Origin of the sequence: Marinomonas sp. THO17 (genome assembly GCF_040436405.1) — a bacterium.
Lineage (GTDB): Bacteria > Pseudomonadota > Gammaproteobacteria > Pseudomonadales > Marinomonadaceae > Marinomonas.
On the sequence record NZ_AP031575.1, the window covers coordinates 3,349,963 to 3,465,305 of the forward strand.

A 115,343-nucleotide genomic window follows, 5' to 3' on the forward strand; every position below is an offset into this window, starting at 1 on the left:
ACTTGTCGAGCACGTCATGGCTGTGGTCATCATGCCATTGCACAAGTTTCGCCAGCAAATCGTATGCGTATGCAAGCCATTGATCCTCTTTCGGTCGAGGTTGGGCAGCAAGTGGTGATAGGTATACCTGAAGACACCTTGTTGCAAGCTTCCTTATGGATGTACTTGATGCCTTTGTTGGGTTTAGTAACTGGCGCTGTAATACCTTCTTTGTGGGCTGGCTCAAATCATTTTGCCGTTATGTTAAGTATTGTGGGATTTGCGATGGGCCTAGTGTTTGCCAGACACAAGGCGAATCAGTCCTCTAGTAATCAAGATTTTTACCCGAAAATTATACGAATTGAGTCCGTTACTGATGAATCCAGCCCTCTGCTGTTTTCACCTTAACGGCTAACCTTCTTCACCTGGCACTGTAATGAACTTGGTACGTCTTAAGGAGACCAATTAATGAACAGATTGCTTAAACACGCTAATTATCTGGTTGTCAGTATTGTTATGATGACTTCCATGTTAGCCAACGCGGCTTCATTGCCTGACTTTACGGAGTTAGTGGATAAAGCTTCCCCAGCGGTCGTGAACATCAGTACGGAACAAACGGTGACCACGCAAACGGGCAATGAAGGCAGACGTCAATTTAGCCCTAATAATGACGAATTGAATGAGTTTTTTAAGCACTTCTTTGGCCAACAACCCTTTGGTCAGCAAAATCCACCGCAGCAAGGACAACGAAGCTCTTTAGGCTCAGGTTTTATTGTTTCTCATGATGGTTATGTACTGACCAATAATCATGTGATAGATGGTGCCGATGTGATTCATGTACGCTTGAGTGACCGTCGTGAATACCAAGCCAAGCTTGTTGGAACGGATCCTCGCACAGATTTGGCATTGCTGAAGATTGAAGCCGATGATTTACCGATTGTTGATATGGGCGATTCAGATGACCTGAAACCGGGTCAATGGGTGCTCGCCATCGGTTCTCCGTTTGGTTTTGACTATACGGTAACGGCAGGCGTAGTGAGTGCAACTGGTCGTAACTTGCCATCGGACAATTATGTTCCCTTTATTCAAACCGATGTGGCGATCAACCCAGGGAATTCAGGTGGACCCTTGTTTAACCTTGATGGCGAAGTAGTGGGCATTAACTCGCAAATCTATACTCGCTCTGGTGGTTTCATGGGAGTGTCATTCGCGATTCCGTCCAATTTGGCTATGTCTGTGGTTGAGCAGTTGAAGAAAGACGGTAAAGTGTCTCGTGCTTGGCTGGGAGTATTGATTCAGGATGTAAGCAATGATTTGGCGGAATCTTTCGGCTTGGATCGTCCAAGTGGCGCCTTAATTAGTCGCGTATTGCCTGATTCTCCTGCTGAGAAATCAGGCCTGCGTTCTGGCGACATTATCATGAGTTTTAATGGTAAAAGTATTGAACATTCAGGTGAGTTGCCTTACGTGGTTGGTCGTATGAAAGCAGGGGAAGTGGTCGATGCAGAAGTGTATCGTGATGGCAAAGAACAAGATATTAAGATCACCCTAGACAATCGCCCTGATGACTCTAAGACCTTGGCGCAAGCCCAACAGGACCAAAATCGTCTAGGCATGATTGTAGGGGAAGTGCCTGCTGAAATGGCAAAACGTTACAACATTGATAATGGTGTCGTCATTGAACAAGTATTGGGTGGTACCGCAGCCCGTAATGGCTTGCAGCAAGGGGATGTGATTACCATGTTAAATGGCAAACGTATTAACAGCGTGGCCGACTTTACTGATATTACTAAAGACATTCCGTCTGGTCGCTCGGTACCTATGCGGGTTATTCGTCAAGGGTATCCTATGTTTATTCCCTTTAAGATAATGGACTAACTTTTCTTTGGGAAATTAAACCTAAGCTAACAAAAAAACGGCGGTCAAAAATACCGCCGTTTTTTATTGCCAAGTATCCGGCTTACAAATGTTTAGAGAAGATTTTTGAGTTTCTCTGATAGTTGTAAAGTGCCTGTTTTTGCATGGGTAAACTGGCAAGGTTGGTTTCATTGAAGCCACGTTCAATAAACCAATGGGCGGTGCGAGTGGTGAGCAAAAACAGAGTGTTCAATTTAAGTTTCTTAGCCGCTTTTTCTATGCCTTTTAGTAAGTGTTCACCTCGGTTTGAACCACGATAGTTGGGTGATACGGCTAAACAAGCCAACTCGCCTGCTTGCTCTTGTTCAAAGGGGTAGAGGGCTGCACAAGCAACAATGGCGCCATCACGTTCAATGACAATAAAACGGTCGATTTCGTTTTCCAAAAGTTCCCGTGAGCGACGTACTAAAGCTCCTTTTTCTTCTAAGGGGGCCAATAATGCCATCATGCCACCCACATCGTCGATGTGAGCTGGGCGCAGTTGCTCATAACTGTCTTCGTCAATCATGGTGCCTGAACCTTCACGAGTGAAAAGCTCGCGCAGTAAGCCGCCATTTTCATTATAAGAAATGATGTGAGCACGTGGCACACCATGACGAACCGACTGAACACAGGCTTCTAAAGCATGTTGGGTAATGTTATGCAGAGACTGATCTTGTAAAATGGCTTCTGCGTCCTTAGCTAACAGTTCGGAATACAGCTCACCTGCTTCATTAAAAACACCTTCTTCGTCGGTATAAATAATTAACTTATCGGCTTTGAGTTGAATGGCGGCTTGGGTAGCAACATCTTCGCTTTTAAGGTTGAAGACTTCACCAGTAGGCGAAAAGCCCAGATGGGGTAACAACACCATGTTGTCGTCTTCAAGCAAGCGAAAAATAGCATCACTGTCAATACGACGTACTTCACCTGAGTGCCCATAATCAATGCCATCGACCACACCAAGTGGACGGGCAATCACATAGTTACCACTACAGACTTTCAAACGTGCGCCATCCATAGGCGTATTGGCAAGCCCCATAGAAAGTTGTGCTTCTAATTGAACCCTTACTGCCGAGGAGGCTTGAATGACATCCGTCAATTGATTATGTGGTGTGACGCGATAGTCATTTTCTAGTGGTGGCGCAGCGTGACGACTGGTCAAAATTCGATTAATTTGTGGACGTGCCCCTTGTACCAATACGAGGCGAATACCTAATGAATCCAGCAGGGCTAGATCATGAATGATGCTGGAAAAATGGTCGCATTCCACCGCTTCACCGGGAATAAGAATGACAAAGGTTTTGCCTCGGTGGGCATTGATATAAGGGGAAGAATGGCGAAACCAATCTACGTAATTCAGTTCTTCAGGCACACTGCTTCTCATGTATTATTGCTCAGTTGATTGTAGGCAAAAGCGTTCAATTAGGCCGCGAATTACCTTCTGCATAGGTTGAATTTGATCTAGCGCCATAAACTCATTGGGTTGATGAGCTTGGTCGATTGAACCTGGTCCCAAAACTAAGGTTTCCATTCCCATTTGATTTAGAAAAGGTCCTTCAGTCGCAAAGGCAACGGTTTGTGCCGGACGTTTTGTTAAGTTTTCACACGCTTTTATGATAGCGGATTCAATGGGCGTGTAAAATGATGGTACATCAGGGAACAAGCTATTGAGTTGAATTTTTGTACCGGTTTTCTCTTCGATGTTGGGTAGGCGTTGAGCGATTTCCGACATCAAAGATTGATTGCTCATACCGGGTAAGGCACGCAAATCAAATTCTAATTCGCAGCGACCGCATATACGGTTTGGATTATCACCACCATGAATGCACCCAAAGTTCATGGTTGGGTAGTCAATCACGAAGCTGGCATCACGATAATCACGTTTTAATTGCTGGCGAAAGTCCATGAGTTCTGACATCACCGCATGCATAGCGTCCAAAGCGTTGTTTCCCAATGCCGGATTGGAAGAATGTCCTGCTTGTCCAGTGACTTGGATGCGTTCCATCATAATGCCTTTGTGAGCATACACTGGCGTCAAGGCAGTGGGTTCACCAATCAAGGCGTAGCGAGCCTTTAGTTTATTTTGTTGTACCAGGGCCCGTGCGCCGGACATAGAACTTTCTTCGTCGGCAGTGGCGAGAATAATGAGAGGCTCTTTCAAGTCATTAAGTGCCATGTGACCTATGGTGTCTAAGACAATGGCAAAAAAGCCTTTCATATCGCAAGAGCCCAAGCCGTAAAGCTTTTGGTCGCGTTCTTGTAACTTGAACGGATCAGACTGCCAACGACCTTCATCGTAAGGGACGGTATCGGTATGACCAGAAAGCACCAAGCCGCCTTCACCTTGCCCTAAGGTGGCGATGAGATTGTATTTATTTGGTTGATCTGGCAATGACATGACTTCACATTGAAAGCCTTGTGAACTGAGCCAGCTTTCTAATAGTTGGATCACATCTTTGTTTGACTGATCCCAATGCGCTTGACTGCAACTGATAGAGGGAGAAGCGATCAGCTGTGTCATCATACTAATGAGGGAAGGTAACGCGGGCATAGGGCCATCCTGTAATCCAAATTATCCGCCAATATTACATTGCTAAGGCTTCTGATACACTTGCTTAGTGATGTTTTTCTTTGCTGATGTCTGGCAAAGGCTGTAGAGGTTTGTAATTATGGCAACTGAACTAGAACTTAAGTTAATGCTTCAGCCTGAGTATCTCAAGTCTGCAAGTGATTTTCTTGATGAAATATGTGCTCAAGCTGATGATGAGAGCAATTCCCGCCAACCCACATTAAATTTGATGAATGCTTATTACGACACGCCCGAGGCCACCTTGATGCAAGCTGGTATGGCACTGCGTATTCGTGCGATCAATGATAAATACATTCAAACAGTGAAAACTCGCGGTAGCAGTCGCATTGGTATGCATGCAAGAGGTGAGTGGGAGTGGCAACTTGAGCAAGACCGCCTAGATTTAACCTTATTAAATCAGTTGCCTTTGCCAGATGCTTTGCAAGACATGGCTTGGAGTCGTCAACTAGAAGAAGCTTATCGTACCGATTTCCAGCGCCAAGTGTGGAATATTCAGCTGTATGACACATGCATGGAAGTGGTTTGTGATCATGGCAAAGTGACATCGCCTCATGGCGAAGACAATATTTGTGAGTTAGAACTTGAATTGAAGTCTGGCTCCGAATTGGGATTGTATGAATTTGCTTTACAATTAGCAGAGCGGGTTCCTGTGCAGATTAGTGTCGTTTCAAAAGCACAAAAAGGTGTACGTTTGAAACAAGGGCATATTGAATTTCCGCAACGTCCCATTGGCACCTTTGATACATCAGTGTTAGGGGCTTATTGGTATGAAGTTTGGTTGGTGTATTGGGAGGCAATGTTCTTTATGAAGGACGAAGTCTTGTTGCAACCATTTCGTCATACCCTACATCAAATGCGTCCATTTTTGCCGTCTCATTTAGATCAAGCGTTAGTGGCATTAGATCAAACGTTAGACGAGCTTTATAAAGCTGAGGAAGATCAGGTGTTAGGTCTGTTAGCAGGATTAAAGTCGGTAGGCAGTTTGATGTTAAAAATTGGTCAATGGCTTAATCAGCAGAGTCATTAGAGTTGTTTTGATAAAATAACAATATACAAAGGAAAACCACTTGTTGACACCCAATCAAAATCCGAGTTACGCCTTATTTCGCCAACAGTTAGATAACCCCTCATTGGCCTTGGAACAGCTGCAAGAAGCGAGACTGCGACATGGCTTAATCAATTTGACATCCGAACACATTGAGCAATTGGAGCCATTGTGGCTATTGAGTGATTATCTACACAAAAATCTGTTGCGTTACCCTCATTGGTTGGATGAATTACTGTCTCTTACTGGGTTACAAAAACCTTCTTTAGAAGCATTGTTTGCTGGTGAAGCAAGTTTTCATCTGGCCGCTCAAGAGGTAATGGATGAACAAGTTATACCAAGTGAGGAAGCCCAGTTATTAAAGCGTTTGCGCCTCTATCGACAATGGTGGATGGTGCGTTTGATTGCTTTGGACATACAACAGAAAATCTCCTTAGTGGAACTGACAGCGCATTTGAGCGCCTTGGCGGATGTAAGTGTCAATGCCAGTTTGTTATGGAGTCAGCAGAATTATGCAGGTTTGTATGGGCAGGCGCTGGATTCGCGCGGTCAAGTACAAAGCCTGATAGTGATTGGCATGGGCAAGTTAGGGGGCAATGAACTGAATTTGTCTTCTGATATTGATTTGATCTTTGCCTTTCGTGAGCATGGTGACACACAAGGTGGTAAAAAGACCTTGTCTCATCAAGAATATTTCACCAAGCTTGGGCAAAAGTTGATTCAACATTTAGATCAAGTGACTGCGGATGGTTTTGTGTTCCGAGTGGACATGCGTTTGCGACCTTTTGGGCAATCTGGGGCCTTGGTGCTGAATCTCGACTCTTTGGAAAATTACTATCAAGACCAAGGGCGTGACTGGGAAAGATACGCCATGATTAAAGCGCGCGTCATGGCTGGTAGCGATCTTGATATCGCTGAGTTCGAAGCCTTACGTAAACCATTTGTGTACCGTAAGTATTTGGATTTTGGCGCCCTCGGTGCTTTGCGAGATTTAAAACGTATGATCGCAAAAGAAGTAAGGCGCAAAGGGATAGAACACAACATTAAATTAGGGCAGGGGGGGATTCGAGAAGTTGAATTCATCGCTCAAGCCTTACAGATTTTGCATGGTGGTCGAGATCAGGGACTGCAAACTCAAGCCTTGTTAACTGTGCTGCCTTATTTGGCCCAACAAGACTATTTAAGCCAGCAGGAAGTGGATGCACTCATTCAGGCTTATGTGTTACTGCGTCGTACTGAACATGCATTACAAGCGATAAAAGATGAACAAACCCAGTTGTTGCCGGAGGACGAGCTTTCGCGTTTTCGTGTCGCTATTATGGTGGGATATGACAGTTGGAAGGCGCTGAATGATGCTTTATGGCAGGCGCGTCATCAAGTGCACGATTACTTTATCAAGTTGATTGAAGACGAAGATGAAACAGACGCGGATAAAGCCGAACAGGAGACATGGCGTATTCTAATGAAGTCGCCAGAGGACACGGACGCTATCGTCGATGCGATCGGAATAATACCTTGGCAGTCTTTGGATATGGCTGCGCAAAGTATTTCACAATTGTTGTCATCTCGCACAGTGGCTTTTATGCAACCAATTGGTCAGGAGCGATTGGCGGTTTTCTTGGCCGCCTTTCTTCGTCAACTCGGTCATGAAGATCATCCAGATTTAGTGTTGGAGCGCGTGTTTCCGATTCTTGAAGCTGTGTTACGTCGAACTGCTTATCTGGTTTTACTTTGTGAGAATCACAAGGCGCTAACCCATTTGATTCGACTTTGCCGGGAAAGTGTGTGGTTTACCGATGCTATTTCGGCAACACCGGCTTTGTTAGATGAATTGCTGGATACCAATACCTTGTTTTCACCTCCAGACAAGGCCATGTTGGAAGATGAGTTAAAGCAAATTTTATTGCGTCTGCCAGAGGAAGATGAAGAAGCGCAAATGGATGCCATGCGTCGTTTTCGTCGCTCTATAATACTGCGTATCGCGGCCTGTGATATCACAGGTATCTTGCCAGTCATGAAAGTAAGTGATCACTTAACTTGGCTGGCAGAGGTATTGCTAGAACAGGTATTGCAGCAGTCTTGGTATCATCTCACCAAAAAACACGGTTTTCCGGTCAGTTATGCTAATGCTTTTCATGAACCTCAGTTAGCCATTATTGGTTATGGTAAATCGGGTGGTTGGGAGCTGGGCTACGATTCGGATCTTGATTTGGTATTTATTCATGATGCTCAAGCTAATGGACAAACTGATGGTGAGCGTAGTATCGATAATCTTACTTTTTATACACGACTGGGTCAGAGACTGATTCACATGATTACCAGCTTTACCTCGGCAGGGCGTTTATATGAAGTGGATATGCGCTTGCGACCGTCAGGGAATTCGGGATTGTTGGTTAGTAGTTTGGAGGCCTTTCGTGAGTATCAACAAAATGAGGCTTGGGTTTGGGAGCACCAAGCACTTACCCGGGCACGAGGCTTAGCAGGCGATTCTGCAGTATTAAACCGTTTTGAAGAATGTCGTAAAAGTATCATAGCGCAAGTTCGTGATAGACAGGAGCTTAAGGCCGAAGTCATTAAAATGCGTGAAAAAATGCGTGCCCATTTGGATACAGGTAGTAAAGAAAAAGGCTTTGACTTAAAACAGGGGGCTGGTGGCATCATAGATATTGAGTTTATGGTGCAATATTATGTGTTGGCTTGGTCATGTCAGTATCCAGAACTGATGACTTACTCAGACAATGTGCGTCAATTAGAGGCCATTGCTCAAGTGGGTCTAATGACATCTGAGCAGGTTCAGGGTATGGCAGATACCTATACCTTGTATCGTTCAAAAACCCATCGTCAAGCTCTGCAAAAGCAAGGGCGTGTGGTGCAAAAAGATGAGGCATTGCAGCAAAATCAAAGTTTAATCAATGAGCTGTGGGACAATTTTGTGCATAAAAAGCAGGCCTAAAATGATTAAAAATCCAGTGTGGTGGAAAAATTGTTCGTAAATTGAACTCTATTCCTCTATACTTAAGTTTATTGACTGTTTTTTGAGCAATTTGCGTTAAGCAAAGGAGGCATAATGGCAGAAGTAAATGGTGTCAGTGGTCCTGCAATGGATTACGCCCGAGAAGTGTATCAGGCGAGTTTATCCAAAGCAGCTCAACAACAAGAAGCTCAGCAAAAACTTGAGTTACTTGAAAGGGCAACTGAGCCGACCACACCAGTAGCGAGTAGTGGCTCGCATACGACAACGGACAACTTAGGTCAGAACATCAATATTAACGTCTGATGTTTTGAATGAAAGAATAAATACCCCAGTAAGCTTGGCTTGCTGGGGTATTTTTTATGGCGCTTTTTATGTTGAAAGACCAGATTTGCTCATTAAACCTTAGCTAAATACGCTGTCTTCACTTGGCAATGGCGTGCTATCAATGGTGGCTTCAAAGGATTTCAAACGCTTGTAAATTGAAAGTAATTCAACAATCGTCGTCCAAGAGTTAACTAAAAATTGGAAGGAATTTTCTACTTGATTAAAAGCGTTATTGATCTGTTGGAAAATGCCAAAGGTAATGGCGCCAGCGACAATCGATGGCCCTAATGCAATTGCAGGAACCAGTACACCTGCTTGTAGATAGCCGTAGCGAACGACATTGAAGTACAAATAGTTGAAGTAAAGCGTGAAGTAATTTTTACGCACATTACCAAATAATTCATTGAGCGTTAGTGGTTGGGCCCTGTCTTCATAGTCTTCGCCATACACAAGTTCTTTACGATACGCGGCTTCCACTTTTTGGTTCTTAAATTCTAATCCTGGTAATTTGATACCAGCGAGGGCCAATAATGCTGTACCGATAATGGACCAAAAGAGAGCGACAAAAACCAAGGCTTGCGGAACTTCTCCAATAAAGGGTAATTCTGTTATGTAACTGGAAAGCCCCCATAACACGGGTAAAAAGGCCAGAAGTGTCATGATTGAGCTGATGAAACTGACGCCTAAGCCTTCCATGATGCTAGCAAAACGCATGGTGTCTTCTTGAATACGCTGTGATGCCCCTTCAATGTGTCTTACCTGTTGCCATTTAGAAGAGTAATAGTCTGTCATAGCAGTACGCCAGCGGAACACATAGTGACTAACGAAAAAGTGTTTTAGTACGACCACACTAATACTGACGGCTGCAATGCCTAGGAAGAAGTAAAGTTGATCAAAATATTCATTTAGCGTAATGGAGTTAGGTGCTGACAGGGCTTTTTGAATCAGGTTATAAAAACTGCCATACCATTGGTTCAGGATGACGTTTAGCTGCACACTAAACCAGGTTGTGAAGATGATCAAACCAGAGCCTGCAACTGACCATTTGGCCCATTTTTGTCCGCCAAGTAACATCCATGCACCAATAAAAAGACCATAACAAATGACCAAATACTGGTAGAGCCAGAAGGTTTCAGCACCTTTTGAAGCGTCTTGGAAAGCCGCTTGTGCCGTTGCATCAGCTCCTTCTGCTAAAGCTTCTGGAAAGGTTAGGCCAAACAAAGATCCAAGGCTAAGTTGAGCCCCAAGATTTTGCATAACCAGATACCAGCCAAGGACACCAATAAGCGCCCAGACGACAAAACTTAAAAAAAACAGCTTGGGTTTTGGAAAAAAAGAATGGAACACGTTTTGGTTTCCCTATGTATTAGGTTAATCATATTGGATGAATGGTAATTACTTTCCCTTTGCTGTCCTAGCGCATCTTATATCCTATGACTATGCAGCTTAAACTAGTCGATGGGTTAGCACAATTAATTGACATTTAAGGATTCTGCAAAAAAGACGACAATGGTTCTCATTGAGCCGCAAGGCGGATTTGACCTTAATATAAATAAAAAGTTGCATAAAAAAATCGAGCACATGGCTCGATTTTTTTATTCGCATTGGATTAACCGGTTATGCGGCTTTGGATTGTTCAACCACTTTAGCAACCGCCCGTTCTAGACGAGCTAAGCCTTCCGCGATATCGGCTTCAGGAATGATTAAAGAAGGCGCAAGGCGAACCACATCAGGTCCTGCTACTAAGACAAATAAGCCTTCTTCTGCGGCCGCCGCAAGGAATTTACTGGCATTGCCAGAGAATTCATCCACTACTTGGGCACCAATTAACAGGCCCATACCACGCACTTCTTTGAAAACATGGTACTTTTTGTTAATAGCGTGCAAACCGGCAACGAATAACTCATGGCGTTTTTTCACGCCATTTAATACTTCAGGTGTGTCAATCATATCGACCACAGCTTCAGCAATGGCGCAGGCCATTGGGTTGCCACCATATGTACTGCCATGGGTACCAAAAGCAAAGCTTTTTGCAACTTTTTCTGTGGCTAACATAGCACCAACAGGGAAGCCGTTCCCCAAGGATTTCGCCGATGTCATGATGTCTGGGGTCACGCCAGTTTGTTCATAGGCGAATAAGGTACCCGTTCGACCAACGCCTGATTGCACTTCATCAAACACCAACAGGGCATTGTGTTGGTCACAAAGTACACGTACTTGTTTGGCAAATTCAAGATCGGCAGGAATGATGCCGCCTTCCCCTTGAATGGGCTCCATTACCACGGCACAGGTTTTGTCGCTGATAATGGTTTTAAGTTGCTCTATATCGTTAAAATCACAATGCTTAATACCAGCTGGTGTCGGTTCAAAACCTTCTTTGTATTTCGCTTGTCCGCCCACCGAAACAGTGAATAAAGTACGGCCATGGAAGGATTTATAAAAGGCGATGATTTCGTGTTTTTCAGGACCGAAATGATCGTATGCGTAACGACGTGCCAATTTAAAGGCGGCTTCGTTGGCTTCTGCACCACTGTTGGCGAAGAAAACGCGATCAGCAAAGGTTTTAGAGGTTAGTTTTTTTGCCAGTCGCAAGGCTGGCTCATTGGTCATGACGTTAGAAAGGTGCCAAATTTGTCCAGCTTGTTCACGCATGACTTTGACCAGAGTTGGATTGGAATGTCCCAGTGCAGTCACGGCAATACCGCCTGCAAAATCAATGTATTCTTTGCCTTCATTGTCCCATACGCGAGAGCCTTCACCACGCACAGGAATGATTGTTGACGGTGCGTAAGTGGGAACCATTACTTCATCAAAGGTTGCTCTCGTTATTTCTTGTGTCACTTTTACATCCTCATTAAAAAAGGTGGCCGAACCGTCGGCCACCTGATGATTTTATATCAAATTTCTCAGCTCACGAATAGCAACAGTCACCATAGCTAATGATAATTCACTTTCCAGCTTAATTTCGCTGAAAGTGGCACGGTAATGATGAATGCTGTCTAAATTCGTTTCTTGCCAGTTGGCCAGCCTTTGGTCCAATGCTTTGATGTCGGCATTCGATTGGATCACCTCTTGTGTTAAGGTGCGCAAACTGTTGTCGACTTCATCACCTAGACCCGCTTTAGCACGGCGTTGCCACATGTCTTCGGCTGGCAATTGAGCAGCTCGCTGACGCAACCAGTGCAGTTCCAGCTCCATTTCCAAAGCAAAGTAAGTTTGTGCAACATCTAATACTTCGCTTTCGGTGTTGCTGGCTACGCGGATAATGTCCAAACCATAGAATAGATATTGTAGGGCAGATAATTTGTCCGCTAAGTCCTGCGGTATGCCTTGCTCCATCAATTCCTGATTGGCTTGTGCTAAATGCTCTTGGCTAGACTCCGTCAAGATGGCTTGAATGTTGGCCGCAATGACGTTCACACCGGGTTGGTAGGTTTCAATTAATCTCTGAATTGACAGGCTTTCGCGAGTATTGCGCAATAACCATAAAGTTGAACGTTCCAGTAAGCCCTGAATGCGAATTAATAAAGCATTTAACACAGGGTTCGGTACTTCAAAGTCTAAGCGATTAATAGCATCCCATAGGGACGGAATATCAAAGATGGTTTCTGCTGCCATATAGGCGCGTACCACATTTAAAGCCGAGGCACTGGTTTCTTCCTGCATATAAGTGGAGAAAGAAGCCCCCATGCGATTGCCAAGATTGTTGGTTACATGACCTGCGATGATTTCTTGTGCCAATGGGTGTGACGCCATTTGATCACCGAAACGCTTGGTTAGCTCCCGTGGGAAGTACTGGTTGATTTGGGTGATCAAATCAGCGTCTTCACCAATGCCATCTTCAACTAACTGCTCAGATAGCTTGATCTTGGAATAAGCCAACAACACGGAAATCTCTGGGCGCGTTAAGCCTAGACCTTTGTTGAGACGTTTACGAATCTGACCATCAGTTGGTAAAAATTCGATTTCACGATTCAAGCGGCCTTCACGAACCAGTGATTGAATCAAACGCCAGTGATCAGCAAGCTTTTCTGGTGCGCGTGAGTTGATCAAAGACAGTACATGACTTTGGCCACGGTTATGACGTAACACCAGATCCGCCACTTCATCGGTCATTTCTGCCAACAAGGTGTTACGTTGTTTCTCAGTCATGTCGCCATTTTCAACCACACGGTTAAGTAAAATTTTAATGTTAACTTCGTGGTCAGAACTGTCTACACCCGCTGAGTTGTCGATAGCATCAGTGCTGATTAAACCGCCTTTTTGGGCAAATTCGATACGACCCAATTGAGTCAAGCCTAGGTTGCCGCCTTCGCCAACGATCTTGCAGCGTAATTCTTTACCATTTACGCGCAAACCATTATTAGCACTGTCGCCAGCATCGGCATGGGATTCCGCTTCGGCTTTTACATAAGTACCGATACCACCATTCCATAAAAGATCCACAGGCGCTTTAAGAATGTTATTGATTAGATCAATTGGTGCCATGGATTTAACATTGCCTTCAATGCCAAGAGCCTTACGTATGTCGGCATTAATGGGGATAGATTTGGCTGCACGACTGAAGATACCACCGCCTTTTGAAATCAGCTCTTTGTTATAGTCTTCCCAAGAAGAGCGAGGCAAGTTAAATAAACGCTGACGTTCAGCAAATGAGCTCGCTGCATCGGGGGTTGGGTCGATGAAAATGTGCATGTGGTTAAACGCCGCCACCAAACAAGTGTGCTCAGATAGCAACATTCCATTACCAAATACGTCTCCCGCCATGTCGCCTACACCCACAGCGGTAAAGTCCGTTGTTTGGCAATCAATGCCGATTTCTTTAAATTGACGTTTAACCGATTCCCAAGCACCGCGCGCAGTGATACCCATTTTCTTATGGTCATAACCGTTTGAGCCACCTGAGGCAAAAGCGTCACCCAACCAGAAGCCATATTGTGCCGAGATACTATTGGCTAGGTCGGAGAAGGTGGCTGTACCTTTATCGGCGGCAACCACTAGGTACGGATCGTCTTCGTCGTAACGCTCTACTGACATGGGGGGCACGACTTGGTTTTGTACCAAGTTGTCGGTGATGTCGAGTAAACCGCTAATGAAGGTGGTATAGCAATGTACGACTTCTGCTTGAACTTCTTCACGAGAGGCGTTTTTCTTCAATTGTTTGGCGACAAAACCACCTTTCGCTCCGGCAGGAACAATAACGGCGTTTTTCACCATTTGAGCTTTTACTAACCCTAATACTTCGGTACGGAAATCTTCCATTCGGTCAGACCAGCGCAAACCACCCCGAGCGACTTTGCCACCACGCATGTGAACGCCTTCTACCCAAGGGGCATAGACGAAAATTTCAAATTTAGGACGAGGCAGTGGTACAGCAGGGATTTGTGATGGATCCAATTTGAACGACACATAGTCTTTAACTTTACCATCGGCATCAACTTGGTAGAAGTTGGTACGCAACATAGCCTGAATAACCGATAGGTAATGTTTTAAAATACGATCTTCGTCTAGGTTGGCAACTTGATCCAATTCTTGATCAATCTTTTCCAGTAGTTTCGCAACTTTATCATCACGTTTTGCGGTTTGCGTAGGGGCAAACCTTTGTTCGAACAGTTGTACCAAATGGCGAGCAATATCTGCGTTTTTCTCCAAGGTTTGCTGCATGTATTGCAAAGAGAAAGGCAATTGAAGTTGCATTAAATATTTGGTTAATGCGCGTAACATGGTGACCTGACGCCAAGTTAAGGAAGCACTTAATACCAAGGCGTTGAAACGGTCATTTTCGACTCGACGAACAATCACTTGATTGAACGCATCCTGAAAGGCTTCACGTTGGGAATTTTTATCTAGATTGACATCGGCATCTACACTGATGGCAAATTCCACTACCCATGTATTCGCCGTGCCATCGCCATTCTGATCAAGCTCGTAGGGTCGTGCTTCTAATACACGTAAGCCCATGCATTCCAAGATAGGTAATACATCCGATAGAATTAAGGTGGTACCGGCGCCATAAACTTTAAAGAAATAGTTGTTTTTGGCTTGCCCAACTTGGCGGTAAATGTGTGTTGAAATATCCCCTTCTTCAGCCAATTGATTCAGGCGTTCAATGTCCATTACCGCGGCATTTGGAGAAAAATCCTCACGGTAAGCGGCTGGTAAATAAGGTACGTATTCTGTGTAGAGTTGATTGCCTGCCTCTTCACCATGACTTTTATGTAATGCGTTAAGTATCTTATCTTCCCACGAGCTCATGGCATCTTGCATTTTGCGCTGAATGTCTTCGGCATCTATGGTTGGGCTTTGTTTTGGATCGGCAATTTGTATGGTGAAGTTTACCCGAGCTAACACGAGCTGTGAAAACTGAACGTTGAACTCGGAACTGGTGCCATTGCAGGCTGTCATCAAGATGTCTTGCATTTTTATACGCAATTCGGTGTTGTATCTGTCTCTTGGCACATACACCAAAGCGTTTAAGAAGCGCCCATAAATATCTTTACGCAAGAAGACGCGTAACTGTCGGCGTTCTTGAATGGCCAGAATGCTTTCAATGGTGCCAAACAGTTCTTCCACAGGAGCTTGAAGCATTTCATCACGAGGATAGCTGTTAAGAATGTGTTTGAGGTTTTTTCCCTTGTGGCTGTTCGGATCCACATTGGCTTTCTCAACAATGACGTCAAGCTTCTTACGCAATAAAGGAATATCTTGAAGGCGAGCAATGTAAGCGGCAGAAGAGTACAAACCAAAGAAGCGCCATTCACCGATCACATTGCCTTTCTTGTCAAAGCGTTTAATGCCCAGATAATCCAAATGTACTGGACGGTGCACTGTGGAAATGGCAGTGGATTTGGTAAGGATTAAGATGTTGCTGTTATCCACTGCTAGGTCCGCTAGGTTGTCTTGTAAGACAATGTCACGTTTGACTTTTTTATCATTTAAATCACGGAAGGTGCCAAGTCCAGACCCTTCAACCAATTTTAAATGTGTTGCTTTATTTTCCACCACTAGGTCATAGGCTCTGAATCCTATGAAGGTAAAATGGTCGTTCGCCACCCAACGCAAGAAGTCTAGAATTTCTTGGTGTTCAGTGTTGTTTTTTAGGTGCGCCAGCTGTTCTGATTCACGAATCACCTCGCTCATATGCGCTTTCATTTGTGGCCAGTCGGTGACAGTTTTGCGAACGTCTTCTAGGCTTTTTAGGATTTCGTCTTTTATCTGATCCAGCAAAGCCGGATCTGACAAACGATCAATTTCAAAGCGAATCAGGGCTTCAAACTGCTTAGAAGTTGGGTCGATCTTCTGTAGTTCACCTTTTTTGTTGCGTTCCACTGGCATAGCAGGGTGAGCGGTCAAATGAATCGTATGGCCAAGGCGCACCAGTGCCATGTTGAAAGACGATACTAGGAAAGGCATGTCTTCAGTAAGGATTTCAATGACTGTGTGAGTCGATTGCCAGCTGTGCTCTTCGTAGTTTGGATTATAAACACGCACCTTTGGCTTTTGCGGCGCTTTTTGTTTCAAGAAATCCCATAAGCAAACAATGGTACCGTATAGATTCTCGATACTTTCGTTAGTCAAGTCTTCTGTTAAAGAGTCCTTGAAATAAAGGCGGGCCAGTTGAATCAAATCATTCGCGTCCGTGCTGGTGAAGTGGTCGTTAATCTCTAACTCAACGCGTTCAATTAATTCGCTTTTTTTGTAATCAGTCATGTGAACTCAATCCTTACATGAGTGTTTGTTTTTCTGTCTTTATAAAATTAGTTGCTAATATCACTTTATGAAAGTTTTCCTTTAGGACTTTTTTGAGATTATTATGAAAATTTCACCTCTTTAGTAGTTGTTTAGTTTTCTAATTGCGACATTTATTTTTTATGTTAGGTTTTCTTACCCTGAAAACTTAGTCATAATATGAAAAAAACCTTTGTTATCCATTTTAAACGAAATAAACATCTTTTTAGTCTATAGTTCACAGGATAATATTTTGTACAAGAGCGAATTCGCATCAAGAGAAATCATGCAGGCGAGCAAAAGACCACAAAAATACGGTTTTTTGCTCTTACCTAATTATTCTATGCTGGGTTTTTCGTCTGCCATTGAAACCTTGCATATGGCTAACTGGGTGACCGGAAAAGCGCTTTATTCTTTCTGTACAATCAGTCATGAAAATCGTGAAGTACCTTCAAATACAGGAGTTACGAGTCTAGCAGACTATTTAACCAGTGATGCGCCGAGTGGTTTGGACGCGATATTCGTTTGTGGTGCTTCGCCTGTGACAAAAAACGAAAATAAAACTTTAGAAAATTGGATTAGAAAACAAGCGGGAAAGCAAATTTCTTTGGGTGGAATTTGTACTGGAAGCTATCTTTTGGCGAAAGCAGGCCTATTAGATGGTTATCGAGCGACCATTCATTGGTGGAGTATCGCGAACTTACGAGACGAATTTCCACAAACCATAGTGTCGGATCATTTGTTTGAGGTTGATAAAGACAGATACACCTGTAGTGGTGGTACGGCCGCAATGGATATGATGCTCTTCTTAATTGGAAAACAACATGGCATGTTGTTAGCGAGCAACATTTCTGAGCAGTTTGTTTGTGAACGTATTCGTGCTCACGACGATCCGCAGCGGATTCCCTTGCAGGCAAGGATAGGTAGTGGACAACCTAAGCTGGTAGAGGCGGTTCAGCTTATGGAAGCGAACATAGAAGAGCCTTTATCCTCGGAAGACATTGCTTATCATTTAGGGATTTCTCGTCGTCATTTGGAACGTTTATTTAAAACCCATTTGGAAGTGGTACCTTCACGATATTATCTTGAATTGCGTTTGCAGCAGGCCAAACAAAGACTGTTAAATAGTGATAAGTCCATTACGGACATAGGGCGAGATTGTGGTTTTGGTTCGGCGCCACACTTTAGCACCACATACAAAGGCTTTTTTGGTGTTACGCCAAGGGAAGAGCGCAATAAACAAAGCAGTTCCACTAGCAAGGAGTTGACTGTTCCTCGTAAGAAGCACCAGTTATGGAAGAGAAACAAGGTATCATAAATATCATGACAGGCATTGAGTTAAATCGCTTCTGAGAGCGATTGTTTTTAAAATGAGTTGGCATAAAAAAGCCTGCTGAATAAGCAGGCTAATAAAGAATTTTGTGCTAAATCGCGACCTAGATAGCTTCGGCTCCTGTTTCACCAGTACGAATACGAATAATCTGTTCAACAGCCGTCACAAAGATTTTACCGTCGCCGATTTTTCCAGTGTTGGCACTGTGTTGAATCACTTCTATCGCGCGTTCAACTTGCTCGGATTCAACGGCTAATTCCAATTTGACCTTAGGTAAAAAATCAACCACGTATTCAGCGCCGCGATACAATTCGGTATGGCCGCGCTGACGACCAAAACCTTTTACTTCGGTAACGGTAATACCATTGATGCCGATTTCAGATAACGCTTCACGAACTTCGTCGAGTTTGAAAGGTTTAACAATTGCGGTGATTAGTTTCATTATTTTCTCTCCATTCTGATAAAGCACTTATTAGCATAAAAATAACACTCAATTGCCAAACTCGCCATATTTGCGTCAATGGCGGTGGTTATTTCAGTGGTTAGATTACAATCCGTTTAGAGCATCTAAATCATCGTATTTTGTCTCATGATATTCTTGACCAAATTTATGAACTGCATCAATGAGATACTTAGGATGATCTGGGTTAACAAATTGATGAATACCATGTCCTAAATTAAACACATGACCACTACCGTGTCCAAAACTCGATAATACTTCTGCGACTTCTCGTTCGATCACTTCTTTGTCTGCGTATAAAACACAGGGATCAATGTTACCTTGTAGAGCAACTTGTTTACCTACTCGTGCTCTGGCTTCACCAATGTCTGTGGTCCAATCTAGGCCCAAAGCATCTGGCCCTGTTGCAGCAATGTTTTCTAGCCATTGACCACCGTTTTTAGTAAATAAAATAATCGGAATTTTCTGGCCATTATGTTCACGAATTAAACCATTCATGATTTGTTTCATGTACAGCAAGGAGAACTGTTGATACATGGGGCCACTTAAGATACCGCCCCAAGTATCAAATATTTGAATGGCTTGTGCTCCTGCTTCAATTTGACCATTTAAGTAGTGGGTCACAGATTGAGCGAGTTTGTCTAACAAGCTGTGTAAGGTGTTTGGGGATTGGTACATCATGGCTTTGATGTGACGAAAATCTTTACTGGAACCGCCTTCAACCATGTAGGTGGCTAAGGTCCAAGGACTGCCAGAAAAACCAATGAGTGGTACGTCGCCATTCAGGGCATGGCGAATGGTGGTCACCGCTTTCATGACATAATCTAAATCACTTGCCGTGGTGACGGGCAGAGCGTCTATGTCCGCTTGATTGCGCATGATGTGCTTGAATCTTGGCCCTTCTCCGGCTTCAAAGTACAAGCCCATTCCCATGGCATCAGGTATGGTTAAAATATCAGAAAATAAAATGGCGGCATCTAAGTCATATCGCTGCAAGGGTTGCAGGGTGACTTCACATGCAAAAGCATCATTTTTACAAAGGCTCAAAAAATCCCCAGCGTTGGCACGGCTTGCGCGATATTCAGGCAAGTAACGGCCAGCTTGTCTCATCATCCAAACCGGTGTGGTGTCCACTGGTTGTTTGAGTAGGGCTCGCAAGAAGCGGTCGTTTTTGAGTTCAGGAAACATTAAAGCTCTCCAGGGTAAGTACAAACTGATTACAGTTTACCTAACTTAATCAGGAATTCAGAGTGAATAAGTAATATTTATGAGGAGTTTTGCAAAAAAATAAAAATAACATTGATTTATAACAGTTTTCATAAAGCTTGATCCTAGTCTCCAAGGTAGCGCTTTAGGCTAAATTCTTGAACCCGTTCCTTGGCATATTTAATGTCTCCGTTGGCTTTTAATTCTGTTAATACATCGGCAAAAGAGGCGCGGGTTTGTGTAACGTTCATGCCGGGTTTAAGGGTGTTTGAATAAAGCGCTTTGAGTAAAATATAATCCAGCGGACTCAAATAGGTATCCACACTGACGTCATTGAAGACGGATGGGTAAACGTCATTCGAGTCATTAGGTAGGCCAAGTAATTGAGTAATCTCCTCGACTACACAGTCTAAAAAACGTGCTTTGCTGCGGGCATAATCGACCGGAATAATAATGACGCCGCGGGTGATTTCATAATGTCCATTACGGCGGAAATTACCCAAACAAATGGCTTCGTTTAGTGCGGCGCGAATATTATCTGGGTTGCCTATGTATTGGCGAACTTTGTCTTCCAGCTTGGCGTATTCTGTAAAAATCACGAATATATTTGCGTCTGATACTTGATCGGTAAAATGAATGGGTAGCTTGGTGATGTGCGATAGGTGTTGGCTGTGCACACTGAGTAATTCTTTTTGTAGCTTGGCATTGCCAAAATCACTGGCGAAATAAAGTTGAATAGGGTTTTTCCAGCGAATGATTTTGGGGTGATTGGTTTCCTTGTATTCTCTTTGTAGGGCGATTTTAATAAAGCTTTCTTCAATATAGTCATCATCTTGCCAACGTTCCTTGGCATATCCTGTTGACCCAAAAATACAAGCAAAACTGATAAGGCTACAAAGGATCGTTCGCATGCGGTTGAGTAAGCTGATTGGCATAATGTCGTAAAGCATCAAAAGAATCCGGCGTAAAATCTAATTCGTTAGGGTTTTGCAAAATCTCTTCCATGCTCATTTCGTGAACGGAAGCCACTTCTTTAGGTTGCAGCATAAGGTCCCCATGAATTTCGGGAAGATAATGACAAGTATAAATCTTTCCCCAGATTTTGAAGCCTTTTCCTTGTGTAAAGAATATTCCCTGACTTTCAAGTGGGGCATCAAATCCTAATTCTTCGTGTAATTCTCGATGCGCAGACGCCAAATAAGACTCGCCTTTGGCCACCACTCCACCAGTGGTAATGCCATAAAAACCGGGACAGAAGGCTTTATCATCAGTACGTTTTTGTACTAGTAGGTTACCGCTTGGCATGAAGACTAAGATGTAAGTTACCCTGTGAAAATCCTCACCAAAGTTCATCAAGCGACGAGGAACATCACCAACAATTTGATTGTGTTGGTCGACTAAAATAATGACTTCGTCATTCTCTGGCATACATTACTCAATTACAGGCGTGGAATCAAAGTGAAAGGGTATCGGCATTTGGTTGCAAAGAAAAGCTTTAGATACTTTATCAAGGACAGATAATGCCTCTGTTTGATGCTTTTTAATGAGGGGGTGAAAAAGTGTTGTAAATGCGACCTTAATTTACGATTTCCTTTTATAGAATGCATTCTGTAGGTGAGGGTGCTCTTTTTTCATGAGCTGAATGGTTATCATACGATAAATAGCATACAGCGCAGGTAAAAATATTCGATGGCTATGCAGCACACTACAAATGGTATTTCTATGTTCAAGGATCAAGATTTTTTGGCCCATACCCTAGCGAACCCAGAAAATTTAAAAGGCGATGAAAAGGAAATGTTTGCTTTTCAGAGTGGTTATGCTTCTTACCAAGGGTCTGGCATTTTGTGTCTGGAACCTAATCAGCCTGTTGCTAATATCAGCTTAGTTTTGTCGGCAGGCATACATGGCAATGAAACTGGCCCAATTGAATTACTTAATGAATTGGTGATGGACATATTGTCTGGAAAAGTGAGTTTGGGCATTCGTTTGCTATGCATTATAGGCAACCCTAAAGCCGCCCTCATTGCAGAACGCTTTTGTGAGGTCAACCTTAACCGTTTGTTTGGTGGTGCTTGGCAGCAACAGCAGGGTTATGAAGCACAACGAGCTGAACACTTGGAGGCATGTGTTAACGCTTTTTTCGAAGATGAAAAAGGACGCGATGCAAAGCGCTTACATTATGATCTACATACTGCCATTCGTGATTCGGTCCATGAAAAGTTTGCTGTTCATCCATACGTTCCGAATGGTCGCTATCAACAGCAACAGTTAGCTTTCCTTGCCGCCTGCGACGTTGAGGCGGTGTTGTTTTCCCATCAAGCAACCACAACTTTTTCCTATTACACTTTTGCTCATCATGCTGCGCAAGCCTTTACGCTTGAATTGGGTAAAGTGCGAGCGTTTGGTGATAATGATCCAGCCAATTTAGCAAGGTTAAGGAGCTGTTTATTGCAATTAATGGTAAGTGGCGAATTGCGTCAAGAGGATGTGGACAAACTTAAGCTGTTTCAAGTAGTAACGGCGTTAATCAAAGACGCGCAAGACTATCGTTTGAATATTACTGATGATGTGGCGAACTTTACCGCTTTTAGGCAAGGGTTTTGTCTGGCGGAGTCGAGTTTGGGGCATTACCACATTGAACAGCAAGACGATGCCATTGTGTTTCCTAATACTAAATTACCCATTGGACAGAGAGCGGGCTTGGTGGTGCGATCTCAGCTTAAGGAATATTTCTCCATAGAATAAGCGGTTAAGTGTCTTGAAAGATAATATTGAATATCGTATTGTTACGTTATAACGTTTTTGAGGTGTTTAACGAATGAATAAGCTTTTATTGACTTTAGGTGTTTCTGCTTTATCTCCTTTGGCTTTAGCAAAACCTGTGGTGGTTACCAGTATTAAACCTGTTTCTATGGTGGTTGCTGCCATTGCGGGTGATCGTGCTGAGATTGAACAAATTGTATCTAATTCTGCTTCGCCACATGATTTTGCTTTACGCCCTTCGGATTTACGTAAAATCAATAATGCTGATACTGTGGTGTGGGTTGGTGAGTCATTAGAGCGCTTCTTGGAAAAACCATTGGAAAATGCCGGCAAAGAAGACACGGCAATCGAATGGTTGGCTCTGGAAGGTATGAATCTGCATAATTTTGCTGAAGGTCATGAGCATCATCATGACCATGACGAAGATCATCATGATCATGAAGAACATGATCACCATGACGAACATGATCATGACAAGCATCACGATGATCACGACGAACACGATCATGACAAGCATCATGATGACCACGAAGGGCATGATCACGACGAGCATGACCATGAAGGGCACGATCACGATGAGCATCATGAGGGACATGAAGGACACGACCACACAGGTGTTGATCCTCATGTCTGGTTATCACCTGAAAATGCAAAAGTACTGGCTGCCGCCGTGGCGCAACGTTTGTCCGATATTGACAGCCAAAACGCCAGTTATTATAAGGCCAACTTAGCGAAATTTGAGCAAGGCGTTGCAGCAGTAGATGCGCAGGTAAAAGCGTCTTTGGCGAAAGTGCATGATGTTCCTTACATTGTTTTCCATGATGGTTATAGCTATTTTGAGCAACAATATGGTTTGAATCATGTTGGTGAAATTACCGTCAGTCCTGAGCGTAAACCAGGTGCGAAAAAAGTCGCTGAGTTGCGTCATATGATTGAAGAGAACAAAGTGCAGTGTGTGTTCAGTGAACCTCAGTTTAGCCCAGCTATTGTAAAAGCTTTGTTGGACGGCTCTAAAGTTAATACTGCTCCACTGGATCCTTTGGGTGGCAAAGTTACCCTGAATAGTGATGCTTACTACAATTTCTTAGAAGGCATGGCAGATACTTTCTCAAGCTGTTTACGCTAGATTCGCAGGTATGGCGAGTGAGTCTTACTTAAGAATAAGATTAAAAATCAGATAGAAAGAGTAAAGAGCGCCCTTTGTGGCGCTCTTTTTGTTTTGGTTGTCAGAGATGACTCTGTATAATAAGGCCACTTTTTAGCGGTCTGATCAGCAGAGAGGAAATATGACAGTCCCATCTTCTACGAGCATAGATACGGATGCCTTAATTGCGAGTGCTCAGCGAACCTTGTCAACTCAAGCTCAAGCGCTTTCCAATCTTGCTTCGCAAGTCACCGATGAATTTGCCAAAGCCGTGCGTATGATTCTTACCAGTAAGGGAAGAACCATCATTTGTGGTATGGGAAAGTCAGGTTTAATCGGTAAAAAAATTGCCGCGACCCTGGCCTCTACAGGCACTCCCAGCTTTTTTCTGCATCCGGGTGAAGCTTTCCACGGCGATTTGGGTATGATTCAGGCGGAAGATATCCTGATTCTCATTAGCTATTCTGGCGAAACGGAAGAGTTGATGCGTTTGTTACCGTCTCTTAAGAGTTTTGGTAATCCAAGCATCGCTTTAGTGGGTAACATGGAATCCACACTAGCCAAACATTGTGATTGTGTGTTGGATATTTCTGTTGATAGAGAAACTTGCCCGAACAATCTTGCTCCTACCACCTCTACCACCATGACCACGGCTATGGGAGATGCTTTGGCAGTGGCGCTGATGGAATGTCGCTCTTTTCAACCGCAAGACTTTGCTCGTTTTCACCCAGGGGGAAGTTTAGGGCGCAAACTTCTTACCCGTGTCAAAGACATAATGCACAGGGAAAACTTGCCTATTTGCTTGCCAAATACATCTATGAAAGATGCCATTAATATCATGACTCAGGGGCGCAAAGGGGTGATCTTGGTTCAACAAGAGGGTGAACTATTAGGTATTTTTACTGACGGGGATTTGCGTCGTGCTATGTTGCAGGATACACAGGACATAATGCACAAACAGATCGGCAGCCTGATGACTGCTAACCCGAAAACCATCAATGAAAATATCATGATAGTGGAAGCGGAAGAGCGTATGTTGAAGGATAAAATTACCCTTTTGGTGGTCGTTAATGACGAACAAAAAGTGTCTGGAATATTAGAAATTTACGATCGCTGATCGCAATTTACCATCAACGATCGCATAACACAGAATGTAATAGGATTGCTTATGTCACAAACTTCTAAAATTATTAAAATCGGCGATACCATCCAAGTTGCCAATCATCTGCCATTTGTCTTATTTAGTGGCATGAACGTATTAGAGTCTCGCGATCTGGCGATGAAGGTTGCTGAAGAGCATGTTAAAGTGACTCAAGCGTTAGATATTCCCTATGTCTTCAAAGGCTCGTTTGATAAAGCCAATCGTTCTTCCATCCATTCTTTTCGTGGCCCCGGCATGGAAGAAGGCTTAAAAATTCTTCAAGAAATCAAAGACACTTTTAATGTTCCTGTGATCACAGATGTGCATGAAGCTTATCAGTGTGCACCAGTGGCGGAAGTGGCGGATGTGATTCAATTGCCTGCGTTTTTGTCTCGTCAGACAGACTTAGTGGTCGCGATGGCGCAAACCAATGCGGTTATTAATATCAAAAAAGCTCAGTTCTTAGCGCCTCATGAAATGAAGCACATTTTGAAAAAATGTGAAGAGGCGGGCAATGACAAGCTGATGTTGTGTGAGCGTGGCACCATGATGGGATACAACAATCTTGTGGTGGATATGTTGGGCTTTGGTGAAATGAAAAAATTCGATTATCCTGTGATGTTTGATGTGACGCACTCATTACAACGCCCGGGTGGACGAGAAGACTCAGCTGATGGTCGTCGAGCACAGGTGACGGAATTGGCTCGCGCAGGTATGTCACTAGGCTTATCCAGTCTTTTCTTGGAAACACACCCAACACCAGATAGTGCCAAATGTGACGGACCATGTGCTTTACCATTGGCTAAACTGGCGCCATTCCTTAAGCAAATGAAGCAGTTAGACGAGTTAGTGAAAACTTTCGAAACCTTGGATACGAGTGCGTAAATCATGATGGATCAAGCCTTGCTTGGACAATATCCAGTACTGACCCCTGAGTCGCCATTATTGGCAAAATTGCAGGCACTGAAACTGGTGGTATTTGATGTGGACGGCGTATTAACAGACGGTGGTCTTTTATACAGTGAGTCGGGTGAAAGCATTAAACGTTTCAATGTCAAAGATGGCGTTGCCATGAAGTTATTGCCTAAGTGGGGCGTGAAGGTTGCTGTTATTACTGCAAAAGATTCACCGGCTTTGCGTAAACGTATGCAGGACTTGAACATTGAGCACTTTTACCCTGGTTGTCATAATAAAGCGGCAGCCTTTGCTGAGCTGATTCAGCAGCTTGACATAGCAGCGGCGCAAGTTGCTTATGTGGGAGACGATGTGATTGACCTACAAGTCATGCCTCAAGTTGGCATGGCCTTGTGTCCTGCGGATGCCCATACCTTGTTGTTGCGCCATTGTCCTTTGGTGCTGAAAAAATCGGCAGGGCAAGGTGTGGCAAGGGAAGTAGCGGATTTGATTTTAGCGTCACGTATGTCATTAGAGGCCGCCTATGAGTTGGCTCAACAACCGGAGTTTGAACGTCATGATTGAGGCTTCTACTTTGCCTGATTTTCACATAGTGATTCCTGCACGCTTTGCGTCTCAGCGTTTTCCACAAAAGTTGATGGCAGATCTCGGTGGCAAACCCGTTTTGCAATGGGTCCATGAGCTATCTCTCAAAGCGGGAGCCAAAAGTGTTACCATTGCCACAGATCACCAAACCATTTTTGATGCGGCAGAAGCCTTTGGCGCACGGGTAGTGATGACCCGTGATGATCATGAAAACGGTACGGAGCGTTTGGCGGAAGTGGCTTCCCACATGGCGTGGATGGGTGACGAAATCGTTGTCAATGTTCAAGGAGATGAACCTTTCCTCCCTGTGACCTTAATACATGCCACAGTGAATGCATTAGTGCGAGATAATGAATCTGCAATGGCGACGGTGGCGTGTGCTATTGATGACATGAAAGATTATTTAAGTCCTAATGTTGTAAAAGTGGTATGCGATGCCAAACAGCGTGCTTTGTACTTTAGCCGTGCGCCTATTCCTTATGACAGAGATGGCTTGGCGAAGGTTACGCAGAGTAACCAAGTATCAGGGAGTCTACCTCTGGATCTACCAGTGATGCGTCATATTGGTTTATACGTCTATCGTGCTAGTTTGCTAAATAAATATGTAGAACTGCCTGTGTCGCCGTTAGAGCGTTGGGAAAAGTTAGAGCAGCTTCGCTTTTTGCATTTGGGGATAAAGGTTCAGGTCGCCATTGCAGACAGTTTGCCGTCTCACGGTGTGGACACCCCCGAAGATTTAGAGAAATTGCGTCATCATCTGACGACAGAGAATGACTAATATCAATCTCTCATTCAATTGTTCACTTTGCTGTTAGCTTTTATTTTTACAAAGACAATGGCAACTAGAGAGTTTAGTTATCTTTTTCCAGCTGGTTATATCTTTCTTAATAAAACGCTTAAATAATGCACATTTTATTGGCTTTGTGTAAGTTATGGGTTTACTTTTACTTCAAATGTAATATTTTCTTACTAATGTGTATTTAGTTTGCATTACTTGAAGGATCTCATCATGAAAAAGTTACTTGTTCTCTCCACCAGTTTATTGAGCACAGCAGCCATGGCGGCCATGCCTGTTAACCAACCTATTGGTTCCAGCTTTGTTCTCAGTAGTTCTCCCAATAAGCGTGCACTTGCCACGGCATTAGGTAACCCTGCTGCGCCTTTTTTAATGGTGAATGAGCAAGATGACGACAACTTTCGTTTTGGTATTCTTGGCCCACTGAGCATAGGTGTGGAAATGGGCGATGTCAGCGATCTGGGTGATCGTATGGAAGAGATCGAGGATATTTTGGATGCGAATTATGCAAACGCAATTGCAGCTCAGAATGGACTTAATGAAGCAAACGCTATTTTAAATGAAATTGGTGATTCAGCTTATATCAAAACGTCTGTCGGTATGCAGGTTCCGTTAATGCCAGTTATCTACAAAACAGATAACAATGGTGCCTTCATGTTAGATGCTAGTATTTCAAGCGTGGCTAGCGGTAATTTAATAACAAATGACATAAATATTGTAAATACAGACGAGCTAGAGTCAGATACATCATTTCAAGCCAGAACCGCTGTTGATTTGGCTATTGGATTAGGCTACAGCCAATCCATGTGGGAAAACTCACACGGCATGTTGGTTGGGGGCGTGAAGGCCACTATGCATAATATTTCTATGGGGCATGCTCTGGTTGCCTTGGATGATGATACTACTGAAGCTGATGATGCTATTTCTGACGCCATAGATGATGATTCGGTTGAATCTAGTGGTGTAGGAGTCGACTTGGGTGCAGTTTGGGTATCGCATAATTATCAGTTAGGTGTCACTGTTGCCAATATCAATGAACCAGAATTTGATGGTGTTACGTTAGATACAACATGTGGTAGCCGTAGTTGTATTGCTGCTGGAAATCTTATTAATAATGGTAAAGTGACGTCTGGTCAAAAATACGTCATGGAAATGCAAACCACGGTGGATTTAGCCTTATCGACGTCTGGCAAGCAGTTCACCCTAGGCATGTCTTACGATACGAATGCAGTAAAAGACGCTGTGGGAGATGAATATCAGTGGGCAGCGGCTTCCCTTTCTTACTATGGTGATTCTCACTTCTTGCCGGGTTTGCGTGTTGGCTACCGTCAAAATATGGCAGGTACAGAGTTAAGTTATGTCAGTGCTGGATTGACCATTCTAAAGCGCTTAAACCTAGATTTAGCAATTGCAACAGACACAGTTAAGGATGAAGACGGTGATGAGTTGCCACGTAGTGGTTTTATTTCAATAGGTTACGACACCGCATTTTAATGAGTAAAGTATCAGGAAAAAAGCCGATAACCTATTAAGGTTTTCGGCTTTTTTTGAGCGCGAGAATAGGTAGGTTTCTCTAACTGGACGATACATTGATGCGCTATTTATTGTTATTAATGGGATTAATAAGCACTGGAGCAATGGCTTATTACCCAACGGGAACTAATACAGTGCTCGGAAGTTATGCTAACCGTCAGTCATTAATAACCTCCTCATTTAATCCAGCAGCGCCTTATTTGATGACCAATATCTCAAGCTTCCGAACGGGTTTTTTAGGGCCATTGAATATAGGTTTTGAGATTGGAGATGTAGAAGATCTTGAAGATCAAGTTGACGATTTAGAAGATATTCTTGATGCTAACTACACTGATACTGCCACTGCTCAGGCTGCTATTAACCAAGCCAATGGTATTTTAAGTAATATAGGTCAGACAGCTTATGTGAAATTCTCAGGTTCGGTACATGCTCCCTTCACTCCAATTATTTATAAAACGAATAAGCGTGGTGCTTTTGTTCTGGATGCTGATGCCTCATTTGTGAATCGTGTTGGGGTGTTAGCGGATGATATTGAACAGGATAGCTCAGGTGCCAATGTTGAACTTGTTTCTGATACCTCTGTTCATGTTAAGAAGGTGACCGATTACCGCTTTGGTGTGGGTTATAGCCAATCTCTGGGGCGGCCTGTGAGTGGTGCTTGGATATTGGGTGGGAAGCTGAATTTTCACAGTATGGGATTAGGGCAAGAGGTTGCGGTATTGACCAGTGAGGATGACGATGTCTCAGATGCATTTGATGACTTTTTTATGAGTCGTAAGAATGCCCAATCAAATATCAGTTTGGATTTGGGGGCGATTTGGACGGCGAAAAATTACCAATTTGGTGCCACAGTGACCAGCATCAACGAACCTGAATTTGATTTTGATGAGATTGGAAATTGTGCTGGATTGTCAGACGCAGCCTTGTCGAAATGTAACGCCATAAGACGATTAGCAGAGAATGGTCAGCTGAGTTTGAATGATACTTATAAAATGAAAGCGCAATTGACGGTAGATGCGGCGCTTATGTCTACCAATCAAAATTGGTCCATTGCGGTTTCACACGACGTCAACTCTGTAGCAGATCCTGTTGGAGATAAGCATCAATGGAGCATGATATCTTTGTCCTATTTTAGCGATAATCTTATCTTTCCCGGCATTCGTTTAGGGTATCGAAAAAATGAAGTTGGCAGTAAACTGAGTTATATGACCATGGGCACAACACTGTTTCGTCGTTTAGATTTGGACTTAGCCTATAGTACGCAGAGAAACAGCGGCGAAGACCTACCACGCAGCGTGTATTTTTCTATCGCTTACAATTTAGCTTTCTAGGCTAATTAATACATTAGATTTGAATGCTTTGACTGGGGCTTAGTATTCCTTCCAATGGAACATCCCAATCTTCTAAAGGCAGCTTTTCTACTTGTTGACAGTCGTGTGCGAGACCAATGAGTAAGGGTTTTTGTTGTGATTTTTTATGTGCAAAACTGCGATCATAAAACCCTCCTCCCATGCCTAAACGACCCCCTTGGGCGTCAAAGCCAACTAATGGCATGAATATCAGATCGAGTTCATCTGGTTTAACATATTCAGATGTTTTGGGTTCTGCTATGCCAAAGCGATTGTTCTGCCACAAACTGTTAGCTTTATATAGGGCAAACTCTAAGTGCTTGTCCTGAACCACAGGTAAATAGGTTGTGATCTTGTGTTGCCAGCAATACTCACATATGAGGTGTGGCGAAATTTCTCCATCATTAGCAAGATATAAGGCAACACGCTTTGCTGTTTGCAGCCAAGGGGACTGTAGGGTTTGTTCAAGCAGGGCTTGAGCGGCTTGATTTTGCTGCTGTGGAGACAATTGGCGTCTTGCTTGACGTAAGGATTGGCGCAGTGATTGACGATTGAGTCTTGTATTGGTCATGAAAGGGTTTCCCAAGTTGCCGTTTCGACTATTGGCCTTGAACCCAGTGGTTCAAGGTGGAAAAAGCTGTGATTCTTTAGGCTTTCCGACGCACGGACATGCACACCAAATCAGCAGGCCTTTTCCAGGGTATTACTCATAGGCTCAAGGGCGTTAAGCCGCTACGCACAACCCAGGAAACGAGTGAAGTATAGTGCAAGTGCTAATAAAAATCACGGGGTTGAGCCATTCGCCTTACTGAGCAGTATGAAGAGTTTTCGTTTTCTATGCTTTAGGTCCTGTTCAAACGAACAGGAGTGATCGCTTACTCGTTCGCCACTTTGTCGTCGTGTGCTAGTGCGGCATCAAGCTGAGACGTTAATTCTCGAAGCTGTTGTTCATTAGAGCGAGCGTATTTACGGCCTGAAAGCATATCATGAGTAATATTCAATGCGGCTAGCACGGCAATTTTTTCTAGGCCAACGATTTTGCCGCTGGCTTTGATTTCACGCATTTGATTGTCTAAATACTCTGCGGCTTCTTTTAATTCCGCCTCATGTCCTTTCGGACAATGTATCTTGTATGTTTGTCCCAGTATGGCGACTGAAACAGTTGGCTTATCCATATTGACTCCAGTTGATAGCGAGGCCCACAAAAAATGGTCAGTTTTTCCATCATTGAGTAGCGAATGGCATTTTATGCTGCGACTAAATTCGTTACAATTCCGAATTAATTTTATCCACACTGTTTATAGCAAATTGACGCCAATATGGAAATAAACCCGATACTTTCACAAATAAAAGACCTATCCGAACGTGCCCTTACCCTCCGGGGGTATCTTTGACTACGATGCAAAGAAAGAACGCTTAGAAGAAGTTAACCGAGAATTAGAAGATCCTGATGTTTGGAACGATCCAGAATATGCTCAAAAACTGGGCAAAGAACGTTCATCTTTAGAGGCGGTCGTTAATACTTTAGAAAGTATGGACAATGGTTTGGCTGATGCCAAAGAATTGTTGGACATTGCGGTCGAAGAAAATGATGCAGATTCTGTTGAAGCGGTTGAACTTGAGCTTGCTGATCTAGAAGATTTGCTAGGCAAATTAGAATTTCGTCGTATGTTCTCCAAAGAAATGGATGCCAACAACGCCTTCTTAGATATTCAGTCAGGCTCTGGTGGTACAGAAGCCCAAGACTGGGCAAATATGTTGTTACGTATGTATTTGCGTTGGGGGGAAGACAAAGGTTTTAAGGTGGATCTGGTGGAAGTGTCTGCCGGGGAGGTGGCTGGTATCAAGTCTGCGACCATTCGTTTTGAAGGTGAGTATGTCTTTGGTTGGTTGCGAACTGAGACGGGTGTTCATCGTTTAGTGCGTAAATCACCGTTTGACTCAGGCAACCGTCGACATACGTCTTTTGCGTCTGTGTTTGTGTCCCCTGAGATAGACGATAACGTGGAAATTGATATTAATCCGGCAGATTTACGTACTGATACCTATCGCTCATCTGGTGCTGGTGGTCAGCACGTTAACACCACAGATTCGGCGGTGCGTATTACTCACGTGCCAACTGGTATTGTTGTGCAATGTCAAAACCAGCGTTCGCAGCACGCTAACCGAGATTTCGCAATGAAGCAATTGCGTGCCAAGTTGTACGAACTGGAAATGATGAAACGTACTGAAGCGGCGCAAGCGGTTGAAGACAGTAAGTCCGACATAGGCTGGGGCAGTCAAATTCGCTCTTACGTATTGGATTCTTCGCGTATTAAGGATTTACGTACTGGCGTGGAAAGTTCGAATACTGGTGCTGTGTTGGATGGTAATTTGGACCAGTTTATTGTCGCAAGTTTAAAGCAAGGCCTGTAATCAACAGCCTTCCTAATTTTTGAAAAGTTTAAAGAGTAGATAGCAAAGTCATGGCAAACGAAAACACAGAAAGCAGTTTACAATCTGAAGATAATCGCCTTGTCGCGGAGCGACGCGGTAAGTTAGCAGCACTACGTGAACAGCGTAATGCCTTCCCAAATACTTTTCGTCGCGATGCCTACGCAGCTGATTTGCAAGCGGAATTTGCAGAACTAGAGAAAGCTGAGCTGGAAGAGAAAGACCATCAAGTCAGCATCGCCGGTCGTATTGTGCGTAACCGTGGCGCTTTTATGTTACTACAAGACATGTCTGGTCAGATTCAGGCTTATGTGAATCGTAAAGCATTGAGCCCAGAATTATTGGCAGAACAAAAAACCTGGGATTTAGGTGACATCATTGGTGTAACAGGCCCTGTACACAAATCCGGCAAAGGCGATTTGTATATTGATATGCAATCGGCTGAGTTGTTGACCAAATCCTTGCGACCTTTGCCAGATAAACATCATGGTTTGTCTGATATGGAAATGCGTTATCGTCAGCGTTATGTGGATTTGATTGTTAATCAAGAATCCCGTGATATTTTTCAAGTACGTTCAAAGATCATTTCTACCATTCGTCGTTTCCTAGAAGATCGTCGTTTTATGGAAGTGGAAACGCCTATGCTACAAACCATTCCTGGTGGTGCCACGGCGCGTCCTTTCATTACCCATCACAACGCGATGGACATGAACATGTACTTGCGTATTGCGCCTGAGCTTTACTTGAAGCGTTTGGTTGTGGGTGGTTTTGAGCGAGTTTTCGAAATTAACCGCAACTTCCGTAATGAAGGGGTGTCGACTCGTCATAATCCTGAGTTCACTATGATAGAGTTTTACCAAGCTTACGCAGATTATAAAGATCTAATGGATTTGACAGAAGACATGTTGCGCACAGTGGCACAGCAAGTTCTGGGTACAACTAAGGTGACTTACCAAGGTTCAGAATACGATTTTGGGGCACCATTTGTGCGTATGACCATGTTGGAATCGATTCTGCATTACAATCCAGAGTTGACCGCTGCCGATCTAGAAACGCTTGAGAAAGCCACAGCAGTGGCGAAAAAGCTGAAAATCGATGTGAAGCCTATTTGGGGCTTAGGTAAACTGTGGACAGAAATCTTTGAAGAAACCGCTGAGCACAAGTTGGACCAGCCGACTTTTATCACAGAATACCCTGCAGAAGTGTCGCCATTGGCGCGACGCAATGATGATAATACGTTCATTACCGATCGTTTTGAGTTTTTTGTAGGTGGTCGTGAAATTGCGAATGGTTTCTCAGAGCTGAATGACCCTGAAGATCAAGCAGAGCGTTTTCGTCGTCAGGTTGAAGAGAAAGATGCAGGTGATGATGAAGCCATGCATTATGATGCCGACTACATCAATGCATTGGAATACGGCTTACCACCAACCGCTGGTGAAGGGATTGGTATTGACCGCTTGGTAATGTTGTTTACTGATGCGCCATCCATTCGTGATGTCTTGTTGTTCCCGCATATGCGTCCTCAAGACTGAGTTAGGCCTGCATCAGAGTAAGATAATGAATAAGGCCTCAATTGAGGCCTTCTTTTTATGGTAATGATTGTATGTAAGGCGGTTGCCTTATTGATTGGAGACTGGAATGAGTCGTTTTTGGACAGATAAAATTGCTTCCCTAGATCCCTATGTGCCGGGTGAGCAGCCGCAAGATAAGAAGTACATTAAGCTTAATACTAACGAAAGCCCTTATTCCCCATCTCCAAAAGCCTTGCAAGCCATGGCGGCTGAAGTGAATGAAAGCTTACGATTGTATCCAGACCCAAATTGTGTGAGCTTAAAGAAATCACTTGCTCAACAGTACCAGCTTGAGACCAATCAGGTGTTTGTTGGTAACGGTTCGGATGAAGTCTTGGCTTTAGCCTTTATGGGCTATTTTGCAGCTGGTAAGCCACTGGCGTTTGCGGACATTACTTATAGCTTCTATAAAGTCTACGCAGGCTTATATGGCATCGAACCCAAGTTGATTCCACTAAACGATACCTTTGACATTGTTGCACGGGATTATCAAGACTTAGACGTATCGGGTGTGGTGGTGACTAACCCTAATGCGCCAACTGGAAAAGCTTTGCCGTTGGCGGATATCGAGGTGATTTTGCAAGCTAATCCTGATGTCGTGGTCTTGGTGGATGAAGCCTATGTAGATTTTGGGGCACAAAGTGCGGTGGGTTTGGTGAATCAATATCCAAATCTTTTGGTAGTGCAAACCATGTCAAAATCTCGTGCTCTGGCGGGGATTCGTGTTGGTTATGCTTTTGGGCACGCGGATTTGATCGAAGGTTTGGAGCGTCTAAAAAACTCTTTTAATTCCTACCCCATTGATCGTATTGCTTTGGCTGGGGCGACGGCGGCAGTAGAGGACACAGCTTATCTACAAGAGATTTGTGAAAAGACCATTGCTACTCGAGAGTTCACAGTTAAGGCTTTAAATAGATTAGGTTATGAATTATTGCCTTCTGCGACCAATTTTGTATTTGCAACTCACCCTAGTAAATCTGCAGAACAAATTTATTTGTCTTTAAAAGAGCAGGGGATTCTGGTGCGCTACTTTGGAAATAAGCCGCGTATTGGCGAGTATCTACGTATTACCATTGGGACTGATAAAGAGATGCAAGCATTAATTTCAGCTTTGCAAACTTTATAAAGCAGGATCATCCTTTCACGTTTTATAGAGGGCATTGTTTTATCTCCGTTTTCTAATTATTTCGTAATAAAATGTATCGATATATTGCAATGTTTGATTAATTATGAATTAAAGTTGCAAATCAAAAAAGTTCGCAGTAGTATCGATTGTATTAATTTTGAACAATTTGTTGATATAGGTTAGCTTTTTCAGGTAAATGTACTTAAAACATGCAAAAGTTGGCTTAAATTATCCTTTTTGTATCAAGGTTAATATCTTTAGAAGTAGAAGTAAGAAAATAGGGACGAATAACTATGAGTACTTTATCTATTGTGGCATTAGTGTCTGGAACATTATCCATTTTTGTGCCTATGGGTGGTATTTTTATTGCCATGTTCAGTAGTATTTTGGCCATGCTGGCATTTCGATCTCAACCTATCTTAGCTGCCATTACCTTTGGCATTAATATTATTAACGCCTCCTTTTTAAGTTCTAATTTAGCAACCAGGGAAACCGTTTTTGGCGATGCTTATTTATTGTTAATTGCCTTTCATATAGTGTTTTTGCTGGTGGGCATTGTGTGGCGCTTGTCTAAGCAAGGCTTTCAAAAAAATACGCAACGAATTTTATAACCAACGAGATACAACATCATTTCGGATTTGGTACGGCTTTATGGCCTGACATCATGAAAGTCTTAAAAAAAGGAAGCAATTGCTTCCTTTTTTATAGATGAAACAAAGCACTTATTAGTGCTTTAAGAGGCATCAAAACTAGGGCTAAGCACGTGAGACAATGCTTCATTTGATAAACTGCCAATGACTTTGTTGTTAGCGTCCAATACTGGCAACAGATCGTGATCTGTTTTTAACGCCAATGGTAAGACAAATTGCAGATACTCTTTCTTTTTTATACTGGTTTGATGCAGTAAAGGTGAGTCTACTTGCCCTGCTAAATAAGCTTGTAGTCGATTTTGACTGACCACACCTTGCAGTGTTTTTTGATGGGTCCAAATGAGGAAGTCATGGTCGGCAAATGCTGGCATGAGATCTTCTGCTTTTTCGCAGTCCACGATCAGGCTTAAATCCTTGTCCATTATGTGACTGACTTTAAGTGCTTTAGCACGATTAACGTCTTTAGCAAAATCCCGTACATAATCGTCTACAGGATTGAGAATGATGTCTTCTGGAGTACCCACTTGCACCATCTCTCCGTCTTTTAACACCGCAATGCGATCGCCGAGTCGTAGTGCTTCGTCGAGATCGTGGGTGATGAAAATAATGGTTTTCTGGAGCTTGGCTTGTAACTCAATCAACTGAGTTTGCATGTCAAATCGAATCAGAGGATCCAGTGCTGAAAAGGCTTCGTCCATTAGCAGAATTTCTGCGTCGGTACAAAGTGCTCGAGCAAGACCAACACGCTGCTGTTGACCACCTGATAATTGTGATGGGTATTGATCTTCATAGCCTTCTAAACCGACCACTTCTAACCAGTGTTTGGCCTTTTCTTTCCATACTTCTGGTTTTTCTCCCTGGATAGACAAGCCATAACCAACATTATCCAGTACGCAATGGTGTGGCATTAGGCCAAAGTGTTGGAATACCATGGACATTTTGTGGCGTCGAAATTCAATTAAGTCTTTTGCACTCAAGGTGAGAATATCATCGCCTTCTACTTTGATCTTACCGGCCGTTGGATCGATTAAACGATTAAAATGACGAATGAGAGTTGACTTACCTGAGCCAGATAACCCCATGATGACAAAGATCTCACCACGCTTTACTGATAGGTTAATATCGCGTAACCCCACGGTGTGACCTGTTTCTGCTAACACATCACTTTTGCTCATTCCGTCTTTAACTTTGGGCAAGACTTTTTCAGAATGGGGGCCAAATATTTGATACAAGGATTCGATTTCAATCAGCGGCGTCGTATTAGTGTCCATTTTGATCGCCTCCTAGGTGTTTCTGAGTACGTTTTGCATAACTCTGTGACACCCGATCAAACATGATGGCGAGGGCAACAATGGCCAGACCGTTGAGTAACCCTAGAGTAAAATACTGATTGGTGATGGATTTTAGTACAGGCTGCCCCAATCCTTTTACGCCTATCATAGAGGCAATGACGACCATGGCTAGCGCCATCATAATAGTTTGGTTAATGCCTGCCATTATGGTAGGCATCGCCAGTGGTAACTGCACACCAAACAAGCGCTGTGTTGGTGTAGCACCATAGGCCGTGGCGGCTTCCAAAGTCTCATGTGGCACCAAGCGAATACCGAGATTGGTTAATCGAATGACAGGTGGAATAGCATAGATGACGACAGCAATTAACCCCGGAATTTTGCCAATGCCTAACAACATGACGACGGGAATTAAGTAAACGAAGGCTGGCATGGTCTGCATAATATCTAATAATGGGGTAATGATGGATTGTGCTCGATTGGAGCGAGCCATCAATATCCCCACAGGAATACCCAATAGAATCGCTAAGAAGGTACAAACTGTGATGATGCTAAGTGTGCGCATGGTGTCATCCCACATACCAAAATAACCAATGAGTAACATGGAAAGGGTGACGCCAACACTCAGTTTCCAAGAACGGCTCATGAAATAGACCAAACCGGTAAGCAACCCCAGTACCAGCCACCAAGGCGTGTTCAGTAACAGGTTTTCAAACCATACTAGGAAACTTAATAATGGATCGAAGAAGGCTTCGATCTGGTCGCCGTAGGCGCGAGAAAAATCACGGTAAGCGCCGTCTAAGGTTTTGCGTATTCCCAAAAGTTCTCTGCGGCTCATGTCGGGGAATTCTGTGAGCCATGATTGATCTGCCATAGTGTATTCTTTCGATTAAATCAGGAAGGAAATATCACGAGCAAGCAGCTGGCTTACTCGTGAGGGTTTGCTGTTAGGCGAACTTATAAAGTATCAAGTGCTTTCAGTAATTTGTCTTTCACATCCTTGCTGACCCACTGAGACCAGATGTCTTCATGTTCAAACATAAAGTTTTCAGCCGCGTATTGACCATCAGCTTGGTTTTCCTCGATCCAAGCCAATAAGCCGTTCATTTGTTCATTGGTGAAAGAGCGTTTACTCAGATATTCATAAGCTTCTGGTGCTTTCTCTGCGAATTCATCTGTGGTGATGGTATACACAGGAGAAGGCGGATACATGGAGACTTTAGGTTCTAAACAATCGGCCAAGGCGATACAGTTAACAAAGTCATCTTTGTTAACGCCAGAGCCAAAGTCGACTTTGACCATTTTGTATTTACCTAATATCGCGGTTGGTGCCCAGTAGTAACCAAACCAAGGCGCTTTACGTTCGTATGCCTTGGCAATAGAACCTGCGAGACCAGCACCAGAACCTGGATCAATCAGTTCGAAGCCAGCTTCATCTAACTTCAGTGCACGGAATAAATTGGCGCCTGAAATTTGACAACCCCAGCCTGCAGGACATCCATAAAAGCCAGAAACCTCATCGTTTTCAGGGTGAGGGAATTCTTTAGCGTGTTTGATGACACCTTCTATCGTAGCCAGTTCAGGGTCTTCTTCAACCATGTAAGCAGGAACCCAAAAACCTTCTTCGCCGCCATCTGAAAGCGATTTACCTGCTAACTTTAAACGGCCTTCATCAACACCTTGATTTAATACAGCATTGAAGGAGTTAGTCCAAAGTTCTGGGGCAATGTCAGGCTGACCTTTTTCTATCATGGAAGTACCCGTTGGCATAGTATCGCCAGGTACCAACTCTGCATCGCAATCAAAACCATTACTGAGAATAAATTTGTCGACATTAGCGATTAGAGAAGCTGAGCTCCAGTTCATGTCTGCAATCGTGACTTTGCCACATTCATGGTGAGCCGCAAATGCACCTGTTGCGCCAAAAGTAAGGGCGACAGAAAGCAGTAATTTACTTTTCATTTTTATGTCCTTCAGTGAAGATTTCTTACGAAAAATCTGGTTTATTTTTATGGAGTGATGACTATTAATTTACATCTCTAATCTTTATATATCAAATATTTGACGAGTTTAGTTGTGATTAAATGTATCTAAAATGTCTTATTTATCTGATGGAAAGACAATTTTGAGTAGATATTATCACTTTGAAATGGCATCTAATTTAGAGTTGTAATATTTTTATCTTTAAGCTTCAAGTTGAGTGATAGAGAGGCTTTCAGAAGATGGTGAGTTGTTCACTTGATCCAAGAATGTTTGCTATTCGTAAGCTATCTAACAGAGCACATTGGATCTTTTATTATGAGTTTGTTTGAACATGACATTTCCCGAGTCATAGAAATGGCTTGGGAAGACAGAACGCCATTTGAAGCCATTACTAAAGAGTACGGCTTGTCTGAATCGGAAGTAATCAAGTTAATGCGCTCAGAAATGAAAGCGGCTAGTTTCAGAATGTGGCGTAAACGCGTATCAGGTCGTAAAACTAAGCATCTTCAGTATCGCTCACCAGAGGTGATTCGAGCCTATAGTCCAAGTCAGTACAAGCCAAGATAATTGTATTAAGTGATTTGAGTCTGAGATTACTGTCAGTAATTTCGTTTAACGTCACATTTCAAATAACCAATAGTAACCATAGCCAGCAATAAGAGCAGGAACAGTGGAGTAAAGTGTGGCGAGTAAAGCCGCTCTTGGTGCTAGTGCAATGGCAGGAAACAAGGCATCACCATCATTGCTTATGGCGTTTGCCAGTTGCGCTGATAGTGGAATGGCGCCTTGTAAATATAAGCCTGTTATCATGATCTGCGGGCCGCAGCCAGGTAACAAACCCATTAAGGCGGCAAAGAAAACACTACCACTTTCAAAGCTTTCAATCAGAGACAAGATATTGCCACCAGTGTAATGATTTAGAAACTCAAAACACAAAAATGCGACAACGACCCAACTGGTAACAAATTGAGTATCTTGTGCCACTTTGCGTAGCCAATGTTTCGGCAGGCGGTTGTCATTTTCTTTGGTCAACTCTGTGAAACTGTCAGTTTTGGCTGATAAAGCCCAAAGTAGAAGGCAGGTGAAACCTGCTATCGCCCCTATGTCTTCAATTAATTGATCCGGAAAGCCCAATAGTAAGTTGACGTTATATTGCATTGCTAATAACAGTGCTACCACACTGACAGGAAGGATCAGTAAGCACCAAAAGGCAACATTGAGGCGGCTGATCCAAACATCCATTGAATTTGCTCGGTAATTTTTCGTTTGGTCGGGTCGTATGTGTTTAGTATCAGTATTTGGTGTCAGTGATATAGGAGCTGGACTAGGTAGAAAACGATTGGTAATAAGGCCAGAGACAATACCTATTAGAAAACTGATGGACAATACAATGATTGCTTGTTGGGGGCGTTGACTGATGAGCAAAAAAGCCGCGTCTCCCATCGTGCTGGTGAGTACCGCGACAACGGCACCAAAGCCAATTTGTCCTCTTGTGTATTGTGTTATGACGACAATGGCTCCCCCACAACCCGGAAGTATGCCCATTAGGCCCGCGTAAACAATTTCACGATAAGGCTTCTGATGAATCCAATTTTGCCAACCCTTTGTCGATAGGTGGTGGCTGAATCCATAGTAAATGGCTAAAGTCGCCGCAACAAATGCAGAGACTTGTAAAAAAGCATCTGAAAGTACACCCGTAACCCTAGTTTGAAAGTCTGGGATCAGCCACAGGCTTAAGACTGCAAATACTATGAGATAACGCTTATTGAATTGAGTTAAACGAAAAACATGATTTGCGAGAGGTAGATTCAACTGCAAGGTCTATACCCTATTAAATATAATAAAAGTAATTATCATTTATATTCGCGTTAATACAAGTGATTTCTTTTTTCAGCTATAGGATTCATTTATAAAATGGATTTAAGTTGGATAAAAATGGGCAAAAAGCAGCTCTAAGATTGTTCATAACACAAGTGGTGATTATGTTTGATGGTGAAGGGTGAAGGGTGAAGGGTGAAGGGTGAAGGGTGAAGGGTGAAGGGTGAAGGGTGAAGGGTGAAGGGTGAAGGGTGAAGGGTGAAGGGTGAAGGGTGAAGGGTGAAGGGTGAAGGGTGAATAGCCAGAGGAATACAGATTTCTTCTACTTGTTAGCAGTTTTTCTCATAGGATTTCGACTCTACAAGCATAAAAATCCTCTGTGCACCCAGACACAGAAGGTTTTTTATGCTTGTACAGTTTGTGTATTAGAAGACTGTCTATTTAAGATGAGTCAGGCTAAAAAAGTCATCAGTTTAGGGTGGCCAGTTTCGCTTTGATGCTATTAATAATGCCTTGCGAGTCCAGACCTACCCGCTTCAGCATAGCCTGATGACAGGCATGTTCTTCATATTGATCGGGTAATCCTAAATGCAAAACAGGTAGATGAATATTATTTGCTAATAAGAATTCACTTACCGCGGAGCCTGCTCCACCCATAATGGCGTTTTCTTCTACAGTGACTAATAACCTGGCTTTTTTGTTTTCTAATATGGCTTGTTCATCCAAAGGTTTGACAAAGCGCATATCGATTAAGCTAGCGTCTAAGTACTCGGCTGCCTCAAGAGCATCGTATGTTGGGCGACCAAAGCTGCAAATAACAATACCAGATTGACCTTCGCGTAGTTGTCGAGACTTGCCTATGGCAATGGTTTCTAACGCTTTCTCTATGCTGACACCAGGTCCAGTGCCACGAGGATAACGAACAGCAGCTGGGCCTTGATATTGATAACCAGTCTGCAGCATTTTACGGCACTCGTTTTCGTCTGAAGGTGCCATGACAACCATGTTTGGAATACAACGTAAGTAACTTAAATCATAAACACCAGCATGAGTTGGACCGTCTTCACCAACTAGTCCCGCACGATCTATCGCAAAGAGTACGTCTAAGTTTTGCAGCGCAACATCATGGATCAATTGATCATAAGCGCGTTGTAAGAAGGTAGAATAAATGGCCACCACAGGTTTTACACCATCACAAGCCATACCGGCCGCCAAAGTAACCGCATGCTGTTCGGCAATGGCCACATCAAAGTATCTTTCAGGGAAACGTTCAGCGAAGGCAATCAGGTCAGAACCTTCTTTCATCGCTGGTGTGATGGCGGCCAATTTATCATCTTGTTCGGCCACATCACAGATCCATTGACCAAACACATTACAGTATTTTGGCAGTTTGCTAGAGGTTTTGTTTGGCACGGGATCGGGTTCAATTTTATTAATAGCATGATAACCAATAGGGTCGCCTTCTGCTGGCTCAAACCCCTTGCCTTTTTTGGTGATGACATGCAGAAACTGTGGTCCTTCACGATCTTTTAAATTGGCAATGGTGGTCAGCAGGTGATCAATATCGTGACCGTCGATTGGACCAATATAATTAAAGCCAAGTTCCTCAAACATCATGCCAGGGGATACCATACCTTTCATATGCTCTTCTGCTTTGCGTGCAAGCTCAAGAGCCGACGGAAGTCCTGAAAAGACTTTTTGACCCCCTTTACGAATGCTGTCATAGGTTTTACTGGCCCAGATTCTGGCAAAGTAACTGGATAGGGCGCCAACAGGTTTGGAGATAGACATTTCGTTATCATTAAGAATGACTAGCATGTCAGCCTTTTCATGGCCCGCGTGGTTGAGTGCTTCAAAAGCCATGCCTGCAGACATAGCACCATCACCGATAACAGCGACGGCTTTACGACCTGTATTGAATTGCTTCGCCGCTAGTGCCATACCCAAAGCGGCACCGATGGAAGTACTGGAGTGCCCAACACCAAAGGTGTCGTACTGACTTTCTTCACGTTTAGGGAAACCTGAAATACCATTTTCTTGTCGGATCTTAAGCAGTGCTTCACGTCGCCCAGTCAATATCTTATGAGGGTAAGCTTGATGACCAACATCCCAAACTATTCGGTCTTCAGGCGTATGGTAGATATAATGCAGGGCAACAGTTAATTCCACTACGCCAAGTCCTGCGCCGAAGTGCCCACCTGTTTGCCCCACACTGTAAAGCATGAATTCTCTAAGCTCACGAATGAGTTGTGGCAACTGGTCTTTGCTATAGGCGCGCAAATCTTCAGGTGAATTTATCTGATCAAGTAAAGGTGTAATGGGTCGCGCTGTTGGTATTTCTTCAAACATGGGCACAGGTTTGGTCACACAAATAATTTTAAAAGGCGGATAAGTATATCAGTGGTTACGCCCAATAATATAGTTAGCAAGCTCAACTAATGGCTGTGCCGACTTACCAAAAGGAGAAATGGCGTTTAATGCTTGCTGATGTAACGAATTAGCAAAGGCTTGCGCTTCCTTTAATCCCAGCAGTTTAGGGTAAGTGGGTTTATTAGCTTGTTCATCAGAAAATTGATTTTTGCCAAGTGTCTTGGTATCGCTGGTGATATCGATGATGTCATCTTGAACTTGAAAAGCCAAACCAATGGCATTGGCATATTGATCAAGTTGTTGCATTTTTTCTGAATTTTGTATGCCAACGCTGATAGCACCCATACGAATACTGGCACGAATCAAAGCGCCTGTTTTATGTTGATGCATCTGCTGTAGTGCATCTTTATCTATATTTTGACCTACACTTATAAGATCGATCATTTGTCCTGTTACCATACCATGTCGTCCAGATGCGTGAATAAGTTCTTGAATTAATTGAAGTTGCACGTTAGCGTTGGTATGTTGTGAATGACTTAGCAGTTCGAAGGCGAAGGTTTGTAAGGCATCACCTGCTAGTATGGCAGTTGCTTCATCATACTGAACATGGCAAGTGGGTTTGCCACGACGCAGGTCATCGTCATCCATAGCGGGTAAGTCATCGTGAATGAGTGAGTAGGCATGAATGGACTCAATGGCCGCGGCGCTAGCATCTGTTAGCTCGTTTATCTCATCAAACAAACTGGCCACGGCATAGGTCAACATGGGGCGAACTCGTTTGCCACCATTAAAAAGACTGTAAGCCATGGCTTCTTGTAGATGAGCGGCAGGAGCATATTGGTCTAGGTGTTGTGTGAGGTAATGATCAACTCGGCGGCGGGCAAATTGTGAAAAATCGTCTAGGGTCACGAACTGGATTCCGGGTCAAAGGTTTCTAAATGCTCACCATCTTGTTTTTCAAGTAAAATCTGAACTTTTTGTTCGGCTTGGGTGAGAACGGACTGACATTCTTGACTGAGTTTAACACCTTTCTCGAAAGCTTTTAGAGCTTCCTCAAGAGAAAGTTGATTTGACTCAAGTTGAGTTACCAAGGCATCAAGTTCGCCAAGGTTTTCTTCAAAGTAGCGGACACTGTTTTTACGTGACATGTTAGTTACTCTTGATAAAACCTACGTTTTTTAACAGAAAAAAGCTTACTGTTCGAGAGAGAATTGATGAAAATTACAAAAATCATGCAAGAAGTTGCCGTTGAAGCTTATTCTTTCATATAGAATCACGACTGTACCAGTTAGAAAAAACGCTTTTTGTTAGGAGACGTATGTGGATATCGCAACGTTAATAGGACTCGTTGGATCCTTCATTGTTGTCATCGCAGCCATCTTTGTTGGTGGCTCTGCCGGTATGTTTATAGATACCGCTTCAATTTTGATTGTAATAGTAGGATCGACATTTGTTGTGCTAATGCAATACCCATTAGCGCAATTTCTAGGCGCAGGGAAAGTCGCCGCAAAAGCTTTCATGTTTAAAAGTGTTCCTTTGGATACCTTGATTGATGAAGTTTACGGTTTGGCTGATGAGGCTCGTAAAGGTGGTTTATTGTCTTTAGAGGGAAAAGAGGTTAGCCATCCTTTTCTATCAAAAGGCATTCAAATGCTGGTGGATGGTCACGACAGTAATGTGGTCAAAAGCCAGCTCAGCAAAGATATGGATCAATCCTACTACCGGCATACTAAGGGCGCAAAAGTTTTCAAAGCGTTCGGTGATGTGGGGCCAGCAATGGGCATGATTGGCACCTTGGTTGGTCTTGTACAGATGTTGGCGAACATGGATGATCCTAAAGCCATAGGTCCAGCAATGGCTGTCGCACTCCTAACCACCATGTATGGTGCTATGTTAGCGAACATGGTGTGTCTTCCTATCCAAGCGAAATTGATGACGCGAGCTGATGAAGAGCTAACTTGTCAGCGTATGATACTTGATGCTCTATTGGCCATTCAGTCTGGTCAAAATCCGCGTATTTTGGATGGCGCATTGAAAACCTATCTGGCAGAAAGTAAACGTGCAGAGCGCGAATAATTTTAAGAAGTAAATGGATTCCACCATGAGTGATGAAGAACAACAAGATTGTCCTGAATGTGAAGAAGGCCTTCCTGCCTACATGGGCACTTTTGCTGACTTAATGGCGTTGTTAATGTGTTTCTTTGTGCTATTGCTTTCGTTCTCAGAAATGGATGTCATTAAGTTCAAACAAATCGCAGGGTCATTGAAAATGGCTTTTGGTGTGCAACGAGAGATTAGAGCCGACGCTATTCCAATGGGGACCTCAGTCATTGCACAAGAATTCAGTCCAGCAACCCCGGAACCTACGCCCATTAATGAAGTGAGGCAAAAAGTTGATTCCAGGCCGGAAAATACTTTAGAAGTCTTGTGTAAACCTGATACGGCGGAACTCAATCAGCGAGAAGATTCTGGCCAACCTGCGCCTGTTACCTTTGTAGATAAATCAAGAGCGGATATTGAGCGTGAGCAGAAAATTCAAGAGACTGAGGGGGACGCGCAACAGATAGCCTCAGTGTTACGTGAAGAAATATCGAAAGGAACGGTGGAAATAGAGACCAAAGAAGAGACCATTACCATACGTATTAAAGATCAAGGGTCGTTTGACTCTGGGTCAGCGGAACTGAATTACGACTTTATTCCCGTTATTGATTTGATTCGTGATGTTTTGGTTGGTATTCAAGGGACTATTTCGGTTGAGGGTCATACTGACAACTTACCGATTCAAAGTCGTCAGTTTCGTTCCAATTGGCAGCTTTCAGCGGAGCGTGCTATCTCTGTTGCGGAAGAGTTATTCTCCACTGGACAATTAAGTCAAAATCGTTTTTCAGTAACGGGATTTGCGGATACTAGACCTTTGGTGCCGAACGACAGTGCGGCAAACCGAGCAACTAATCGTCGTGTAGAAATTGTGATTAAACAAAATGATGTGCGTCCTCCGGTACGTGATTCTATAGATGACATTCCTTCTGATGGGGTAATCGAGTTTGATCAGTCTATGTTGGACGACCTAACACCGGATGAAATTTTCTAATAAACATAAAGTCGACAAAGGGGAGCATTCGCTCCCTTTTTTATGTTTTTTAGCCATTAGAAAGGCTGAGTTTTTCAGGTTTTTTTGCTATGGTTTGCGCAATGAATTTTGAGGATAGGGTAAATGCGAGTAGCAGTAATTGGTGCGTCTGGACGCATGGGAAAAAATTTGGTCACGGCAGTGTCTGATACGCAAGGCGTGTCACTTGGCGCAGCTGTATTGAAACCAGGCAGTAGCTTAATTGGTGCAGACGCGGGTGAAATTGCAGGTATTGGAAAATTAGGCGTAGCTGCGGTTGCCAGTTTGGCTGATTGTGTGAATGATTTTGATGTCTTGATCGATTTCACCACGCCCGCTTTAACATTGGAAAATGCCGCTTTCTGTGCGCAACATCAAAAAGCCATTGTGGTGGGCACAACGGGTTTGACGGATGATGAAAAAGCCGCCCTAGAAGGTTTTGCCAAGCAGTCGCCAGTGGTGTTTGCGCCTAACATGAGCGTGGGGGTGAACCTGACGTTGAAACTGCTTGCTACCGCCGCACAAATCTTGGGAGATGATTACGATGTGGAAATCGTTGAAGCGCATCATCGTCATAAGGTTGATTCTCCTTCAGGTACTGCGTTACGCATGGGAGAGGTGGTAGCAGATGCGTTGGGCCGTGATTTGAAAGAGTGCGCTGTGTACGGTCGTGAAGGTCAAATAGGGCCTCGTACTCAGCAAGAAATTGGCTTTGAAACCATACGTGCAGGTGATGTGGTCGGTGAACACAGTGTGTGGTTCGCGACGGAAGGTGAGCGTATTGAAATCGTTCATAAGGCCAGTAGTCGTATGACCTTTGCTAAAGGCGCAGTACGCGCAGCGCATTGGTTAGAAGGTAAAAACGCTGGCCTGTATGATATGCAAGATGTATTGAACTTGAAATAGTTTGATCATTGCTTGGTCTTAAAGTAAGGATTTCTTTATAGTGAAAAAATGGCCACCTTAATCTAAGGTGGCCATTTTTTATTAAGATTCAAAAAATTTAGATGACTAAGATTTTAAGTCTCTAAGTGGGCAATAGGTTTATTGTAAATCCGGTGCATTGATGTCCAATAAAGGAGCGGCATCAAGAGATTCTGCATCCATCATCATGGCAATGCGCTGTAAAGAAGACAACACTTGGGTTTGTTCCCATCCTTCCAAAGCGTCAAATTCATTGATGAATTTTTCATGCAATAAAGGCGGAGTGGTTTCCAATACTTCTTTACCGAGATTGGTTAAACGTGCATTAACAATACGTTTGTCCTTTTGGGCTCGAACGCGTTCAACGTATTTACGGTCTTCCAATCTATTTAAGATGGTAGTCACTGTGGCTTGGCTGAGAGAAACGCTGTCAGAAATACGACGAACTGTCACGTCACCTAGCTCCTCAATTGAGCGCAATACCATGATTTGAGGTATCGTCAATCCACAGGCTTTAACGACACGCTTAGATTGTAAATCTGTTGCGCGAATAATGCGTCTTAGATGAACGAGAACATCATGTAGGTGTTGTGGTGTTGACATAATAATTTCGGGTCCAAAAAAAAAGCGGATTATAGAGGTTTCATAACGTCTATGAAAGCCGAGTTTAAAATTATTACAGCTCAAAGTATAGAAGTTAGGTTAAAAAATCGAAAGAGTATGATGGAACGGTGTTAGATTCTCTTGATTAACCATGTTTGAGCAAGGGCTAGGCACGTTCTTTTAGGTTATCAAAGGCCGCAATAGCCGCCAATCGAGCGGGCTTATAGTCAATGATTGGTGTTGGATAATGACAGTCTTTTCTTTGTTGTGAGTTTGGGTTGTGGATAGACTTGCTGTCCAACTTGGCCAGCTCTGGTACAAAGCGACGAATAAAATCGCCATTTTTATCATAGCTCTCTGACTGTCTTGTTGGATTGAAGACGCGAAAATAGGGGGCAGCGTCACAACCTGTAGAGGCGCTCCATTGCCAACCGCCATTATTGGCAGCAAATTCTCCATCAATAAGCTGACGCATAAAATAGGCTTCGCCCTTACGCCAATCCGCAAAGAGTAATTTGCAGAAGAAGCTGGCGGTGATCATGCGCAATCGATTGTGCATCCATCCTGTTTGATTGAGTTGACGCATTGCTGCGTCAACAATAGGGAAACCAGTATTGCCCTGACACCAAGCTTGAAACGATTGATCATCATCTTGCCAAATTAAGGCGCTGGTTTCTGGTTTGAATGGCAAGCCCTTATTAAGATTTGGAAAGTGGTGCATGAGTTGTCTGTAGAAGTCTCGCCAAGCTAGCTCTTTTAACCAAGTGCTGTCTTGCCATGCTCTATCTTCACGACCACAGATATGATGTATGGCTTCCAGGCATTGTCTTGGTCCGAGCGCACCTAAGGCAAGATAAGGTGACAATGTGCTGGTAGCAGGTAAGGCTGGAAAGTCACGCTCCTTATCATAATGCCGCTCTTTATGATGACAGAATTGCCAGAGTTTTTGTTGGGCAATGGTTAGGTCTGCAGGCCATAGGTCATCTCGAAAGGTGTAATTTGCAAGCTTTGGTATAGGCTTGACTGATAACGCATTACCCTGCTGTGTGGGGGCTGGCAAAGGCGTTGGGGATTGTTGAGATAAGAGGCTTAACCAACGTTTAAAAAAGGGTGTAAAGACTTTAAAGGGAGTGTTTTGCTGACTCAAGACCGCTTGTGCCACAATGAGATCTGCCATTTGTGGATAACAAGTAATGTTATGTTTAACTAATGCTTGTTGTACGCTTTTGTCTCTATTGGCTTCGTCTAGGGCGAGTTCTTGGTTAAACCAAAAGCCTTGTACGCCGAGTTGTTTACAAAGCTTGCTAATCTCTTCAGCCAACTCGGTAAAGTAGTCCACAACAATAAAATGTACGGGTATCCCCAGTTGTGCCAATTTTGTTGCTAGGTTTTCCATTAAACCTAGACGCAAACCCGTTTTGGCATCCGATTCATTATGTTTTTGCCATTGTGCTTGGGTAAGGGTGAACAATACAGCGACATTGCCTTGTAAGGATGCGTGGTAAAGGGCTGGGTTATCTAATACTCTCAGGTCGTTTCTAAGCCAAACAAGATGTTCTATCTTCATACTGGGGTGCGTTCCTCTTGTACAGAATAGGCAAAGTTATACGGTATTTCGAATGCCCAAAGGGCTTGGGTAAGGTGTTAAATAGCTTTGCTTTCTAATGTATTCGCTGCCGTGATGCTTCAAATAGTGGTGCAATAAGGCAATTGGCGTTGCTAAATTCACTTCGCCACGACGATATTGCTCTACAACATCAAGAATGTCTTTGCGAACCGATACATCCACACTGTGTTTTAAATAGCCCACTAGGTGCATTAAAACATTGCAATGGTTTTTGCGTTTTGCAGGTTTAGAAAGGCAAGTCATGAGCTTGGTAAAATATATCTCTCTTAGTTCGTTTATTGGCCTAGGATCATTGCCCGATAATAATCGGCCTAATTCGCGATAAACGGGTTGAGAGTGCGCCATCACCATGTATTTATAACGACTGTGAAAGGCAATCAAATCATGTAGGCTTGGATGCTCAGGTACACTTTGTCGGAAGTCATGATGGGTAAATACGCGCAGCAAGAAGTTTTCTCGTAAATGCGCGTCATTCAAACGTCCATCTTCCTCCACGGGTAATAATGGGTATTTTTCCATTAAAGCCTTGGTAAATAAGCCAGCGCTGCGCTGCATGTGAGGGTGGCCATTTTCTTGGTACACCTTGATACGCTCCATTCCACAGCTAGGTGAGTTTTTCATCACTATGTAACCGTCTAAATGAGACAATTTATCAAGATAATCGGCGCTGCCTTTTACAAAGCGATCTGTTAGATCCTCACTCATGTCTTTGGTAAAGGTCATGGTTGGATGATTTGGATCGCCTTCTAAACGAACGGTTGGACGCGGAGTGCCAAACCCAGCAGCCACTTCTGGACAGAAGGTTTGGTAGTCAAAATATTCTCCCAGCACTTGGTCGCAGTAATAGGAGCGACTGTGGCCACCATTAAAGCGAACATTGTCGCCTAGTAAGCAAGCACTGATACCAACTGGTATTTTTTGATCTTGGGTTGAATGAGTGACTGAATGAGACATATTAACTCTCCTTAAAGCGTGCTGTTTTGGCTTTTTGAGTTTTCAATGATCCAATCTGTTAAAGTGAGGGCACTGATGAGTGCACCTTCTGCGTCTCCCTGACAAAGCCAGTCTCCAGCAAGACCCACCTGATTTTCTGGTGACCAAGCAAAGGTTTTATTACCACGGTTTTCAACATAACGACTAAAGAACCAGCGATGTGGTTCGCCACGTTTTAGAATTCTTTGTTCCGTATGTTCCGCAAACTCTTTACAAATTTGCTGAGCAATCCACTCCTTATCTTGATCAAGGTGTTCAGCCGTCCAATCGGCTGAAGTTTGAATGACCCAACGATCATGATCCTGAACGTTACGAGCTGGCTTATGGTTGTCCTTGATCATACGTTGGATAAAAGATTTTTTGGGTTCTACTAATGCCTTTAAATCACTTGCTTGCGTTTCCAACCACATGGCCCATTGAGAAAAATAGCCCTTACACGCCTGATTAGCACGTAATAGCAACACGGCTAGGTCAGCATGAGTAGCGAGTAACATGGCGGCCTGATGAGCTGGTGTGGCAATAATGAGATTCGTTGCTAATACGCAACTTTGGTATTTATCATCGCGAAGTAGCCAGCAAAGTTCACCATTTTTATTGATCCTATCTAACTGATGAACTTTGGTATTGGTGATAAGGTGAGCATAGTGTAACCAATGACGTGTAATGCTACTCATTTTGGGTGTACCAACGTAGGCGATTGACTCTTTTGTGCTGGCTTGTTGCCAAGGGCTTGCTAGATTTTGTTTATTTAATTGCTCAAAAAGTTTTTGTGTAGAAGCTTGGCTAGCGAGAATAAAGGGCGTCCCTAATTCGCAGCTATCTGTATCATTAATGCGTTTACTGCCTGCTCGTCCACCAGAGCCTCTACTTTTGTCTAACACGCAAACGGATAAGCCAGCTTTGGTTAATTGTTCAGCGCACAAGCTGCCTGCTAAACCCGCGCCAATAATGGCGACATCATATTGCTTAAGTTCTGGCGGTTGAGTGGCTGATGTATTCATGCTTTTTTGCCTCTGCAAAATATTTTCTTATACAATATATTTTTTTGTACAAGAAAATCAATAAACTTATACAAAAAAAAAATTGTATAGTTTTTGTTGGTGTTTTAAGTTTAGACCAGTATGAAAAGTTTGCCTTTGATGAGTGGCCTTCCCAATAGAAAGAATGAGTATGAGACCCGTAGACATTGAAATGAATGAAGCAGATGGAAAACCTTCCGAAAAGAAACTGCAAGACAATAAGTTAACAGAGGCAGCAGCAAGCGGTTTATTTCCTATTCGAGAGTTATCTCAACAAACTGGGGTGAATTCAGTGACCTTGCGTGCTTGGGAGCGCCGCTATGGCTTGTTGAAACCGAAACGGACCACGAAAGGTCATCGCCTTTACGACCACAGCCACATAGTAAGAGTTGAAGCCATTCTGAAATGGATTCAGCAAGGAGTAGCGGTTAGTAAGGTGCGAGCTTTGCTGGATCAAGGTAATGAAGAAGATTCTATTGCTCCGATTCTTTCATCAGACAGCGAATGGCAAGAGTTCAGAATTCAGCTTATTCAAGCGGCACAAATGATGAATGAAACCAAGATAGAGCAATTATATCGGCAAGTTTTTTCTCAATATCCGGCTGATATTGCTATTCGTGATTGGCTTTTGCCTTCCTTAGAAAGAATGAATAAAGGCGCATCCTTATCCTTTGTGGAAGCGGTTTTGACCGCTTGTTTACTGGATCGAGTTAGCAATCTGAAGGGGCAGCAAAAAAAGGCTCAGAAGAGTGTTTTGATACTTGGTTTAAGTAATCAAAAGCTGCTTTGGGGGTATTTGGCTGCGGCCATATTTCTGGATAAAGGTGTGCGATGTCAAGTGGTGATGTCCTGTGCTAATACGTTTGAGTGGTCATCATTGGTGGAGAGCTTAGAAGCAAATACCATACTGGCTTTTTGCGAAAATGATTTATCCAGCCGAGCTGAAGACTTGATGGTGGAAATGGCTGCTTGGCAGCAACATACGGTGGCATTAGGGGCTGGATTTTGGCTGGCAACGCGAGATAGCAAACAAGTAGAGCGCGTTAAAGTGGTTTCAGAGGTTTGGGATGGCGTGCAAACTTGCTTATCTTTAATACAATAAAAACTATCAAAGCAATTTAATTAATAAATTTCAATAATTTTATTCCTCCTTCTAATATAAAAATTAGATTAGAGAGGAGGGATTTTTATGGCTAAAACTATTACATTTGCTGTGATGCATTTTTCGATCGCCTTTACTGTGGCGTATCTCATTACTGGAAGCTTTTTAGTGGGTGGCTTGGTTGCCGTGGTGGAGCCAGCTATAAACACAGTGGCTTTTTATTTTCATGAAATGGTTTGGACGAAGCTGTCCCAGTCCAAGACGGCTGCAGACTTTAAGCAATCCATACAAAATGCCAGTGAAAGCTATGCGTTGCGCTCAATATGAATATCAATGATAAAGTATAAAATGCCGCTATCAATTAAGATAAGCGGCATTTTTTTACCAAGTCTTTGGTTGATTAACTAAGTGGATTGATTAAGAAATACAGCACAAGGGCAACGGCGACAGGTGCTGTGAACTTCATTGAGAGGTTCCATAGCTTGTAAATGCCTGATGATAATTGCAGTTCTTCTTGAGCGAACTTATCTTTTACTACCCAACCAGCAAACAGTGAAATCAAGATACCACCAAGTGGCAGCATGATGTTAGCTGTAATGTAATCTAAGAAATCGAACGTGTTTTTACCGAAGAAAGTAACTTCAGACATGAAGTTGAATGAACCTAGGCATGCAATGCCCAAAGCCCAAACAAGAATGCCTAAACCGATAGACGCGATTAGTCGGCTTAATTTGAACTTCTCTACCAAGAAAGCCACAGTTGGTTCTAGCAGCGAGATAGCGGATGTCCAAGCAGCAACTCCAACCAGCACGAAGAATAAAGTACCGAACAACTGACCAAATGGCATTTGACCGAAAGCAACAGGCAAAGAAATGAACATTAAGCCTGGGCCCGAACCTGGATCCATGTTATTTGAGAAGATGATTGGAAAGATCGCAAGACCTGCGATTAATGCGACCAAAGTATCCAAAGCACCTATGGTCAATACGGTTTTACCAATAGACGCTTGTTTAGTCATATAAGAACCATATGCCATGATGGTTCCCATACCTAGGGATAAGGTAAAAAACGAATGACCTAGAGCGATCAGAGCTGAATTCCATGTTAATGCACTGAAATTGAAGTGGAACATGAAATTCCAACCGTCACCGAAGCTGCCTGTTGTCGTTGCGTAACCTAAGAGGATAAGCAGTAAAACAAATAGAGCAGGCATCATAACGCGAGTTACTGTTTCAATACCTTTGTTGACACCTGCAGCCACTACAGCCACTGTCATGATGCTAAACAGGGTGTGCCATAATAGTAAAGTTGTTGGGTCTTCAAGCAAACCACCAAATGCCGCACCTGCTTGGTCTGAGGTAATGTCGAGCATTTCGCCCGTTAGCATGATTTTGATGTAATGCAGTACCCATCCGCCAACGACAGAATAGAAAGAAAAAATCAACACGCCAGATAGCATGCCCATCATACCAATGATGCTCCAAGATTTAGAGCCGGCTGATTCTGCAGCTACGTCTGTCAGTGCGTTAATTGGGTTTTTACGTGCACGACGGCCGATGAAAACTTCTGCCATCATGATTGGGATACCCACTAATAGAATGCAGGCTAGGTAAACTAATACAAATGCACCACCTCCATTCTCACCTGTGATGTAAGGAAATTTCCAGATATTACCTAGACCCACCGCTGAGCCTGTCGCCGCTAGAATGAAAATCCAACGGCTAGCCCAAGAGCCTTGGATTGATGTCTTATTATTCATAGTTATCTCTATTTTGTTAAAACGTATTTTGCTTATCGAAGGAAGAGTGTTGATGTATTGACCTTATTGGAGCAAGGCAAAACGAGATTCACTGATAAAAGTCGAGCGATAAAATTTTCTCATCTTCGATTAGGGGGCGGATTTTCCAAATTTTAGTCACCATATGCAACAGATAATGCCCTTTTTTTGATCAAACGATCATTTATGACTTCATTTTGTGCGAACAGTGTGTGGCTTTATAAGCAAATATAATTAGTGTTCTAAATATTTTCTGGACGAATAAATGTTTCTATGTATAATGTTTAGACATCAAATTAATTTTAATTGGTTCTTTTATTTTGGCCTTTATTTGTGATTCTTTAACTTTGAAAGATGAATTGTCCATATAAAAGGTTTGAGTACAAATAAAATTGGAGTGATAAGTGTCAGTTAATAATATTGTGTTCAAACAGCCTTTGCCTGAAGATGGTGCAAGTGTGTTTTCTTTGATTGAAAATTGCCCTCCTTTAGATATCAATTCTATGTACTGCAATCTGTTACAGACCAGCCACTTTGCCGACACCTGTGTCCTAGCCAAGCGACCGAATAGTCAGGGCCTGATTGGCTTTGTATCGGGTTATTTGTTGCCGGGTGACAAGAGTACTTTGTTTATTTGGCAAGTGGCTGTTAGTGCATCCGCTCGCGGTGAGGGACTGGCGAAAAAAATGATCATGAATCTGTTGGCTCGCGAGCAATGCGCTCAGGTCAAACGCCTACACACCACCATTACTAAGAATAATCAAGCTTCTTGGGCTTTGTTTCGCAGTTTGGCAAAGACTTTAAAAGCAGAGATAAATGAATCCATTCAGTTTGATCAACAAAGGCATTTTAACAGTCAGCACGATACTGAGTATTTAGTTGAAATTGTCCCAATCAGTCGCTGAGTAGAGTCAGAGTAACGTATTTTTTTTACCATTTACTAGATAAGGAAGGTTTACCATGAAAATTTTTGATGAGATTGAATCCGAAGTACAGTCTTATGCACGCTCTTTTCCACGCGTTTTTCACCGTGCACAAGGTGCACACTTGTTTGATGAAGACGGCAATAAATATCTGGATTTCTTAGCGGGAGCAGGTACGTTGAATTATGGCCACAATCACCCTGTATTCAAGAAAAAACTCGTGCAATACATTATGGACGATGGCATCACTCATGGTTTGGACATGCATACCAAGGCTAAGGGAGAATTTCTTGAGAGTTTCAAAAAATACATTTTGGAGCCAAGAGGTTTGGAATATGTCATGCAATTTACCGGACCAACAGGTACTAATGCAGTAGAGGCGGCATTGAAGTTGGCGCGTAATGTGACAGGCCGTGAAAACATTGTAAGTTTTACCAATGGTTTTCACGGTTGCAGTTTAGGTGCTTTATCTGTGACAGGTAATTCTCATCATCGAGGAGCTGCGGGGACGAATTTGGGGGCTGGTGTTTCCACTGTGCCATTTGACGGCTATCTCGGAGAAGACATTGAGACAACTGAATATTTAGATAAGGTATTTTCTGACTCCAGTAGTGGCGTCGATATTCCAGCCGCGGTTATCGTCGAAACAGTTCAAGGAGAAGGTGGTATTAACGCCGCAAGCTTTAGCTGGTTAAAAAATTTAGAAACCGTCTGTAAGAAGCATGGTGTGTTATTGATTGTGGATGATATTCAGGCTGGATGTGGTCGTACTGGTACCTTCTTTAGTTTTGAAGGTGCAGGTATTAAGCCTGACATTGTTACCATGTCGAAGTCCCTCAGTGGCTATGGTTTGCCATTTGCTGTGGTGTTGATGCGTCCTGAATTAGATGAGTGGAAACCGGGTGAACATAACGGTACTTTCCGTGGTAATAACCTGGCTTTTGTTACCGCCAAAGAAGCCATTGAAACCTACTGGAAAGACGATGCGTTTGAAAAAGAAATTCAACGCAAAGGTGACTACATACATCAACGTACACAGCAAATAGTCGATGAGTTTGGCGAAGGAAATTTTACTTTGCATGGGCGCGGTATGATGCGAGGTATTAACTGCGTAAGTGGTAAATTAGCCAGTAAGATTACTAAAAAATGTTTCCAGAATGGTTTGATGATCGAAACATCGGGTGCTGATGATCAGGTCGTTAAATTCCTCTGTCCTTTGATCATTTGTGACGAGGATCTCAAAGAAGGCATTGATATTCTTGAAAAAGCCATTCGTGAAGTGTGCGCTAAAGAAGACGATATACCAGAAGCAAAAAGTTACTTCGATGAAAACTATGATATCGCGGTGTAACAACCGCGCGTCGCCATATTTTAACTATTAGATGAGGTAAGTATGTTTGCACGTGATTTAGCAGAATGTGAAAAAACAGATCGTCGAGTTGTCTCTCCAGATGGTAACTGGGAAAGCACGCGCTTGATATTGAAAGAAGATCAAATGGGATTCTCTTTTCACATCACCACTATATATGAAGGCAAAGATTTTGATATGCATTACCAGAACCATTTGGAATCTGTGTATTGCCTCTCTGGTGAAGGAGAAGTTGAAAGCCGTGAAACGGGACAAAAATACGCGATTAAACCCGGTGTTGTGTATGTATTGGATCAGCATGACGCTCATACTTTGCGCGCTTTTAAAGAGTTGCAATTAGCCTGTGTATTCAACCCGCCCATCACAGGTAAAGAAGTGCATAACTCAGAAGGGGCATATGAATTATTGGATTAGGTAGAAAAGTAGGGCGACAGCCAAAATTGATAGTAAAAAGTGCTTAAAATTTTTACAGCCTTATGACAATATAGCGGCAATTTTTCACTTTGGTAATTTTGGGCGCTTTTGCTCCAACGAAATATTGGATTGGTAATGGGACAACATACAGTTGAGAAAATCGGCGGTACGTCCATGAGTGACTACTGTTCGGTTCGAGATAATATTATTTTTAAGCCAGTGCAAACCGACAGTTTGTACAGTCGAATTTTTGTGGTATCAGCCTACGGCGGCATTACAGACAAACTATTGGAACACAAGAAAACGGGTGACGCAGGTGTCTATGCTTTGTTTGCCAAAGAGCGCAAGCAAAACCATTGGTTCCCAGCATTGCAAGAAGTACGTCACGCCATGATGGCAATCAATCACGAATTGTTTGCAGCGGGCGAATTACGCGATAAAGCGGATGCTTTCTTGGGGAGCCGTCTAAAGGATGCGCAAGAGTGCTTGGAAGACTTGCATCGTCTTTGTCAGCACGGCCACTTTTCCATTAGTGAGCATTTGGCAACCGTTCGCGAAATGCTGGCCAGTATCGGTGAAGCGCACAGTGCGTGGAATACCGCTCATTTACTGCAGCGAGATGGAGTTAATGCGGTGTTCGTTGACTTGACGGGTTGGAACAGTCCTTCTCACATGTCTTTAGACGAGCGAATTGTGGATGCTTTTAAAGAAATTGATTTGAATAAAGAACTGCCGATTGCAACAGGTTACGCACACAGTGAAACAGGCTTGATGTCGACCTTTGACCGTGGTTACAGTGAAATGACTTTCAGCCGTATTGCAGTGCTCACTGAAGCCCATGAAGCGGTAATTCATAAAGAATTCCACTTGAGCAGTGCCGACCCACGTTTGGTAGGGGAAGCCAATGCTGTGCCGATTGGTCGTACTAACTATGATGTGGCGGATCAGTTAGCAAACTTGGGGATGGAAGCCATTCATCCAAAAGCGGCTAAAGGTTTGCGTCAAAGTGGTATTGCACTGCGTGTGAAGAACACCTTTGAGCCTGAGCATACTGGTACCTTGATCACGGGTGATTATGTTAGTGATGCGCCTTGTGTTGAGATCATTGCAGGTTGTCGCGGTGTGTTTGCGGTTGAGTTATTTGATCAAGATATGGCGGGTGAGATTGATCAGTTTGATGGCGAGATTTTAAAAGTCTTGAATCAGTTTAATGCGCACATTATTGCTAAAGACATTAATGCCAACACCATTACACACTACTTGGCCATTAACCTTAAGACGTTGAAACGTGTCATGAAGGTATTGAGTGAACGATTTGAAGATGCAGAAATCACGCAGCGCAAAGTGGCCATTGTCTCAGCGATTGGTAGCGATATGAAAACCACAGGTATGCTGGCGAAAGCAGTAAAAGCCATCGCTGAGCAAGAAGTAAATGTATTGGCGATGCACCAATCTATGCGTCAGGTGGATATGCAGTTTGTGATTGATGAAGAAGATTACGAAAAAGCCATTTGCAGTTTACATAAAGATTTGGTGGAAGTTCACAACCATGGAAGCGCCATCTGTTTGGCATCCTAATTGTTGATTAGAGTAAATGAAAAAAGGCTCAAATACCTAGAGATTTGAGCCTTTTTTATGTCGGACCATGAGCTTTTCTGAGAGAGAAAATTAATGCTGAATCAAGCTCGGAGCGCGATTAAATTCAGCTTCTGTCACCGCTTTACTAACATAAAATCCTTGCCCGTAATCGCACTGAAATTCTGTTAACATTCGCCATTGCTCTTGTGTTTCTATACCTTCTGCCAAGACGCTCAAATTCAGTTTGTGCGCCATAGCGATGATAGCTTCTATTATGTTGCGGTCATCTTCATTGTCCAAAAGCTCGTGAACAAAGTTTTTATCAATTTTGACTAAGTCTGCAGGCAGGTTTTTTAATTGGGCTAAGGATGAATAGCCTGTGCCAAAATCGTCGATCGCAATGCAGACACCCATGTTTTTAAGGCGTTGGAGTAAACTTTTGGCCAGTTCGATATCTTCTAGTATATCGGTTTCTGTGATCTCAAAGCCGAGTAATTTGGCCTCGACTTGGTAATCACTAAGCCAGTCTTCTATGTGTTCGACAAACTTCGGGTCGGCTAACTGCTGAGAAGCCAGATTGATGTGCATGGTAATGTCTGGAAGCCCAGCTTGTTTTCGTCTAGCAAGATATTGGATAGCGGTTTCAATGACCCAATACCCCATTTCCACTATCTCCCCCGTGTTTTCTGCAAGAGGAACAAAATCGTTTGGAAAAATAAGCCCTTTTTCAGGATGTTGCCAGCGAATCAAGGCTTCTGCACCTACAACCTGATTCGTATTAAGATCAAATTGTGGTTGATAAAATAATACAAACTCTTTATTTTTCAGTGCATTAGATAGTTCATCTTCTGCCTTTATGGTGTTGTGGGTATTGATTTTCATGCTTTCAGTATAAAAAGCGTATTGGTTTTTACCCTGTTGTTTGGCGTGGTATAGAGCCATATCGGCATTTTGCATTATAGTGACTAGGTCATAACCGTGTTCCGGGATCATAGCGACACCTAAGCTGGTGCTTAAGGTAAATTCCCTGTGATTGAATTTAATGGGAGAGCGGACCGTGCGCAAAATTTTGTCGGCAAACTCACTTACCGCTTTTTGGCTTTGTACGTCACCCAACAAAATACCAAATTCGTCTCCGCCAAGGCGGACTACCTGATCAGAAATTCCTCTTAAGGTGTTTAGGCGATTGGCTATAATGACTAATACTTGGTCGCCAATGTCATGACCAACGGTATCATTTATGCGTTTAAAGTTATCCAGATCAAAGTAGATAAAGGCTGAGATGCGGCTACGTAATTGGTTCTTGTAAAGGATATTGGGCAAATTATCATGCAAATGTCGGCGATTGGGTAAGCTTGTTAAAGGATCACGATAAGCCATGTCTTGCAGTTCTATGGTTTTCTCACGAACTTGATGGGCAAGCCTCAAAGGTTGTATTAAAAGAGCATACAATGCGCTAGACAAGAGCAGGCCAACTAATCCTGTGATCAGGTAGCCATTAGAACGCACAGAGCTGAGTTCATTGCTAATATTGCGACTGATGGTTAATGTCCAAGTTCCTACAGGCAATACTATTTTGCTGGAAGAGCGCAAGTCACCTAAGGCTTGTTGAGAAGAAGATAAGGTAATGCGTTCTTTTTTATCATTATGAGGACGCCATAATTCATATTGATAACCATCTTCTGTAAGCTCTTTGAGTTGTGTCGCTTCCAGTAAATTGTCTAGATACACTAGGGTTGAAGCAAAGCCCCAAAAGCTCTCTTTTGGTGTATCTCGGTTGAGATAAATGGGCGCGCGACTAATGACAGCAATACCCCCTTGAACCAAAGGTACGGGTCCAATAGCGATCATTTTTTTACTGAGAATAGAATCTTGCGTGGCTTCATGATAGGGGGCATTGTTTATGATATCCAGACCAATGGCCTTTTCATTACCTTGTAATGGAAATATTTTTTTTATGATACCTTGTGGTGCAAGTTGGATGTTTTCAATACCACCAATGGATTGCATTAAGCGATTGGCGTAAGTATCAAACCAAGTGTATTGACCATTATGAAGCTCCACTTCATAAGACAAAATTTGCGCAGCGGTGAATGCCGAAGCCAAACGACGTTCTAGTGCTGAAGCTTGTGAGCGAGATAAGCCATTTAATATGGAGGATTGTTGGTGACGAAAAGTATTAATAGAGGACTGAGTCCAATAGCCGCCTAACAGTACAACCAAACAGAAGGTAATTACGGCAATACCTATAGCGAGTGGTTGCTTGAGGATTGCGTCTTTCAATTAAACTTCCTTTGCAATTCAAACCTTCTCACAGCATATTATTAATTCCTTCTTTTAATAACCCATCTTTTTGTTAATTAATGTATTTATTAAAAACGGCGATTACCAAAGGTAATCGCCGTTTTTAATAAAAATAACCTAATTTAGTGAGGTTAGGAGAATTAAACAAAAGCTAGGAAAGCACCTGCTAGAGCAATCAAGCTGCCTGCAATTCTGTTGATGATAGGCGCTTGGATGCTGGCAACAACAGCGCCAAATGCGACTCCCGTAGCATGTAACAATGCTGTCGCTATGGCAAAGCCAGCCGCATATTGAATGCCGTTAGCATTAAGTGGCATTTCCAAACCGTGCGCCGCACCATGAAATAATGCAAAAGCTGCAACAATAGCTGCGCAGCTTGATATAGACATTCTCACACTGGCCAATAGCATGATGCCCATGAAGACAACGGATAAAAGGATACCTTGTTCGATAAAGGGGAGTTGGACGCCAGCGACAGCTAAACCGCCACCAATTAACATAGTGGCAACGAAGGCGGTTGGTACCGTCCAAACAGCTCGGCCGCCTAGACTTACCGCCCAGATACCAACGGCAACCATAGCGAGCAAGTGGTCAAGACCACCTAATGGATGAGAAAAACCTGACAAAAAACTGTTCGTGTGTTCGTGCTCTGGATGAGCGAAAGCAAGAGCAGGTAAAGTGGCCATCATAGCCAGTACAAATTTCAGCGTATATTGACGCATGTTGTCTTCTCCAAATAGTAAATGATGATTGTTAGCCACCGCTCTTGCGGCTGGAACAGGAGAAGATTTTAACACAGCTGGGTGTCAGGTAAATTGAATGGCTTCAATCTATGCTTGTTAAAGATTCAGTTTGCGCTGTTGAGTCTTAAGAACACGCCATCAAATAAGATGGCGCGATAGGGGTTACTTGATGAATTTTACTTGGTCGTGAATTTTTTTAAGAATCGCCCCTTTACGTTCGTTAAAGGTTTTTTTGTTTTCCTCAAAGATGTTGCGACCTTTAGAGTCGATGGAAATAATCAGTGGGCCAAATTCGCGAACGCGGCTCACCCATAGGGTTTCTGGCATGCCCAAGTCTTTCCATTCGGCTTGTTCAATTTCTTCTACCTTGGTGGCGGCTACCACAGCACAGCCGCCTGGGAAAACGGCGTGAACCGCTTTGTTTTCTAAACAGCCTTTGGCGGTTTCTTCGCCCATGCCACCCTTACCTATGATGAGTTTGACACCGGTTTCTGCGATGAATTGACGTTCAAACTTTTCCATACGCATGCTGGTGGTAGGGCCAATGGAAACCATTTCATACGAACCGTCTTCTTTTTCGCGAACAATAGGACCAGCATGAAAAATGGCACCATCTTTAATATCAACGGGTAACTTCTGTTTAAGCTCAATTAAACGGCGATGAGCAACATCACGACAAGTCACTAGATGACCCGTTAGATACACGATATCACCCACATTCAGCTCAGCTAACGCTTCGTCAGAAATAGGGGTAGTTAGAATTTTCTTACTCATAGAATGACTCCATCATGAGACAGTACTTCATAGCTTAAATCTGGATTAAATTTGATGGTGCCACGACGGTGTGCCCAACAACCTGTAGATACCGCTACCCCGATAGTGGAAGGGTGACGAGCAGAAGACTCAATATTTACGCCCATTACTGTGTTATCACCGGTCAAACCCTGTGGGCCGATACCGACCTCATTTAGACCGCTCTCTAAAAGATCTTCCATCAATGCCGCTTTGGCATTCGGATTACGCGTATCGACTGGTCTTAAAATGGCTTTTTTCGAAAGACGTGCCGCCGTTTCCACCGAAGTAGATACACCCACACCCACCAGTAGAGGAGGACAGGCATTGATACCGCGTGATGTAATAACATCAAATACAAAGTCTGCAACGCCTTCATAACCTTCACCCGGCATCAGTACTTTGGCAGAACCTGGCAGAGTGCAACCGCCACCGGCCATGTAGACTTCAATCGTCGCTGTATCTTCACCAGGTACTATGTCCCAGTCTAACCAAGGAATTTTAGAGCCTGCATTGGTGCCGGTGTTTTTCTCTTCAAATGTTTCGACGGCATTGTGACGAAGAGGGCCTTTACGTGTGGCTTCCAGAGTGGCATTGCGTAAAATATCTTCCAGTTCACCCAGTAATGGAAACTTGGCTCCTACTTTAATAAAGTACTGGATAACCCCTGTGTCCTGACAGCTTGGGCGATCTAGTTTGTCCGCTGCTTCTTGGTTCTCTGCCATGGTGTCGTAAATTTCGATGGCCATGGGGTTTTTTTCTTTTTTGCGCAGTTCGGCTTGCTTGTTTTTAACATCGCGTGGAAGACGCTTACCAATGTAGCTTGTAAACTTTGTCATGATGTCAGACATATACTCAACTGAGTTTTCGTGACTCATCAAAGCCTCCTTATTTACTTCTGTCTTACAAAAAAATGATGGATTAATTTTAGTATTTATTAATAAGGAAGGTTAGAATATAAGGAAATTCAGTCTTTCCTTGGAGGAATAAGTGGATACCTTATCCGAATTTACTTTTTTTATTACCTTGTCTCGTAATGGGAGTTTATCGTCCACGGCACGTGAATTAAATTTAACGCCTTCGGCTGTGACCAAACGTCTTTCTAACTTGGAAGCACGTTTGGGAGTGCGATTAATAAATAGAACCACCCGGCGATTGAGTTTAACGAACGAAGGTGAGATTTATTTAAAGTACGTCAAAAATATTGTTAATCAAATTGATGAAATGGAATCTGTTGTTTCGAAAAGACGAGATTCTCCAAAGGGTTTACTAAGAGTCAATGCACCTCTGGGATTTGGACGGAATTATATTGCACCTATTGTGTCAGAGTTCATTAATGAGTATCCCGACATCGAAGTTCAGTTGATGCTAACCGACAGACCAATCAGTCTTCCTGATGAGTCAATTGATGTCTGCATACGTTTCGGTACTGTGCCTGATTCACGTGCATTTGCTCGTAAAATTGCACCTAATCGTCGTCTTATTTGCGCCTCTCCTAGCTACTTTGAAAAACGCGGCAAGCCTAATGTTCCTGCAGATTTATTGGAACACAATTGTATTGTTATCAAACAAAGTCAACAAGTTGCCACTGCATGGCGTTTTAATTCAGATGATAATGAGGAGGTTATCAAGGTGAAAGGTAGTCTGGTTACCAACGATGGTGAAATTGCTTTGCGATGGGCTTTAGATGGTCATGGCGTTGTCATGAGAGCCGAGTGGGATTTGGCAAAATACATACGACAAGGAAAGTTAGAAATAGCATTAGAAGAATACGAAACCCCCAATGCAGATATATATGCGGTATATATGGAGAAGCTAAATTTATCAGCGAGAGTGACTTGTTTTTTAGATTATTTAAAAGAAAGTTTTATCAGTGAAGATAATACAAGATCTTTTTGGTAAACAAGTCACTCTTAATTTTTAAAGTGAATTTTCACTCCCTGATTTATATTAAAAAAGCAATCCGCTTGGCAGTCTTAATAATAATATTTCCTTCATAACAAAATAGAATAGTAAAACTATTAGTATGGAAATTATTATATTAAATATAATGCGTATAGGCTTTTGCTTTTCAAAAGTGGATATGAACATGATGGAAATAAAAGCGATTGTGGCGGCTATGCCAAAACCTAACTTTGCCATGAAAATAGTCCACAATAAAATGACCAAGGAGACGCCTGCTTGCCTTTTATTCGGCAGAAGCTTAGCGTTTTGATTAAAGCCGTCCTTCTTAATCGCCAGTTTTATGAACAATACTATTGATAAGAAAATCATAGCTCCAGCAATGTAGGATGGGAAAACAGCACCCAGAATGGACATGTTTTTCGTATCATTGAAGAGCAGTATTCCTACGCCTATTAATGCCAGCACAAAAATTAGCACACTGGACTTTCTGCTAGGTTCTTCAATCGTTTCAGGCTTCTGTTGCTTACGTGCAGCTAAAATGGGGAAAAGTAGAGCAATGATACAACAGATGATGATGCCGATTGAGATAGGGCGCCCAAAGAACATTTCTAAGGTACGACCTTGAGCAGAGCCAATTAGGTAGGTTTGTACAAATCCCTGCTCTGCAATTTTACCCAATACCAAGCCCAACACTATGGGGGATGCACTGAAGCCCAGTTTGGCTAAGAACCAAGCGGCAATACCCAATACAAACATAACGAAAGTGTCGTGCGGATTACTGTGGATAGCATAACTACCTATTACGGTCAGGAAGGCCACACAAGGAACCAAAAGTTCTTTCGGTGTTTTAGAGATGGATTTATAGGCGTATTTACCTAAGATCAAACCCACAGGTAGCATCAGCAGGGTGGCAATAATGAGGCCATAGATAAAGGTATAAACAATGCTGCCTTGATCGGTGAACAAAGAAGGCCCAGTTTTAATACCCTGCACCAGTAATGCTCCCAAAATAATAGCATCAGGAGGGGTTCCCGGAATCCCCAAAACCAAAGTAGGAATAAAACCACCGCCAACGGTTGCATTATTAGCAGATTCCGTTGCCACAATACCTTCTGGCGCACCTTTACCAAATGTTTCGGATTCTTTTGAACTACGTCGTGCTTCAGTGTAAGCCACTAAGCCGGCAATAGAACCGCCTGCGCCAGGCAGAATGCCTACCACAGTACCTATCACAGAACTGCGTAGTAGATTGAATTTGCGTTTTAAAATCAGACCAAAGGCTTCTGCTAATGAAGATTGCCCTCTGATGGATTCAAATTTTAAGTGCGGCGCTTTGTTGGCCACCAAATCAATGATGACTGGGATACAGTATAAACCAATGATAGCAGAGGTAAGATCAATGCCGCCAAGTAAGGAAACTTGATCAAAGGTAAAGCGTACATCACCGCCAACAACGGCAACCCCAACAGCAGAAAGCAATAAGCCGATACAAGCGCCTATCAAACCTTTTAATGTGTTGCCAACGGATAATGCAGAAATCAGTGTAAGGCCAAATACGGCCATCCAGAAATATTCGGATGGGCCAAATGCCAACGCGACTTCGGCAAGAGGAGGAGCAAGGAATAGCAAAGCTAAACCGCCGACTAAACCACCACCAACAGAAGCTAGGGTTGCCAATGAGATGGCTAAAGCCCCTTTACCTTGTTTTGCCAAAGGATAACCATCAAAGGTTGTCGCAATAGCAGAGGGTGTGCCGGGAGTGTTTACCAATATGGCCGCGAAAGCGCCACCATAGATTGCCCCAGTGTATATGGCCCCTAGTACGATGAGGCCAGAAGCTGGCCCCATCACATAGGTAAATGGCACTAAGACAGCAACAGCCATTGTTGCAGAAAGCCCTGGCATGGCACCAATAATGGTACCGGCAATTACACCAACTAACGCTAACAGAAGGTTAAGTGGCGTAAGGGCTTCAATTAAATAGCTTACTAGTTCCATTTAAGTTACCTATTCGTTACTTGATTAAGCCCAAAAGTTGAGCGACGCCCTGGTACTCAGCTTTATTTGCCTCGATAAATGCATCCATATTTTTATAAGATATATCGGTCAGTACAAAGCCATTGTCTTCCATTTTCTTAACAAACTCTGGGTCTTTGTTGATTTCCCCGACTATATCAGACAGTTTTTGGCGTACGTCTTCTGGAGTGGACTTAGGTACAGCAACACCTCGGTATGCACCACCTACTAGGTCAATGCCTAACTCTTTAAAGGTTGGGACATCAGGAAACGCAGACAATCTCTTTTCAGAAGACACAGCAAGCATACGTAGCTTGTCGCCAGCACTTGCACCTGATGTTGCATAAGCAAAACCGGCCGCGACTTGGCCACCCATTAAAGAAGTCATCGCAGGTCCTATACCGCTAAATGGTACGTAAGTTGAAGTGATACCAGTCAATTTATCAAAGGTTGCTTGACCAATGTGGTTTGCTGAATTTGAACCAGAACCAGCAAAAGTAACCATGCCTGGGTTTTTCTTACCATAGTCAATCAGTTGACCTAAGTCTTTAAACTGACTGTTAGCTGGAACAAAGATCGCATTTGGTGTGTAGTGGAAATAGTAAAGAGGGGTCAGCTCGTCCGTGGTGTAGCCCGAATCTTTCACGATAGGTTGCATGATACTGTGAGGGATATTAATTCCCATGATGGTGTAACCATCACCCTCCATGCCGTTTAGTTGTGACCAAGCTACTGCACCACCGGCACCAGGCATGTACTGGATGACCGTTTGTACTCCTGCGTATTTTTCAAATACAGATTGCTGAAAGCGAGCAGACAGATCTGATTCACCACCAGCATTAAATGGAATAATGTAGTTGATCGGTTTGCTAGGAAAGTCATTTGCCACCGCACTTGTTGCCGTTACACTAAGTGTGAAGGCTGCTAGCAAAGGAACGAAAAGTGTTTTTAAGTTCTTATTTTTCATGATATTCGCCTTTTTTAATTATTGTCAGCGATAAAAACTATAACGGATATAAAAGACCTTACAACAAACATGGGTTAATACATTTTTGAAAATAATTCAATAATAGGTTATGTGTCATGTTTTTATCTGGATGACTTGATATTACTTAACATCATATCCTTGCCGACCACCAAGGTCATCTACTCCTTATAATGCTTGCCATAAGGCTGTGGCCACTGGCCCTAAAGGTTTGTTAGCGATTTTGACTAGACAGTAGGTGAATTCAATACGATTATCATAATCGATGAGATTGAGCTCGTGTAATTCTCCTTTAGCGAGGGCATCACGGACAAAATGTTCAGGCATTCTGCCCCATCCCATTCCAGACTGAATCAGAGATAACTTGGTTGCAAAGTTATTGACATACCAATAACGCTGAGCATCCTGTACACCAACTTTAATCCCAGTGGTTAGCATGCCGGAATCTTTTACTACTACTTGATAGGTGTCGATCAGTTGGCGAACGGTAGTGAGATGGTCAAATTTTTGAATGAGTTTATCTGCCGCCACATTGAGTAAATAACCTTGTGTAATGATCTTGTGCTCAATCTGGCTGTCATGAATTAACTGATTGGGAATGGGAGAAATGGCTAAATCGACCTTATTTTGCAGTAACTGATCAATAGGACCAGAAAGGTATTCTTGGCTTAGCACAATCTGAGTGGACGCATAGTGTTGTTGTACTTGTTCCAAGGCTTGCAAAATTTGTTCTATTTCAAATGACGCTTCAATCGCTAAGCTGATGGTGTCTTCTTCTCCTTGGGCAAAACAGGCGGCCGTATCGAGAAGATGCTGATGCTCAGCAACCACTTGTTTGGCTTTCTGATAGATGATTTGACCCTGTGCGTTCAGTTGCATACGGTATTGCTGACGATTAAACAAAGATAGATTTAATTGCGCTTCCAGTTGCTTTAGGGCTGCCGTTAATGCGGGTTGTGTCTTGTATACTCGTTCTGCTGCTTGGCTAAGTGAACGGCTTTCTGCGACCGCGATTAATATCTTCAATTGATCAATCGAAACCATAATAAAACCTGATGAAGTTTATAATAAAAATTAAATATAATTTATATTAATGCATGGTAGATAATTTCGCTATTAAACAGATCTCAATGAGGAAAATATTATGAAAGCGAAATTAAAAATCTGGGTGCCAACTTTTTTATTGGCCTTGCCTTTGATTCTAGCAGGAGTGGCTAAATTGTCTGGCGTACCAGCAATGCATCAAAGTTTTAGTATGATGGGTTTGCCTGAATGGTTTGGTTACTTTATCGGCGCTATGGAATTATTGGCTGGCATAGGTTTATTAGTGCCTAAATGGTCTGCGTTAGCGGCAACTGGCATGATTCCAATTTTGGCGGGTGCAATCTATTTTCACTTAGTGTATGCGGTGCCAACAGCTATACCTGCTTTTGTGTTTATCTTACTTGCCCTTGTTATTATTATGCTGCGTCGTAAAGAGGCGATTTGGTATCCAGTATAAATGTGATTTGACTCATTTTGAGTTGAAAGTTTGGGGATTTTCTCTGACCCTTTGAACGCCATGTGATAAAGTGGCGCCTATTATGAATCCAAACAAAGCAGAGCATTCTGCTTTGTTGTATCAAGATAGGATGAGCTCGTGTCAGATCCCCAGACTACTCAAATAAAACAGTTAGAAAAACTTAGTGCAGCATGGCAACCCGCTGTTGAATTTCTTTTTGGTGAAGCCTTGGCTCAGGCCCAATTTGCTGGCTTTGAAATAGGCCAAGATATTGCCAAACCCGCTGCTATTCTTGATGAAACTACTCCATATCAATACAAAATTCTAATACCTTCACGCAGTTTTACCAATCAGGTAATTTTACTAGCAGACCTAATACAGGAAATGGTTAAAGGTCTTTGGCCAATGGAAAAGGGTGCGAGCTCCACTAGCTTATGTGAAGGAGCGGCCGTGTTTGGTGCCATTACTGCAATCAAGCAAGTCTTTGGTGACGAAAGTGTTGACTCCTATTTGAATGCCCTAAAAGAACAGGCGTTTGCCTATTATGACGCTTTTTCTTATGTCGCTGTTTTGTTGGCTGATGATCCGCAAGCAATCAAAAAACTGCGAGACATTCAGCCACTTTTATACAAGGTTGAAAAAACAGATTTTGACCAAGCTGGATTGACGGTAGAGCGCAAAATGAGAGACATTTTATTGCTCACTTTCCGAGGCTAATTGAAAATATTGCTCACAACAAAAAAGGCCGCGATTGCGGCCTTTTTTGTTGAAGATCGATTATTTTGCTTGAAGTTCTTGCAACTCTTCGCTGAACCAAATTTTGCGCTTGAATCGAGGGTTCTTAGAAGACATATCAATCTTGTAAGGATTGGGTTCTTGATGATCTGGCAATCCCAAAATATGGCATAACTCTTGAGCTAGCCATTTTTCTACTTTCAGTACCACCATCTTCTTACGTAAACGACCTTGCTCATCTCGGTTTAAGATAGTCGGTAAGGTATTCAGCGTTAGGATTTCTCCCAATGCTGGATGCGACATGCGCTCGCGGCCTTCGTCACTGGCGTAGAAGTGAGATACCGCAAATACCATACGTTGTGGGTTAATTTGACGTAAAAATTGACAAGATTTGACCACGGTCGAGCCAGTACGAACCATGTCGTCAAACAAGATGATGCTGGCGCCATCTAAACCATCAAATGTGTGTTCACTTTCTTTGTGAAGGGTGATTTCTACCTTACGTTCTGCGGTACGTTCCTTATCCAGCATGATGAATTTAGCTTTGCTTAAGCCTAAGCGATTAAACATTTCTTTAACGAAGTCGCGTGCGCCTTTGTCGGGTGCGCACAGTACTAAGCCTTCCCCTTCAGGGCCGTAATGCAAAATGTCTGAGTTTAGTAGGTAGTGAGCGTAGATTTCGTAGGGGATGAGGTTGTGGAAGTCGCCTTGGAAGACGTGGCTGAAGATTTTCTGCACCGATTCAGAGTGATTGTGAATCGTCATGACGGTATCAACCCCGGAAAGCTTTAATAGCTGAGCATATAGCTTAGCGGTAAAGGGTTGGCCATCGAACTTTTTAATATCGTAAATATCACGCTCAAAGCTGGTTTCCCCTAAATCTTTGCTGGGCCCTCGATCTTGTGCGCTGTAAAACAAGTCTGGCTCCACCAAGATAACACGCTCTGCGCCATTTTCTTTTGCTGCTCGGGCAATGATCATGTTGGCCATGGCCAGTTCTTGACGACTTTTAATATGGCTATTGGTACTGACAATGACGACAGATTTTCCATTCAGTTTTTGGCCTATGTTTTCGAAGTCCTGTTCGTCTGAAATAAAGCGAGGGCAGAACTCTGTGTTCATAAACTGCTTCATACTGATTAAGTCTGCTATGTCATCAAACTGGCCCATAGCATAGGCAATATCAATAGCAAAAGGGTTATCAGAAGAGTTACTTACAACTACGACATTCGTTGACTGACTGGTCGACATAGTCATGAAAGATCCTTAACTAAGGGATAGGGGAAATTTGCTGCAATTCTAATACGAGTTGAGTTGTTTCGATAGAGCTTAAAGCAGAGAAAAGGTAAATTTTCACTGCTTTGCTGACTTTCTATTTCTCTATTCTGAGATGTCAGAATAGGTTTTTATGATTGGCTCACTGTACCTATTCTCCTTTTGAGAGCCAAATTTACTTATTAAGGAAGGAGCGAATAGGTGCCAACTTACTGACCACATTGCTGGTAACAACTGGGTGATCTAGGACATACGGAACCACGGGAGCAAATCACTCTGGCGTCATTTTCAATACCACGTTCGACCCAGTTGATATTGAGAATACGTGCCACACTCATTAAATCTTTTTTGATACTAGATGGAATGGGCGCGGAGCCACCGTGGCCAACACAAGCGTCTTTTAAATCATTGGCAATGCTAATGGCGTCTTTACCTTGTGCTGAGATGGCAGGGTTTAAATCAATACCTGAACAAAGCACGTGGCTTTTGCCAGCTAAATCTTCTACCTTGATGGATTCACAAGCATAAATGCGCGCTTCATCGCCTACATTTAGGATGGAAATTTGCGCAGAAGTGCCGGTGAAATTTTCGTTTATCATGCGAAATACCGCCCAATGTTGGCATGGATCTTCGACCAAACTCATGTTGCCCCAAGGCAGCGGAATACCATTGCCACGATAGACGGCTTTGAGCTTTCCAGGCGCGTAAGCGTCGAAATAGTGCCAGTGCGGGTAAGGCGAAGTGGCTGTCATGCGACGCATGGCAACAGATTCAGAAACACCAGCGAGTTTCGCAGTGCTGATTTCATATCCATTACGATCAAGCAACTGTCTAAAGGGAACTTTAGGACACAATAACGCCCCAGCAAAAAAGCTGCATTCGAAGTCTCGCCAGGCTAATAAAATATCTTGCGCATCCATTCCTGTTTTATGTGATTTCTGACTTCTATCCTGGATTGGGGTGATTTCGTTACGACCTGTTACTAAGACATTTTTAATGCCGTCTTTGTCGTGCAATACAGCATGTCCTATGTGTACTGCCAAATTGTATTTCAGACGTTGTGTCTGATTTTTCATGATGTGATTGATGTAAATGGTACTCGGTGGATCGAAAAATGAGGTGACCACATGGTTTTCGTCAATGCCCATGTTTTCTAATACAGATAAAGGCGTTTTGCGAAACCATTTGATTTGCATGCCCATTTGCTTAGCGATAGCAATCAATTCATCAATACTCAAGGGCAGGCGCTTTAAACCCACTTCTTCAGCGGCTCTTTCTAGGTCAGGGAAGTGATTCTGATGATGCTCTTGGTGAGCACGAATGAGCAAATGGGCGAATTGTCGGCCACTGGTACCAGTCTGAGACAACATTTCTGGTATGGCAATTTGCAGAATTTCATTTGAAAACAGAAAGTTAGGCTCCAGCGCCATGCCGTTAATGCCACCGCCAGAGCCTTTTGAAGGAGTGATGGCTTCTTGTTCCGGAATATCGTCCAAAAACCAGCTAACGGTTTTTTGAAAAACTTGTGCAATGACTTCTAAAACTTCTTCACTCGGTACTCGTTTACCTCTTTCTATCATGGACAAATAAGACACCGAAGGAGCGGCTTCAGGGTCGAGTTTGATGCAACGGGATGACAAGTCTTCCATGGTCAAACGGTTGCGCTTTCTGAGATTGCGGATTTTGGTGCCAAGAAAATGGGCTTTGCGATTTAAGTTATTTTTATTTTTCATTTTTGTAAAATTTACAGTGTGTAATTCTTATTGTGAAATTTTAGGTTAGTACGGCATAGACTATAAATCAAGCAAGTGATCAGGCATTTGTGAAAGCACATTGACTGAATGTGGTTTGATGAAGATAAGAATAAAGGTAACCAACATGACTATGCCGCAACCTAAAAATAACAGTGTGATACAACCCGACTTTAGTCGCTTCATCAACGAAGAAGTATTGCCATTGCACAAGATGGATGCCAACCAGTTCTGGCAGGATTTTTCGCAATTGATCGAGGATCTGTCTCCCATTAATCGTCAACTCTTAGCAAAACGCGATAGTTTGCAGCAACAAATTGATGACTGGCATTTGGCCCGAAAAGGTCAACCAATGGACATCAATGAGTACGAAGCCTTTCTACGAGAGATCGGCTATTTGGTTGAGGAAGGTGAGGATTTCACCATCACAACGTCAAATGTAGATGATGAAATTGCCAAGTTAGCAGGGCCGCAATTGGTTGTGCCTGTGAAAAATGCGCGTTTTGCTTTGAACGCTGCCAATGCCCGTTGGGGCAGCTTATACGATGCATTTTACGGCACAGATGTGATCGCCAAAAACAATGGTCTTGAAACAGACAACGGCTATAACCCAGCACGTGGAGAGGCTGTTATCAAAAAGGCTAAAGCTTTTTTAGACGAGGTGTTTCCATTAGAAAATGGCTCTCACCAAAATGTGTCTAGTTATGTTGTTTACTATCACCATTTGTTGGCTTTCTTTGAAGATGGTAGCCAATCCGGTTTAAAACAAGCTTGTCAGCTGGTGGCTGTGAATGGCCAACGCAGTGAGCCAGAAGCCATTCTGTTACGCAATCATGGCCTACATGTGGAAATTCAGTTCGATCGCAATGGGGTGAATGGCGCGAAAGACAAAGCCAATATCAACGACATTTTGGTTGAGTCGGCTTTAAGCACCATCATTGACTGTGAAGACTCTGTCGCTGCGGTGGACTCGGAAGACAAAATTGAGGTGTACCGAAATTGGCTTGGCTTAATGCAAGGCACGTTAGAGGCCAGCTTCAAAAAAGACGGTGAAATGCAAACCCGCCGTATGAATCCAGATAAGTTCTTTACCGATCTGGATGGTCAAGCATATCGATTACATGGTCGTTCATTACTATTAATTCGCAACGTCGGTCATTTAATGGAATGCGATCTCATGCAAGATGGCTTGGGTAACTTTGTGCCAGAAGGCATTGTCGATGCGGTGGTGACGTCTTTGATTGCCGCTGTGGATTTGAAGAAAACTGAAGGTTTACGCAACAGTCGTACCGGCAGTATCTATATTGTAAAACCGAAAATGCATGGCCCTGAAGAAGTGGCCTTTAGCTGCGAGTTGTTTGCTCGTGTTGAAGACATGCTGGGCTTAGCCAGAAACACTTTGAAAATCGGCATCATGGATGAAGAGCGCCGCACTACCTTGAATCTCAAAGAGTGCATTCGTGCTGCGAAAGAAAGGGTGGTCTTTATCAACACTGGGTTCCTAGACAGAACTGGTGACGAGATTCATACCAGCATGCAGGCAGGGGCTTTTTTACCGAAAGAACAAATCAAATCTCAGGCTTGGATACAAGCTTATGAAAATCGCAATGTCGAGATTGGCTTGGCTTGTGGTTTACCTGGACGAGCACAAATCGGTAAAGGGATGTGGGCCATGCCAGATGAAATGGCGGCCATGATGGAAGCTAAGCTAGCCCATCCAAAATCCGGCGCTAACACAGCTTGGGTGCCGTCACCCACTGCAGCCACCTTACATGCATTGCATTACCACCGCATTGATGTGTTTGCGCGTCACGAAAGAGTGAAGCAGCGCACGCCAGCCAGTCTTAACGATTTGCTAACGGTGCCTTTGATTCCCGACAACCTGACCTTGTCTGAACAGGTCATTGAACGTGAAGTGGATAACAATATTCAAGGTTTATTAGGTTACGTCGTTCGCTGGGTCGAAGACGGTGTGGGTTGCTCCAAAGTGCCTGACATTAACAATGTTGGCTTGATGGAAGACAGGGCCACTTTGCGCATCTCAAGTCAGCACTTGGCAAATTGGTTATTGCATGGCATCTGTTCGCCACAGCAAGTGGAAGCCTCTATGAAGCGCATGTCCAAGATTGTTGATGAGCAAAATCAATCAACACCAGATTACCGTCCATTGCTATCGGAAGAAGGTACCAGCCAAGCATTTAAAGCCGCTCATGACTTGATCTTTAAAGGTGTGATTCAAGCCAATGGTTACACCGAGCCTTTGCTACACGCTTACCGAATCAAAGTGAAGCAGCTAAGCAACTAGATGACAAACGATTAAACAAGCTAACGATTAACCAAAGAAATACATAACCAAAGAGTGAGAAATACTATGCAAACTTATAAAAATAAAATGCAGCAAGCCAGCCAACTCATTGGCCAACAAGCGACTTGGGGCGGTATGAATCCAGAATACGTAGCGCGCATGCAACTACAAAACCGTTTTAATACCGGTATTGATATCGCCAAATACACGGCCAAAGTGATGCGTGAAGACATGGCGCGGTACGATCAAGACCCTGCGAACTACACGCAATCTTTGGGTTGCTGGCACGGTTTCATTGGTCAGCAAAAAATGATTTCCATTAAGAAACACTTTGGTACAACACGCAGCCGTTACCTATACCTTTCAGGTTGGATGGTGGCCGCGATGCGCTCAGAGTTTGGCCCTTTGCCCGATCAGTCTATGCATGAGAAAACCTCAGTGCCTGCGTTGATCGAAGAGCTGTACACCTTTTTGAAACAAGCGGATGCCCGTGAATTGCAACACTTGTTTAAAGAGTTGGATGATGCTCGAGCAGTAGGTGATCAAGTGCGTGAACAGGCAGCACAAGAAAACATCGATAATTTTGAAACCCATGTTGTGCCAATCATTGCCGACATTGATGCCGGTTTCGGTAACGAAGAAGCGACTTACTTGTTGGCAAAGAAAATGATTGAAGCTGGCGCTTGCTGTATCCAGATTGAAAACCAAGTATCCGACGCGAAACAATGTGGTCACCAAGACGGTAAGGTAACTGTGCCCCATGAAGATTTTCTCGCCAAGATCAATGCTGTGCGTTATGCCTTCCTTGAGTTGGGGGTAGATGATGGTGTGATTGTGGCCCGTACAGATTCATTGGGCGCGGGTCTGACTCAGAAAATCCCAGTGTCACAAACAGCGGGCGATTTAGCCGAGCAATACAGTGCCTTCATTGATGGTGAAGAAGTCACTTCTCTCGAACAAATGCAGTCTGGTGATATGTTACTGAAGCAAGGTGACAAGTGCATTAAACCCACTCGCTTAGCAAACGGCTTGGTGCGCTTTAAAGCAAATACGGGTGCGGATCGAGTGGTATTGGATTGTATTACGTCTTTGCAGCACGGGGCGGATTTATTGTGGATAGAAACTGAGAAACCGCATATTGGTCAGATCGCTGAGTTGGTGAATCGCATTCGTGAGGTGGTGCCAAATGCCAAGTTGGTGTACAACAACAGTCCGTCTTTTAACTGGACGTTAAACTTCCGTCAGCAAGTGTTTGATGCATGGCAAGAAGCGGGTAAAGACACCAGCGTTTATGATCGTGATCGCCTTATGTCTCAAGAATACGATGGTACGGCTTTGTCTGACGAAGCAGATGAGCGCATTCGTCGCTTCCAACAAGACGCTGCCGCGCAAGCGGGTATTTTCCATCACTTGATTACTTTGCCAACCTACCACACAGCGGCCTTGTCGACTGACAATCTGGCGAAAGATTATTTCGGTGAACAGGGTATGCTGGGTTATGTACTGGAAGTGCAGCGCAAAGAAATTCGCCAAGGCCTGGCGTGTGTGAAACATCAGGACATGTCGGGTTCCAATATTGGTGATGATCATAAAGAGTACTTCTCAGGTGACAACGCGCTGAAAGCCTCTGGTAAAGATAACACCATGAACCAATTTGCCGCCATTTAAGGACTAGGGAAAGACAAAAAGCTCAGCGTGTTCCCCCGCTGGGCTTTTTGTTGTCTTGTAAACGTCATGAAAGCGTCATAGCCATTTTTTAAGCTGACCAAGCGTTTATATACAAACAAAGGGGATAGGCTGTAATGATAAGTAGAACTGGGTTGGTTGGAGTTATGTCAGTGGTGGTCTTGAGTGGTTGCATCAGTCAGACATCATCTTCAGCAAAGGGCGATACTCAATTTGTCGATAGTTTTCCAATAAAGGGTAGTGCTTTGCCTTATTCTGTGCTTCGTGATGATCTTAAAGACGGTCAATCTGGGCAAACATTTGAAATACGTAACGGGGGTTTTGGCTCAGCCATGACGGCTCACCCCGACAATGCTAATCAGTTTTATACATTAACAGACCGCGGTCCTAATGCGAAATACACTGGTGACTATGGTAAGGGGAAAATTTTTCCTGTAGCAGATTATACGCCTCGTATAGGTTTGTTTGAAGTAGCGGATGATGGACAAATCAGGCTGGTCAGAAGCATTTTATTGAAACGTCCAGATGGCAGTTTGATTTCTGGTCTACCCAATACATCCGCTTTTGGGGGAACGGGAGAAACACCATATTATGCTGATGGTCAACCTGTGCTGATGGACAGCAGTAAACCTTATGATGCACAAACGAACCCAATTAAACTAGACGATTATGGCTTGGATGGGGAAGGTTTAGTCGCTCTAAAAGATGGTAGTTTTTGGGTAAGTGATGAATATGGTCCACACATGGTGCATTTTGACTCTGCTGGTGTCGAGATAGAAAGAATCAACCCATTTGCACAAGACAAACGCAACACCTACTCTTTACCAAGTGTGTTTCAGCATCGTCGTGCTAACCGAGGTATGGAAGGATTGGCCATAACGCCAGATGAGCGCACTCTCGTAGGCATCATGCAGTCCACCATGCTAAATCCTGATAAGGCCGCGCAAAAGGGCAATTTAACTCGTATTGTGACGGTTGATTTGGTAACAGGGAAGACCGAGCAATATTTATATCGTCAGAATAAAAATGAAAATTCTAACTCGGAAATTGCTGCCCTGAATGCATCACAATTTCTAGTCATTGAACGTGACGGCAGTTTTTTATTAGGTGGGCCTAAGAAAGCCAACCCAAATGCACAAAAGCAGGTTTATCGAATTGATTTGTCTACAGGCACGCCACTTTCCAGTGTTAAATTATCGAATGCCATTCAGCGTGATGAAAATTATGGCTTGTTGATAGAAGGCTTAACGTTAGAGCAATTTGCTCAACAAAAAGGCTGGCAAGCATTGGCTGAATATGGCATCAAGCCTGTGAGAAAATCTTTGCTTGTCGATATGGTCGACGAAGTGGCTTATCCGCATGATAAGATGGAAGGTCTGTGGATCATTAATGATCATTATTTAGGTATACTCAACGACGATGATTTTGCTACTTCATCAACGAAGGGCAAACTGGGACAAAAATACCTAGGTGATGGTACAGTCGACAACAATCAGTTGTACATCATCAAAACAGATTTTCTAAGATAGTTGGCTAGGAATTCAGCTAGCTTGCTATGCAATCCGACTCACCTGGGGGCTTTGGTAAAGCCTTATTTTGCTGAAGCCCCATTTCTAAGTAGAGTACCTTATTAGTACTTTGCAAAAATATTATCCCATAATGGCGCTATTGATATTTTATACTATCAATATCAGTTTCTATTATTGTTACTTGCCTTAATTCTTGATAGCGGTACGATCTATCGAAAAGCTCGTTAATCAAAAAATGTTCTTTGTAACTGGAAGATGACGTGTGAGGATAAAAGTTGAAGCATTCTCGATACTCTCTTGATGATAAACAAGTCCGTGAAATGTGTTTAAAGGATTTAGCAAAACGTTCGCGTTTTGGTGGTGTTTTTTATTTAATGGCATTTCTTGCAACTGTATTCAGCTCAACGGTGGTACATGTTCATTTAGAGTTTATTGCTCTTTTTTCAATTCTCTTTATTGTTCTGCAAATCGAACGTTTACGTCTTTATCACAAGGCAATGAAGCCGAGTGAAGTGGACCTCCATTCTCTTTTTAGTCGTTATTCTTTACTGTACAACACCTCAGCATTTATTTGGGTAGCCAGTTCAGTTTGGCTGTTTTATATGAGTCCTGTTATTGATATTGGTGTCATGGTAAATGTCATGTCTTCGGCCGCTATTAGTATGGGGGGGATGGCCGTACTGGTCGTCTCACACAAGATGCAGCGGACTTATTGGCTCATCATTTGTTTGCCATTTGCGTTTGCTGCTGCAGTGCTTTTAGAACCACCTACTAATTGGATTATTGTTATTCTGACGCTTGGCTATGGTGTGTTTATTTTGATGATAGGGAAGCAGTTAAACCGATCTTATTGGCAAACCCTGAACGATAATTTAATGCTGTCAGAACAGGCAAAAGAGTTGGAAAAAGCAAAATTACAAGCGGAAGCTGCAGGGCAAGCGAAAGCGAACTTTCTAGCAGCCATGACACATGAGATTCGTACACCTCTTAATGGCATATTGGGGATGGCACAATTGTTATCTTTGAGTAAGTTGAATGATGAGCAAAGACAGCATGTCAGCGTTATTAATAATGCCGGTAGTAACCTGATGCACATTATTAATAATATCTTGGATTACTCGAAAATGAATGCTGCTGAGTTGGAGCTGGAGCAAAAAAAGTTCGACCCAAAAGCCTTAGTGGAAGAAGTTGTGTATTTGTTATCCAGCCAAGCGGATCGGCAAGGTCTTCAATTAAGTTGTGATTTTGACGATGTTCCAGGGACTGTGTTTGGGGATTCTTATCGATTACATCAAATCCTTTATAACCTGATTGGCAATGCCATTAAATTTACCGAACAAGGTTGGGTAAAAGTTAGCGTATCGTCGCAAGCATTAACGGCCTCTAACGAGCCGATGATCCAGTTGATTCTACAAGTTGAGGATACAGGGATTGGGATTTCTAAAGCTAACATTGAGCACATTTTTGAGCAGTTTTATCAAATTAATCAATTTCACTCTAATATACGTGGTACAGGTTTAGGGTTAAGCATTACTAAGCGTATTGTGGACTTAATGGGCGGCGATATTCAGGTTCACAGTGAGGTGGGTAAAGGCACAAGATTTAGTGTCATTTTGCCATTTAACTTGGCCATGACATCGAACAAAACGACGAAAGAGGTTTTGCAAGACAAAGACAAGCAGCCCAAACCTGTTGACCAGCAAACTGCTTTTACTGAACCTTCTTCTTTGCAGGTTTTGCTGGTGGAGGATAATAGGATAAATCAAATTGTTGGAGAGCAATTTTTGATTCGCTTGGGGTGTCAGGTAGACATCGCCGAGAATGGCATAGTTGCGCAAGATAAGTTTCTTCATAGGGATGATTATGATGTGATTTTTATGGATTGTAATATGCCTGAAATGGATGGTTTTGATGCGACCAGAGCGATTCGTCAAATAGAGCAGCGAGAAAACAGAAAAGCAACGCCTATAGTGGCACTTACCGCTCATGTGGAAGACGCTATTAAGCGGCAATGCTTAGAAGCGGGTATGGATGCTTTTATGAGTAAACCATTTTTGTTGGTAGAACTAGAGGCTATTGTTGAGGGTATTAAACTGGGTAAACCTTTACAGCTTTGAGTATAGAAAGAAATAAATTTAGGTGTTTGTGGTTTGGCTATCTGATTCGACCTCTACTCGATTGCGTCCTTTGTTATTGCCGTAATCTCGTGTGTTGTATTTCGTCCCACACAGGATAAATCATGTAGCACATGATGGGACTGGTTAGTAGATGTCTTTAATATTTGCAGGCTTGTTAACTCGGCGCTTCGTTTTATGACTTAAGGTGAAAATGAAAGCAGACAATGAAAGCAGACAATGAAGTTATGAGTATGGGTTTATAGGCTGCATAAAAATGTCAGCAAAGATGAATATCATGCGTAACCTTGTGTTGATTGAATAGATGAATTCATGATTTATGTTAGCCTCGCCTTATTTATTTCATTGGACACTAATATGCTGAAAAGACAAAATTTTATTTTAACGGCTTTTTTACTGAGTCTTGGTACAGCACATTCTGCTTTCGCTGAAACCTTTGAGGTGCCTCGATCTTTCGAAATTATGTACCTTGATCAACAAGTGGCTAGTAAGTTTGGTAACGATTTTAAAATTGATGTTGACCCTGGACAGCACCAGATTGTATTTCGATTTAATAAGATTATACGCTCTGGAGGAGATTCAGAAGTCTATCAGTCTGAGCCTATCGTGTTGGATTTGAATGTTCCGTCAGGGGCTTATTTACAGTTACAGGCACCTTATATTTCATCTCATCGACAGGCTCAAGATTATGCTAAACAACCTAATTTCAGCATCCGAGATGAAGCCAGTGGTCGTGATGTTAGCTATCAGCAAAGGATGTTAGCTAAACAATCTGGCTTGCAAAATTTGCGGGATTATCTTGGGGAAGTAAAAGCCTTAGATGAGGTAAAAAGTTTATCGCAAGATGCTCCGCTTGACCCACCTGTGAAGATGAATTCGGCTCCAGCTTTATCCATGCTTAAATTCTGGTATAACCAAGCTGATATAGACACTCGCAAAGCTATGCGTGTATGGATTGCTGATGCACAACAGCAGGCTAAGCAAGATAGCATTCAGCTTGAAATGCTGCAGTTTTGGTTTAACAAAGCAGACGATAAAGCGAAAACCTCCTTCCAAATGTGGTTAATCGGCAGTCGCTCTTAAAGCAAAAACGCCAACTCAGTTATGATGTTGGCGCTTATTCTTTATCGTGATAAATGTCACTTTCTACTGGCTGGCGGTTTGCGCTCCGGCTGCAATTTTCTGATTAAACTTATCGTTTACCCAAAGTGCCAGAAGAATGATGCCGCCACCAATGGCCAGTCGTACAATATCGGCATCGCGATTCCAGAACAATACATTGACGATAATGCCAGCTGGAATAAGTAAGTTATTCGCTACTGCTAAAGTGCCTATGTCGACCAAGGTCGCTCCCTTATTCCAAGCAAAGTAGCCTAACCCTGAAGCCACAATACCCAAGTAGGTCAAGATTAACCATTGTTGTGTGGTGGTTGGAAGTTTCTCTGGGTTGCCTAATAGTATGTAACAAGGGATAACGATCGCCAAAGCACCTAGAAAGAACCAACCGAAAACAGTTCTTTGCGACAGATCTGGGCGTTGTTTTGCGATGACGCGTTTGTAGCCAACTTGTCCTGCAGCAAAACAGATATTCGCGCCTTGTACAATTAATAGGCCTTTAATAAAGCCGCTGTCGATGCCCTGATAGCGAATGGCGACAGCGCCAAGAATGGCCAGTATTGCGCTGATGGCGAAGCCAATATTAAATCTTTTATCGAGAATATCGTTTAGCAGTGTGACATAAAGCGGTGTCATAACAGTAAACAAAAGCACTTCTGGCACAGAAAGGTATAAGAAAGATTGGTAGTAAAATCCGTACATAATACCAAGTTGTAAAGCACCGCAGACCATTAGTTGCAGGGCAATTTTGGTTTCAATTTGACGCAGTTTTAAAAAAGGTATGAATACCAATGCTGCTAAGGCAACACGCATTATTACAGAGAACCAAGCGTCTACCTGACCTGCTAGATATTCACCTATTAAACTAAAAGAAAATGCCCACAAAAGGGTAACAGCGAGAAGAATCGGCATGAGTTTTATCCATAACTAACTTTAATTCGGCCAGTGTACTGATTTCTTCCTAGTAATGACAGCAGTTTACTTATAATAAAATTAAAGTTTACTAGTGTTTTTAATTTAATCTATATGTTTTTTGCCGTTCTTTTTGATCTTCTGTTCTGCCTATGGATTCGGCATAATGACCGCCAAATTGGATAAGGTCATTAACATGTCTCCACAGCAAGTCTCATCATTAGAACAAGCCTGCCAAGCATTTCTAGCCAAGCAAGACAGTGCTGACGTGGCCCATGATTTGAATCACATCAAGCGTGTGGTTAAGGTCGCCAAGCAATTGGCAAAAGAAGAGTCTGCTCAACTAGAAATAGTCTTACCAGCAGCTTGGCTACATGATTGCGTTTCTTTGCCAAAAGATCATCCTGAGCGCAAATTGGCGTCAAAAATGGCAGCGGATAAAGCACTGGATTTTTTGCGTTCCATCGCTTATCCAGAAGAGTATTTATCAGCCATTCATCATTGTATTCATGCCCATAGTTTTAGTGCGCAAGTTGTGCCTGAAGGTCTGGAAGCGCAAATTGTACAGGATGCAGATCGTTTAGATGCACTTGGGGCTATTGGTGTGGCCCGTTGCATGCAGGTAAGTGGTGCTTTGAATCGGGCTTTGTATGCCGACGAAGACCCTTTTTGCGAAGTTCGAGAAACTGACGACATGCAATTTTCGATTGACCATTTCTACAGTAAATTATTGCTTATCCCTCCTAGTTTGAATACGGCTGCGGCGCGTCGAGAAGGAGTTAAGAGAGAAGGTTTCATGCGACAATTCTTACGGCAATTACGACATGAGATTTAATTTTTTCGATTCACATTGTGCTGCTGAATATTATTGACCATGGTGCGGCCTATACTCATAAAGTTTGTTATCTGCTCATCGCTAAGGCCTGTTTTCATTGCATTTAATGCTGCTAAATCGGCTTTTTGTAGCTGGATAAAAATGCTTTTACCTTGTTCCGTTAGAGTCAAAATTTGACTGCGCTTGTCCATTGGGTGTGCTTGCTTTTCGATCAGTTGTTGAGCCAATAAATCCTTAACAATACGAGTTACTTGTCCTTTGTCCTTTCCTGTAGTGGTGCTAATAGTGTGTGCCGTACACATCTTTTGCTGGTGAATGATTTTTAAAGCCATAAAGGACACAGGTGTCAGCTCCAGCTCTAGGGATTTCATGGTGTCCCACATAGACTCTTTCAGTGCGTTAATGCTGTGAATAAAAATCAGTTGTAGTTCTTCTTCAAATGATGGCATATCTCTGTCCAATGGTTGACAAAATCAACTTTATTTTTAATAATTGACTTTGTCAACTAGATTGCTTGTGTTGTTATAGAATTACTTGAGAGAGAACGTATGTCAAAGAAACTGGAAAAAATTCTGATCATTGCCTGCTTAGTGATGATGATAGGTGGAACCTTAACCTTTTTGATGACGTGGCGAAATTTGGGTTTCGGAGAAGCCTTTCTTTTTGCTTGGTTATCTTCTTTTGCCCTTTGTGTACTTTGCATTGCCCCTATTGGTGGTGTGCTATCATTTTTAGTGCATAAATTAGTCAATACCCTGTTGCCTCGTGTACACAAAATACAACAAGACATCATTTTTGGTTTGATTATGGCGGTGCTTATGGAATCCATCATGGCCATTGTTACTACGCTGAATGTGCATGGCTGGATGGCAGTGGAAAGCTTTTTCGCTAAGTGGAGCATCACCTTTGTTGCTGCTTTGCCTATGGGTATTTTCTTTTCGATACTCATGTCATTAGTCATTAAACGTCGCTTAGTGGCTTACTGGACAAAAGCTTGACCTTTCCTTTAAACAAAAGGCGATTTTTAAACAAGAGCGACCGACTTAATTTGAGCAATAACTTGTTGTTGAGGTTTCAGCCCTAACTGCGTGGCCGAATATTGGGTGATGCGTGCCAGTATAGGCGTTCCGTCTATGAGAAGGCGTATTTGAATCATACTGTGGTCACTACTCAATGGTTGCATGTCTTCAATCACAGCTTGGAGTCTGTTAAGAATGCTGGATGGCGTTGCGGTATCCAGTGCGATACTGACATCCCGAGCTTGAATTCTCAATCTTACTTGATTGGGCAACCTCTTGTTAGGAAAAGTAAAGCGTAAGCTTTGCTGCCCAATGGCTAACTTAGCAAGCCCCCATTCGTCGCATTCCGAAACTGGTGTACCTGTGATGATCACACCGGCATCGGCTTGATTGGCAAATACTGAGTTAAGCTGGCTCATTAATTCTGCGGCTGGGCCTGCTTGATTGAGTTCGCCGGATTCCAATAACAAGATATGATCGGCTAAGCGACTCACTTCTTCTAATGAGTGACTAACATACAAAATGGGTAATTGGCTGTTACGGCAGATAGCTTCAAGGTACGGCAAGATGTCGTGTTTAAGATCTTGGTGCAATGCGGATAAGGGTTCGTCCATGAGCAGTAATTTTGGTTGGCGTAATAGGGCTCTTGCAATGGCCACTCGCTGGGCTTCACCACCAGAAATTTGATGCGGGTAACGTTTTAATAGCGGCCCAAGATGGAGTAATTCAATCACTTCTGTGTAGCCAATATTCTCAGAACGCCTAGTGCGTTTGATCGCATAATCTATGTTGCTTTTTACGGACATATGATCAAACAAATTGGCATGTTGGAATACATAGCCGATGGGTCTTTTGTGAGCCGGTGTTCGATGCTTACCATCTTGCCAAACTTGATTATTAAAGTGAACTTGTCCTTTCCAGCCTGGCTCTAACCCAGCGATAAAGCGTAATAAGCTGGTTTTACCCGCGCCTGAGGGGCCGAAAATAGCAGTCACGCCTGACGTCTTGATGTGGCAGTTTAGGTTTAATGGTACAGAGGGTTGAGCTTGGTTGGTGATCTCAACCTTTAAGAGATGCGATTGATTCATTACTCAATGCTCCTTGCTTGAGGCATTTGCTTTCTTTGTAGCAGATACAACAAGCACAGTACGACAAAAGCAAAGCCCAGCATGAGTATGGATAAAGCATGTGCTTGATCGTATTGCAGGGCTTCTACGTGGTCGTAAATTTGTACAGAAATGACTTTGGTTTCCCCTGGAATATTGCCGCCTATCATTAATACCACGCCAAATTCTCCTACCGTGTGGGCAAACCCCAACACTGTAGCACTAAGAAAACCTGATTTTGCCAATGGAAGTACGACTGTGAAAAAAGCATCTAATGGTGAGGCTCCTAATGTTGCAGCGGCATCCAAACGTGCATTGGGGATGTTGGCAAAAGCATTTTGCAGTGGTTGCATAACAAATGGCAAAGAATAAAGTAGGGAAGCCACTACTAATCCAGTAAAACTAAAAGGCAATGAACTGATACCCAGCTGTTGAAGCAGTTGTCCTATTTGTCCTTGTGGAGCAAGCATAATCAGCAAGTAAAAACCTAATACACTGGGTGGTAGTACTAAAGGCATGGCTACAATAGCATTAATTGGTGCTTTCCATATGGATTGCGTACGTGCCAGCCACCATGCGACTGGCGTGCACGCGATCAGGAGTATCAAGGTAACCAGACCGGCAAGTTTTAATGTCAGCCATATGGCGGTTAAGTCTTCTGCGGTTAGCACCATACTAGTTTTTCCTCATGGTTAGATAACCAAATTGCGCAATGCGTTGTTGAACCTCTGGACTTAATAAGTAATTCATAAAATGCTTGGCTAGTTTGGGGTGTGTGCTGTGCGAGAGAATAACCCCAGCTTGTTTTATGGCTTCGTAGTCTTCTTCAGGCAAAGCCAGAATAAAGACTGGGTCTTGTTTTGTTCTTGGTGTCATGCGAGCCTGAGAAAGGGCAATGAATCCCATATCCACGTTGCCTGAATGAAGGAATTGGTAGGTTTGTCCTATGTTCTCACCCATTACTAATCGCGTTTGTAAGGTCTGCCAAAGAGACAATTTTTGCAGAATTTGCTGTGCCGCTAGCCCATAAGGGGCTAATTTCGGATTGGCGATGGCAAGATGTTTGGCTTGTAATAAACGTTCACTTAATTGGTCGAGACGGATGGGCGAGGTTGACCATAACGCCAATTGACCTCTGGCATAAATGACATATGAATCAGCAATGGCTAGTTGGTTTTCAATCAGTTTTTGCGGTTTATCTTGATCGGCTGATAGAAAAATATCGAAAGGTGCTTGATGACGAATTTGTGCATATAGCTTTCCTGATGAGCCATAAGACACAAGAAGCTTGTGACCCGTTAACGCTTGATAATCTTCCGCTATGGCCTGAATAGGTCGAATAAAGTTGGATGCGACAGCAAGTCGTAAAGTTTCTGCAGCGGTAACGGAAGCTGCGAGTGAGGCGGTTATGAAGACAAAACCGAGGCGCACAAGCTGGCTAATTTTGCCAAAATGCCTGCGCAATGCCGCGGATTTTTTCATGATAAATGTGTCCTGAGAATGGTCTTTGAAAGCAATCAGGCGAGCAATAAATAGCAATTTCCTTGTTCTATGCCAACCGTCGCTTTTTTCAGATGACTGCCTTGGCAAGGTCCTGTAATACAGGTGCCATCTAGTGGTGAAAATAAAGCACCATGATGCTGGCATTTGAGGTAATCCTCGTCTGCGACTTGATCCTGTTCGGACCAGTTCAACGTTTTGTTTTGATGTGGGCAGCGGTTTTCGTAGGCAATGATTTCACCCTGCTGACGAGTGATCAAAAAGTTGTAATTTTCAATTTTTAGGTTAAGCGCTTTTCCTTCGGGTAGGTCTTGCGCATTAGGTATTAAATGCTTTTGAAACACGTGATGACCGTACTTTTTTATAATGATTAGAGTGACAAAAATAAACTGAAGCTAGGCTTCCATTTATTACCGATTGAAATAACGAAACTCAGGAAAATATCGGTGCCCTATACTTTCCAACTATAAAGACTCTAATTCGCTAAGTTAATCGAGTCAATATGCAAGAATTGAGTTAGTTTACTTTTCATCGTTGCTTGGCTTGGCTTTGCTCCCTATACTTGCCACCCATGGCCAGAAAATCACCGCAAAAATCGTCTCGAAAATCCTCGCATAAAGGTAAAAATTCCTCTCAGCCTTCTTTCCTGAAGCGCTGCTTTCTTCGTTTGTTTAAATGGTTATTATTGATTGGACTGGTAGCAAGCGTACCCTTTGCTATATGGGTATGGTGGCTAAATGATCAGGTAGTGAGCCGGTTTGAAGGACAGAAGTGGCAGGTGCCTGCTGAGGTTTACAGTGCTCCTATTATTCTGAAGAGCGGTGCTCCTTGGAAGAAGCAAGATTTAGAAACCTTATTGGAAGACACAGGTTATCGCTTTGGGCGTAACAGTCAAAAAGTGGGGTGGGCGGCTCGTAGTCGTACAAAAGTGAGTGCCCACTTGCGTTCTTATATTGATCATCAAGGTTACCATGAAAGTGAGCGGCGTATTTTTTCGTTTGAAAATGGACGCTTACAAATCAATGCGTTAAATGGTGATAGCGTTGCTGAAGCACGCATTGAGCCGCAACGCATTGGCTTTTTATACGGTGGTAATACCGAAAGTCGCCAGATTCTCACCTATGATCAAATTCCGCAAACTTTGCTCGACATTCTGGTTGCCGTAGAGGATAGGGATTTCTATGATCATTGGGGGATTTCCATTATCGGCATTGCTCGCGCCTTGGTCGTAAATTTGACTCATGGTGCCCGTCGTCAAGGTGGATCTACCTTAACTCAGCAATTAGTAAAGAACATGTATTTGAGTTCGGAGCGAACCTATACACGTAAGCTGACTGAAGTCATTATGAGTTTGTTGCTTGAATATCACTATTCTAAGCAAGACATCATCACAGCCTATATGAACGAAGTGTATTTGGCGCAATTCGGTAATAGCGCATTACATGGATTTGCAGCGGCCAGTCAGCATTTCTTTGGACGTCCATTGAATGAGTTGAATATTGATGAATATGCCTTGCTGGTTGGTATGGTAAAAGGCCCTTCACTCTATAATCCGCAGCGCTCACCACAAAGGGCCAAGTCAAGACGCAATGTTGTATTGGGCGTGTTGAAAAGCCAAGGACGACTGACGGAGCAGGACTACCAAAGCCTGATCCAGCAGCCGATTAAGCTGGCTGATAACAAGCGTCAAAAGTCCATTTATGGGGATTATTTGGATCTGGTCGCCTTACAATTGTCCCGTGATTTTGATGAGATTACCTTAGCCACCCAGAATTTAAAAATTTACACCGGAGTGGACATTCGTGCGCAGCTGGCAGCAAGCCAAGCGATGCAGCGTCAGGTAGCGAATTTAGAACAAGGCGACCCCAAACTTAAAGGCTTACAAGGCGCTATGGTGGTAACAGATACGCGTACGGGACAAGTACGTGCCATCGTTGGATCCAGTGATCAATATTATACCGGTTTTAACCGTGCACTAGGTGCGGTGCGACCAATCGGTTCATTGGTCAAGCCGCCCTTGTATTTATCGGCTTTGGCCACTGGTCGATATACCTGGTGGAGTAAAGTTGAGGACAAACGTTTGCGTTTCAAAGTCGGTAGAGAGGTGTGGGCTCCTGAAAACTACGACAGACGTGAACATGGTGAGGTGCATTTATACGAAGCTATGGCGAAATCCTATAATTTGGCGACGCTTGCTTTGGCGAATCAAATCGGCTTTGATCGTATTGGAGAGACGTTACGTCAGCTTGGTGTAAAACGTCCCTTTACTATGCATCCAGCTATGGCGTTAGGAGCATTAGAGCTTTCTCCTTTTGAAGTATCTCGCTTGTATCAACCGATTGCTTCACAGGGGCAAAGCAATGAGTTAGGTGTAGTCTTGGCGGTAATGGATCAAGATAACCGTTTGTTGAAGCGCTTTAACCGTCAAACAGAGGTGCCATTTACGGATGGCGTGTTGGCTGTGACCTTGGATGGTATGACAAAAACACCGCAGATTGGTACAGCTCGAGCGGCACAAGCAGCCTTTCCTGAGCTTACATTTGCCGCAAAAACGGGCACCACCAACCAGCAAAAAGACAGTTGGTATGTGGGGATCACTGGAGACTATGCCACCACAGTTTGGTTAGGTGATGATGATAATGTGCCGATGAAGATTACGGGTAGCAGTGGCGCTCAAAAAGTCTGGATAGACTTTACACAGCATGTGAATCCAACTTCACTATCGTCTGCATTGCCACATGGTGTAGGACGTTTTCAAGTATTAAAAGACAGCTTTGAGTTGGCTGCTGATCGTTGTAATGATAAGGTGTCTTTGGCCTTTATTTTGGGGACTGAGCCTAAGAAGTCGACTTCATGTATCTGGCCTTTTTGAGGGATTGAGAGGTTTTTATGATGTATGTTAGACCCTTTTCTCTTGTATGTTGTTGTTTTTGAAAAAATAAGCGCTTGGGTTGCTGTGCAATGAGTGTTTTACGTCGATTAATGAATGCCTTTGGCTTATTTCTGGCCTTATGTTGCGCAAAGCTGTATGCCGAGAGTGTCACGAATTGTAGTGTTTTAACGGCCACTGGCAATTCTGAATATCCCCCTTTTTTGTGGCGTGATGCGGCTGAGCCAAATCAACTTCAAGGCAGTAACCGACTTATCATTGATGAGCTAAGTCGTCGCATTAAAATGCCGATTCTTTTACAGCATGTAGGCCCTTGGTCACGAGCGCAAAGTGAAGTGAAAACTGGTCGCGTGGATATCATGGCGGGTGTCTTTTATACCCGTCATCGTGCTGATTATATGGATTACTTTACGCCAGTGCTTTTACATACCAAGAGTGTTGTTTGGCAACGTAAATCAGCCGCTTTTGCTTATCATGGCAAAGAAGATCTAATAGGTCATTGGGGCGTTACCGTCATAAATAATAGCTTTGGTGAAGAGTTTGATCGTTTCGCAACCGAGCAGCTTAATATTTTAACTGTTGCCAGTTTGTCTCAAGCGTTAAAAATGTTAGCCAGTAATAAGGTTGATTATGCTTTGTATGAGATGCGTCCTGCACAAGCTTATGCCAGCCTGTTAAGAGTGGATGATCAGCTAGCTGCAGTCGAGCCGCATATTAGTAGTGAAGGCTTGTATTTGACTCTGTCAAAAGCCTCACCTTGTAATACCTCTTTTATTCGTCATCAAATTGCCATTGCATTACAAGATATGAGTCAAGGAGGTTTTATGGAGCAGGCTTTACAACAAGGCATGGAAGACTGGCAAAGCAGTTCGTCTCAATCCTTGCTAATTAAAGACTGATACAAGTCTTGCCAATTATCTGTGACGCTTTCCCAGCTGTGGTCGTATTGCATGGCATTTAACTGTCTTTGTTTCCATTTATCGGTTTGACGATAAGCTTCCATAGCACGCCACATACAAGCACTTAAAGCCTCCTTGTTGGCTTCTTCAAAATGAAAGCCATTGGCTGTATTACCTATTTCAAATACAGTATCTGCTAGACCTCCCGTTTGTCTAACGAGAGGTAAGGTTCCATATTTCAGTGCGTATAATTGTGTTAATCCACAAGGCTCGAAGCGAGATGGAATCAGTAATACATCAACGCCAGCTTGTAGGCGATGCGAATAGGCTTCGTCGTAACCTAGGCGAATGGCAACTTGCTGAGGGTAGCGCTTTTCCAATGCCAAAAACCCTTCTTCTAGGTATTTATCTCCAGACCCTAAAAGGACAAATTTCACCCCAGTATCTAAAAACTCAGGTAATGCCTGAAGAACCAAATCCAGACCCTTTTGCTCTGTGAGGCGGCTGACGACACCAAACAGCAGTTGCGATGTATCTTGGTTTAACTTGTTTTCTTGCAATAGGGCTTGTTTATTGGCGTTTTTATTGTCTAAAGTGTTTGAGTCATATGTTTGTGCTATGTGCTCATCTTTGGCTGGGTTCCATTGTTGATAATCGACACCATTTAAGATGCCTGTTAATTTATCAGACATGGCATTTAATACCCCGTCTAGTCCATCGCCATATTCCGGCGTCAGTATTTCTCGAGCGTAGGTGGGGCTTACTGTTGTAATGGCGTCAGCATACACTAGGCCGGCTTTGAGGCCGGAAAAGCGTCCGTAGAATTCCATACCATGCATAGTGAGTAAATCGTAAGAGATTTGTGTGTCAGCAAATTTATGCATATCAAAACTGCCGTTGTATCTCAGATTATGGACAGTAGTCACTATGGGAGGATGAGGTAATTTCCAACTGGCGAGATACGCAGCAGCAAAACCGGTTTGCCAATCGTTTAGATGCAAAATGTCTGCTTGCCATTCGCTGATGCTAGTGTCTACCACAAGCTTTGCCGCAGCCCAGGAGAGTGCGCAAAAACGCAGATGATTGTCGGCAAAGTCCTGACCATTCTGGTCCACGTAAGGACCAAAATCACGCTCATATAAGGCTTGGCACTGAAGCAACCAAATAGGAGTGTTGTTTTCTTTTATGCGAGTTTCAAGAATACGTAAATCCCCCACACCAAAAGGGTTACCTAAGTTGATAGATCGCAGAATTGGGTCTACCTTTTCTAATATGCCTTGATATGCTGGCATGATGAGTTTGACGTCATGGCCTTTGTTTCGCAGAGCAAGAGGCAAGGCCCCTGCGACATCAGCCAATCCGCCAGTTTTTATCAAAGGGTAAATTTCCGAGGCTGCGAATAGTATTTTCATGGTTAGGTGTCTTTAGTTTGTGTAGTAGGTTGTTGAAGTATACCTAACTGACGTTTGGATGAGAGTCATTTATTACTTTAAGGGCAACACATGGATTTAAATACTGCGTGTACAAATACCTTGGCTATTATTTTGGCTGGTGGACGAGGCTCTAGGTTAAAACAGTTAACGGATCAACGCTCTAAGCCTGCCGTTCCTATCGCGGGGAAGTATAAAATTATTGATTTCCCACTATCAAATTGTATCAATTCAGGCATGCGCCGCATTGCTGTTTTGACGCAATATCGATCTCATACTTTGAATCAGCATGTGCAAAGGGGGTGGAACTTTTTACGTTCGGACTTTAATGAATTTATTGAATTATGGCCCGCTCAGCAACAAACGGGAGGTGATTGGTATCGAGGAACAGCGGATGCCGTTTATCAGAATTTAGCAATGATAAAAGATTTGCACAGCGAATACATTTTGGTGTTAGCGGGGGATCATGTTTACAAACAAGATTACAGCTTGATGCTTCGGGAACACATTGCCAGTGGCGCCGATGTCACAGTCTCTTGTATTGAAGTGCCTGTAGCGGAAGCGAACCAGTTCGGCATAATGCATGTGGATAATGAGGACAATATCATTGCTTTTGAAGAGAAACCCAGTCATCCACCAACCATGCCAGGTAAAACCGATGTGTCATTAGCCAGTATGGGAATCTATATTTTCAATACCAAGTTTCTTTCTGAGAACCTGTGTTCAGATGCCAAAGATATGGAATCCAGTCACGATTTTGGTAAAGATTTAATTCCCTATTTTGTTGGTCGCTGCAAAATCAAAGCGCATCACTTTTCAAGAAGTGTAGTGTCGAACTCAAGTTACCCTAAGCGAGCTTATTGGCGTGACGTGGGAACTTTAACCGCTTACTGGGAAGCCAATATGGACCTGACTAAGCTGGTGCCTGAATTGGATTTGTATGATGAATGTTGGCCGATTCGTACTGCCCATTATCAGCGACCAGCTGCCAAGTTTAATTACAATTATGAAGAGCGAATCGGTACGGCACTGAATTCAGTGGTATCGGCAGGTTGTATTGTTTCTGGTTCTACAGTTGAGCAGTCTATTTTATTTAATAATGTGCGAGTGAATTCCTATTCCTATGTTAACAAAAGTGTTATTTTGCCACGCTGCGACATAGGTCGACATTGTCGGCTCAACAATGTCATCGTTGATTCCGATTGCCGTATTCCAGAAGGAACGATAATTGGTGAAGATGAGCAAGCGGATAAAGCACGTTTTTACCGTAATGACGACGGCATTACCTTAGTGACTCAAGATATGATAGAGGCATTATCTGTGCCATCTTCTATTCCATCACCCGCTCCACCCGTTGAAATAAGTTCGCCATTAGTGCTTGAAAAGTGAAAATTTGATCGCATTAGTAGAGTTCGACCTGTGCGTTGTGGTTATCCCCGCAAGCTGTGGATAACCCTATTGGTGAATCAATGATAACTTATTGAAGGCCAGTGAAAATGGTGCTTTGCTTGGGAGTGTTCAATTCTTCTTCAGTCCCGAAAATAAGTATAATTGTTACGCATCTTTGTTTGATTTTTATGCTGTTCAGAAGTAGGGGAAGGCATGTTTACTGGTATTATTCAAGGCCGAGCAAATGTTCAGTCGGTTACTCAAGTTGGCCGCAATAAGCGTTTGGTTATCATCTTTCCAGAAGGCGTAATGTTAGGACAACAACTGGGTGCCAGTGTTGCTATTAATGGTGTTTGTTTGACCGTGGCGGAAATAGCTCATGATGTACTGACCTTTGATGTAATCGATACCACACTTGCTTTAACGAATATTGGTGACTTGCAAGTGGGAGATGAGGTGAACTTTGAACGTGCTGCACGAATGGGAGATGAAATTGGTGGGCATGTGATGTCTGGACACATTATGACGTCCGTGACTGTGTCTCGTGTGGAACGTGTAGGTGAAAGCGTACACATTCGCTTTGTTACTGATCGCCAGGACGAAGTAGATGCGCGACGTTATCTTTTTGATAAGGGATATGTCGGCTTGAACGGTGCCAGTTTGACGATCAGTGCCATTGGTGATGATTGGTTGGAAGTCTCATTGATTCCTGAAACTTTACGTTTAACCACATTTGATTCTCTTGCCGTTGGCGATAAGGTTAATCTGGAGATAGACGCACATACGCAAGCGACTGTGGATACGGTAGAGCGCGTTTTGAAAGAGAAAGGCATAGTGTTGCCATAGTAAAGTTGCGAATCCGTTCAGAATACTGATTTGCTTCTTCCTTAGTATTCATTCATCTATTAACACCGAGCTGGTGAAATAAATGGAGTCTGTGCAGGATTTTCGGTAGAATGCTCGCCAAATTCTAACCAGATAACATGTTGATCAGCTTGCCGATCAGACTCGAGCAGCCAATCCTTTGTGGATCATAGGGATTGGCCAGTGCGCGACCATTTCTCGTCAGCCTGTCATCATTTTAATATCGCTTTTATAGTGTGAGAAAATAGTGTCTTCAAATAACCTTAAGCATATACGCAATTTCAGTATTATAGCCCACATTGACCATGGAAAATCCACTTTGGCTGATCGCTTTATTCAAGCTTGTGAAGGTTTGAGTGAACGTGAAATGTCCGCTCAGGTACTTGACTCAATGGACATTGAGCGCGAACGAGGTATCACTATTAAGGCGCAAAGTGTGACCTTAGATTATCAAGCCAAAGATGGTCAAACCTACCAGCTTAATTTCATCGATACCCCTGGACACGTAGATTTTTCCTATGAAGTATCTCGCTCATTAGCGGCTTGTGAAGGTGCTTTGTTGGTGGTAGATGCCGCGCAAGGCGTGGAAGCTCAATCGGTTGCAAACTGTTACACCGCTATTGAGCAAGGGTTAGAAGTTATGCCTGTGTTGAATAAAATTGACCTGCCACAGGCTGAGCCGGAGCGTGTTAGTGCTGAAATTGAAGAAATAATTGGTATTGATGCCGCCGATGCGGTGACTTGTTCTGCGAAAACGGGTTTAGGTGTAGAAGATGTTTTAGAGCGCCTTGTATCAACAGTTCCGCCACCAGAAGGGGATGTCGACGCGCCTCTGCAGGCGTTGATCATTGATTCTTGGTTTGATAATTACTTGGGTGTAGTGTCCTTAGTGCGCATCAAACAAGGGACATTACGTAAGAAAGATAAGATTTTTATTAAGTCGACAAAACAAACTCACCCTGTTGATATGGCAGGTATTTTTACACCGAAACGTAAAGAAACCGGTATTCTTAAAGCTGGTGAAGTAGGTTATGTGGTGGCTGGTATCAAAGACATTCATGGTGCGCCAGTGGGGGATACCATCACGCATGCCAGCACTCCAGATGTTGAACAATTATCTGGTTTCCAGAAAGTAAAGCCTCAGGTTTATGCGGGGGTGTTTCCTGTCAGCTCTGACGATTACGAAGATTTTCGTGTGGCGCTAGGTAAACTGACCCTAAACGACGCATCCTTGTTCTATGAACCAGAAAGTTCGGATGCTTTAGGTTTCGGTTTCCGTTGTGGTTTCTTAGGCATGTTGCACATGGAAATCATTCAGGAGCGTTTAGAGCGAGAATACAATCTTGACCTGATTACTACCGCGCCAACGGTTGTCTATGAAATCGAGTTGAACAATGGCGAGGTGGTTTACGTAGACAGTCCATCCAAAATGCCTGATCCTGGTACGGTCAAAGAAATGCGTGAGCCCATTGTAGAAGCCAATATTTTAGTACCTCAAGAATTCCTTGGTAATGTGATTACCTTGTGTGTTGAAAAGCGTGGCATCCAAAAAGACATGCAATACGTTGGTCGTCAGGTGCAATTGCGTTACGAATTACCCATGAACGAAGTGGTGATGGATTTCTTTGACAAACTCAAATCTTGCAGTCGTGGATTTGCCTCTTTGGATTACAGTTTCTCGCATTTCAGTGCTGCGTCTTTGTGTCGTTTGGACATTTTGATTAATGGTGAAAGAGTGGATGCGTTGGCTCTTATCATGCACAAAGACAATGTGCAATTTAAAGGTCGTGCTTTGTGTGAAAAGATGAAAGATTTGATACCTCGTCAAATGTTTGATGTGGCCATACAGGGTGCGGTGGGCGCTAAGATTATTTCTCGAACCACAGTAAAAGCCTTACGTAAAAATGTAACCGCTAAGTGTTACGGTGGTGACGTGAGTCGTAAGAAGAAACTCTTACAGAAGCAGAAAGAAGGTAAGAAGCGTATGAAGCAGGTGGGTAACGTTGAAGTGCCACAATCTGCTTTCCTTGCCGTTTTACAATTAGACAGCTAATGAAAACCAAAGATGCTTAGGCATCCCGATGGAGTATGATGTATGGGGTTTGATTTTGAATTAATACTGGCTGCAGCCTTTTTGATTACTGGTGCTGCGTGGTTATACGACCGTCTTGTTTATGCTCCTAAGCGAAAGCAAGTATTGTCAAACATGAGTGACGACGCTAAGCAATCCTTGAGCAAAGATGCTAAAGAACGTTTAGCCGATACGCCAAAGCTGGTGTTAGAAATCAAATCCTACTTCCTTATCATTGCGGTGATATTTGGTTTACGTTCTTTTGTAGTGGAGCCTTTCCAAATTCCATCGGGTTCTATGTTGCCGACTTTACAAATTGGTGATTTCATCTTAGTGAATAAGTTTGATTATGGTATTCGTTTGCCTGTCACCAATACTACCTTGATTAAAACTACCGAACCAAAGCGTGGTGACGTGGTGGTATTTAAATACCCACTTGATCCAAGTCTGAACTATATTAAACGTTTAGTAGGTTTACCTGGGGATAAGATCAGTTATCACGATAAAATTTTAACCATTAATGGTGAGCAGGTTAGTAAAGATTTTGTGGCAGATTTGCCCATCTCGCTGAATCCTAATCGAGAGCCTGTGACCTTATACCAAGAAAACTTGGGTGGAGTAGAGCACGCTATCTACAACAGTAATCGCAATACTCCTCATGAAGGCGATTGGGTGGTACCAGAAGGCCATTACTTTGTTATGGGGGATAACCGTGACAACAGTGCTGATAGTCGTTTTTGGGGATTTGTACCAGAAGAAAATATGAAGGGCCAAGCGTTTTATGTTTGGTTGCATTGGGATAAGTTTTTTAGCCTCCCGAGTTTTAAAAATAACGGTTTGATTGAATAATTATTAATTGGAGACATTTTGAGTTCACTTTATCAGAAGTTGTGTCGGCGAATTGGTTACTATTTTGCTGACCTTGGGTTACTTGAACTGGCGCTGACGCACCGTAGTTACGGTGGCAAAAACAATGAGCGCTTAGAGTTCTTAGGTGATTCAATTCTCAATTATGTGATTGCGGAAGACTTGTTTCATCGTTTTCCAAAAGCCAAGGAAGGGGAATTAAGTCGTCTGCGAGCTTCATTAGTTAAGGGCGATACCTTGGCGGAATTGGCGCGTGAATTTCAATTAGGTGACTACCTTAAGCTGGGAGCTGGCGAGTTGAAGAGTGGTGGTTTCCGTCGAGACTCCATTCTAGCTGACAGTGTTGAAGGTATTATTGGCGCTATGTACTTGGATGCAGGTATGGATGTTTGTCGTCAACATATTTTGGAGTGGTACAAAGAGCGTCTGAACGCAACTTCTTTGAAAGTGATAACGAAAGACGCAAAAACCCGTTTGCAAGAATACTTGCAAGCTCGTAAGCATGCTCTGCCTCAGTATGATGTGGTGGATATCGTGGGAGAGCCGCACGATCAAACTTTTCATGTCCATTGTCATATCGAACTGTATAGTGAAGCGATAAAAGGCAGTGGCAACAGTCGTCGCATTGCTGAGCAAAACGCGGCCGCTAAAGCCCTTGAAAAATTGGAACAAGTGGATGTCTGAAGCTGAAGTAACACATTGTGGTTACATTGCCATTGTGGGTCGCCCTAATGTCGGTAAATCGACGTTATTGAATCACATCTTAGGGCAAAAGTTGTCCATTACTTCTCGTAAGCCGCAAACGACACGAGATCAAATTTTAGGTGTGAAAACCGAAGGACATGTACAGGCGATTTATGTGGATACGCCTGGTTTGCACTTGGGTGAAACCAAAGCTATAAACCGCATGATGAATCGTACTGCCACGGCAGCATTGAAAGACGTAGATTTGGTCTTATTTGTAGTGGACGCTGATCGTTGGACCGAAGAAGATGAATCCGTCTTGCAAAAAGTAAAACACGCATCTTGCCCGGTGATTTTAGTGGTGAACAAGGTTGATCAACTTGAACAAAAAGACGAATTATTACCGCGTTTAGCCAACTTGTCTGAGCGCATGGAGTTTGCTCAAATTGTGCCTATTTCGGCATTACGTAATAAGAACTTAGATCGTCTTGAACGTTTAGTGGAAAGCTATATACCAGAAGGTATGCAGTATTATCCTGAAGATCAAATAACCAATCGTAGTTCACGCTTTTTAGCGGCAGAAATTGTGCGTGAAAAAATCACCCGTCAATTGGGTCAAGAAGTGCCTTATGAAGTTGCAGTACAAATTGAAGAATTTGTTTATGAAGCATCGGCTATTCATATCAGTGCATTAATTTTGGTAGAGCGCAATGGTCAAAAACGCATCATTATTGGTGATCGTGGTGAGAAAATTAAATTGATCGGCAAAGAAGCGCGTATAGACATGGAAGAATTGTTTCAACATAAAGTCATGCTAAATTTGTGGATTAAAGTGCGTTCTGGCTGGTCTGATGACGAGCGTGCTTTGGCCAGTTTGGGTTATCAGGAAGACTGATTCCGATGCGCGCCAATGCGTATGTGATTCATACCCGCCCTTTTCAGGACAACAAAGTTCTGGTGGATTGTTTGACATTAGAACAGGGCTTGATGCGCGGCGTTTGGCGCTTACCAAAGAAAGAGGCTCGGGTTTTACCTGGGCCTTTTTTGTGTTACGAAATGGAATATTCGGGACGTACTGACCTTAAGACCATTAAAAGTTTAGAGTCTTTGTCTATTCCTAAGACATTACAAGGGGTGAATTTATACGCTGCCTTGTATGTTCATGAATTACTGACCAAGTTATTGCCCAGTAATCTTCCTTTGAGTGATGTCTACCACCTTTATCAATGGTTGATCGACAGTTTACATTCAGGTGCGCCGGCAGCACCCATATTAAGGCGCTTTGAGGTTGGTTTGTTTGCGGAATTGGGAGCCGGTATTAACATGGCTTTAACGGGTCGTGGTGAAGTTCTGCAAGCAGAACAAATGTATCAGTTCGATGCTCAGTTTGGCTTGCGCCCTTATCATGGTGATCGGTTAAAGCAAGCACCTGTTTTATTTGTCGAAGGTCAGTTGGCGTTGAATTACGCTATGGGGTTGTGGCGAGATAAACAGGTTTTGAGTTTGGCCAAAGTGTTGCATCGCTATTGGCTAGACGACTTGTTGCAAGGTAAACCCATTAGTGCCAGAGACTTGTTACCGAACACTGAGTATCAAGGTGAAAGGTTAATGGGCGTACCTGTGTTTCGCCTTGTTCCGCAAGTGGATCCTTCGCAAGGTTTATAGTCAGAAAGCAAGTTAGTTAGAATAAAGAGGCGAGTAAATTGATTATTGGCGTGGGTACGGATTTAGTAGAGATTGCTCGTGTAGCGAACTCAATTGAACGTTTGGGCGAACGCTTTGTGGATCGCATTTTAACCGAGCAAGAAAAACAACGTTGGCAAGCTATTTCGCATCCTGACCAAGCCAATGCGTATGTTGCTAAACGTTTTGCAGCCAAAGAAGCAGCCGTTAAAGCTTTGGGAACAGGGATAGGATCAGGGGTAAGTTTTCAGCACTTTAACGTCATAAATCTGCCTTCTGGTCAGCCATGCTTGGAAGTGGCTGACAATATTAAAGCGCGTTTTGATCAAGAGATTCGCTGGTACCTTAGCCTGACGGATGAGATTGCTTATGCACAAGCATTCGTTATTCTTGAGGCCATCGGATAAGTTCACGATGGTTGATAAGGTCATCAATGGCTTGAAGAAAGTCTTCTGCAACTCCTGTGACGTCTTCCATGCCTAATTCTTTTAAATGAGTTTCTAAAAAACCAGCTTGTCGTGCAATATTGATGGTGCCAGTGTATTTGGAAGCACCGTGAATACGATGTACCACTTCAATGAGTTTCTCGGAGTCCTGATTCTCCAGATGGTGTAAGACGAGTTTCTTCTCGCTATCTAATGAATCCGCCAACATAGTAAACATTTCTTTAGCGATTTCTGTCTTGCCATTGACTATATCGAGTGCCTTTTGAATGTCAAAAATATTTTCTAAGGTAGCGTCTATTTGTTGTTGGAAGGTTTCCGTGTTGGAACACCAATCATCTATGGTTCTAAATAGCACGTCTTCATCTATGGGTTTGGTCAGATAAGCGTTCATGCCGCTGGCGAGGATTTGCTGTTGTTCTGAACCTAGGGCATGGGCTGTTAAGGCTATGATGGGGATATTTTCATAACCATTTAATCGGCGTAACTGTCGAGTCGTTTCCATACCATCCATTTCAGGCATTTGAATGTCCATAAAGATCAGATCAAAGGCATTGTCAGCGGCCAATTTTAAAGCTTGTTGACCACTGTAGGCTAGGCTTACTTGAATACCATGAGGCTGAAGCCAGTGACAGAGTAATTGCAGATTAATGGGCGCATCGTCTACGGCAAGAATTCGCAAGCCTTGACGTGGAAATTCGATCTCTTCTAGTGGATTTAAATCTTCTAATTGAATCACTGATTGGTTTATGTTCGATAAGGCTTTATAGAGTCGATCGTGACTAACGGGTTTAAGTAAAATTTCACTGCATAAGTCTTTCAATTCTGAATGTTGTGCAATGCTTCTAGGGGGTTGGATCAAGAGTATGCTGGGAATAGCGTAATGCTGCGCTGCATAACGAATCAATTCTTTTGCTTCTTCCACATTGTCTTCATCCGCCTCCAAGCTGATCAGTAATCCATCTGTTTGCTTAGCTTTATCTTGCAGTGCGGTAATCATTTGTTCAATGTCACTACAGCGAATGCTTTTGACGCCAATGCTTTGTAAGTAACTGGATAAATGAGCGCGATAGGTGCTACTGGGTTCCAACAGAATAATGTGACAATCCAGTGGGTCTTTTTGATCCATTAAATTAGGCGAGGCCTGTAGTTTGAGTGTGAAGCGAAACGTGGAACCAATACTGGGGTCGCTGCTCACTTCTATCTTGCCATACATTTGCTCCACCAGTTTTTTACTGATGACTAAGCCAAGTCCAGTGCCTCCAAATTGTCGTGTTGTGCTGGTATCTACTTGTGAAAAGGGTTTAAACAGACGATCTATTTTGTGTTCTGGAATGCCGATGCCAGTATCTATAATTTGAAACGACAGAACGAGTTTATTGTCAGCTTGCGTCTGGCATGAGACTTTTGTCTTGACCGATCCCTGATGAGTGAATTTAATGGCATTACCAATTAAATTGGTCAGTATTTGGCGAACGCGAGTACTGTCACCAATAATCCATTCTGGGACTTGTGTATCGTATTCTGTCACCAAATCTATCTGTTTTTCTTTTGTTAACAAATTGATGCTAAGCGTCTGATAAATATCGTCAATCAGTGCTCGAAGGTTAAAGTGGTTGCTCTCTAAACTAAGCTTACCCGCTTCTATTTTAGAGAAGTCTAAAATATCGCCAATGATCGCCAAAAGACTGTTAGTAGATTGTTCTATGGTATCCACATAGAGTTTATGTTGAGGATCTTTGACTCCTTTTTGTAAGGTTTTTGTGTAGCCTAGAATAGCGTTTAATGGTGTTCGAACTTCGTGGCTGATGTTGGCTAAAAACTGCGATTTAAGTCGATTGGATTCCATTGCCTCACGATTGGCGATGTGTAGTTGAGCGCTTTTTTCTTCCATGCTGTCCATACTGCGACGCAAGTCTTCAGTGGCTTGCTCAATACCGATATTCAAGTCACTGCGGTGTTGCTCTAACCGTTCGGTGAGCATCAGTATGTCTCGTTGTAAGCCTTGATATTCTGTTGGTAGTCGCATGAGCTTGGCAGAAGAAAACTGCTCTTTGGTGAGCTTATTTAAAGCATCTTCAACTTTGCCAATCGGTTTTGTGAGATTTTTCGTAATGCGCAGCGTAATCAAGCCTGATAATAAATTGAAGATAAACCATATGATTAGAATTAAGCTGGCGTATTGGTATTTTTCTATGCTAACAACCGCTGTGTCTGCCTGGATTTTTACCCAGCCAATGAGATTTTTTTGATTGATAGGGCTGAACAAGTCAGCTTGTGGGCTAAATGCTCCGTCTAAGGCATTATTATTGTAATGAATCGCACTGATTGACAGTAGATGGTTGGGATAATTAAGCAGCTCGTTATCGGTTGGAAATGGTGATCTTTCAATAGCGAATTTTGTGCCTAGCTCGGCAATGATTTTTTGTTCACTGTTATAAAGTTGAATGCTGCTTATGTATTGGTTGCTCAAAGCATTTTGCAAAATACGATACATCATATTCTGATCTGAGAAGACGATAGCATATTCGCTGGTAGCGGCAACTTGTTCAGTGATATGGCTGATGCGTTGATGAAGATTATTGTCTAGATCTTGAAAACGAGTTGATAGTAAAAAAACACAAGACAAAATAGAGATAATAAAAACAGGCGCAAACAGGGAAAAAAATAATTTGCTATTGTGATTAAAGCGTAGGCCAGGTAAGCGAATATTTATCATGGTATCCTATGTTAACATTAGCATCGCCTAATAATAGGCAAAGTTTTTTTGCTTTTCTCGTTGCTGGCATTCTACTTCATAGTTTTGGCAAACGGGTTGTTGGTGTTTAGTAGAATTATAAACGCATTCACGCCATTAAGTACCAAGTTCTTGATTAGAAAGCTGCTGAAAGCTGTCTTGTTGAATGTCACAAGCAATGAGAAGATCAGCCAAAAATACCAGCATAATGGAGTATCTGTCGATCATGGCTACAGCCTTGCAATATAGAAACTAAGTTTATAACGCTTTCTTATTGTACTCTTACTATTAAGTGTTCTTAAATAGGCGTATTGAATGGAAGCTTTTATGTATATCAGATTGATTTTGCGATTCGTTTGGCAGCCAATCCAAAATGTCGGTCTAATAAAGCACACTAGTAAGTGCGCTAAACACAGAGCCCCAATCCAAGTAACAAGAGCACCATAGTTAGTGTCATTCTGTCCGTTATTAATGTCAACGAAGTTTTATTATGATTGAGTATTCAACAATTGAATCTCTAATTGGGCAAACCCCGTTAGTTCGCCTGCAGAGAATCAACCCAAACCCGAGTAACACCATTTTATTAAAATTGGAAGGACAAAACCCAGCCGGTTCTGTAAAGGACCGTCCCGCCTTAAACATGATATTGCAGGCTGAGCAACGTGGTGATATTCAACCTGGAGACAGTCTGATTGAAGCAACCAGTGGCAATACAGGCATTGCCTTGGCGATGGCGGCCGCCATCAAAGGTTATAAAATGCATCTCATTATGCCCGATAACATGAGTCAAGAGCGTAAGTCTGCAATGTCGGCCTACGGTGCTATCTTACATCTCGTTAGCAAAGCTGAAGGTATGGAAAGAGCCCGTGACCTAGCACAAGAGATGCAAGATCAGGGTATAGGCAAGGTGTTAAACCAATTTGCTAATCCTGATAATCCTAATGCGCATTATGTGTCTACTGGACCAGAAATTTGGCAGCAGACTCAAGGGACAGTGACGCACTTTGTCAGCTCAATGGGCACCACTGGAACCATCATGGGGGTGTCGCAATATTTAAAAGAGCAAAACTCTGAGGTACAGATTATTGGCTTACAGCCGCAAGACGGTGCCAGCATTCCTGGTATTCGTCGTTGGCCGAAAGAATACTTGCCCGCCATATTTGATGACTCTCGTGTGGATCAGGTAATGGATGTTTCCCAACAAGTTGCGGAGCAAACCATGCGTCGTTTAGCCAAAGAAGAGGGCATCTTCTGTGGTGTTTCCTCTGGTGGTTCTGTCGCTATGGCCATGAAGTTATCAGAAACCCTTAACAATGCGGTTATTGTCGCTATAGTGTGTGATCGCGGAGATCGTTACTTGTCTACGGGTGTATTCGACTAACTGGGTTATTGATCTGATTTGAGATGGGGTAAAATGTTCGCATTGCCCCTCTCATAGTCAACTAAAGAGTTTATCTTGAGAAGAAGAAATTCCAACCAGCGCCGCCCTAAACGCTCCCCATTAGGGCCATTGCAAACTTATTTTATTGATGGCTTAACCCATGAAGCCAAAGGCGTGGCTCGCCTTGATGGTAAAGTTACCTTCATAGATGGTGCCTTGCCTGGCGAAACCGTCATGGCTCAGGTGAACAAGTTGGGTCGCCGTTTTGATGAGGCCATCCTACGAGAAGTTATTACCCCTAGTGAGCAAAGAGTTGAGCCTCTTTGTAGGCATTTTAATCAGTGTGGCGGTTGCAGTTTCCAGCACCTTGAAATGTCTGCGCAGCGTCAAGCTAAGCACCAATGGTTGGCTGGGCAGTTACGACATCTTTGTTCGGCAGAAGACATTGAACAACTTTATGCCGAAGCAGATGGTTATCGACGTCGAGCGCGGATCTCTGTGAGTCACAAGGACAGTAATTTAGTAATGGGATTTCGTGGTAAGTCTTCTAATCAGGTGATCGACATCACCAGCTGTCAGGTATTAACGCCTAAATTACAACAGGTGTTTCACGCACTTAAAGATATGTTGGCTGAGACGAAAATTTTTTCTACATTGGGTCACGTGGAATTATTGCTAGACAGCAAAGGCGTATCGCTTGTATTGCGCTTGATAAAAATATTACCCCTGGAGCTGCGTCAACAATGCGAGTCTTGGGCCGCGCAGCAAAAAGTGGATTTGTATTGGCAAGCACCAAATGAGAGCAAAGCTGAGGTGTCCACTCAACAGATGCGCTATTATGAATTGTCAGGCTTGCGTTTGTTCTATCATCCACAAGACTTTATTCAAGTGAATGACAAAATGAACCAAAAAATGGTAGAGCAAGCCATATCTTGGTTGGCCCCGACACAAGAGGATGTGGTGTTAGATTTGTTTTGTGGCGTGGGCAATTTTTCTTTGCCATTAGCACAAGGGGCTGGCAAGGTGATAGGTGTTGAATTACTGCAAAGTATGGTGGACTCAGCAAAGCACAATGCAGATTATAACGCACTAAAGAATGTGTCTTTTTTGTCTGCGGATTTAACTCAAGCGCCGCCTCGAGCTTTACAGCATGAGAAAATTACCAAAGTACTATTGGATCCCCCTCGTGCTGGTGCGTTTGAATTCTTAGATACCATGATTAAAATGGCTCCTAAGCAAATTTTGTATGTTTCTTGCAATGCTTCTACCTTAGCAAGAGATGCAGAGTATCTGGTGGCAAATGGATATCAAGTAATAAAAACAGGTTTAATGGATATGTTCCCGCAGACTTCTCATGTGGAAACCATGATGCTGTTGCAAAGCAAGAAGTAACGAAAAGGGCGGATAAATGGTAACAGTAAGAAAAGACCATCCAGTGTTAGAGGATGGCAGTGTTGATATCGACGCTTGGATGGCGGGTTTTGCCGAGTTAATTGATGACAGTGCACGTGTTCCCTTACGCATGGCTTGTGAACTTTCACGCCAAGCCGAACTTCAGTGTGCCCGACCTTCATATTGGGGACCACAGGCCAGTACTTTCCGAGCCGGTTTGGAAATGGTCGAAATTTTATCTGGTTTTCGTGCTGATCAGGATTCCTTGGTAGCCGCCGCATTGTATCGAGCTGTGCGCGAAGATCAGCTGCCGCTAACCCGTGTTGTGGATATGTTTGGCCGTAAGGTGGCATCCTTAGTGGAAGGCGTTATTCGCATGGGGGAAGTGTCCAAGAATCTTACTGCAGATAGCGCAGCTGAAGTCTTAGGCAGCAATGAAAACCAGCTTGAATCCTTGCGCAAAATGCTGGTATCCATCATTGACGATGTGCGCGTAGTGCTTATTAAGCTGGCTGAACGAGCTTGTGCTATAAAAGAAGCTAAGTATCAAGACGATGATCGTCGTGTTGCGGTTGCTCTTGAAGTGCAAAGTGTTTATGCGCCATTAGCTCACCGTTTAGGAATTGGCCACATCAAGTGGGAATTGGAAGATTTATCTTTTCGTTATTTGTACCCTACCGAATATAAGCGTATCGCTAAATGGTTGGATGAAAAACGCCTTGATCGTCAACAGTATATAGATGATGTCATTAACTTGCTGGATCAACGTTTAAAAGGAATTAACATTCATGCTGACTTAATGGGTCGTGCTAAACATATTTACAGTATTTGGCGCAAAATGAAGCGTAAGAACATCGGCTTTGATGAAGTCTATGATGTTCGTGCTGTGCGTATTTTGGTTAACGAACCTATGGAATGTTATGGCGTGTTGGGTATTGTTCATAACCTTTGGAAGCCCATACCTCAAGAGTTCGATGATTACATCAGTAATCCTAAATCTAATGGTTATCAATCACTTCATACCGCTGTGGTAGGACCCCAAGGTCGCGCGTTGGAGATACAGATCCGTACGCAAAAAATGCATGAAGATGCAGAGTTGGGAGTGTGTGCTCACTGGAAATATAAGGGTACGGATTTAAGTTCTAACAGCAGCAGTTATGAAGAAAAATTGCAGTGGCTTAGAACCATCTTAGACTTCCATGAAGTACAGGGGGATTTGGAATCCTTATCTGAACAAGTGCGCAGTGATATTGAACAAGATCGAATTTATGTCTTTACCCCGGATGGTCATGTGGTGGATTTGCCAATCAATGCCACACCAGTAGATTTTGCTTATCGTGTGCACACAGAAATTGGTCATCGTTGTCGTGGCGCCAAAGTCAATGGCAAGATCATTTCTTTGGTAACCCATCTAAAAACGGGTGATAAGATCGAAATCTTAACCTCCAAGGAAGGTGGTCCGAGCCGTGATTGGTTACACCCAACATTGGGATATGTACAGACCAACCGAGCCCGCGCCAAAATTCAGAGTTGGTTTAGAAAGGAAGATCGTGAGAAAAACCTGGAAGCAGGTAGGGCTTTATTAGACAAACAGTTGAAGCGATTGGGTATTGAAGAGAGTCGCATTGACCTTGCCACTGTCGCTTCCCGTTTTAACTTCTCCCACGCTGACGAAGTGTATGTGGCCTTAGGTGCTGGCGATATTCAGCTAGCGCGTGTACTGCGAGTGATCGATGAATTTTTTACTTTGGATGGTGAGGCGGCAAGTACCCGTCCAATTCGTTTGAAAAAGAGTCGTCACAAATCTTCAGACGATGACATTCATATTCTAGGGGTTGGTAAACTACTGACACAAATGGCTAAATGCTGTACGCCAATTCCTGGCGACGACATTACTGGCTATATTACTCAGGGGCGTGGTGTATCGGTTCACCGTCAAGATTGCATCAATATTATTCAGCTTGGTATGGATGAGCCAGAGCGTATTATTGATGTAAGTTGGGGGGAGCGAGTTGATAATCAATACCCAGTTAACATTCAAGTTGAAGCTTATGATAGAACGGGCTTGCTGAATGATATTACAGGCTTGTTGGCAAATGAGAAGGTCAATTTATTGTCCATGAATACCTTGTCTGCTAAGGAAAATCACACCGCTAATATTCGCTTTACCATAGAGGTAGGTGAGCTGAGTGTGTTGAGTAAATTACTTCACCGTATCAATCAGTTACCTAACGTATTAAATGTGTTTAGAGAGAAAGACGCTTGAGTGAAGCCATCCAACGTTTAGAGTATTTAATGGCGTGTTTACGTGACAAAGAGTTTGGCTGCAGCTGGGATAAGAAGCAAACCTATCAGAGCATTGCACCTTATACTTTGGAAGAAACCTATGAAGTCATTGATGCTATAGAAAAAGCAGATTATGAGCACCTTAAAGAAGAGCTGGGGGATTTATTATTCCAAGTTATTTTTTATGCGCAGATTGCTAAAGAAGAAGGGCGGTTCAATTTTGATGATGTGGTAAATGCCATAGTGAATAAAATGTTACGCCGTCATCCCCATGTCTTTCCAGATGCGGATTTGCAGCGTTTTGGTGAGGTTTGCCATTTATCTGAAGAAGAAATTTCTGCTCAGTGGCAAAGCATCAAGGCACAAGAAAAGGCTGAGCAAGCACCGCAAGGAGTCTTGGATGAGGTGCCAGTCTCTATGCCTGCTTTAATGCAAGCAGTAAAGTTACAGCAAAAAGCCGCAAAGTTTGGCTTTGACTGGCCCGAGATTCAGCCTGTATTTGCCAAAATTCGTGAAGAATTGACAGAATTGGAAGAAGCCATTGTGGCTGGTGAACAAGATCATGTAGCGTCAGAAATGGGAGATGTATTGTTTGCTGTCACCAATTTAGCGCGTCATTTACAGGTTTCTCCAGACATTGCCTTGCAGAAAACCAATATCAAATTTCGACGACGATTTGCTAGAATTGAAGCCTTTCTGGCAGCAGAAGACAGACAGCTAACAGATTGTTCGTTAGAAGAATTAGACCGTTATTGGGAACAAGCCAAAAGCGAAGGTTTATAGGTTTGTAACACAACAAATAATAACGCGACTCAATAAATGTGTACGGTACTTTTAGGAGGTTTAGGTGAGTGATCGTCAGGCGTCATTACGCGAAAATGTGAGATTGCTGGGGGATTGTCTCGGCGAAAGCATGAGTAATCACTTAGGAGAAGACTTCCTCGAAAACGTAGAAAAAATTCGTTTGCTATCAAAGGATGGTCGTCAATCAGGGAATTCAGCTGCTCTTATTGAAGCCCTAGAAGCGTTGGAGGATAAAGAGATTGTTCCTGTTGCTCGCGCCTTTAATCAGTTCTTAAACCTTTCCAACATTGCTGAGCAATATCATCGTGTTCATCGTCGTCGTACCAATGAAAGCTTAGGGGTATACCACAACCCAGTGGGTGATCTGCTAAGTCGTTTAGCAGAGCAAAAATACACGCCAGAACAAATGATCAAAGCATTGCAAGACCAGTCTATTGAACTGGTGTTAACTGCGCATCCAACAGAAGTGGTGCGACGTTCTTTGATTCGTAAATACGATAATATTTCCAGTGAACTAGAAGCTCTAGATAAAGACAATATTCTGCCGCTGGAAGAAACTAAGCATATACGTCGTCTAAAAGAAATCATCACGCAAGCTTGGCATACGGATGAAATTCGCGAAGAGCGTCCGACGCCAGTAGATGAAGCTAAGTGGGGTTTTGCCGTTATTGAACAATCCTTATGGCAAGCTGTGCCTCGTTTTTTCCGTCAGTTGGATGAACAGTTCAGTCAATACTCTGATCAAGAGCATTTGCCATTGGACTTAGCGCCTATTCGTTTCGCGACCTGGATGGGGGGAGATCGTGATGGCAATCCGAATGTAACTCATAAAGTTACCAAAGAAGTGGCTTTATTGGCTCGTTGGATGGCGGCAGATTTATACATTAAAGATTTAAATCTGCTGCGTTCAGAGTTTTCTATGACTCAGTGTAATGATGCAATGCGTGAGCGTGTTGGAGACAGTGCTCAGCCTTATCGTGAAGTGTTGCGTCACCTAGAAACCAAAATGCGAGCCACTAAGAATTGGGCGAAAGCCAGTTTGGATGGTAACCCTGTGCCAGAGGACGACATCTTTCTCAATAGTGAAGAGCTGATTGAGGATTTGGTGTTGTGTTATCAATCTTTATTAGACTGCGGTATGAAGGTGATCGCTAACGGATCACTACTGGATTTGATTCGCTGTGCCGCTACCTTTGGTATGACGCTAGTGCGTTTGGATGTGCGCCAAGATTCTGCTCGTCACATTGATACTTTGTCCGCCATTACTCGTTTTTACGGGCTTGGTGATTATGCTGAGTGGGACGAAGCATCGCGCCAAGCTTTCTTGTTAGCGGAGTTAAATTCGAAACGCCCTTTGTTACCATTGGATTGGTCACCGACAGATGAGGTTAAAGAAGTGCTGGATACCTTTGCCATGATAGCGCAAGGGGAGAAAAGCTCTTTTGGATCTTATGTTATTTCAATGGCCAGTGCGCCTTCCGATGTGTTAGCTGTGGCGCTCATGCTGAAAGAGTCCGGCGTCAGCTTTCCAATGCGTATTGTGCCCTTGTTTGAAACCCTAGCGGACTTGGACAATGCTGAGCCAATTATAGAACAGCTTTTCTCTATGCCTTGGTATAAGTCTTATATCAATGGTCATCAGGAAGTCATGATAGGTTATTCCGACTCGGCCAAAGATGCGGGTCAGATTGCCGCGACTTGGGGTCAATATCGTGCTCAGGAAGCCTTAACACGCTTATGTCAGAAACATGGAATTCACCTGACTCTCTTCCATGGTCGAGGGGGCACAGTGGGGCGTGGTGGCGGTCCGGCGCATGTGGCCATCTTGTCGCAACCTCCTGGATCGGTAAACGGTGCTATCCGTGTTACCGAACAAGGTGAGATGATTCGCTTTAAATTCGGTATTCCAGATATCGCTGTACGCTCTTTGGAACTTTATTGTTCTGCCGTGATGGAAGCGACGTTATTGCCAGCTGAAGCGCCGAAAGAAGAATGGCGTGCCATTATGGATGAAATGGCGGAAGTGGGCATGAATCAGTATCGTTCTATTGTTCGTGGTCATGAAGACTTTGTCCCTTATTTTCGCGCCACAACGCCAGAGCAAGAGTTGGCGAAGTTGCCATTAGGTTCGCGTCCCGCGCGTCGACGTTCGGATGGCGGAGTAGAAAGCCTGCGAGCCATTCCTTGGATTTTCGCTTGGATGCAGATTCGCTTAATGCTACCTGCTTGGTTAGGAGCAGAGAGTGCAATAGAACAAGCCATGGAGTCTGGCAACTTGAATAAGCTACGAGAAATGCACGCCAAATGGCCTTTCTTTGGTGCTTATCTTGATATGTTAGACATGGTGTTGGCGAAAGCGGAACCAGAAATTGCTGAATATTATGAAAAACGTTTGGTGCCAGATGAATTACAGGGGCTAGGACGACTATTACGTGGCAAATTGCATCAGGTCAGTGAACTGGTGAAAATGCTTAAGCAGCAAGAGCGTTTAATTGAGGACAACAAAACCATTCGTCAATCAATTGATGTACGTAATCCTTACATTGATCCTCTGCACTATCTGCAAGCAGAGCTTCTATACCGGAGTCGACGTGACCCAGAAAATGCTCAGGTGAATAAAGCCTTGATGATTACCATGGCAGGTATTGCCAGTGGTATGCAAAATACGGGCTAATGAATTAAATCCTTTGATAAATATTCAGTATGAGAAAGAAAATGGCAAAAAATGGCAGGTAAATTTGCATAATGAAGGGCTGCTTGGTTATGCTTGGCGGCCATTCAATTTTTAAGTATGCAATTGGTTTGCCTGTACACTCTGTTTTGCGCACCTTTAGTAGGAGCGTCCAGTTAGTATTGTGTCAGTCATCCTTGCGAATCAGTTAACGCTTCTTTTGGAGACTTTATTATGCGAGTAATACTATTAGGTGCACCTGGTGCCGGTAAAGGTACGCAAGCTCAGTTTATTACCGAAGAGTTTGGTATTCCACAAATCTCAACAGGAGATATGTTGCGAGCAGCGGTAAAAGCGGGCACCGAATTGGGTTTGAAAGCGAAAGCCGTAATGGATGCCGGTCAGCTTGTGTCTGATGACATTATAATTGGCTTAGTCAAGGAGCGTCTAACTCAAGAAGATTGTGTGAAAGGCGCTTTGTTTGACGGTTTTCCACGCACTATTCCTCAAGCTGATGCTCTAAAAGAAGCTGGAGTTAAGATTGATTACGTGGTTGAAATCGATGTCGCCGATGAAGAAATTGTTCAGCGCATGAGTGGTCGTCGAGTTCATGAAGCGTCTGGTCGTAGTTACCATCTTGTTTATAATCCACCAAAAGTGGCTGGGAAAGATGATGTAACGGGAGAAGACTTGATCCAACGTGCTGACGATACGGAAGAAACGGTTCGTAAACGCCTAGGTGTCTACCACGAACAAACAGCGCCTTTGATTGGTTACTACCAAGACTGGCAAAAAGCTGATAACGCTAATGCGCCAACCTTTGTCAAAGTGAATGGTGTGGGCGACCTAAACGAAATCAAACAAAACTTGTTATCTTCTTTGCAGGCTTAATGATTCAATGACCGTCATTCTTGCGATAGATACGTCAACGCCAGCCTGTTCTGTGGCGTTGAATATTGATGGTGTGGTACTGGAAGATTTTCGTATGGCGCCACGCCTGCATAATGATCTGATTCTGCCAATGGTTGAACAGATTTTACAGCAGGCAACATTGACCTTAGCTGATTTAGATGCCATTGCTTTTGGTCGTGGTCCTGGGTCTTTTACAGGGCTCCGAATTAGTGCAGGTATTGTGCAAGGGCTTGCTTTTGGTGCTGATTTGCCCGTTGTGCCAGTGTCTACTTTAGAGGCGTTGGCACTGGAAGGGTTTCAAAAATCAGGTCAGCACAAATGGTTGGCAGCTCTGGATGCTCGCATGGGTGAGATTTACATGGCGGGCTACCAGCTGGACAAAAATGCACAGGGTTATCAGATTGAGTGCTTGCAAGCCGAACAGGTAATAAAGCCTGAGCGGTTGCTGCCATTTTCTGATCAATACAATGGAGTGGGTTCTGGTTGGTGTTATGCTGAGCAACTTGCTGCGTTATTGCCGTCTGCACCTCAATATGTGTTTGATGAGTTGGCTCCGCGTGCTGCTTGTGTTGCAGAGCTTGCTGCAATGAAGTTTGCAAAAGAGGAAACAGTATCGCCTTATGAAGCGATTCCAACTTATCTAAGGGACGAGATTACCTGGGAAAAACAGGCTCCTCGAATAGGAAAGCGTTAATTTTATGTTGTGGTACCAGATTGTTTTTTTGGCCCTGATTCAGGGGTTAACTGAATTTCTCCCTATTTCCAGCTCGGCTCATCTTATCCTTCCTGCACAACTGCTTGATTGGCCTGATCAAGGTTTGGCATTTGATGTGGCAGTGCACGTCGGTACTCTGATTGCCATTGTCTGGTATTTTCGACAAGATTTGTGGAAGATTATTTGCGCTTGGTGTCGGTCCGTTATTGGTAAAGGTGCCTGTAGTGAGAGCCAATTGGCTTGGTGGATTGTTTTGGCAACGATTCCTGCTTGTGTGGCTGGTTTGGTCTTTGTAGACATCATAGAAACTTATTTACGTTCTATTGAGGTGATTGCTTACACTACGATAGGTTTTGGTGTTTTGTTGTGGTTGTCTGATCGCTATGGTCGGCACCTTAAAACAGAGCAAGATTTTACTTGGCGTAGTGTATTATTGATAGGTGTTGCTCAAGCCTTAGCATTAATTCCTGGAACATCTCGTTCAGGGATTACAATGACAGCCGCACGCAGTTTGGGTTTTACGCGACAAACTGCTGCAAGATTTTCATTTTTACTGTCAATACCACTGATTGTCGCAGCAGGCAGCTTGAAGCTGGTTGAGCTCTTGTCCTCTCATGTTAGTGTGGATTGGACCAGTATTACCTCAGGTGTGGTGTTATCCGCTGTAAGTGCCTATTTGTGTATTTATCTGTTTTTGAAATGGTTGAATACCATTGGCTTTTTTCCTTTTTTCCTCTATCGATTAATAATAGGCTTAGCTCTTTTACTGGTAGTTTATGCTTAAAGGCTCTTTAGGATAGGACATTCACCTATGGCACATTCGATTGCAGTGGCAACAGATGAGTCGGTTTATGTGGATGAAACAAGGGCTTTATCCACAAGCTTGGTGTTGCCCTTTTATGCCCTGAAAACGCCACTTAAATTTGCCACCGACTATGATTATCTATTGTTGAAAAACAGTCAGGGCTTAGCCATTGCCAAAACAGGCAAGGGCGCGCCTAAACCTGTAATGGTGGATTTTACTGCTGGTGCAGTAGATCATAGACGTCGCTTCGGTGGCGGCAAAGGGCAGGATATTGCTAAAGCTGTGGGGCTCAATAAGCGCAATGAATTATCGGTTTTAGACGCTACAGCTGGCTTAGGGCGAGATGCGTTTGTGCTTGCTTCACTTGGTTGTCAGTTAACTCTTTGTGAGCGAGTCGGCTTTGTCAGGTGTTTATTGGCAGACGGTTTATACCGCGCGGCTATTCATGCAGAGGTATCTGATATTGTGTCACGAATGACTCTAGCCGCCTCTCATATAGCGGATTTATCAGAACAAGCTCAGTTTGACGTGGTATTTCTTGATCCAATGTACCCCCACACCGACAAATCTTCCGCCGCCGCAAAAAAAGAAATGGCTTTCTTTCGTGATTTGATAGGTAAAGACGAGGATGCTGATGCCTTATTAGCTGAAGCCAAACAAAGGGCTGTTTATCGGGTGGTGGTCAAACGTCCAAAAGGGGCACCTTTCCTCAATCAAGAAGAGCCGACTTATCAACTCGAAGGGAAATCGGGCCGCTTTGATATCTATGTAATCAAATCCTTAGATCACGATTAGTCTTGTCGCTTATATAGCCTTAATAATGTGGTGGTCTCTCTGCGTCATTAATACCTTGTTGCTGACGATAAGATTCCAGTTGTTTTGCGAATAAGTTTAATTGCTCTTTTAGCAACATGATGTCTTTTTGTTGTTGCACCAAAGCGTTATTTAAACTGTCGATAGTATCTTCCTGAAACTGCAGTTTGATTTCCAATTCGTCGATACGTTGATTGACTTGTGAGGTATTCATTGATGCCTTCTGTGTGTTAATCTTAAGTTTGAGCTAAGCTCATATTTTTTCAGCGATTCTTGAAAAAATAACATGACTTGTGTTGCGGTCATATATTCGGTAAGAATGGCGTGAAAATTGCCTATTAATTAAGTGCGGATATTTTACTCTCATCTGAATTGGCTTCACATGGCATTTATGAAAGAGTTTGGTAAAAATATCTATTTATTCAATTTTACTAACACGGAATCGGCGTTCTTTGCCGATTTGGCATCACAATACTATTTAATGAGATAAGAGATATATTGTTATGAACAATCAAGATAATTATTCCAATGGCGCATCAAGTGCCGGTTTTTTTTCATTACGCGCGTTTATTGTTAGCATCATCATCGCACTGATTGTGCCACTATTAATTGCAGGGGTTTTAAAAGAAGAGGTTGCAACCAATTACCTAGTGTATTTCGGTTTTATTTTGGTTTCTGTTTATTTGGGTACTATGGTTAGTCAAGCGCGCTTCTCATCGTCTTCTGGTCAAATGGATGACGATGATGACAGGGAGCAAGGAACGGTAAAATGGTTCAATTCTTCTAAAGGTTTTGGTTTTCTTACTATGGAAAATGGAGACGATGTATTTGTCCATTATCGAGCTATTCGAGGACGTGGTCGTCGTTTCTTGGTGGAAGGTCAGTTAGTGCGCTTTTATGTCACTGAGGGTGAGAAAGGCAAGCAAGCTGAAAACGTTTCTATTGTTCGCGGTTAATTTCCGTTTTTATTAAGAGGCTAGATACACATGGCACAAGTTACATTAAAAGGTAATCC

At 43.1% G+C, this 115,343-nt stretch carries 100 protein-coding genes and 1 other RNA gene (2 of these 101 only partly in view); 59 read left to right on the top strand and 42 right to left on the bottom strand.

The genetic code is table 11. From position 1 onward, the window contains the following. Window positions 1-387, top strand: partial view of a SoxR reducing system RseC family protein gene (locus tag ABXS85_RS15835; RefSeq protein ID WP_353667493.1) — the 3' portion only. The gene continues 81 nt to the left of window position 1, outside the view; 387 of the gene's 468 nt are visible here — the last part of the coding sequence; the start codon falls outside the window, past its left edge; it ends in the stop codon at window positions 385-387. 60 nt (window positions 388-447) lie between these two features. Further along, window positions 448-1,857 carry a DegQ family serine endoprotease gene (locus ABXS85_RS15840; RefSeq protein ID WP_353667494.1) on the top strand — a complete coding sequence of 470 codons (1,410 nt, stop codon included), beginning with the start codon at window positions 448-450 and terminating at the stop codon, window positions 1,855-1,857. Window positions 1,858-1,939: 82 nt separating this feature from the next. On the opposite strand, the gene argA is transcribed toward ABXS85_RS15840, so the two are convergent. After that, window positions 1,940-3,262 carry an amino-acid N-acetyltransferase gene (argA, locus tag ABXS85_RS15845; protein ID WP_353667495.1) on the bottom strand — a complete coding sequence of 441 codons (1,323 nt, stop codon included), beginning with the start codon at window positions 3,260-3,262 and terminating at the stop codon, window positions 1,940-1,942. Window positions 3,263-3,265: 3 nt separating this feature from the next. Beyond that, complete coding sequence (gene argE / locus ABXS85_RS15850) at window positions 3,266-4,429, bottom strand: acetylornithine deacetylase (protein WP_353667496.1); 1,164 nt, start codon at window positions 4,427-4,429, stop codon at window positions 3,266-3,268. Between the two features lie 118 nt (window positions 4,430-4,547). Between argE and ABXS85_RS15855 the strand changes: the two genes are divergently transcribed. The 3 genes from ABXS85_RS15855 (at window position 4,548) to ABXS85_RS15865 (ending at window position 8,790) form a co-directional block, all read left to right on the top strand. Continuing rightward, entirely contained in the window at window positions 4,548-5,495 is a 948-nt protein-coding gene (locus ABXS85_RS15855) for a CYTH domain-containing protein (RefSeq protein ID WP_353667497.1), read from the top strand. Window positions 5,496-5,535: 40 nt separating this feature from the next. After that, window positions 5,536-8,466 (top strand): bifunctional [glutamate--ammonia ligase]-adenylyl-L-tyrosine phosphorylase/[glutamate--ammonia-ligase] adenylyltransferase, encoded by a 2,931-nt coding sequence (gene glnE, locus ABXS85_RS15860; RefSeq protein ID WP_353667498.1) that lies wholly within the window; start codon window positions 5,536-5,538, stop codon window positions 8,464-8,466. 114 nt (window positions 8,467-8,580) lie between these two features. Continuing rightward, on the top strand, window positions 8,581-8,790 hold the full coding sequence (locus tag ABXS85_RS15865; protein ID WP_353667499.1) for a hypothetical protein: 210 nt from the start codon (window positions 8,581-8,583) through the stop codon (window positions 8,788-8,790). A gap of 99 nt (window positions 8,791-8,889) precedes the next feature. On the opposite strand, the gene sbmA is transcribed toward ABXS85_RS15865, so the two are convergent. The 3 genes from sbmA to ABXS85_RS15880 all read right to left on the bottom strand — a co-directional run bounded on the left by sbmA (window position 8,890) and on the right by ABXS85_RS15880 (window position 16,521). Further along, on the bottom strand, window positions 8,890-10,158 hold the full coding sequence (sbmA, locus tag ABXS85_RS15870) for a peptide antibiotic transporter SbmA (protein WP_353667500.1): 1,269 nt from the start codon (window positions 10,156-10,158) through the stop codon (window positions 8,890-8,892). Window positions 10,159-10,428: 270 nt separating this feature from the next. Then, entirely contained in the window at window positions 10,429-11,652 is a 1,224-nt protein-coding gene (locus ABXS85_RS15875) for an aspartate aminotransferase family protein (protein WP_353667501.1), read from the bottom strand. A gap of 51 nt (window positions 11,653-11,703) precedes the next feature. Then, window positions 11,704-16,521 (bottom strand): NAD-glutamate dehydrogenase, encoded by a 4,818-nt coding sequence (locus ABXS85_RS15880; protein ID WP_353667502.1) that lies wholly within the window; start codon window positions 16,519-16,521, stop codon window positions 11,704-11,706. A 304-nt stretch (window positions 16,522-16,825) separates the two neighbouring features. Between ABXS85_RS15880 and ABXS85_RS15885 the strand changes: the two genes are divergently transcribed. Further along, a complete protein-coding gene (locus tag ABXS85_RS15885; RefSeq protein ID WP_353667503.1) occupies window positions 16,826-17,857 on the top strand; it encodes a GlxA family transcriptional regulator in 1,032 nt (343 codons plus the stop codon). 118 nt (window positions 17,858-17,975) lie between these two features. Here ABXS85_RS15885 and ABXS85_RS15890 read toward each other — a convergent pair whose 3' ends face one another. The 4 genes from ABXS85_RS15890 to ABXS85_RS15905 form a co-directional block, all read right to left on the bottom strand. Beyond that, on the bottom strand, window positions 17,976-18,314 hold the full coding sequence (locus ABXS85_RS15890) for a P-II family nitrogen regulator (RefSeq protein WP_353667504.1): 339 nt from the start codon (window positions 18,312-18,314) through the stop codon (window positions 17,976-17,978). A 105-nt stretch (window positions 18,315-18,419) separates the two neighbouring features. After that, on the bottom strand, window positions 18,420-19,520 hold the full coding sequence (gene hemE / locus ABXS85_RS15895; RefSeq protein WP_353667505.1) for a uroporphyrinogen decarboxylase: 1,101 nt from the start codon (window positions 19,518-19,520) through the stop codon (window positions 18,420-18,422). Between the two features lie 143 nt (window positions 19,521-19,663). Further along, window positions 19,664-20,488, bottom strand: coding sequence for a DUF2927 domain-containing protein (locus ABXS85_RS15900; protein ID WP_353667506.1), 825 nt, complete (start codon window positions 20,486-20,488; stop codon window positions 19,664-19,666). Next, complete coding sequence (locus ABXS85_RS15905; protein ID WP_353667507.1) at window positions 20,430-20,966, bottom strand: NUDIX domain-containing protein; 537 nt, start codon at window positions 20,964-20,966, stop codon at window positions 20,430-20,432. The genes ABXS85_RS15900 and ABXS85_RS15905 overlap by 59 nt, the downstream gene beginning before the upstream one ends. 294 nt (window positions 20,967-21,260) lie before the next feature. On the opposite strand from ABXS85_RS15905, the gene astE reads away from it, so the two are divergent. The 8 genes from astE (at window position 21,261) to traF (ABXS85_RS15945) (ending at window position 29,746) form a co-directional block, all read left to right on the top strand. Continuing rightward, complete coding sequence (gene astE, locus ABXS85_RS15910) at window positions 21,261-22,283, top strand: succinylglutamate desuccinylase (protein WP_353667508.1); 1,023 nt, start codon at window positions 21,261-21,263, stop codon at window positions 22,281-22,283. A gap of 73 nt (window positions 22,284-22,356) precedes the next feature. Continuing rightward, window positions 22,357-23,427 (top strand): zinc ABC transporter substrate-binding protein, encoded by a 1,071-nt coding sequence (locus ABXS85_RS15915; protein ID WP_353667509.1) that lies wholly within the window; start codon window positions 22,357-22,359, stop codon window positions 23,425-23,427. 160 nt (window positions 23,428-23,587) lie between these two features. After that, window positions 23,588-24,562 (top strand): KpsF/GutQ family sugar-phosphate isomerase, encoded by a 975-nt coding sequence (locus ABXS85_RS15920; protein ID WP_353667510.1) that lies wholly within the window; start codon window positions 23,588-23,590, stop codon window positions 24,560-24,562. Between the two features lie 51 nt (window positions 24,563-24,613). Beyond that, the gene (kdsA, locus tag ABXS85_RS15925; RefSeq protein ID WP_353667511.1) at window positions 24,614-25,471 is read left to right on the top strand and encodes a 3-deoxy-8-phosphooctulonate synthase; all 858 of its coding nucleotides are present in this window, start codon (window positions 24,614-24,616) and stop codon (window positions 25,469-25,471) included. Between the two features lie 3 nt (window positions 25,472-25,474). Next, entirely contained in the window at window positions 25,475-26,065 is a 591-nt protein-coding gene (locus ABXS85_RS15930) for an HAD-IIIA family hydrolase (RefSeq protein WP_353667512.1), read from the top strand. Next, the gene (kdsB, locus tag ABXS85_RS15935) at window positions 26,025-26,864 is read left to right on the top strand and encodes a 3-deoxy-manno-octulosonate cytidylyltransferase (protein ID WP_353667513.1); all 840 of its coding nucleotides are present in this window, start codon (window positions 26,025-26,027) and stop codon (window positions 26,862-26,864) included. The genes ABXS85_RS15930 and kdsB overlap by 41 nt, the downstream gene beginning before the upstream one ends. A 231-nt stretch (window positions 26,865-27,095) precedes the next feature. Further along, on the top strand, window positions 27,096-28,376 hold the full coding sequence (gene traF / locus ABXS85_RS15940; RefSeq protein WP_353667514.1) for a conjugal transfer protein TraF: 1,281 nt from the start codon (window positions 27,096-27,098) through the stop codon (window positions 28,374-28,376). A gap of 98 nt (window positions 28,377-28,474) precedes the next feature. Then, window positions 28,475-29,746 carry a conjugal transfer protein TraF gene (gene traF / locus ABXS85_RS15945; protein ID WP_353667515.1) on the top strand — a complete coding sequence of 424 codons (1,272 nt, stop codon included), beginning with the start codon at window positions 28,475-28,477 and terminating at the stop codon, window positions 29,744-29,746. Window positions 29,747-29,759: 13 nt separating this feature from the next. Here traF (ABXS85_RS15945) and ABXS85_RS15950 read toward each other — a convergent pair whose 3' ends face one another. From ABXS85_RS15950 to ABXS85_RS15960, 3 genes are all read right to left on the bottom strand, one after another. Then, on the bottom strand, window positions 29,760-30,335 hold the full coding sequence (locus tag ABXS85_RS15950) for a 5-formyltetrahydrofolate cyclo-ligase (RefSeq protein ID WP_353667516.1): 576 nt from the start codon (window positions 30,333-30,335) through the stop codon (window positions 29,760-29,762). A gap of 4 nt (window positions 30,336-30,339) precedes the next feature. Next, window positions 30,340-30,517, bottom strand: a non-coding RNA gene (gene ssrS, locus ABXS85_RS15955) — 6S RNA. A 122-nt stretch (window positions 30,518-30,639) separates the two neighbouring features. Continuing rightward, window positions 30,640-30,939, bottom strand: a complete 300-nt coding sequence (locus ABXS85_RS15960) for a cell division protein ZapA (RefSeq protein ID WP_353667517.1) — start codon at window positions 30,937-30,939, stop codon at window positions 30,640-30,642. A gap of 144 nt (window positions 30,940-31,083) precedes the next feature. Here ABXS85_RS15960 and prfB point away from each other — a divergent pair. From prfB to ABXS85_RS15980, 4 genes are all read left to right on the top strand, one after another. Further along, a protein-coding gene (gene prfB, locus ABXS85_RS15965) for a peptide chain release factor 2 (RefSeq protein WP_353667518.1) occupies window positions 31,084-32,179 on the top strand; the annotation gives its coding sequence in 2 pieces (ribosomal slippage) (window positions 31,084-31,155 and window positions 31,157-32,179; 1,095 coding nt in all). 50 nt (window positions 32,180-32,229) lie between these two features. Then, entirely contained in the window at window positions 32,230-33,729 is a 1,500-nt protein-coding gene (lysS, locus tag ABXS85_RS15970; protein WP_353667519.1) for a lysine--tRNA ligase, read from the top strand. Between the two features lie 106 nt (window positions 33,730-33,835). Then, complete coding sequence (hisC, locus tag ABXS85_RS15975) at window positions 33,836-34,894, top strand: histidinol-phosphate transaminase (protein WP_353667520.1); 1,059 nt, start codon at window positions 33,836-33,838, stop codon at window positions 34,892-34,894. Between the two features lie 293 nt (window positions 34,895-35,187). After that, window positions 35,188-35,505 (top strand): hypothetical protein, encoded by a 318-nt coding sequence (locus ABXS85_RS15980; RefSeq protein WP_353667521.1) that lies wholly within the window; start codon window positions 35,188-35,190, stop codon window positions 35,503-35,505. 122 nt (window positions 35,506-35,627) lie between these two features. Here ABXS85_RS15980 and ABXS85_RS15985 read toward each other — a convergent pair whose 3' ends face one another. The 3 genes from ABXS85_RS15985 to ABXS85_RS15995 form a co-directional block, all read right to left on the bottom strand. Then, the gene (locus tag ABXS85_RS15985; protein ID WP_353667522.1) at window positions 35,628-36,815 is read right to left on the bottom strand and encodes a glycine betaine/L-proline ABC transporter ATP-binding protein; all 1,188 of its coding nucleotides are present in this window, start codon (window positions 36,813-36,815) and stop codon (window positions 35,628-35,630) included. Then, window positions 36,805-37,707 (bottom strand): proline/glycine betaine ABC transporter permease, encoded by a 903-nt coding sequence (locus tag ABXS85_RS15990; RefSeq protein ID WP_353667523.1) that lies wholly within the window; start codon window positions 37,705-37,707, stop codon window positions 36,805-36,807. Before ABXS85_RS15990 ends, ABXS85_RS15985 begins: the two co-directional genes overlap by 11 nt. 83 nt (window positions 37,708-37,790) lie before the next feature. Next, a complete protein-coding gene (locus ABXS85_RS15995; RefSeq protein WP_353667524.1) occupies window positions 37,791-38,795 on the bottom strand; it encodes an ABC transporter substrate-binding protein in 1,005 nt (334 codons plus the stop codon). Between the two features lie 336 nt (window positions 38,796-39,131). Here ABXS85_RS15995 and ABXS85_RS16000 point away from each other — a divergent pair, with 336 nt between their 5' ends. Next, a complete protein-coding gene (locus ABXS85_RS16000; protein ID WP_353667525.1) occupies window positions 39,132-39,383 on the top strand; it encodes a TIGR03643 family protein in 252 nt (83 codons plus the stop codon). 51 nt (window positions 39,384-39,434) lie between these two features. Here the strand turns inward: ABXS85_RS16000 and ABXS85_RS16005 are convergent, their stop codons facing one another. From ABXS85_RS16005 to ABXS85_RS16020, 4 genes are all read right to left on the bottom strand, one after another. Beyond that, window positions 39,435-40,634, bottom strand: coding sequence for a putative manganese transporter (locus ABXS85_RS16005; protein WP_353667526.1), 1,200 nt, complete (start codon window positions 40,632-40,634; stop codon window positions 39,435-39,437). A gap of 468 nt (window positions 40,635-41,102) precedes the next feature. Next, the gene (dxs, locus tag ABXS85_RS16010) at window positions 41,103-42,983 is read right to left on the bottom strand and encodes a 1-deoxy-D-xylulose-5-phosphate synthase (protein ID WP_353669786.1); all 1,881 of its coding nucleotides are present in this window, start codon (window positions 42,981-42,983) and stop codon (window positions 41,103-41,105) included. Between the two features lie 48 nt (window positions 42,984-43,031). After that, window positions 43,032-43,913, bottom strand: a complete 882-nt coding sequence (gene ispA, locus ABXS85_RS16015; RefSeq protein ID WP_353667527.1) for a (2E,6E)-farnesyl diphosphate synthase — start codon at window positions 43,911-43,913, stop codon at window positions 43,032-43,034. After that, window positions 43,910-44,152, bottom strand: a complete 243-nt coding sequence (locus ABXS85_RS16020; RefSeq protein WP_353667528.1) for an exodeoxyribonuclease VII small subunit — start codon at window positions 44,150-44,152, stop codon at window positions 43,910-43,912. The genes ispA and ABXS85_RS16020 overlap by 4 nt, the downstream gene beginning before the upstream one ends. A gap of 172 nt (window positions 44,153-44,324) precedes the next feature. Here ABXS85_RS16020 and pomA point away from each other — a divergent pair, with 172 nt between their 5' ends. The 3 genes from pomA (at window position 44,325) to dapB (ending at window position 47,019) form a co-directional block, all read left to right on the top strand. After that, window positions 44,325-45,080 carry a flagellar motor protein PomA gene (pomA, locus tag ABXS85_RS16025; protein ID WP_353667529.1) on the top strand — a complete coding sequence of 252 codons (756 nt, stop codon included), beginning with the start codon at window positions 44,325-44,327 and terminating at the stop codon, window positions 45,078-45,080. Between the two features lie 25 nt (window positions 45,081-45,105). Continuing rightward, window positions 45,106-46,095 (top strand): flagellar motor protein MotB, encoded by a 990-nt coding sequence (locus ABXS85_RS16030; RefSeq protein ID WP_353667530.1) that lies wholly within the window; start codon window positions 45,106-45,108, stop codon window positions 46,093-46,095. A 123-nt stretch (window positions 46,096-46,218) separates the two neighbouring features. Next, complete coding sequence (gene dapB / locus ABXS85_RS16035) at window positions 46,219-47,019, top strand: 4-hydroxy-tetrahydrodipicolinate reductase (RefSeq protein WP_353667531.1); 801 nt, start codon at window positions 46,219-46,221, stop codon at window positions 47,017-47,019. 138 nt (window positions 47,020-47,157) lie between these two features. Here the strand turns inward: dapB and ABXS85_RS16040 are convergent, their stop codons facing one another. The 4 genes from ABXS85_RS16040 to ABXS85_RS16055 form a co-directional block, all read right to left on the bottom strand. Continuing rightward, the gene (locus tag ABXS85_RS16040; protein ID WP_353667532.1) at window positions 47,158-47,640 is read right to left on the bottom strand and encodes a MarR family transcriptional regulator; all 483 of its coding nucleotides are present in this window, start codon (window positions 47,638-47,640) and stop codon (window positions 47,158-47,160) included. 166 nt (window positions 47,641-47,806) lie between these two features. Further along, window positions 47,807-49,207: a deoxyribodipyrimidine photo-lyase gene (gene phrB, locus ABXS85_RS16045; protein ID WP_353667533.1), complete on the bottom strand. Its 1,401-nt coding sequence runs from the start codon at window positions 49,205-49,207 to the stop codon at window positions 47,807-47,809. A 36-nt stretch (window positions 49,208-49,243) separates the two neighbouring features. Further along, the gene (locus ABXS85_RS16050; protein ID WP_353667534.1) at window positions 49,244-50,221 is read right to left on the bottom strand and encodes a DUF523 and DUF1722 domain-containing protein; all 978 of its coding nucleotides are present in this window, start codon (window positions 50,219-50,221) and stop codon (window positions 49,244-49,246) included. An 11-nt stretch (window positions 50,222-50,232) separates the two neighbouring features. Further along, on the bottom strand, window positions 50,233-51,261 hold the full coding sequence (locus tag ABXS85_RS16055) for an FAD-dependent oxidoreductase (protein ID WP_353667535.1): 1,029 nt from the start codon (window positions 51,259-51,261) through the stop codon (window positions 50,233-50,235). A gap of 169 nt (window positions 51,262-51,430) precedes the next feature. Here ABXS85_RS16055 and ABXS85_RS16060 point away from each other — a divergent pair, with 169 nt between their 5' ends. Together ABXS85_RS16060 and ABXS85_RS16065 are read left to right on the top strand one after the other, a co-directional pair. Further along, window positions 51,431-52,381, top strand: coding sequence for a MerR family transcriptional regulator (locus tag ABXS85_RS16060; protein WP_353667536.1), 951 nt, complete (start codon window positions 51,431-51,433; stop codon window positions 52,379-52,381). An 87-nt stretch (window positions 52,382-52,468) separates the two neighbouring features. Next, window positions 52,469-52,708 carry a DUF2061 domain-containing protein gene (locus ABXS85_RS16065; RefSeq protein WP_353667537.1) on the top strand — a complete coding sequence of 80 codons (240 nt, stop codon included), beginning with the start codon at window positions 52,469-52,471 and terminating at the stop codon, window positions 52,706-52,708. A gap of 73 nt (window positions 52,709-52,781) precedes the next feature. Here the strand turns inward: ABXS85_RS16065 and ABXS85_RS16070 are convergent, their stop codons facing one another. After that, window positions 52,782-54,140 (bottom strand): sodium-dependent transporter, encoded by a 1,359-nt coding sequence (locus tag ABXS85_RS16070; RefSeq protein WP_353667538.1) that lies wholly within the window; start codon window positions 54,138-54,140, stop codon window positions 52,782-52,784. Window positions 54,141-54,562: 422 nt separating this feature from the next. On the opposite strand from ABXS85_RS16070, the gene ectA reads away from it, so the two are divergent. The 4 genes from ectA to ABXS85_RS16090 all read left to right on the top strand — a co-directional run bounded on the left by ectA (window position 54,563) and on the right by ABXS85_RS16090 (window position 58,442). After that, complete coding sequence (gene ectA, locus ABXS85_RS16075) at window positions 54,563-55,063, top strand: diaminobutyrate acetyltransferase (RefSeq protein ID WP_353667539.1); 501 nt, start codon at window positions 54,563-54,565, stop codon at window positions 55,061-55,063. A gap of 55 nt (window positions 55,064-55,118) precedes the next feature. Then, window positions 55,119-56,432, top strand: coding sequence for a diaminobutyrate--2-oxoglutarate transaminase (gene ectB, locus ABXS85_RS16080; RefSeq protein WP_353667540.1), 1,314 nt, complete (start codon window positions 55,119-55,121; stop codon window positions 56,430-56,432). Window positions 56,433-56,474: 42 nt separating this feature from the next. Further along, window positions 56,475-56,864 carry an ectoine synthase gene (locus ABXS85_RS16085; RefSeq protein ID WP_353667541.1) on the top strand — a complete coding sequence of 130 codons (390 nt, stop codon included), beginning with the start codon at window positions 56,475-56,477 and terminating at the stop codon, window positions 56,862-56,864. A 135-nt stretch (window positions 56,865-56,999) separates the two neighbouring features. Continuing rightward, the gene (locus ABXS85_RS16090; protein WP_353667542.1) at window positions 57,000-58,442 is read left to right on the top strand and encodes an aspartate kinase; all 1,443 of its coding nucleotides are present in this window, start codon (window positions 57,000-57,002) and stop codon (window positions 58,440-58,442) included. A 90-nt stretch (window positions 58,443-58,532) separates the two neighbouring features. Here ABXS85_RS16090 and ABXS85_RS16095 read toward each other — a convergent pair whose 3' ends face one another. The 4 genes from ABXS85_RS16095 to ttdA form a co-directional block, all read right to left on the bottom strand. Beyond that, entirely contained in the window at window positions 58,533-60,725 is a 2,193-nt protein-coding gene (locus ABXS85_RS16095) for an EAL domain-containing protein (protein ID WP_353667543.1), read from the bottom strand. A gap of 161 nt (window positions 60,726-60,886) precedes the next feature. Beyond that, a complete protein-coding gene (locus ABXS85_RS16100; protein WP_353667544.1) occupies window positions 60,887-61,468 on the bottom strand; it encodes a HupE/UreJ family protein in 582 nt (193 codons plus the stop codon). Between the two features lie 183 nt (window positions 61,469-61,651). Then, complete coding sequence (gene ttdB, locus ABXS85_RS16105) at window positions 61,652-62,263, bottom strand: L(+)-tartrate dehydratase subunit beta (protein ID WP_353667545.1); 612 nt, start codon at window positions 62,261-62,263, stop codon at window positions 61,652-61,654. Further along, window positions 62,260-63,159, bottom strand: a complete 900-nt coding sequence (gene ttdA, locus ABXS85_RS16110) for a L(+)-tartrate dehydratase subunit alpha (RefSeq protein WP_353667546.1) — start codon at window positions 63,157-63,159, stop codon at window positions 62,260-62,262. The genes ttdB and ttdA overlap by 4 nt, the downstream gene beginning before the upstream one ends. A 112-nt stretch (window positions 63,160-63,271) precedes the next feature. On the opposite strand from ttdA, the gene ABXS85_RS16115 reads away from it, so the two are divergent. After that, on the top strand, window positions 63,272-64,183 hold the full coding sequence (locus tag ABXS85_RS16115; protein WP_353667547.1) for a LysR family transcriptional regulator: 912 nt from the start codon (window positions 63,272-63,274) through the stop codon (window positions 64,181-64,183). Window positions 64,184-64,231: 48 nt separating this feature from the next. On the opposite strand, the gene ABXS85_RS16120 is transcribed toward ABXS85_RS16115, so the two are convergent. From ABXS85_RS16120 to ABXS85_RS16130, 3 genes are all read right to left on the bottom strand, one after another. After that, window positions 64,232-66,184, bottom strand: coding sequence for a tripartite tricarboxylate transporter permease (locus tag ABXS85_RS16120; RefSeq protein WP_353667548.1), 1,953 nt, complete (start codon window positions 66,182-66,184; stop codon window positions 64,232-64,234). Between the two features lie 16 nt (window positions 66,185-66,200). Continuing rightward, window positions 66,201-67,169: a tripartite tricarboxylate transporter substrate binding protein gene (locus ABXS85_RS16125; RefSeq protein WP_353667549.1), complete on the bottom strand. Its 969-nt coding sequence runs from the start codon at window positions 67,167-67,169 to the stop codon at window positions 66,201-66,203. Between the two features lie 186 nt (window positions 67,170-67,355). Continuing rightward, complete coding sequence (locus ABXS85_RS16130; RefSeq protein WP_353667550.1) at window positions 67,356-68,231, bottom strand: LysR family transcriptional regulator; 876 nt, start codon at window positions 68,229-68,231, stop codon at window positions 67,356-67,358. Between the two features lie 100 nt (window positions 68,232-68,331). Here ABXS85_RS16130 and ABXS85_RS16135 point away from each other — a divergent pair, with 100 nt between their 5' ends. Together ABXS85_RS16135 and ABXS85_RS16140 are read left to right on the top strand one after the other, a co-directional pair. Beyond that, the gene (locus tag ABXS85_RS16135) at window positions 68,332-68,688 is read left to right on the top strand and encodes a DoxX family protein (protein WP_353667551.1); all 357 of its coding nucleotides are present in this window, start codon (window positions 68,332-68,334) and stop codon (window positions 68,686-68,688) included. A gap of 138 nt (window positions 68,689-68,826) precedes the next feature. After that, window positions 68,827-69,405 carry a hypothetical protein gene (locus ABXS85_RS16140; RefSeq protein WP_353667552.1) on the top strand — a complete coding sequence of 193 codons (579 nt, stop codon included), beginning with the start codon at window positions 68,827-68,829 and terminating at the stop codon, window positions 69,403-69,405. 60 nt (window positions 69,406-69,465) lie between these two features. Here the strand turns inward: ABXS85_RS16140 and ABXS85_RS16145 are convergent, their stop codons facing one another. Together ABXS85_RS16145 and ABXS85_RS16150 are read right to left on the bottom strand one after the other, a co-directional pair. Further along, window positions 69,466-70,680, bottom strand: a complete 1,215-nt coding sequence (locus ABXS85_RS16145) for a phosphoribosyltransferase family protein (protein WP_353667553.1) — start codon at window positions 70,678-70,680, stop codon at window positions 69,466-69,468. Between the two features lie 227 nt (window positions 70,681-70,907). After that, the gene (locus ABXS85_RS16150; RefSeq protein ID WP_353667554.1) at window positions 70,908-72,431 is read right to left on the bottom strand and encodes a DUF3612 domain-containing protein; all 1,524 of its coding nucleotides are present in this window, start codon (window positions 72,429-72,431) and stop codon (window positions 70,908-70,910) included. Window positions 72,432-72,576: 145 nt separating this feature from the next. On the opposite strand from ABXS85_RS16150, the gene ABXS85_RS16155 reads away from it, so the two are divergent. The 5 genes from ABXS85_RS16155 (at window position 72,577) to ABXS85_RS16175 (ending at window position 81,187) form a co-directional block, all read left to right on the top strand. Further along, on the top strand, window positions 72,577-74,754 hold the full coding sequence (locus ABXS85_RS16155) for a malate synthase G (protein WP_353667555.1): 2,178 nt from the start codon (window positions 72,577-72,579) through the stop codon (window positions 74,752-74,754). Between the two features lie 66 nt (window positions 74,755-74,820). Next, entirely contained in the window at window positions 74,821-76,422 is a 1,602-nt protein-coding gene (locus ABXS85_RS16160; RefSeq protein WP_353667556.1) for an isocitrate lyase, read from the top strand. A gap of 134 nt (window positions 76,423-76,556) precedes the next feature. Then, complete coding sequence (locus ABXS85_RS16165; protein WP_353667557.1) at window positions 76,557-77,969, top strand: esterase-like activity of phytase family protein; 1,413 nt, start codon at window positions 76,557-76,559, stop codon at window positions 77,967-77,969. A 275-nt stretch (window positions 77,970-78,244) separates the two neighbouring features. Continuing rightward, window positions 78,245-80,086, top strand: a complete 1,842-nt coding sequence (locus ABXS85_RS16170) for an ATP-binding protein (RefSeq protein WP_353667558.1) — start codon at window positions 78,245-78,247, stop codon at window positions 80,084-80,086. Between the two features lie 375 nt (window positions 80,087-80,461). Continuing rightward, the gene (locus ABXS85_RS16175) at window positions 80,462-81,187 is read left to right on the top strand and encodes a DUF2057 domain-containing protein (RefSeq protein ID WP_353667559.1); all 726 of its coding nucleotides are present in this window, start codon (window positions 80,462-80,464) and stop codon (window positions 81,185-81,187) included. A gap of 63 nt (window positions 81,188-81,250) precedes the next feature. Here the strand turns inward: ABXS85_RS16175 and ABXS85_RS16180 are convergent, their stop codons facing one another. Further along, complete coding sequence (locus ABXS85_RS16180) at window positions 81,251-82,132, bottom strand: carboxylate/amino acid/amine transporter (RefSeq protein ID WP_353667560.1); 882 nt, start codon at window positions 82,130-82,132, stop codon at window positions 81,251-81,253. Window positions 82,133-82,298: 166 nt separating this feature from the next. Here ABXS85_RS16180 and ABXS85_RS16185 point away from each other — a divergent pair, with 166 nt between their 5' ends. Beyond that, on the top strand, window positions 82,299-82,967 hold the full coding sequence (locus tag ABXS85_RS16185) for an HD domain-containing protein (protein ID WP_353667561.1): 669 nt from the start codon (window positions 82,299-82,301) through the stop codon (window positions 82,965-82,967). On the opposite strand, the gene ABXS85_RS16190 is transcribed toward ABXS85_RS16185, so the two are convergent. Then, window positions 82,964-83,416: a MarR family transcriptional regulator gene (locus tag ABXS85_RS16190; protein ID WP_353667562.1), complete on the bottom strand. Its 453-nt coding sequence runs from the start codon at window positions 83,414-83,416 to the stop codon at window positions 82,964-82,966. The genes ABXS85_RS16185 and ABXS85_RS16190 overlap by 4 nt on opposite strands. Before the next feature lie 99 nt (window positions 83,417-83,515). Here ABXS85_RS16190 and ABXS85_RS16195 point away from each other — a divergent pair, with 99 nt between their 5' ends. Continuing rightward, window positions 83,516-83,965: a DUF2798 domain-containing protein gene (locus ABXS85_RS16195; RefSeq protein ID WP_353667563.1), complete on the top strand. Its 450-nt coding sequence runs from the start codon at window positions 83,516-83,518 to the stop codon at window positions 83,963-83,965. Between the two features lie 26 nt (window positions 83,966-83,991). On the opposite strand, the gene modC is transcribed toward ABXS85_RS16195, so the two are convergent. The 4 genes from modC to ABXS85_RS16215 are packed head-to-tail and all read right to left on the bottom strand — an operon-like array spanning window position 83,992 to window position 86,936. Continuing rightward, entirely contained in the window at window positions 83,992-85,074 is a 1,083-nt protein-coding gene (modC, locus tag ABXS85_RS16200; RefSeq protein ID WP_353667564.1) for a molybdenum ABC transporter ATP-binding protein, read from the bottom strand. After that, window positions 85,074-85,766: a molybdate ABC transporter permease subunit gene (modB, locus tag ABXS85_RS16205; protein ID WP_353667565.1), complete on the bottom strand. Its 693-nt coding sequence runs from the start codon at window positions 85,764-85,766 to the stop codon at window positions 85,074-85,076. The genes modC and modB overlap by 1 nt, the downstream gene beginning before the upstream one ends. Before the next feature lies 1 nt (window position 85,767). Next, window positions 85,768-86,574 carry a molybdate ABC transporter substrate-binding protein gene (gene modA, locus ABXS85_RS16210; RefSeq protein WP_353667566.1) on the bottom strand — a complete coding sequence of 269 codons (807 nt, stop codon included), beginning with the start codon at window positions 86,572-86,574 and terminating at the stop codon, window positions 85,768-85,770. A gap of 35 nt (window positions 86,575-86,609) precedes the next feature. Beyond that, on the bottom strand, window positions 86,610-86,936 hold the full coding sequence (locus tag ABXS85_RS16215) for a Rieske (2Fe-2S) protein (RefSeq protein ID WP_353667567.1): 327 nt from the start codon (window positions 86,934-86,936) through the stop codon (window positions 86,610-86,612). Window positions 86,937-87,259: 323 nt separating this feature from the next. Here ABXS85_RS16215 and mrcB point away from each other — a divergent pair, with 323 nt between their 5' ends. Both mrcB and ABXS85_RS16225 read left to right on the top strand, forming a co-directional pair. Next, window positions 87,260-89,464 carry a penicillin-binding protein 1B gene (gene mrcB / locus ABXS85_RS16220; RefSeq protein WP_353667568.1) on the top strand — a complete coding sequence of 735 codons (2,205 nt, stop codon included), beginning with the start codon at window positions 87,260-87,262 and terminating at the stop codon, window positions 89,462-89,464. An 89-nt stretch (window positions 89,465-89,553) separates the two neighbouring features. Then, window positions 89,554-90,381, top strand: a complete 828-nt coding sequence (locus ABXS85_RS16225) for a transporter substrate-binding domain-containing protein (protein WP_353667569.1) — start codon at window positions 89,554-89,556, stop codon at window positions 90,379-90,381. On the opposite strand, the gene glgA is transcribed toward ABXS85_RS16225, so the two are convergent. Then, the gene (gene glgA, locus ABXS85_RS16230) at window positions 90,357-91,793 is read right to left on the bottom strand and encodes a glycogen synthase GlgA (protein WP_353667570.1); all 1,437 of its coding nucleotides are present in this window, start codon (window positions 91,791-91,793) and stop codon (window positions 90,357-90,359) included. The genes ABXS85_RS16225 and glgA overlap by 25 nt on opposite strands. Window positions 91,794-91,883: 90 nt before the next feature. Between glgA and glgC the strand changes: the two genes are divergently transcribed. From glgC to acpS, 8 genes are all read left to right on the top strand, one after another. Next, window positions 91,884-93,200, top strand: a complete 1,317-nt coding sequence (glgC, locus tag ABXS85_RS16235) for a glucose-1-phosphate adenylyltransferase (protein ID WP_353667571.1) — start codon at window positions 91,884-91,886, stop codon at window positions 93,198-93,200. A 213-nt stretch (window positions 93,201-93,413) separates the two neighbouring features. Next, window positions 93,414-94,046 carry a riboflavin synthase subunit alpha gene (locus ABXS85_RS16240; protein ID WP_353667572.1) on the top strand — a complete coding sequence of 211 codons (633 nt, stop codon included), beginning with the start codon at window positions 93,414-93,416 and terminating at the stop codon, window positions 94,044-94,046. A gap of 265 nt (window positions 94,047-94,311) precedes the next feature. Continuing rightward, window positions 94,312-96,117 (top strand): translation elongation factor 4, encoded by a 1,806-nt coding sequence (gene lepA, locus ABXS85_RS16245; protein ID WP_353667573.1) that lies wholly within the window; start codon window positions 94,312-94,314, stop codon window positions 96,115-96,117. A gap of 42 nt (window positions 96,118-96,159) precedes the next feature. Beyond that, window positions 96,160-96,984, top strand: coding sequence for a signal peptidase I (gene lepB, locus ABXS85_RS16250; protein WP_353667574.1), 825 nt, complete (start codon window positions 96,160-96,162; stop codon window positions 96,982-96,984). Between the two features lie 18 nt (window positions 96,985-97,002). Next, window positions 97,003-97,686 (top strand): ribonuclease III, encoded by a 684-nt coding sequence (gene rnc / locus ABXS85_RS16255; protein ID WP_353667575.1) that lies wholly within the window; start codon window positions 97,003-97,005, stop codon window positions 97,684-97,686. Next, entirely contained in the window at window positions 97,679-98,581 is a 903-nt protein-coding gene (gene era / locus ABXS85_RS16260) for a GTPase Era (protein ID WP_353667576.1), read from the top strand. Before rnc ends, era begins: the two co-directional genes overlap by 8 nt. Before the next feature lie 5 nt (window positions 98,582-98,586). Then, entirely contained in the window at window positions 98,587-99,351 is a 765-nt protein-coding gene (locus tag ABXS85_RS16265; RefSeq protein ID WP_353667577.1) for a DNA repair protein RecO C-terminal domain-containing protein, read from the top strand. Between the two features lie 38 nt (window positions 99,352-99,389). Further along, entirely contained in the window at window positions 99,390-99,776 is a 387-nt protein-coding gene (acpS, locus tag ABXS85_RS16270; protein WP_353667578.1) for a holo-ACP synthase, read from the top strand. Here acpS and ABXS85_RS16275 read toward each other — a convergent pair. Further along, a complete protein-coding gene (locus ABXS85_RS16275) occupies window positions 99,754-102,531 on the bottom strand; it encodes an ATP-binding protein (protein WP_353667579.1) in 2,778 nt (925 codons plus the stop codon). The genes acpS and ABXS85_RS16275 overlap by 23 nt on opposite strands. A gap of 508 nt (window positions 102,532-103,039) precedes the next feature. Here ABXS85_RS16275 and cysM point away from each other — a divergent pair. The 9 genes from cysM to ABXS85_RS16320 all read left to right on the top strand — a co-directional run bounded on the left by cysM (window position 103,040) and on the right by ABXS85_RS16320 (window position 114,310). Continuing rightward, a complete protein-coding gene (gene cysM / locus ABXS85_RS16280) occupies window positions 103,040-103,930 on the top strand; it encodes a cysteine synthase CysM (RefSeq protein WP_353667580.1) in 891 nt (296 codons plus the stop codon). A 75-nt stretch (window positions 103,931-104,005) separates the two neighbouring features. Beyond that, on the top strand, window positions 104,006-105,322 hold the full coding sequence (rlmD, locus tag ABXS85_RS16285) for a 23S rRNA (uracil(1939)-C(5))-methyltransferase RlmD (protein ID WP_353667581.1): 1,317 nt from the start codon (window positions 104,006-104,008) through the stop codon (window positions 105,320-105,322). Between the two features lie 16 nt (window positions 105,323-105,338). Next, complete coding sequence (gene relA, locus ABXS85_RS16290; protein WP_353667582.1) at window positions 105,339-107,588, top strand: GTP diphosphokinase; 2,250 nt, start codon at window positions 105,339-105,341, stop codon at window positions 107,586-107,588. Continuing rightward, a complete protein-coding gene (gene mazG / locus ABXS85_RS16295) occupies window positions 107,585-108,391 on the top strand; it encodes a nucleoside triphosphate pyrophosphohydrolase (protein ID WP_353667583.1) in 807 nt (268 codons plus the stop codon). The genes relA and mazG overlap by 4 nt, the downstream gene beginning before the upstream one ends. Before the next feature lie 64 nt (window positions 108,392-108,455). Then, window positions 108,456-111,086 (top strand): phosphoenolpyruvate carboxylase, encoded by a 2,631-nt coding sequence (gene ppc / locus ABXS85_RS16300; RefSeq protein WP_353667584.1) that lies wholly within the window; start codon window positions 108,456-108,458, stop codon window positions 111,084-111,086. A gap of 231 nt (window positions 111,087-111,317) precedes the next feature. Beyond that, window positions 111,318-111,974: an adenylate kinase gene (gene adk / locus ABXS85_RS16305; protein WP_353667585.1), complete on the top strand. Its 657-nt coding sequence runs from the start codon at window positions 111,318-111,320 to the stop codon at window positions 111,972-111,974. Between the two features lie 7 nt (window positions 111,975-111,981). Next, on the top strand, window positions 111,982-112,689 hold the full coding sequence (tsaB, locus tag ABXS85_RS16310; protein WP_353667586.1) for a tRNA (adenosine(37)-N6)-threonylcarbamoyltransferase complex dimerization subunit type 1 TsaB: 708 nt from the start codon (window positions 111,982-111,984) through the stop codon (window positions 112,687-112,689). Between the two features lie 4 nt (window positions 112,690-112,693). Further along, on the top strand, window positions 112,694-113,494 hold the full coding sequence (locus tag ABXS85_RS16315) for an undecaprenyl-diphosphate phosphatase (protein ID WP_353667587.1): 801 nt from the start codon (window positions 112,694-112,696) through the stop codon (window positions 113,492-113,494). 27 nt (window positions 113,495-113,521) lie between these two features. Then, window positions 113,522-114,310 carry a class I SAM-dependent methyltransferase gene (locus ABXS85_RS16320; protein ID WP_353667588.1) on the top strand — a complete coding sequence of 263 codons (789 nt, stop codon included), beginning with the start codon at window positions 113,522-113,524 and terminating at the stop codon, window positions 114,308-114,310. Between the two features lie 19 nt (window positions 114,311-114,329). On the opposite strand, the gene ABXS85_RS16325 is transcribed toward ABXS85_RS16320, so the two are convergent. Continuing rightward, window positions 114,330-114,542 carry a SlyX family protein gene (locus ABXS85_RS16325; protein ID WP_353667589.1) on the bottom strand — a complete coding sequence of 71 codons (213 nt, stop codon included), beginning with the start codon at window positions 114,540-114,542 and terminating at the stop codon, window positions 114,330-114,332. Between the two features lie 289 nt (window positions 114,543-114,831). Between ABXS85_RS16325 and ABXS85_RS16330 the strand changes: the two genes are divergently transcribed. Both ABXS85_RS16330 and tpx read left to right on the top strand, forming a co-directional pair. Beyond that, window positions 114,832-115,284, top strand: a complete 453-nt coding sequence (locus ABXS85_RS16330; protein ID WP_353667590.1) for a cold-shock protein — start codon at window positions 114,832-114,834, stop codon at window positions 115,282-115,284. A 30-nt stretch (window positions 115,285-115,314) separates the two neighbouring features. After that, on the top strand, window positions 115,315-115,343 hold the beginning of the coding sequence (gene tpx / locus ABXS85_RS16335; protein ID WP_353667591.1) for a thiol peroxidase. It continues 469 nt past the right edge of the window; 29 of the gene's 498 nt are visible here — the first part of the coding sequence; its start codon is at window positions 115,315-115,317; its stop codon lies off the right edge, out of view.

Excerpts from the sequence above, each read along its gene's own strand:
- ABXS85_RS15980 (WP_353667521.1), top strand. The coding sequence starts at position 35,188 with ATGAGTACTTTATCTATTGTGGCATTAGTGTCTGGAACATTATCCATT.
- ABXS85_RS16315 (WP_353667587.1), top strand. The coding sequence starts at position 112,694 with ATGTTGTGGTACCAGATTGTTTTTTTGGCCCTGATTCAGGGGTTAACT.
- hemE (WP_353667505.1), bottom strand. The coding sequence starts at position 19,520 with ATGTTTCCTGAACTCAAAAACGACCGCTTCTTGCGAGCCCTACTCAAA.
- ABXS85_RS15840 (WP_353667494.1), top strand. The coding sequence starts at position 448 with ATGAACAGATTGCTTAAACACGCTAATTATCTGGTTGTCAGTATTGTT.
- ABXS85_RS15985 (WP_353667522.1), bottom strand. The coding sequence starts at position 36,815 with ATGGACACTAATACGACGCCGCTGATTGAAATCGAATCCTTGTATCAA.
- ABXS85_RS16135 (WP_353667551.1), top strand. The coding sequence starts at position 68,332 with ATGAAAGCGAAATTAAAAATCTGGGTGCCAACTTTTTTATTGGCCTTG.
- ABXS85_RS16020 (WP_353667528.1), bottom strand. The coding sequence starts at position 44,152 with ATGTCACGTAAAAACAGTGTCCGCTACTTTGAAGAAAACCTTGGCGAA.
- ABXS85_RS16185 (WP_353667561.1), top strand. The coding sequence starts at position 82,299 with ATGACCGCCAAATTGGATAAGGTCATTAACATGTCTCCACAGCAAGTC.
- tsaB (WP_353667586.1), top strand. The coding sequence starts at position 111,982 with ATGACCGTCATTCTTGCGATAGATACGTCAACGCCAGCCTGTTCTGTG.
- lepB (WP_353667574.1), top strand. The coding sequence starts at position 96,160 with ATGGGGTTTGATTTTGAATTAATACTGGCTGCAGCCTTTTTGATTACT.
- adk (WP_353667585.1), top strand. The coding sequence starts at position 111,318 with ATGCGAGTAATACTATTAGGTGCACCTGGTGCCGGTAAAGGTACGCAA.
- ABXS85_RS16145 (WP_353667553.1), bottom strand. The coding sequence starts at position 70,680 with ATGACTATGTCGACCAGTCAGTCAACGAATGTCGTAGTTGTAAGTAAC.
- ABXS85_RS16050 (WP_353667534.1), bottom strand. The coding sequence starts at position 50,221 with ATGTCTCATTCAGTCACTCATTCAACCCAAGATCAAAAAATACCAGTT.
- ABXS85_RS16320 (WP_353667588.1), top strand. The coding sequence starts at position 113,522 with ATGGCACATTCGATTGCAGTGGCAACAGATGAGTCGGTTTATGTGGAT.
- ABXS85_RS16225 (WP_353667569.1), top strand. The coding sequence starts at position 89,554 with ATGAGTGTTTTACGTCGATTAATGAATGCCTTTGGCTTATTTCTGGCC.
- ABXS85_RS16180 (WP_353667560.1), bottom strand. The coding sequence starts at position 82,132 with ATGCCGATTCTTCTCGCTGTTACCCTTTTGTGGGCATTTTCTTTTAGT.
- astE (WP_353667508.1), top strand. The coding sequence starts at position 21,261 with ATGTTCAAGGATCAAGATTTTTTGGCCCATACCCTAGCGAACCCAGAA.
- ABXS85_RS16130 (WP_353667550.1), bottom strand. The coding sequence starts at position 68,231 with ATGGTTTCGATTGATCAATTGAAGATATTAATCGCGGTCGCAGAAAGC.
- argA (WP_353667495.1), bottom strand. The coding sequence starts at position 3,262 with ATGAGAAGCAGTGTGCCTGAAGAACTGAATTACGTAGATTGGTTTCGC.
- ABXS85_RS16240 (WP_353667572.1), top strand. The coding sequence starts at position 93,414 with ATGTTTACTGGTATTATTCAAGGCCGAGCAAATGTTCAGTCGGTTACT.
- kdsA (WP_353667511.1), top strand. The coding sequence starts at position 24,614 with ATGTCACAAACTTCTAAAATTATTAAAATCGGCGATACCATCCAAGTT.
- ABXS85_RS16150 (WP_353667554.1), bottom strand. The coding sequence starts at position 72,431 with ATGAAAAATAAAAATAACTTAAATCGCAAAGCCCATTTTCTTGGCACC.
- ABXS85_RS15950 (WP_353667516.1), bottom strand. The coding sequence starts at position 30,335 with ATGACCAATACAAGACTCAATCGTCAATCACTGCGCCAATCCTTACGT.
- ABXS85_RS16100 (WP_353667544.1), bottom strand. The coding sequence starts at position 61,468 with ATGCGTCAATATACGCTGAAATTTGTACTGGCTATGATGGCCACTTTA.
- modB (WP_353667565.1), bottom strand. The coding sequence starts at position 85,766 with ATGGTGCTAACCGCAGAAGACTTAACCGCCATATGGCTGACATTAAAA.
- ABXS85_RS16090 (WP_353667542.1), top strand. The coding sequence starts at position 57,000 with ATGGGACAACATACAGTTGAGAAAATCGGCGGTACGTCCATGAGTGAC.
- ABXS85_RS16030 (WP_353667530.1), top strand. The coding sequence starts at position 45,106 with ATGAGTGATGAAGAACAACAAGATTGTCCTGAATGTGAAGAAGGCCTT.
- ABXS85_RS16070 (WP_353667538.1), bottom strand. The coding sequence starts at position 54,140 with ATGAATAATAAGACATCAATCCAAGGCTCTTGGGCTAGCCGTTGGATT.
- ABXS85_RS16175 (WP_353667559.1), top strand. The coding sequence starts at position 80,462 with ATGCTGAAAAGACAAAATTTTATTTTAACGGCTTTTTTACTGAGTCTT.
- modA (WP_353667566.1), bottom strand. The coding sequence starts at position 86,574 with ATGAAAAAATCCGCGGCATTGCGCAGGCATTTTGGCAAAATTAGCCAG.
- ABXS85_RS16125 (WP_353667549.1), bottom strand. The coding sequence starts at position 67,169 with ATGAAAAATAAGAACTTAAAAACACTTTTCGTTCCTTTGCTAGCAGCC.
- ABXS85_RS15880 (WP_353667502.1), bottom strand. The coding sequence starts at position 16,521 with ATGACTGATTACAAAAAAAGCGAATTAATTGAACGCGTTGAGTTAGAG.
- ABXS85_RS15995 (WP_353667524.1), bottom strand. The coding sequence starts at position 38,795 with ATGAAAAGTAAATTACTGCTTTCTGTCGCCCTTACTTTTGGCGCAACA.
- ABXS85_RS16155 (WP_353667555.1), top strand. The coding sequence starts at position 72,577 with ATGACTATGCCGCAACCTAAAAATAACAGTGTGATACAACCCGACTTT.
- era (WP_353667576.1), top strand. The coding sequence starts at position 97,679 with ATGTCTGAAGCTGAAGTAACACATTGTGGTTACATTGCCATTGTGGGT.
- glgC (WP_353667571.1), top strand. The coding sequence starts at position 91,884 with ATGGATTTAAATACTGCGTGTACAAATACCTTGGCTATTATTTTGGCT.
- ABXS85_RS15905 (WP_353667507.1), bottom strand. The coding sequence starts at position 20,966 with ATGCCAGAGAATGACGAAGTCATTATTTTAGTCGACCAACACAATCAA.
- kdsB (WP_353667513.1), top strand. The coding sequence starts at position 26,025 with ATGAGTTGGCTCAACAACCGGAGTTTGAACGTCATGATTGAGGCTTCT.
- hisC (WP_353667520.1), top strand. The coding sequence starts at position 33,836 with ATGAGTCGTTTTTGGACAGATAAAATTGCTTCCCTAGATCCCTATGTG.
- ectB (WP_353667540.1), top strand. The coding sequence starts at position 55,119 with ATGAAAATTTTTGATGAGATTGAATCCGAAGTACAGTCTTATGCACGC.
- dxs (WP_353669786.1), bottom strand. The coding sequence starts at position 42,983 with ATGTTTGAAGAAATACCAACAGCGCGACCCATTACACCTTTACTTGAT.
- ABXS85_RS15920 (WP_353667510.1), top strand. The coding sequence starts at position 23,588 with ATGACAGTCCCATCTTCTACGAGCATAGATACGGATGCCTTAATTGCG.
- modC (WP_353667564.1), bottom strand. The coding sequence starts at position 85,074 with ATGAATCAATCGCATCTCTTAAAGGTTGAGATCACCAACCAAGCTCAA.
- ttdB (WP_353667545.1), bottom strand. The coding sequence starts at position 62,263 with ATGAGTAAGAAAATTCTAACTACCCCTATTTCTGACGAAGCGTTAGCT.
- ABXS85_RS16120 (WP_353667548.1), bottom strand. The coding sequence starts at position 66,184 with ATGGAACTAGTAAGCTATTTAATTGAAGCCCTTACGCCACTTAACCTT.
- traF (WP_353667515.1), top strand. The coding sequence starts at position 28,475 with ATGCGCTATTTATTGTTATTAATGGGATTAATAAGCACTGGAGCAATG.
- ABXS85_RS15885 (WP_353667503.1), top strand. The coding sequence starts at position 16,826 with ATGCAGGCGAGCAAAAGACCACAAAAATACGGTTTTTTGCTCTTACCT.
- ABXS85_RS16165 (WP_353667557.1), top strand. The coding sequence starts at position 76,557 with ATGATAAGTAGAACTGGGTTGGTTGGAGTTATGTCAGTGGTGGTCTTG.
- ABXS85_RS16055 (WP_353667535.1), bottom strand. The coding sequence starts at position 51,261 with ATGAATACATCAGCCACTCAACCGCCAGAACTTAAGCAATATGATGTC.
- dapB (WP_353667531.1), top strand. The coding sequence starts at position 46,219 with ATGCGAGTAGCAGTAATTGGTGCGTCTGGACGCATGGGAAAAAATTTG.
- lysS (WP_353667519.1), top strand. The coding sequence starts at position 32,230 with ATGGCAAACGAAAACACAGAAAGCAGTTTACAATCTGAAGATAATCGC.
- ABXS85_RS15990 (WP_353667523.1), bottom strand. The coding sequence starts at position 37,707 with ATGGCAGATCAATCATGGCTCACAGAATTCCCCGACATGAGCCGCAGA.
- ABXS85_RS15930 (WP_353667512.1), top strand. The coding sequence starts at position 25,475 with ATGATGGATCAAGCCTTGCTTGGACAATATCCAGTACTGACCCCTGAG.
- ABXS85_RS15960 (WP_353667517.1), bottom strand. The coding sequence starts at position 30,939 with ATGGATAAGCCAACTGTTTCAGTCGCCATACTGGGACAAACATACAAG.
- traF (WP_353667514.1), top strand. The coding sequence starts at position 27,096 with ATGAAAAAGTTACTTGTTCTCTCCACCAGTTTATTGAGCACAGCAGCC.
- ABXS85_RS16040 (WP_353667532.1), bottom strand. The coding sequence starts at position 47,640 with ATGTCAACACCACAACACCTACATGATGTTCTCGTTCATCTAAGACGC.
- ABXS85_RS16265 (WP_353667577.1), top strand. The coding sequence starts at position 98,587 with ATGCGCGCCAATGCGTATGTGATTCATACCCGCCCTTTTCAGGACAAC.
- ABXS85_RS16190 (WP_353667562.1), bottom strand. The coding sequence starts at position 83,416 with ATGCCATCATTTGAAGAAGAACTACAACTGATTTTTATTCACAGCATT.
- ABXS85_RS15890 (WP_353667504.1), bottom strand. The coding sequence starts at position 18,314 with ATGAAACTAATCACCGCAATTGTTAAACCTTTCAAACTCGACGAAGTT.
- ABXS85_RS16000 (WP_353667525.1), top strand. The coding sequence starts at position 39,132 with ATGAGTTTGTTTGAACATGACATTTCCCGAGTCATAGAAATGGCTTGG.
- relA (WP_353667582.1), top strand. The coding sequence starts at position 105,339 with ATGGTAACAGTAAGAAAAGACCATCCAGTGTTAGAGGATGGCAGTGTT.
- ttdA (WP_353667546.1), bottom strand. The coding sequence starts at position 63,159 with ATGAGTCACGAAAACTCAGTTGAGTATATGTCTGACATCATGACAAAG.
- ABXS85_RS16330 (WP_353667590.1), top strand. The coding sequence starts at position 114,832 with ATGAACAATCAAGATAATTATTCCAATGGCGCATCAAGTGCCGGTTTT.
- ABXS85_RS16195 (WP_353667563.1), top strand. The coding sequence starts at position 83,516 with ATGTCAAAGAAACTGGAAAAAATTCTGATCATTGCCTGCTTAGTGATG.
- ABXS85_RS16275 (WP_353667579.1), bottom strand. The coding sequence starts at position 102,531 with ATGATAAATATTCGCTTACCTGGCCTACGCTTTAATCACAATAGCAAA.
- ABXS85_RS16065 (WP_353667537.1), top strand. The coding sequence starts at position 52,469 with ATGGCTAAAACTATTACATTTGCTGTGATGCATTTTTCGATCGCCTTT.
- ABXS85_RS15900 (WP_353667506.1), bottom strand. The coding sequence starts at position 20,488 with ATGCTTTACGACATTATGCCAATCAGCTTACTCAACCGCATGCGAACG.
- ABXS85_RS15855 (WP_353667497.1), top strand. The coding sequence starts at position 4,548 with ATGGCAACTGAACTAGAACTTAAGTTAATGCTTCAGCCTGAGTATCTC.
- ABXS85_RS16160 (WP_353667556.1), top strand. The coding sequence starts at position 74,821 with ATGCAAACTTATAAAAATAAAATGCAGCAAGCCAGCCAACTCATTGGC.
- ABXS85_RS15915 (WP_353667509.1), top strand. The coding sequence starts at position 22,357 with ATGAATAAGCTTTTATTGACTTTAGGTGTTTCTGCTTTATCTCCTTTG.
- glgA (WP_353667570.1), bottom strand. The coding sequence starts at position 91,793 with ATGAAAATACTATTCGCAGCCTCGGAAATTTACCCTTTGATAAAAACT.
- ABXS85_RS15865 (WP_353667499.1), top strand. The coding sequence starts at position 8,581 with ATGGCAGAAGTAAATGGTGTCAGTGGTCCTGCAATGGATTACGCCCGA.
- ABXS85_RS16060 (WP_353667536.1), top strand. The coding sequence starts at position 51,431 with ATGAGACCCGTAGACATTGAAATGAATGAAGCAGATGGAAAACCTTCC.
- ABXS85_RS16325 (WP_353667589.1), bottom strand. The coding sequence starts at position 114,542 with ATGAATACCTCACAAGTCAATCAACGTATCGACGAATTGGAAATCAAA.
- argE (WP_353667496.1), bottom strand. The coding sequence starts at position 4,429 with ATGCCCGCGTTACCTTCCCTCATTAGTATGATGACACAGCTGATCGCT.
- cysM (WP_353667580.1), top strand. The coding sequence starts at position 103,040 with ATGATTGAGTATTCAACAATTGAATCTCTAATTGGGCAAACCCCGTTA.
- phrB (WP_353667533.1), bottom strand. The coding sequence starts at position 49,207 with ATGAAGATAGAACATCTTGTTTGGCTTAGAAACGACCTGAGAGTATTA.
- ABXS85_RS16085 (WP_353667541.1), top strand. The coding sequence starts at position 56,475 with ATGTTTGCACGTGATTTAGCAGAATGTGAAAAAACAGATCGTCGAGTT.